Origin of the sequence: Bradyrhizobium sp. MOS002, assembly GCF_003020115.1 — a bacterium.
Classification (GTDB): domain Bacteria; phylum Pseudomonadota; class Alphaproteobacteria; order Rhizobiales; family Xanthobacteraceae; genus Bradyrhizobium.
Genome location: NZ_PYFX01000020.1, coordinates 1 through 94435, shown reverse-complemented (window position 1 = coordinate 94435; position 94435 = coordinate 1). Strand labels below are relative to the sequence as shown.

Sequence of the window (94435 nt, the reverse complement as noted above, 5' to 3'; positions counted from 1 at the left end):
TGATCGACCAGATCGGCGAAGTGCTGCGGCTCGCCGAGGACGGCATGGAAGAAAACCCCGTCAATCTCGACCCCCGCATGGCCAAGCTCGCCGGCGGTGTCCACCGTCTCGACGGCCAGCTCATGGTCGTCCTCGACGTCGATCGCGTCCTCGAGCTCGCGCCCGAGATGATGGCGGCCTGATACGCCGGCACATCCGCCGACGTACCTGCAATTGGAAGTGCCCCCGCAAAAGGGGTGGAAGCAGAGGTTCACATGCGAACTTGTCTCGTCGTTGATGATTCCAGCGTCATCCGCAAGGTTGCGCGCCGGATCCTGGAGGGCCTCGACTTCCAGATCCTCGAAGCCGAGGACGGTGAGAAGGCGCTGGAGGCCTGCAAGCGCGGCTTGCCCGACGCGGTGCTGCTCGACTGGAACATGCCGGTGATGGACGGCTACGAGTTCCTCGGCCATCTCCGGCGCATGCCCGGCGGCGACCAGCCCAAGGTGGTGTTCTGCACCACCGAGAACGACGTCGCGCATATCGCGCGCGCGCTGCACGCCGGCGCCAACGAGTACATCATGAAGCCTTTCGACAAGGACATCGTGACGGCGAAATTCCAGGAAGTCGGCCTTATCTGAGCGACCGCCCCGGAGGCTGAACGGCTCCTTCGGCGTTTGTTTTCAACTGACCGTTTCAGTCTGAGTTGGTGAGTAATGAGTGTTGCGTTCGCAGGTAATTCGACCCCGGGCTCGTCGCGGGAAGCCGGACCGCTGCGGGTGATGATCGTCGATGACTCCGTCGTCATTCGCGGTCTGATCTCGCGCTGGGTCGGTGCAGAACATGACATGGAGGTCGCGGCCTCGCTGCGTACCGGGCTCGAGGCGGTCAACCAGATCGAGCGCATCAACCCCGACGTTGCCGTCCTCGATATCGAAATGCCCGAGCTCGACGGTATCTCGGCGCTGCCGCAACTCCTGGCGAAGAAGCGCGATCTCGTCATCATCATGGCCTCGACGCTGACCCGCCGTAACGCGGAGATCAGCTTCAAGGCGCTGTCGCTCGGCGCGGCCGACTACATTCCGAAGCCGGAATCGACGCGCGAGGCGTCGGCTGCGGACATCTTCCACCACGACCTGATCCAGAAAATCCGCCACCTCGGCGCGCGGGTGCGCCGCAAGCCCGCGGTTGCGAGCCCGCCGCTGGCGCCCGCAAGCCCGGCTACGGCTGTACGTGGACCGCTTGTCGCGCGGCCTGCCGCGGCGACTCCGGCCGTGCCTGCGCCGTCGTCGTCCTCGCCGCTGTCCACGCGTCCGTTCTCGACCCAGGCACCGAAGGTGCTACTGATCGGCTCATCGACCGGCGGTCCTCAGGCGCTGATGGCGCTCGTCGCCGAGCTCGGCCCCGTGATCGACCGCGTCCCGGTGCTGATCACCCAGCACATGCCGCCGACCTTCACCACCATTCTTGCCGAGCATCTGGCACGCACGAGCCGCAAGCCGGCGGCCGAGGCGGTCGACGGCGAGCCGGTGAAGCCGGGCCGCATCTATCTTGCGCCGGGCGGCAAGCACATGCGCGTCGTGCGTAGCGGCGCCGACGTGGCGATCGCGCTCGACGACGGTCCGGCCGTCAATTTCTGCAAGCCCGCGGTCGATCCGCTGTTCACCTCCGCCATCGACATCTGGCATGGCGCCATCCTCTCCGTGATCCTGACGGGCATGGGCTCCGACGGCATGCGCGGCGGCAAGGATATCGTTGCCGCCGGCGGCAGCGTGATCGCGCAGGACGAAGCCTCCAGCGTGGTCTGGGGCATGCCGGGCGCGGCGGCCAATGCCGGCATCTGCGCGGCGATCCTGCCGCTCAACCAGATCGGCGCCCGGGTCAATCGCCTGTTCGCGGGAGACCGCTCGTGACGCCGGTTGACTACGACTATCTGCGCAAATTCCTGAAAGAGCGCTCCGGCCTCGATCTCTCCCCGGACAAGCAGTATCTGGTCGAGAGCCGGCTCTTGCCGCTGGCTCGCAAGGCGAGCCTCGCCGGGATTCCCGATCTCGTGCTGAAGATCAGGAATGGCGACGGGCGGCTTGCAAGCGACGTGGTCGAAGCGATGACCACCAACGAGACCTTCTTCTACCGCGACAAGATCCCGTTCGATCATCTGCGCGAGACGATCCTGCCGGGGCTGCTTCGGGCGCGCGCGGCGCGCAAGTCGCTGCGCATTTGGTCGGCGGCGTCGTCGACCGGACAGGAGCCCTATTCGATCGCCATGTGCGTGAAGGAGATGGGCGCAGCCTTCGCCGGCTGGCGCATCGAGATCGTCGCCACCGATCTGTCGCAGGAGGTGCTGGAGAAATCCAAGGCCGGCGTCTACAGCCAGTTCGAGGTGCAGCGCGGCCTGCCGATCCAGCACCTGATGAAATACTTCACGCAAACGGGCGAGGTCTGGCAGCTCAATGCCGACATTCGCGCGATGGTGCAGTTCCGCCAGCTCAATCTGTTGCAGGACTTCTCCCATCTCGGCACGTTCGACGTAATCTTCTGCCGCAACGTGCTGATCTATTTCGACCAGGACACCAAGGCCGTGATCTTCGAGCGCATGGCGAAGGTTTTGGAAGCCGACGGTACGCTGCTGTTGGGCGCCGCCGAATCCGTCGTCGGCATCACCGACGCGTTCCGCCCGATCGCCGACCGTCGTGGTCTCTATCAGCTCAACCCGACGCGCTCCGGCCGCCCGATGGGCGGCTTGATGCCGCCGTCGTTGAAGGTGGCAGCGGCGCGGTGAGATGCGTGGCCCGCGCCAATCGGCGCCGTGATGTTGCCGCGCGTTCGAAGCTGCTTTGCTTTAGCGGACCGACGTTAGGCCGATAGGCGTCGGCCTAACGTCGGTGCCCGTCGCCGCCCGGTGGACGACGTGACGCCGTCTGCAGTCGGAGCAGGAACGAAAAAGGCCGCCACCGGGACGGCTTTTTGCGTCGTGAGACGGGCCCTTACCGGCCCGCCCCAACGCGATTGACACCGCCGTTTGCATTGCCACCCGCATTATGGCGGACCGCTGCGCGCGCCACCGGACGAGGCCTGAGCACGACGCCCGCCCGGGCAACGCAACCCGCCGGATATTCAACGTACTGGCAGTATATGACCGCGTTGGCTGGAGCTGAATTGAAAGTGAGACCTGCAAGACCTAACAAGGCGCTTGCAGCAATCCCGGCAACAGTCGCTGACTTGATCGAAAGACGCTTGGTCGGATGCATGGCGGACCTCCCTTTTTCGTGCCTGCGGAACAGATGCACGGACGCCGTCTCAGGTGCGGCTGCACGCAGCGTGTGCACTAAAGGATCGCTGACGTTGACATAGATCAATCGAGTGTCTGCCTAGCGGCGAGAAGGCCATGCGACGAGAGTGCGGCGCACGCGTGTCGGTGCAGCTCCACCGGGCTCAGACCGCAGATGTCGGCTTGCGCACTGAGCCGGTGCTGCTTAGTTCGAGGGTCACAAGCCTCGCCAAAAGGGTCGCCGGATAAAGCTGGCCGATCACGCTTTCAATATTGCAGAGACTTCGTGCTAACGGATGCACCGGAACGATGTCGCCGTAGCCGGTCGATGTCAGCGTGACAAAGCTCATGTAAAAGAGCGACGCGGCGACTGATTGATCGTCTTGAAAGGCTATTCCCTTGATCGCGTCTGGGGCCGCCAGCCCTATGAACAGGAACAGCGTGGCAAAGGCCACGGCAATCAACAGGTACAGAAGGATCGCTCCAATAATCCGATGATATGTAATGAGGCCCCGCCTGAACACGGCCTGAAGCACGACAACGCCTAACGTGCAGGCGATGACCAGCCATGCACCGGCCAAAATGTGAAGGTGGTACGGTACAGGATAATAGATGCGAAGGAAGAATACGGCGACGTTCGAAACAAGCGCGAGCGACATCAGAACGAGGGCGGTTGGGCTGTTCGAGATGATCACCATGCTGACGACGATCGTCAGCAATAGACCATCAGCAAATAGATGAAAGGCGGTTATGCCCATTGCCTGTAGTGGCGCGAAGACAAAAATCAATAATGCGAGCACTCCGGTCAGCACCGAGAGCAGCCAGTCAATGCGTTCTCCGCGCAACCGGCGCAGCTCGCTTATGGGCGTCCCCATCGATGTTCCTAACACCGCCGGCCCTGATCGCGCCGATCACATCTTCGCCTTTACAGTTCGAGACGAAAGCTCAGCGTCGTTGATGTAGATCAACGGATCGGCAGGCGCCTGGAACTGGTGGAATTGTCAGACCGTCCCTCCCTTGTCGGATGCGCCGTCCAAGACACCGATCCGCTCGGCAAGAGAGACCAGTTCGGCTAGCGACCGAACCTGCATTTTCTCCATCAAGCCGTGGCGGTGAGCTTTGATCGTGCGCTCTGTCGTTCCGAGCGTGTGGGCGATCTGCTTGTTGATTTTGCCCCGAACGACAAGGTCGAAGACCTGTCGCTCGCGGGGCGTCAATTTAGCGAGACGAGCACGAGCCATGTTCAGTATGTTCTGTAGGTCTCGTGACGATCGATGGTGTGCTAAGGCTCCGGCGATTGCGCGGAGAAGGTCTTCTGAGCTTACAGGCTTGCTCAGAAAATCCTGCGCACCCGCCTTTATGGTCCGCACAGTGATTGGAATGTCGCGATAGCCGGAGAGAAATATGATCGGCAATGTCGAGCCGAGTTCGCCCAATTGTTTTTGGAGGGCAGGGCCGTCCAAGTCGGGGATTTGCACATCGAGAAGGATGCAACTCGGAATGCTGTCGCTCGGCAGTCGGTCCAGCAACGCCTGCGCCGACGCATAGACGGCGACCTCGTAACCGGCGAGCCTTAAATGACGCTCCATGGCCGTCAGGAAAGACGGGTCGTCGTCAACAATATGCACGAGCCCCGGCACCGATCCCCCTCTCCATTGCAGAGAGGCTACCGCGCTATTCGGGGGGCCTATGTGACTTTGTGCGCCCTTTTAAGACATAGCTGATCTGTCGCTGGGAAACTCTCTATGCAGTTTGTGCCACGGCGCCGCCGTGCCCGGCCTTTGTCGATGCGTGAGCCGCGAATCCAACTGTCACTTGAACTCGCGGATAGAACCCCTCATCCGGCGCTCCGCGCCACCTTCTCCCACAAGGGGAGAAGGGAAGAAGAGGCGCCTCACAAGATCGCATGGGGCAGAAACCGCGAGCCGTTGCCGGTGATCGGGCTCTCGTCCTCGCGGATCGACAGGCCGCAGGGTTCGTGATCCACCAGCCAGCTTCCCACCACTGGATAGAAGTCTGAGAAGTTCGGCAGCGGCGCGAGCGCCTGCCGCACGAATCCTTCGGCGCCGTAGGGTCCTGCCTGCTCGTCGAGCGGCATTCCGCCTGCTACCAGCGTGACGTTGGCGCCTTCGCGCGACAGCAGCGGCTTGCGGACATAGGAGCTGCCGAGCTCAGCCGCGCGCGGATCGTCCTCGAAGAAAGCCGGCAGCAGATTGGGATGGTTCGGATACATCTCCCAGAGTAACGGCAGGATGCCCTTGTTGGAGAGCACCGCCTTCCATGGTGGTTCGATCCAGCGTGTCGGTGCGTCCTTGAGCTTTGCGCCGAAGGCGTCGTGGAACATCCATTCCCAGGGATAGAGCTTGAAGGCGAGCGCGATGTCGCGGTCGTCGCGATCGACGAAGCCGCCGGCATCATCGCGCCAGCCGATCGCCTCGATGTCGAGCAGCGTGGTCGCCAGTCCCGCCTGGCGCGCAGTGTCTTCGAGATAAGCGAGCGTGCCGGCGTCCTCCTCGTTGCCTGTGGTGCCGGTGAGATGGACATGGCGGCTAGCTGCAATCTGCTTCCAGGCTTCGATCAGTCGTTCGTGGATGGAGTTGAACTGGTCGGCCCGCGACGGGATGATGCGCCGTTCGATCGCCTGTTCGAGCCAGGTCCATTGAAACACCGCGGCTTCGAAAATCGAGGTCGGCGTATCCGCGTTGTATTCGAGCAGCTTTGCCGGTCCCCTGCCGTCGAATTTCAGATCGAGCCGGCCGTAGAGGCTGCGGTCGTCTCGCGCCCAGCTCTCGGCGATCAAGCTCCAGAACGCGTCCGGTATCTTCAAGCGCTGCAGATGATGCTCGTCGCCGATCACGCGGCCGGCAAGCTCCAGGCACATCGCGTCGATCTCGCCGGTCGGCGTCTCGATGCCGCGCTCGATCTCGTCGAGCGTGAAGGCGTAGTAGGCGCGCTCGTCCCAATAGCGCTCGCCGTCGATGGTGTGGAAGGCGAAGCCGCATTGTTCGGCGGTCTGCCGCCAGTCGTCGCGCTCGGGGCAGACGATGCGTTGCATGGGTCAGCCGCCGCCGGAGAAGCCATGGCCAAACGAGCCGAAGCCCCCGCGGCTCACGCCGCCGGAGCCCGAATCGGACGACGTTCCCGATGAGGAATGGCTCGAGGAGTCGCTGCTGAAGAAGCTCGATCGCGACGACCAGCGCGAGCTGCCCCCGCCGCCCGACGAGCTGCTTCTGCTGCTGCAGGCTGTGCTCGCCTGCACCGGCGCTCCCGCGCCGGGGACCGTCGCCCCCGGGACGATCGCCCCGGCAGGAGAGGGCTCGCAATTCTGCCGCGGCATCAGCGTGTAGGCGGTGGTGCCGACCGCGATCGTGCCCATCAGCAGCAGCGCGACATGGCCGGAGCGCTTCACCGGCTGTTGTGCAGGCGGCGGTCCGGCCGCCGGCCGGCGCTTGCCGAACTCCTTTTTGGAGGGCTTGTCGGCCATGTCAGTAGATCATGCAGGCGGCGTTGAGCAGGCCCGCGGCGAGCGAGGACAGCCCGAGCCAGATCGCGGGCGCAAGCTCGCCGGCCGCGATCCGCGCCGGCAGATTTGGCACGGGCACCCTCACCAGAAAGAGCACGATGATCTGCACGATCAGCGCGATGAGCGCCCAGATCAGGCAGTCCAGCACATTGGCCGAATGCGCGATGGCGCTGACCAGCGGCGCCACGAAGCCCAGCAGGCTGAGGCCGAGTGCGATCGCTGCGGCCGGCTCGTTGTCGCGGATCAGCTGGAATTCGTTGTAGGGCGTGATGCGGGTGTAGACGAACAGGTACGCCACGATCGCGATCAGCCCGGTGCAGAAATAGACCAGGAAGGCGGGCAGGCCGGCGAGTGATTGCAGGATCATCGTTCCCCCATCGTGCAGCGACCATTCGTCGGCGGGGGAAGGATAGCGGTTCAACGGCGGCAGGGCGATGAGGCCGCGTTCGCGTCCCCAAAAAACAAAACCCCGCCATTTGCGGCGGGGTCCAGGCTGGGAGGAGCAAGCCCCGAAGGGCTCGCGGGTAAAACCCAGGATCAGGCGGGGATGCGCTCTTCGACCTCGTGCGGCTCGCGCAGCACGTAGCCGCGGCCCCACACGGTCTCGATGAAGTTGCGGCCTTCCGAGGCATTCGCGAGCTTCTTGCGGAGCTTGCAGATGAAGACGTCGATGATCTTCAGCTCGGGTTCGTCCATGCCGCCATAGAGGTGGTTGAGGAACATTTCCTTGGTGAGGGTCGTGCCCTTGCGGAGCGAGAGCAGCTCCAGCATCTGGTATTCCTTGCCGGTCAGATGCACGCGCTGGCCGCCGACTTCCACCGTCTTGGTGTCGAGGTTGACGACGAGGTCGCCGGTCTGGATGACCGACTGGGCATGGCCCTTGGAGCGGCGCACGATCGCGTGGATGCGGGCAACCAGCTCGTCCTTGTGGAAGGGCTTGGTCATGTAGTCGTCGGCGCCGACGCCGAGACCCTTGACCTTGTCCTCGATGCCGGCGAGGCCGGAGAGGATCAGAATGGGTGTCTTGATCTTGGAGACCCGGAGCTGCTTGAGCACGTCGTAGCCGGACATGTCGGGCAGGTTGAGGTCGAGAAGGATAATGTCGTAATCGTATAATTTACCGAGATCGACGCCTTCTTCCCCCAAATCGGTCGTGTAGACGTTGAAGCTCTCAGACTTCAACATCAGCTCGATCGACTGCGCGACGGCGCTGTCATCTTCAATCAGCAAAACGCGCATGCCAGTTCCCCATAGTCGCCGCTCCTGGGCGTCAGGTCGGCCGCATTCGCGGCACACAACAAAACGCCTTTGAACAACTGATTCGGATCCTGACAACAGATGGTTAACAAATTCTGATTCTGGAACGCAAGCCCTGTAGATGCAATTTTCGTCGAATCGCCCTAAGGTCTTGTGTGCGAAGCAGCTTTCGTTATCCGGTTGCGTTCAAGTTCCACTTTAAGAGACGGGCCTAACCGACTCCCGCGACTCAGCCTTCTTCTGAAGGGGGGCCACGCTCAGTCACAAAGACAGTGACGCAATGATTAACGATGCGGGTAAACACGAGGTTAAGCACCGTTCAGAAATATGGCGAAACTTAAGGTTCTCGCCACGAACCCCTGGATTATGAAGGCGATCACCTCATGAAGGCCCTCTCGTGAAGGCTCTTGCCGAACAGATCGGCGACATCGACGGCATCAATATTTATGGCCGTGTGGTCGGCGTGCGCGGCCTGATGGTCGAGGTGGCCGGCCCGATCCATGCGATGTCGGTCGGCGCGCGGCTCGTGATCGAGACCGGCGGCAACCGTTCCATCCCTTGCGAGGTGATCGGCTTCTCCGGCAACAATGCCGTCGTGATGCCGTTCGCCGGCCTCGACGGCGTGCGGCGCGGCTGCAAGGCCGTCATCGCCAATGCCGCAAATCAGGTGCGGCCTTGCGCGGCCTGGCTCGGCCGCGTCGTCAATGCGCTGGGTGAGCCGATCGACGGCAAGGGGCCGCTGCCGCAGGGCCCGGCGCCGATGCCGTACCGCAATTCGCCGCCGCCGGCGCACTCGCGCAAGCGCGTCGGCGCGCCGCTCGATCTCGGCGTGCGCGCGATGAACACGTTCCTGACCTGCTGCCGCGGCCAGCGCATGGGCATCTTCGCAGGCTCCGGGGTCGGCAAGTCGGTGCTGCTGTCGATGCTTGCGCGCAACGTCGATGCCGCCGTCAGCGTCATCGGGCTGATCGGCGAACGCGGCCGCGAGGTCCAGGAATTCTTGCAGGACGACCTCGGCGAGGAGGGCCTGGCGCGTTCCGTCGTCGTGGTCGCCACCTCCGACGAGCCGGCGCTGATGCGCCGCCAGGCCGCGTATCTGACGCTCGCGGTCGCCGAATATTTTCGCGACGAGGAGCAGGACGTCCTTTGCCTGATGGATTCGGTGACGCGCTTTGCCATGGCCCAGCGCGAGATCGGCCTGTCCGCAGGCGAGCCGCCGACCGCCAAGGGCTACACGCCGACCGTGTTCACCGAGCTGCCGAAGCTTCTGGAGCGCGCCGGTCCGGGCCTGGGCGAGGGCGCCATCACCGCGATCTTCACGGTGCTGGTCGATGGCGACGACCATAACGAGCCGATCGCGGATGCCGTCCGCGGCATCCTCGACGGCCACATCGTGATGCAGCGCTCGATCGCCGAGCGCGGTCGCTACCCCGCCATCAACATCCTCAAATCGGTCTCCCGCACCATGCCGAAATCGGCTGACCCGCAGTTCTGGCCGACCATCCAGAAGGCGCGGGCGGTGATGGCGACCTATGCCGACATGGAGGAATTGATCCGTCTGGGCGCCTATCGCGCCGGCTCCAGCCCCGAGGTCGACGAGGCGATCCGCCTGCACGAGCCGCTGGAAGCCTTCCTGCGCCAGCGCAAGGACGAAAATGCATCGCTGGCGGACGGCTACCGCCAGTTGGCGCAAATCCTTGGTAATTTGGAAACGGAACGCTAACTTTGTCCCGTCATCATCCCAACCCACAGAGTAGCAGAGCCGGTCTTGGCCCCCGTCGGGCCTGTGGGGAGACCGGTGTTGTCCCACGTGCAGCCAAGGGACTTCTGGGGAGTACGAGTCGATGAAGTCACGTGATACCCTCATCCGCCTGAAGAAATTTCAGGTCGACGAGAAGCGCCGCCGGGTCAGCCAGATCGAGACCATGATCGCCGACTTCCAGCGGATGTCGACCGATCTTGAACGCGAGATCTCGACCGAGCAGGAGCGGGCCGGGATCAACGATCCCTCGCACTTTGCCTATCCGACCTATGCCAAGGCTGCCATCCAGCGTCGCGAGAACCTGACCCGCTCGGCCGACGAGTTGAAGGGCCAGCTCGACGAAGCCAAGGCTGCGCTGGCCGAAGCCTTCGAGGAGCTGAAGAAGGTCGAGCTCCTCGACGAGCGCGATCAGGCCCGCGAACGCGCCGAGGAAAACGCCCGCGAGCAGGCCGATCTCGACAGCATCGGCCTGATGCGTGCCCGCATGGGCGCCGTCGCCTGAGACGCTAGCTGCCAGACCTGCGAGAATTTGCAGAACCCGGACCCCAAAGGTCCGGGTTTTCGCTTGTGCTGTCCACAGAGTGGCGCCGCGCCCCCTTGGTGGTCGGCTTTGTCGCGCGCTATGGTGGCGGAGTGCCAGGGCCTGCGCGGAACGCGACGGGCTGCGCATTGGGGGGCTGAATGCTGACGCCAGCAGAGCTGGTCGGGCTGATTGGGGCGGTAGCGCAGGGCGATCAGGCCGCGTTCGAGCGCCTCTACGTCGCCACGCGCGCGAAACTCTATGGCGTCGTGCTCCGTATCTTGCGCCGACAGGATCTCGCAGAGGAGGTCATTCAGGAGACCTACGTCAAGATCTGGAGCAGCGCCGGCCAGTTCAATCCCGCTCTCGCGTCGCCGATCACGTGGATGGCGTCGATCGCGCGCAACCGCGCCATCGACATCGTGCGCAAGAAGACGGAAGTCTCGATCGAGGAAGAGCCGCAGGCGATGGAAGTCGCAAGCGACAGCCCCGATCCGCTGGCGCGGAGGGAGATGACCGAGGAGTTGAGGCGGCTGCTGGAATGTATCGGCCGGCTCGAGCCGGACCGTCAGAGGCTCGTGCTTCTCGCCTATTACAACGGCTGGAGCCGCGAGCAACTGGCGGAGAAATTCGCGGCGCCCGTCAACACGGTGAAGACGTGGCTTCGGCGCAGCATGTTGGATATTCGCGAATGTCTCGGGCTATGAGATTCGGGCCATGAGGGCTCGTACGGTGAGGGTGGGTCTGGACCGCAAGTGATGGCCTATACGGAGGACCATATCGCGCTCGCCGCGGAATATGCGCTCGGCACGCTCGACGCCGGCGAGCGCGCGCAGGTCGAGACCATGATGGCGGTGGACAAGGCGTTCGCCGATGTCGTGCAGGCGTGGGCGTTCCGGCTCGGCGTGCTCAACCAGATGGTCGGCTCGATCGAGCCGCGTCCGATCGTATGGGAGAACATCAGGTCCGAGCTCGCGCGGACTGGCTTTACGCAGGATTCGCCAGCGCTGCCGGACGTCGCGCCGCCACCTGTGCCGGAGTTTTCCTCGCCCGACACCGTGCCTCCGCGGGTGCCATCGGAGGATGCTCCGCAACCGGGGCCGCAGCCTCCCGAAGCGGAGCAGCCCGACCCGGCGCGACTTGAGTCCGATGCCATTCCCGATGTCGTGCCGATATTCATGCCGCAGGTCCACGCGCCGGACCCGGAGGTCGTGCGTGCGCCACCGCCGCCGGTTGCCGACAACACCAACGTCATCCGGCTCGAGGGCCGCGTGAAGCGCTGGCGCACCATCGCATCCGCGGTTGGTGCGCTCGCCGCCGCGCTGCTCGTCACGCTGTCGCTTCAGATCTTCCAGCCCGAGGCGCTGCCGGGCGGCTTGCGACCGGCGCCACGCATCCAGACGGTGGAGGTGAAGACACCGGCGCCGCTGCCGGCGTCGTCGTCGCAATACGTGGCGCTGTTGCAGGGCCAGGGCGGAGGTCCCGCCTTCATCCTCACCATCGACGGTGCGACCAAGAACTTTACCGTGCGCAAGGTCGGCGCGACACCGGAGCCCGGCAAGAGCTTCGAGCTCTGGCTGATCTCCGACAAGCTGCCGCGCCCGCGTTCGCTTGGTGTGATCGGTACAGGCGATTTCACTGCACGACCGGTGCTCGGTTCGTACGATGCCGACGTCGTCAACGGCGCGACCTACGCCGTCACCGTCGAGCAGACGGGCGGCTCGCCCAACGGCCAGCCGACCTCGGCGCCGGTATTTTCCGGCAAGCTGATCGAAACCGTGCCGCCGTCACAGCCGCAGGCGCCCGCGAAGAAGTAGGCTTCTATTGTCGTCCTGGGCGAAAGCCAGGACCCATTACCCCAAGAGCTCGTTGCAGGAGTGAGCTGCGGCCACACGGTGAGCAACCACTCCATCCTGGGGTAATGGGTCCTGGATCGGCGCTCGCTCTGCTCGCTTGTCCAGGACGACACCGGGGAGGCATTGGACGCTTCAATTTCGTCGTGGCAATGCCTGATTGATTCCTGTCGCCACGGTCCGTCCCGCCGTCGTCCTCCGACAAATCCCGCCGAATCCGCTCCCGATTTGAACCTCTCTGCATGTCGCGGCGTCAAATGCCCGGAATTTGCAGTTGGCGCCCCCAATCATGGTGCCGGAGAGGGGCGAGAAATCAGATGGATGCAGCGAAAACGTCGGGCATCTTCATTCACCAATATGCGGGGCTGCCACACGGCCCGGCCTTCGAACATTGGCGCGAGCGTACTTTCGGGGCCTGCGGGCTGGATATCGGGCCGAGCCGGGGCGACAGCATCGATTGCCGGCTCCAGGTCAGCGTGGTCGACAATATCGCGCTCGCCATTCCCGAAGGCGCCTCCGCGCAATATTCACGCACCCAGAGCCACCTTGCCGACGGCAGCGACGATCTCGTCCTGATCGCGGCGCATGCGGGCCTCGTCCGCGTCGGGCAGAACGGCCACGCCGTGGAGCTTGCGCCAGCGCAGATGGTGCTCGTCGACATGGGCATCACCGGCACCGTCGGTCACACCGAGGAGGATCGCTTCACCACCATCCGGATGCCGCGCCGCGCGTTGCTCGACATCAATCCGCGCGCCGAGGACAAGCTGTCGCAAGTGCTCTCGGACGGCGCGCTCGCCGAGACGATCTTGCGCTACCACTCCCTTGCCGCCCATCACGGGCCGCATCTCGACGCGGTCGGCCAGCGCCTCACCGCGCAGCACATGGTCGATCTCGTCGGCCTCCTGCTCGGCACCGACGCCGAACATGCAGGCCTCGCGCGCGGGCGAGGTCATGCGGCGGCCCGTCTCGATCTCATGCGCGCCGACGTGATGGCTGCGCTTGGCCGCAACGATCTCTGCCTGTCCGAGATTGCCACGCGCTCCGGCCTGAGCCCGCGCCAGGCCCAGCGCCTGTTCGAGCAGGCCGGCACGACCTTCACCGAATTCGTGCTGGAGCAGCGGCTGCTGCACGCGCGGAAGCTGCTCAGCGATCCCCGCGCCAGGATCCGCAAGATCAGCGACATCGCGCACTCGTCGGGCTTCTCCGATCTGTCCTATTTCAACCGCGCCTTCCGCAAGCGCTTTGGCGCGACGCCGTCGGAATTGCGCGAGGCTTGAGGCTGCGCCGAGAATTTGTGCGGTGCGCCGGTGCCACCGCAGTTGGTCCGCCCGGCCGGATGAGCTATATCTGTCGGCGCGGTCAAATGGCTTGATCGTTCGTCGCTTCGTCGTCGCTCTCTTGGGAAATGCAGTCAACGGACATGGCGCGTATCGTCGTGCTCGGCGCCGGATTTGCTGGTCTGTGGGCGGCCATCGGTGCCGCACGCAAGCGCAACGAGATCGGTGCGGCCGGCCGTGACATCGAGATTCGTGTCATCGATCGCAATCCCTATCACAATATCCGCGTCCGCAATTACGAGGCCGATCTCAGCGAGGTCGCGCTTCCGCTGCCGCAACTGCTCGATCCGATCGGCGTCAGTCACGGCATCGGCGAGGTCGAAGCCATCGATCCGGCACGGCGCGAGATTTCGCTGGTCAGGGGTGGCGGCGACGAGACGCTGGCTTATGACCGGCTGGTGCTGGCGCTCGGCAGCGAAGTGATGCGTCCGGACATTCCCGGCCTTGCCGAGCATGCTTTCGATGTCGACACGTATGCAGCAGCGCTCCGCCTCGAGGATCATCTCAATTCGCTCGGACGCAGCGCGCCTTCGCCGGGGCGTTCGACGATCGTCGTGGTCGGCGCCGGCTTCACCGGCATCGAGGTCGCGGCCGAGATGCCCGACAGGCTGGCGCGCGCCGGCATCACCGGCAGCCGCCGCATCATCCTGGTCGATCCCAATCCGGCCGTCGGCGCCACCATCGGCGTGCACGCGCGTCCCGTCATCGAGACGGCGCTGGCCGCGCTCGACGTCGAGACACGGCTTGGCGTCCGGGTCGTCTCTGTCGAGGCCGCCGGGCTGCGCCTGAGCTCAGGCGAGTTCATTCCGACGCAGACGGTGATCTGGTGTGCCGGGATGCGCGCGAGCCCCTTGGCCGCGAGCTTCCCGGACGCACGCGATCGCCTTGGGCGGCTTCTGGTCGATCCCATGATGCGGGTTGCGGATGTCGGCGGCGTGTTCGCGGCCGGCGACGTCGCCTCGAGCGTAGTCGACGGCTTGCATCCGACCGTGATGTCCTGCCAGTTCGCGCGTCCCATGGGCCGCTTCGCCGGCCACAATGTGGTCGCTGATCTCGCGGGACTGCCGATGCTGCCGCTACGGATCGACTGGTACGTGACCGTGCTCGATCTCGGCGGCTGGGGCGCGCTCTATACGGAAGGGTGGGACCGCGAGGTCCGCGCCACCGGTGCGGCCGCGAAGGCCACCAAGCAGACCATCAACCGCAAGCGCATCTATCCGCCGCTCAGCGGGCGCAAGGACGAGCTGTTCGCGGCTGCTGCGCCAACCGTGCAGGCGCCGCCGCCGACCTATGGGGTGCGGTAGTATCGATGCCCGTTGGGGATGACGGCGGTACGTTTTGCTCCGTCATTGCGAGCGTAGCGAAGCAATCCAGAATGTCTCTGCGGAGGGATTCTGGGTTCCTTCGTCGCAAGAGCTCCTCGCAATGACGGAGTTGGGACGCGCGTGCGCTCGCATCGCGCGACATACCCCAGACATGAGAAAGCGCCCGTGGGGGGCGGGCGCTTTCTGTAGTCGACTTGGGGTTGGGGTCGTCTACATATCCACGTGGCGACTTTGGGGGGCTGATAAAGAGCCGCGTGAATTCCTGAAACTCAAATCTCCTTAGCGAACGAGGGACACGTTCGAACTGGTGATGGCGATCGGCTTGCCCGCCTTCATGACGCGAGCGGTCTGGGTCAGGCCTTCATCTGAACTCGTGCGCGCGGTGATCCCGAGACCCGCCACCGTGATGCCGGCAACGAGCGCGACAACCACGATCTTGAGGTGGGTCGAGCGATCTGCGCTGTAAATCGAGTGGTTCATGGAAGGCTCCTGCCGCCATCTACCCGAAGTAGTCGCCTGCGTGTTTGGGCAGGTTCATGCTTCCGGTGCCCAACAACCTAGTATTGGGGGGATTCGTTCCCAAGAGGCGATCACAAGAGCGTGACAGGACGTGAGAAGCCGCGATCAAAAAACGGCCCTGGATCGTGCAATTTGGCAATTATTTCAAAGCTGTAATGTGCCTGTCAGGCGCCTTGCCGGCCGTTGATCGGCAAGGCGCCAAAACCTGAAAAACCATTTGCCTGTGGCCAAAAAACACACGGCTTCTTAAGGCAAATCAGATGCTTCCGACCGTTTTCAACCTCGCCCTGGGGTGGATTTCAGCCTGCGACAGCACGGTCGTCTGGGCCCGGAACCGCTCGACCAGGGAACGCACGAAGGGACGAATTGCCGCAGAGGTGACCAGCACCGGGGCCTCGCCTTCGCGGGCGGCGCGCTCGAAAGCCTCGCGCACGCCGGTCATGAATTCCGACAGCTTCGAGGGCTGCATCGCGAGACTACGCTCCTCGCCCTGGCCGATAATGGATTCGGCGAAGGCTTGTTCCCAACGGGCCGACAGCGCGATCAGCGGCAGATACCCGCTGTAGGAGGTGTTCTGCGCACAGATCTGCCGCGCCAGGCGAGCGCGGACGTGCTCGACCATGGTGGCCGGATTGCGCGAGAAGGCGAGCGAGTCGGCGATGCCTTCCAGGATGGTCGAGAGGTCGCGGATCGAGATGCGCTCGGCGAGCAGCAGCTGCAGCACGCGCTGGATGCCGGAGACCGTGACCTGTCCGGGCACGATGTCCTTGACCAGCTCGCCCTGCTCCTTCGGCAGCTCCTTGAGCAGCTTCTGCACCTCGCCATAGGAGAGCAGGTCCGACATGTTGGCCTTGAGCAGCTCGGTGAGGTGGGTCGAGAGCACGGTCGCGGCGTCGACGACGGTGTAGCCCTTGAGCGAGGCCTCCTCCTTGAGGCTGGCATCAACCCAGGTCGCGGGCAGGCCGAAGGTCGGCTCAGTGGTGTGGATGCCGGGCACCTGCACCTGGCTGCCGCCGGGGTCCATGACCATGAACTGGCTCGGCCAGATCTTGCCGGTGCCGGCGTCAACCTCCTTGATCTTGATGATGTAGGTGTTGGCTTCGAGCTGGACGTTGTCGAGGATGCGCACGGCGGGCATCACGAAACCCATCTCGATCGCGAGCGAGCGGCGCAGCGCCTTGATCTGCTCGGTGAGGCGATCGGTGCCGTCGGGGCCGTTGACCAGCGGCAACAGAGCATAGCCGAGCTCGATCTTGAGGTCGTCGATCTTCAACGCCGCGGAGATCGGCTCCTCCGCCGCAGCGGAGCCGGATGCGCCCGGCGTTCCCGGCGCAGGTGCGGTCTTCGCAACTTCCTCGGCCCTGGCAGTTGCCCGGTTGCGGTTGCGGGCGTGCCAGGCGAGCGCGCCGGCGCCGGAGCCGAGCGCCAGGAAGGGGAGGGTCGGGATGCCCGGCAGGGCCGCCAGCACCAGCATGACCGCCGCGGACATCGCGAGCGCCTGCGGATATCCGGAGAACTGCTTCATCAGCGCCTTGTCGGCGGCGCCGGACACGCCGGCCTTGGAGACCAGCAGGCCGGCCGCGGTCGACACGATCAGCGCCGGCACCTGGGTGACGAGGCCGTCACCGACGGTCAGCAGCGTGTAGCTGCGGCCTGCATCGGCAAAGGACAGGCCCTGCTGTGCCACGCCGATGATCATGCCGCCGACGACGTTGATGAAGACGATCAGGAGGCCGGCGATGGCGTCGCCGCGGACGAATTTGGAGGCACCGTCCATGGCGCCGAAGAAGCCGCTCTCGTCCTCCAGATCCTTGCGCCGCTGCTTGGCGACCGTCTCGTCGATCAGGCCGGCGGAAAGGTCGGCGTCGATCGCCATCTGCTTGCCGGGCATGGCGTCAAGGTGGAAGCGCGCCGCGACTTCGGCGATACGGCCCGAACCCTTGGTGATGACGACGAAGTTGACGATGATCAGGATGGCGAAGACGATGATGCCGATGACGAAATTGCCGCCCATCACGAAGCTGCCGAAGGCCTCGATGACGTGACCGGCGGCATCCGTGCCCTCGTGCCCGTGCGACAGGATCAGGCGGGTCGAGGCCATGTTGAGCGACAGCCGCAGCATGGTCGAGATCAGCAGGACGGTCGGGAAAGCGGAGAATTCCAGCGGCGCCTGGATGAACAGCGACGTCATCAGGATCAGGATCGAGAGCGTGATCGAAATCGCCAGGAACAGGTCCAGCACGATCGCGGGCAGGGGAAGGATCAGCACCACCAGGATGGTGAGGACGCCGAGCGCCAGCGCGATGTCGCCGCGCTTGAGGATGTTGCCGACCTCGGCAAGGGTGGGAAAACCGGCGTTCGTGCCGCCTACGCCCTGTCCCGCGGTGACGTCGACCATGGTAGCTGCCCCTCCGCGCGACTGCCGTCCGCGCGCCCCAAATGTCTGCGCGGCGGCCGAAGGGCCGCCGTTCCGAAAGTGAGGCACCGCACTGGCGTCCACGGGAGCTCCCGTTCTACGCGGCTGACGACACTCGACTCCACTGGGCAATTCTTGCCGGGTGTATGGTTAGCAAACGGTTAATAAAGGGTGCGGCATGGGGGCTGACCGGGGTATTTCGGAGCCCGGAATCCATTGTGCGGTGGAGTTGGTGGATGAATGGACTCCGGGCTCGCGCTGCGCGCGCCCGGAATGACCAAGATGACCCTACTTCGCCTTCTCCATCCGGGTCACCGTATAGCCCGAAGCCGCCTCCTCGGCTTCGAAAGTCACCTTGTCGCCGACCTTCACCTGCTTGAGCACGGCCGGATCCTTGACCCGGTAGACCATAGTCATGGGTTCATCCATGCCCAGGTTTTTCGCGGGCCCGTGCTTGAGCGTGATCTTGCCGGCGCCCTCGTCGATCTTCTTGACCTCGCCGCTGATCGCGGCGCCCTGGGCCGCCAGGGCACCTGTGGAAAGGCCAACGGCCAGCGACAGCGCTGCGGCGATGCGGATGATGCGGTTCATGGGGACCTCCCTTGCGTTACTTCACGGTGACGTGGCCGACCATGCCGTAGTCGCGGTGGTCGGGAATCAGGCAGGAAAATTCGAACGTGCCGGCCTTGCTGAACTTCCAGAGGATCTCGGCCGTCTTGCTCGGTGCGAGCCTGACACCGTTGGGATCGTCGTGCTCCATGTGCGGGTGCTTCTTCATCTCCACCGCATGCGCGAGATTCTCCTTAGGTGTGGCGAGCAGGAATTCATGGTCCTCCTTGCCGACGTTGCGCAGCACGAAGCGGATTTGTTCGCCGCGTTTGACCTCGATCCTGGCGGGCGCGTAGTCCATCTCGTTCAGCAGGATCTCGATCGTGCGCGCGGGCTTCTTGGGATCGCCGGGCTCGCCGGCCGAAAAGGTGCCGTGCCCGTGCTGGTCGTGGGCAAAGGCCGGCGCGGTCAAGAGCGCGGCCAGCGCGAGACCGAGCTTGATCGTCGTCTTCATTGGTATCTCCAGTTGGTGGTGGTTCATCGAAACGCTCACATCTTCATCTTCTTCATCGGCGTCCCCTGTTGCCGCGCCGGCTCCGGAGCCGGCGGCGTGACCTCGTAGGCGACGGTGCCTTGCGGGAATTGGTAAGGGCCGGGATCGCGATAATCGTCGCGCGCGAGGCCTTCGCGGATCTTCATCACCGTGAACATGCCGCCCATCTCGATCGGGCCGAACTGGCCGGTGCCGGTCATCATCGGCAGCGTGTTGTCGGGCGCGGGCATCTCCATGTTGCCCATCGCCATGCCGGTCGAGCCCATCGCCATGCCGTCAGGCGCGAGCTTGCCGACGGCTTTGGCGAGATCCTTGCGCGACACCCCGATCATGTTGCGCATGTCGTGTCCCATCGCATTCATGGTGTGATGCGACTTGTGGCAGTGGAACGCCCAGTCGCCTGGGTTGTCGGCGAGCACGTCGAACACCCTGACAGCGCCGGCCGGTACGTCCGTCGTCGTCTCCGGATATTGCGCGCTCTCCGGAATCCAGCCGCCGTCGGTGCAGGTCACCGCAAAGCTGTGGCCGTGCAAATGGATCGGATGGTTGGTCATGCTGAGATTGCCGATGCGCACGCGCACCTTGTCGCCGAGCCCGACCGGCAGCGGATCGATGCCGGGAAACACCCGCGCGTTCCAGGTCCACATGTTGAAGTCGGTCATCTCGTTGACCTTCGGCAGATAGGTGCCGGGATCGACGCGATAGGTGCTCATGACGAAGACGAAGTCGCGGTCGACCGGACGAAAGCTCGGGTCGCGCGGATGCACGACGACCATACCCATCATGCCCATCGCCATCTGCACCATCTCGTCGGAGTGCGGGTGGTACATGAAGGTCCCGCTCTTCCTCATCTCGAACTCGTAGACGAAGGTTTTTCCCGGCTGGATGTGCGGCTGCGTCAATCCGCCGACACCGTCCATGCCGCTGGGAATGATCATGCCGTGCCAGTGCACGGTGGTGTATTCGGGCAGTCTGTTGGTCACGAAGATGCGGACCTTGTCGCCCTCGACGGCCTCGATCGTCGGGCCCGGCGACTGGCCGTTATAGCCCCACAAATTCACCTTCATGCCCTCCGCGAACTCGCGCACCACGGGCTCGGCGACGAGATGGAATTCCTTCCAGTCGCCGTTCATCCGGAACGGCAGCGACCAGCCGTTCAGCGTGACGACGGGGCGATAGTCCGGCCCGCTGACGGGGTGCACCGGCGGCTGCATCACCACCTTGTCCATGTGCGGGGCCTCCGGAATCGCGGCGGCCTGCGCGCGGCCGCTGACGACGGATGCGCCGGCTAGCGCGGCGTTGCCCAAAAATCCTCGGCGGGAAAACATGTTGGCCTCCATGTCAGTGACCGCCATCGGCAGGCGCTGCCGCGGCGAGAGTGGTTGAACTGTCGCCGTCAGCAGGCGCGCCGCCGCCATTGACGGCGGTCTGCAAGTCGGACTGGGCGAGGAAGAATCTTTGCCTGGCGTCGATCGCGCCGCGCAGCGAGGCCAGGCGCTGCCGCGCCTCGGTGAGCAGCGCGAAGATATCGACCTGCATGCTGGAGAAGCGGAGCTGCATCTCCTCGGTGATGATTTTTCGCAAGGGGATGATCTCGCGCTGATAGTGGCTGGCGATGTCGTAGCCGGAGCGATAGACTCGATAAGCATCGCGCGCCTCGGAACGTACATTCACCGCGCGCTCGGTCAGCCGATTGAAGGCGAGGTTGTAGGTTTCCGCCGCCTGCCGCATCCGCACCTCGCCGCCGTCGAAGATCGGGATCTGGAACTGGACGTCGAAGCCGCGCTCGCGGAACGGCGCGCCTTCCGGATCCCGGGTGCGGCGGGAGATGCCGGCGAGATCGAGCAGCGTCACGAAGCGAGTCGCCTCCGTGAGGTTCAGCGACTTCGCCAGCGCGGTCAGCTCGAGCCGCGCGATCTGAAGGTCGATGCGATGGGCGACCGCGTCGGCTTCGATTGACGGCAAGGCCTGCGGGCGGCGCGGCAGCGGCGGCAATTGACTGGGCAGACGGAAGTCGAGGCCGCCGTCCCACAGTCCCATCAGGCGCGCCAGCTTTTCGCGCGCGCTCGTCGCTGTCTGTCGCGCGCTGGCGAGGTCGGCGGTGGTTTCGGCGTAAAATACCTGTTCACGGGCCTGATCGAGCTTGTTGATCGAGCCGGTTTCGCCGAGCTTGACCGCGAGCTGCGCGGTCGATTCCGCAGTTGCCTTCGCATCCGTCAGCAACGCCACCATCTCGTTGCCGGCAACGGCGCGCCAGTACGCGCGGCGGACAGCGGCGGCAAGCCGCAACGTCGCCAGGCTGGCGCGCAATTGCGCCTGGCGAAAACGGTCGCGGGCGATCTCCGAGCGGAACGGCAGGGTGGCGAGCGCGAGGATGTCGCCGACAATCTGACGCTCGATTTCGCTGGCGCCGTTGCCCGAGATCCGCGAGACCGAGAACACGGGATTGGGCGGCAGGCTCTGCTCGACGAGATCGGTCTCGGCCAGCGCCAGCTCGTTATAGGCGGCTTGAAGCCCCTTGTTGTTGAGCAGTGCGATCTGCACGGCGGTCTCGGGGTTGAGTGTTCGCGAGAGCAGTTGGCGAACGCGCGCGTCGACCGCACCGGCTCCCTCGGCCGTTCGCACGAAGGCGACGTCCTTGTTGATGGTCCGGCCCGTCAGCTCCGAGACGGCATTCATGCCGCTGTCGGGCGAGAAGGCGGCGCAGCCCGACAAGCCGAGCGAGGCAAGAACGAGCAGGCTTTGCACGAGACGGTGTGTCATGGCGCGCTCCTACCGGTCTTGCTTGGGCTGCGGCGCCACGTTCTCGTTGCGCTCGCGCCATGGTGCCGGGGTCGCAGGCCGCAGGCTGGTGTAGGGCGCAATTGTCGAACGATAGCCGGCGCGCGCGACCTTGGCCGCGGGATCGGCAGGATCGGCGCCGGCGACTTGTGTCGTTGCCGGCATGCAGCCGGACAACGCCAATGCCATCGCGGCCAGCGGCGGCCAATTGAATCGAAAGTGTCGTCCCCGCGCCGCGGAAGCAGCGGCGGACTTCGCCCCGGAAAGCGTAAGCATGATTCATCCCTGATCTGTCTGGAGACCACAGGCTAGCGCGCGCGGATGCGCGCTCGGCCTGACGTCGTCGCGCGTCAGATCAGACGATGGGAGGGCGGTAGTGCAGGGGCGGCGCCGCGCTGTGCAGGCTGGCCACGATCTCGGGCGAGCAGGCGGAAACCGGCTGAAGCGGCTTTGCGACGCTGGGCAGGTCGGCCGGCAGCGCGCTCACGCACATCATCGCGCAGCACGGCCCCGGCGTACCCTTGCCGCCGTGGTGATGCGGCGCGGGCGCGTCCTGCGCGGCGGTCTGGTGATTCGCATGCACCCCTGCGTGGTGATGCGAGGAGTCCTGTTGATGCGAAGAGTCGCCATGCACATGGCTCGTCTGTATCTCATGGTTCGTCTGCATCTGATGATGCGCCGGCACGATGTTGGCGAGCAGGACGTCGTCGCCAAGACATGATGCCGGATCTTGGCCCCAGGCGAGGCTCGCGGCCGGCGCGAGCACGCAGAACAGATAGGCGAGGGCAACGAAGCGCCCCACCCTGATCCGCATCGATCGTGTCAATCGCAGCAACATTCGCCGATATGCTCTTCGCGCGGCCATGTTGCACGCGCTGATTTGCAAAATAATGGCAAAACGCGCGTTCGCCAAGCTCCATCTTACCGCAGTGCACCGTGCATGCCCAATATCGCGCCACAATGGTTGACCCTGTGGCGATCGGCGGGCCATGGTCCCGCCCGTGCACGCGCCAAATCAATCAGGACAAACACCCGAAGCATTCACCCCTGATTCGCGTCAGGCCTGGATGCGCCTCGCCATTGCGCTTCTGATCGGCTCGATCGGCGGCGTCGGCATGTGGGCAATCGTCGTCATGATTCCCGCGGTGCAGGCCGAATTCTCCGTCACGCGCGGCGCGGTGTCGCTGGCTTTCACCCTGATGATGTTCGGCTTCGGGCTTGGCGGCGTCATCGCCGGCAGGATCACCGACCGGTTCGGCATTGTGGCGGCGATGGCGATCAGCATCGCCTTCCTCGGCGTCGCGAATGTGCTGGCGGGTCTGTCGACCCAACTCTGGCAGTTCGTGGCGGCGTATTTCCTGATCGGGCTCGGCACGTCGGCGACCTTCGCGCCGCTGATGGCGGAGGCCTCGCACTGGTTCGAGCGTTATCGCGGCCTGGCCGTGACCATCGTCGCCAGCGGCAATTATGTCGCCGGCACGATGTGGCCGCCGATTGTGAATTGGGGCATGCAGACGAGCGGCTGGCGTACCACGCATATCGGCATCGGCCTGGCTTGCGTGAGCCTGATGACCATCCTGGTGCTGGTCCTGCGCGGGCAGATGGGCGACGACAAGGTCCGCAACCATGCCAATGCGCCGCCGCCGCGGGTCGATCTCAAGCTCTCGACCAACACGCTGACGGTGCTGCTCTCGATCGCGAGCATCTCCTGCTGCGTCGCCATGGCAATGCCGCAGGTACATATCGTCGCCTATTGCGGCGATCTCGGATATGGCGTGGCGCGCGGCGCCGAGATGCTGTCGCTGATGATGGCCTGCGGCATCGTCAGCCGGATCGGCTCGGGCTATCTCGCCGACAAGATCGGCGGCATCCCGACGCTTCTGATCGGTGCGCTGGCGCAAGGCTTTGCGCTCGTATTCTACCTGTTCTTCGACAGCCTGACGTCGCTCTATCTGATCTCCGCGATGTTCGGCCTGTTCCAGGGCGGCATCGTGCCGAGCTACGCCATCATCGTGCGCGAGGCGATGCCGGCGAGCGAGGCCGCAACTCGCGTCGGCATGGTGATCTTCGCGTCCGTGTTCGGCATGTCGTTCGGCGGCTGGGTCTCGGGCGTGATCTTCGACGCCACCGGCTCCTACGCGGCTGCGTTCACCAACGGCGTGGCGTGGAACGCGCTCAATATCGGCATCGTCGTGACGCTGCTGATCCGCTCGCGGATGAATGCCGTCAGGACCGGTCCGGGTTTTGCGACCTAGACTGCCTGTCCCGCCTTCAGCAGCGAACAACCCGTGATCTTGTAGCTGCCGTCTGCCTGCTGTTCGAGCGTGTAGAGCGCTTCCCACGCCTCGCCATTGGCATCGATGATATGGACGTGCTGGGCAATCCGGCTGCCCTCGCTCTTGCTGTCGCCGAATTCAAAGCTCTTGTGCCGGTACACCGGCGGGTAGCCGTTTTGCACCATGGACATGAAGATGTCGGGCGCGGGGAAGATCTCGCGGATCGCGGGCGCGGCGTAGGAATAGGCCGCGCTGGCGTCGTCGCGGACGAACGCCTGCTCCTGGGCGCGGATAATATCCTGTGCCGTCGCGACATCGTCGGCGCGTGCGGAAGCGCCAGCCAGCAGCGCAAAAATCAGGACAAGGAGCACACGCATGGCAAAACCTCGCTTGGTCATCCCCGCCAGCAAGGATATCGCCACGCGGATGCTCAGGCAAACAGCCTAATGTGACAGCGGGTCGAGGAAGGGCGTGTCGACCGCGCTGACATAGAAGATCACGACCCTGGTCTCGCCGGTTGTCCGATTGTAGCCCGTCATCGCCACGTTCGGCGGTTCCACCATTGCCTCGCCGGCCTTGACCGTGAGCGGCGGCTTGCCCTCGAGTTCGAGTGTGAAGGCGCCTTCCAGCACGTAGACGGTCACCGGGAAGCGGTGGGTATGATGGACCGTCTTGTCCCCCGGCTTGAACGACGCAGTCATCACCCGCACGGACTGCTTCTCGTCCTTCGGCAAGCCATCAACCACTTGTTGAAGCACCAGATTCGGCTTGGCGATACCCTGTGTCCCATGGTCCTGTGCGGTGGCTGCGGCCGACCATCCCAGAACGATTGCGGCGGCGAGAGTGAAATGGGGGCGCATCCAAAGTCTCCATTGAAAAGTCGCTGAAGACATCAGCCTAGGTGCCGCCGTTCGGGCCCGGCAGCCGCAACATTGCGGCCGGCAGCCGCAGAAGTGCATAATCGCTCGATGTTCGACTGGAACGACCTCAAATATTTCCTGGCGGTGGCGCGGCATGGCAGCACCATTGCCGCCGGCAAGGCGCTCGGCCTCAGCCAGTCGACTGTGCACCGGCGGCTCGAGGAACTGGAGCGGCGGCTCGGCCGCGCGCTGGTGACGCGTCAGTCGAGCGGCTACCGCCTCACCGAATTCGGTCAGATTATGCTGCCCTATGCTGAGCGGATCGAAGCCACCGTCGACGACTTTCAGCGTCGGACCGCTGACGCCGAGCAGGACATGAAGGGCGTGATCCGCGTCACCTGTCCCGAGCCGATTGTCGCCCGGCTCATCCAATCCGGCCTCGTCGGCGACTTTCATGCGCTGCATCCCTCGCTGCGGGTCGAATTCGTGATGAGCGACGGCTATCTCGATCTGTCAAAGGGCGAGGTCGATATCGCTTTTCGCTCGGGCGATACCGACGACGAACTGGTCGGGCGCAAGATCGCCGAGTCGATCTGGGCGGTTTACGCCAGCCGCGACTATCTTGGCCGGCATGGCAGCCCGGATCGTGTCGAGGACCTCATGTCTCATTTGCTGGTCGGGCTGGACGAATCCCTTGCCAAGCATCGCGCCGTCATATGGCTGAAGCAGATCGCGCCCAATGCCAAGATGGCTGCGCGCGTCAACAGCGTGCTTGGCCTCGTTTCCGCGATCAAGTCCGGCGTCGGCATCGGTCCGCTTCCCGTCGCGCTCGGCGATGCCGAAGCCGATCTCGTGCGCGTCCTTGGTCCGATTCCGGAATTGACGCGAAGCTGGCGCATCCTGACGCATCCCGATCTCCGGCGTGTGCCGCGGATCGCCGCCTTCTTCGACTTCATCGTGCATCACCGCGAGGCACTGAGGCCGATCCTGACAGGGTGACGCTATCGCTTCCGCTTTGCAGCCGGCTTCGCGGGCTTGGCGGCCGCGCGGACCTTGGCTTTCTTGACAGGCTGAACCCGCAAACCGTCGACGAACACGTCGAGCATCCGCAGCACCGAGGATTGCCAGCCGGGCTGGTCGTGCATGTAGCACATGCCAAAGAACGCGCGCAGCAAGTCCTCGGGACTGACGTCCGCGCGCATCGCGCCGGCCGCGGCTGCGCGATCGAGCAGCGAGCCGATCGCCTTGGTCAGGCGTTCAAAGGAAAAGGCATGCAACTCCGACCCGCTCTGCACCGCGAGTGCCAAGGCTGCCACCATGCCCTTCTTGGTGGCAACGAATTCGACCCCTGAGCGCAGCCAGCGCCTGAGCGCGTCGACCGGGTCCTTTGCGTTCTTCAACTGCTCGGCGAGCTCGCTGAGCTGCTCGACCTCGCGCCGGTACACCGCCTCGAACAAATCCTCGCGGGTCGGGAAATGCCGATAGAGTGTGCCGATGCCGACGCCGGCGCGTTTTGCCACCGCCTCCAGGCTTGCCTCCGGACCGCCCGCGTTGAACACGGCCTTGGCCGCCTCGAGCACGCGCTCGCGATTGCGCACGGCATCGGCGCGGGGCTTCCGGGTCTGGTCGGTGTGGTCGTCCATGCCGGCACTGTAGATCACGAATTGGTTAGATTGAACCCTTGCCGGCTGCATCGCGTTGGTGGCGCGTGGGGTTTCGACGAATTCCAAATATTTCTCGCCGGCCCTTGTTAAGCGGAGGGTGCCTCCGTATCTTCGGTGAGATGTTGGCCGGGTTCCGCCTGGCCAGCACATGTCGATGGCGGCCACGGCGGTGGCGCGCTGACCGATGACTCATGTCCATATCTGATCGGAGCCTTATATGAACCACTCCATCAGCCTCACCGTGAACGGTGCGCGGCGCGAATTCGTCCTCGACGATCCGCGCGTCACGCTGCTCGATCTCCTGCGTGAGCGCCTTCATCTGACCGGAACCAAGAAGGGATGCGACCGCGGCCAGTGCGGCGCCTGCACCATTCTCGTCGACGGCAAGCGCATCAACTCCTGCCTCGCGCTCGCCATCAGTCATGACGGCGCCGACATTCTCACCATCGAGGGCGTGGGGCGCGGCGACCAGCTTCACCCCGTGCAGGCCGCCTTCATCGCCCATGACGGCTTTCAGTGCGGCTTCTGCACGCCCGGCCAGATCATGAGCGCCATCGGCATGATGAGCGAGGCGCAGGCTGGCAACGATCCCGAGCGCATTCGCGAATGCATGAGCGGCAATCTGTGCCGCTGCGGCGCCTATGCCGGCATCGTCGATGCCGTGCTCGACGCGCAGGCCGGTATGGACGAATCCAATCAGAGGCGCTCCGCATGAAGCAATTTGATTACGTCAGGCCGGCCACGGTCGCCGAAGCCGTCGCAGCCGCGGCGCAGCCGGGCGCCGCCTATCTCGCCGCCGGCACCAATCTGCTCGATCTGATGAAGGGCGGCGTCAGCCGTCCGGATCGTCTGGTTGACGTCACGCATCTCGACGGGCTCGATCGGATCGAGCGCCTTGCCGACGGCGGTGTGCGTATCGGCGCACTGGTGAGCAACGCCGATCTCGCGCATGACGCCGACTTTGCCAAATCCTACCCGGCCGTCGCCGAAGCGCTGCTCTCCGGCGCGTCGGCGCAACTGCGCAACGCCGCGACGGTCGGCGGCAATCTGCTGCAACGGACGCGCTGTGCGTACTTCTACGACACGGCCAGCCGCTGCAACAAGCGCGAGGCCGGCAGCGGCTGCGACGCGCGTGACGGCGAGAACCGCACCCACGCCGTGCTCGGCTGGAGCGAGAACTGCATCGCCACGCATCCGTCCGACTTCTGCGTGCCGCTGGTCGCGCTTGACGCCATCGTCGAGATCGAGGGCAGGAACGGGCGGCGCGAGATCGCGCTCGACGAACTGCATCGCCTGCCTGGTGATACGCCCGAGCGTGAATCGGCGCTCGAACCGGGTGATCTCATCGTCGCGGTGCGCCTGCCGCCTGCGGCGCGGGGCTTTGCGGCGCATGCGCGCTATCTCAAGGTCCGCGATAGAACGTCCTACGCGTTTGCCGTTGTCTCGGCTGCGGCTGCGCTGCGGATCGAGAACGGCAAGATCGCGGAGGCGCGGCTTGCGCTCGGCGGTGTCGCCGCAAAGCCCTGGCGCGCCCGCGCTGCCGAGGACGTCCTCAGGAACGTCGCGCCCACGGTGGACGCTTTCCAGGAAGCCGCCTGGCGCGCGCTCACCGACGCAAAGCCGTCCGGCGATAACGCCTTCAAGATCGAGCTCGCGCGCCGCATCGTCGTTCGCGCGCTGACCCTTGCCGCCGCCGGTACGCCCGCGCGCATCCCCGCGCTGCCGGCCTCTCCCTTTGCCTCGACGTCCGGAGCCATTCATGCCTGAGCTCAATCTCACCAGCGCACCCGCCCATCTGCGCCACGGCTCGAACATCGGCCAGCCCCTGACCCGCCGCGACGGGGTCCTCAAGGTCAAAGGGCAGGCGACCTACGCCGCCGACAATCATCCGCCCGGCATGTTGTTTGCGGTGCTGGCCGTCGCCAGCATTTCGCGCGGCCGCGTGACCTCGCTCGATGTTACTGCTGCCAAGCGCCATCCTGGCGTGGTCGACGTCATGACGTCAGGCCACAAGCCTGAGCTCGCCATCGACCCCGAGATCAAGACCAATCCATTCGTGTTCCGGATGGAGGTGTTGCAGAGCAATGAGGTCCGCTACGCCAATCAGCCGATCGCGGTCGTGATCGCGGAGACGCTGGAGGCGGCGACGGAAGGCGCGGCGCTGCTGGCGCCGCGCTACGAGACTCTGCCCGCGCTCATCGGCCTCGACGCTGGCGACAGCTTCGTGCCGCCGGTCGTCGGCGTCGGCAACCCGACGGAAAATCACCGCGGCGATGTCGAGGCGGGCCTTGCCTCGGCCGAGAAGCGGATCGACGCGGTTTACGAAACGCCGCCGCAATATCACAACGCGATGGAGCCGCATGCGATCGTGGCTGCATGGGATGGCGACAATCTGCAGATCGACATGCCGACCCAGGGTCTCATGCTGTCGCTGGCGCGCGTTGCCGAATTGTTCGGCATCGCGCACGACAAGATCCACATCCGCAGCCCGTTTCTCGGCGGCGGGTTCGGCTCGAAGGGGCTCATGGCCGGCCCTCCGGTCCTCGGCATCATGGCGGCAAAGCTCGTCGGCAAACCCGTCAAGCTGGTGTTGCGCCGCGAGCAGATGTACGGCCCGGTCGGTCATCGTGCGCCGACGCGGCAGCGGCTGCGCATCGGCACCGATGGCGAGGGGCGCCTGACCGCGCTCGATCACCACGCGCGCACGGTGTCGAGCACGTTCGACGATTTCTACGAGCCTGCGGCCGATGCCTCGCATACGCTCTATGCGGCACCTGCGATCCGCACCTCGCATGATGCCGTGCGCGTCAATACCGGCACGCCGTTATTCATGCGCGCGCCCGGCGAGGCCACGGGCTCGATCGCGCTGGAGAGTGCGATCGACGAGATGGCCTGGGCCTGCGGCGTCGATCCGCTCGCCTTTCGTCTGAAGAACTATGCCGAGGTCGAGCCGATCACGGGCAAGCCGTTCTCCTCGAAGGCGCTGCGGGCCTGCTACGAGCAGGGCGCTGCGCGCTTCGGCTGGACGAAGCGACCGCTCCAGCCGCGGCAGATGCGTGACGATGCCGGCCTGTTGGTCGGCTGGGGCATGGGCACGGCGACGTTCCCGGCGCTGATGTTCCAGGCTGAAGCGCGTGCGGTGCTTCGCCGCGACGGCTCCGGCGCCATGGAGATCGGCGCGCATGACATGGGGCAGGGTGCCTGGACGGCGCTAGCGCAGATTGCGGCCGACGAACTCGGGCTTGATATCGACCGCGTCGAGTTCAAGGCAGGTTCATCCGACCTGCCCGATGCCGGCATTGCCGGCGGCTCGGCACACACGGCAACCGCGGGTGCTGCGATCCACAGCGCAGGCGCTGCCGTGATTGCAAAACTCGCCGATCTCGCCACCAGCGATGAGCGATCGCCGCTGTTCGGTGCCGGCAATGCCGGCGTGATCGCGCGCGATGGGAGGTTGATCCGGCGCGACGATGAAAGCCGCGGCGAAAGCTACGCCGAGATTCTCGCGCGCGCCGGCGTCGCCGAGGTCGAGGCGCGCGGCACCGGCGCGCCGAATCCGGCAGCGATGGAGGAGTATGCGATGCACGCCCATGGCGCGGTGTTCGCGGAGGTGAAGGTCGATCCCGAGCTCGGCCAGGTCCGCGTCACCCGCATGGTCGGCGCCTTCGCCGCAGGGCGGATCGTCAACCCCCGCATGGTGCAGAGCCAGCTGTTCGGTGGCATGATCTGGGGCCTGTCCTTCGCGTTGCACGAGGAAGCCATCACCGACCGCCGCACCGGCCGGATCATGAACGCCAATCTCGGCGAGTACCATATCCCGGTGAATGCCGACGTGCCGCCGCTCGACGTGATTACGGTCGAGGAGCACGACCCGCACGTCAACGCGCTCGGCATCAAGGGTGTCGGCGAGATCGGCATCACCGGCAGCGCGGGCGCGGTCGCCAACGCGGTGTGGCATGCGACGGGCGTGCGCGTGCGCCGTTTCCCGATCCGGATCGAGGAGTTGCTGACGTAGCGTTGAGGCAGCAGTGGGCGAGGCCGTCTCGCCCCCGCGTGCTAATGCAGCTTCTTACGAAGAGCCTTGAGCGCTTCTCGCTGCGACTCGATGTAGTTCGCGATGGCCTTGCGCAGCTCCTCCGAATGGAGCTTGTCGCTGTCGCGCTGCACTTCATCGAGTGCGGCCTCTGCATTTGCGAGCGTGATCTTCATAGCGAGCCCTGTTACGAAGCGGCTCCGGAAAGCGGAGGCTGCTTGGCTATGGCTCGAAACATATAGAGGATCAGGCTGCGGAAATTGAGATGGCTCAAACTCCGTAAGATACCGGTAGCCCCGTAAGATTGCGGATAACTTCAAAACGTCGGCGGCGTGCAGGCCGAGATCACCTCGCACGGCTTGCCGCCGACGCAGCGGAAGCGATGCGGGCGGCGGCTCTCGAAATAATAGGCATCGCCCGGATTGAGGATGCGGCGCTCGTCCTCGACGGTGACTTCGAGCTTTCCCGAGATCACGATGCCGCCTTCTTCGCCGTCATGGACGAGGTGAACGCGCCCGGTGTCGCTGCCGGGCTCGTAGCGCTCCTTCAGGATCTGCAGGCTGCGACCGAACAGATTGTCGCCGACTTGCCGATAGGAGATCGGCTTCTTGCCGACCTCGGTCAGCTCTTCGCCGCGGTAGAAGATCTTGCGCCGGCTCTCCGGCTCCAGCGCGAAGAACTCGGCGAGCCCCATCGGAATGCCGTCGAGGATGCGCTTGAGCGCCCCCACGGACGGGTTCATCTGGTTGGATTCGATCAGCGAGATCGTCGAATTGGTGACGCCGGCGCGTTTGGCGAGTTCGCGCTGCGACAGCTTCTGGCGCGCCCGGATGAATCGCAGCCGTCCACCGATATCGACGCTCATGTCCCTGTCCCGTGTTGCAGGTGTTGCGGATCGCGCAAATATGGACCGGCAGCCCTAGTCAAATCAATGGCTTGCAGGCCATCAGAAAAGGACTTGTTGCGCTTTTGAAGCCGTGCCTCTGGTATGCGGTCAGCAAAGGAGCATGGCCGTGACCCTTCATCAGATTCCGAACACCATCAAGACCGACTCGTTCTGGATGCCGTTCACGGCCAACCGGCAGTTCAAGAAGGCGCCCCGCCTGTTCTCCTCGGCCGAGGGCATGCACTACACCACCGTCGACGGCCGCAAGGTGATCGACGCCTCCGCCGGCCTCTGGTGCGTCAATGCCGGCCACGGCCGCAAGCAGATCGCCGCCGCCGTCGAGCGCCAGCTGATGACGCTGGACTTCGCACCGTCGTTCCAGATGGGCCATCCGCTGGCATTCGACTTCGCCGAGCGTCTGGCCGAGATCGCGCCGAAGGGCCTCGATCGCATCTTCTTCACCAATTCCGGCTCAGAGTCGGTCGACACCGCGCTGAAGATCGCGCTCGCCTATCACCGCGCCAACGGCCAGGCGAGCCGCACCCGCCTGATCGGCCGCGAGCGCGGCTATCACGGCGTCGGCTTCGGCGGCACCTCGGTCGGCGGCATGGTCGCCAACCGCCGTGCCTTCGCCACCCTGCTGCCGGGCGTCGACCACATCCGCCACACCCACGATCTCACCCGCAACGCCTTCGCCAAGGATCAGCCCGAGCATGGCGCCGAACTCGCCGATGATCTCGAGCGGTTGGTGGCCCTGCACGGCGCCGAGACCATCGCAGCCGTCATCGTCGAGCCGGTGCCGGGCTCGACCGCGGTGTTGCCGCCGCCGAAGGGCTATCTCCAGCGCCTGCGCGAGATCTGCGACAAGCACGGCATCCTCCTGATCTTCGACGAGGTCATCACCGGCTTCGGCCGGCTCGGCACGCCGTTCGCCGCCAACTTCTTCGGCGTCACGCCGGACCTGATGACGACGGCCAAGGGCATCACCAACGGCACCATTCCCTGCGGCGCCGTGTTTGCGAGCCGCAAGGTGCATGACGGCCTGATGGTCGGCCCGGAGAACGCGATGGAGCTGTTCCACGGCTACACTTATTCGGCCCATCCGGTCGCCTGCGCCGCGGGCATCGCCACGCTCGACATCTACAAGGACGAAGGCCTGCTGACGCGCGGTGCGTCGATCGCCGAATATTGGCGCGATGCGCTGCATTCGCTGAAGGGCCTGCCCAACGTCGTCGACATCCGCAATTGCGGCCTGATGGGCGCGGTCGAGCTGTCGCCGCGTGACGGTACGGTCGGCGTGCGTGGCTACGACGTCATGGTCGACTGCTTCAATCGCGGGCTATACTTCCGCATGAGCGGCGACTCCTTTGCGCTGTCGCCGCCGCTCATCGTCGAGAAGAGCCACATCGACGACATCGTGTCGATCCTCGGCGACGCCATCAAGCGGGTGGCCTGATAATTGCTCTCGCCGTTGCGGAGTACCTCTTGCAGCGGCGAGCGTGATGCCGTGGGAGTTTGACCAAGCGTGAAAGTTTTGATCCTCGGCAGCGGTGTCATCGGTGTCACCTCTGCCTACTACCTCGCGCGTGCCGGCCATGAGGTGACGGTTGTCGACCGTCAGCCCGAACCGGCGCTCGAGACCTCCTTTGCCAATGCCGGCGAAGTGTCGCCCGGCTACTCCTCGCCCTGGGCCGGTCCCGGCGTACCGGTGAAGGCGATCAAATGGCTGCTGATGAAGCACGGCCCGCTGGTGATCCGGCCGAAGCTCGATCCCGTGATGTGGGTCTGGCTGCTCAAGATGCTGCGCAATTGCACCAGCGAACGCTACGCCATCAACAAGAGCCGGATGATTCCGATCGCGGAATACAGCCGCGATTGCCTGCGCGACCTGCGCCGCGACATCGGTATCCAGTATGACGAGCGCTCGCAGGGCACGCTGCAGCTGTTCCGCTACCAGGCCCAGCTCGACGGCACCGGTGAGGACATCGCCGTGCTCAAGCAATACGGCGTGCCTTACGAGGTGCTCAGCCGTGAGGGCTGCATCGCAGCCGAGCCGGCTCTGGCGGGCGTGAAGGAGAAGTTCGCGGGCGGGCTGCGCCTGCCGCAGGACGAGACCGGCGATTGCCACATGTTCACGCAGGCGCTGGCCAAGCATGCCGAAGCGCTCGGCGTGCGCTTCATGTTCAACACCGGCATCGACCGCATCGTCACCGACGGCGCGCGCGTCAGCGGCGTCGCGACCAGCGCCGGGATGTTGCAGGCCGATGCTTACGTGCTCGCGCTCGGAAGCTGGTCGTCGCGGCTGGTCGCGCCGCTCGATATTTCGTTGCCGGTCTATCCCGTGAAGGGCTATTCGATCACGGTGCCGATCAAGGACGCTTCCGGCGCGCCGGAATCGACCGTGATGGACGAGAGCTATAAAGTCGCCATCACGCGCCTCGGCAATCGCATCCGCGTCGGCGGCACCGCCGAAATCTCCGGCTTCTCGAGCCAGCTCTATGATGCGCGCCGCGCCACGCTCGATCACTCGCTGACTGATCTGTTCCCGCGCGGCGGCGATCTCTCCAAGGCGACGTTCTGGAGCGGCCTGCGCCCGATGACGCCGGATGGCCCGCCCGTGATCGGCCCGACGCAATACGCCAACCTTCACCTCAACACCGGTCACGGCACGCTCGGCTGGACCATGTCGTGCGGCTCCGGCCGCGTGCTCGCCGACATGCTGTCGGGCAAGAAGCCGGACATTGATGTGAGCGCGCTGACGGTGGACCGGTACAAGTACCGGTTTGGCTAAGACTCTATCCCCTCGTCATTGCGAGGAGCGAAGCGACGAAGCAATCCAGACTGTTCCCGCGGAGAGATTCTGGATTGCTTCGCTTCGCTCGCAATGACGATGTCGAGACGTCGCGGCTCTTCCTACTATCGCGGTGCGCGGAAGATGAGCACGGGGCCTACCCCGTGCCCGTCACGCAATTCACCCACAGCACCACCGCTTTGGCATCCTCGGCCGGATTTGAAAACCGGTGCGGCCTCCGGCTTGCAAAGCGAAAACTGTCGCCCGTCTTCAGCGACCATGTCTCGTTGTCCACCGTCAGCATCATCTCGCCCTCGAGCACGAGGCCGGCTTCCTCGCCGTCATGGGTGTAGAGCTCGTCGCCGGTGGAGCCGCCGGGCTCCAGATGTACCAGGAACAGATTGAGCCGGTTGTCTGCGCTCGCGGGGCTCAGCAATTGCTTCGACACGCCGGTGCGCCAGAGTTTCAGTTCGGGCCGCCGAAGTCCGCGCGTGACGATTTGGTCGGATGCGCCGTCGGCGCTCGGGCTGGCGCCGAATAGCGCGGCGATGCCGACGCCGAGCACGTCGGCGAGCGTCGCCAGTACGCGCAGCGACGGCGACGACAGGCCGCGCTCGATCTGGCTGAGGAAGCCGATCGACAGCTCCGTGCGCGAGGCGACCGTCTCGAGCGAGAATTGCCTGATCCGCCTGAGATCGCGAATGCGGCGGCCGACCGCGACATCCATCGCCGGCTCGGGCGCTTTGGCGATAGCGTTGGCTTTCACCTTCGCCTTCATCTTCGCCGGCTTTGCGGCGGCCGGTCTGTGCATTCTTTTGCCACCGCTCACGTCAAACCGCTTCCTTCATGTGCATGAAAACCGCTTGCATCGGTCGCGAAAGTGTGACCAAATTTTCATATTGGTGAAAATAGGCCGAAACGGCTCGGCCCGCAATGTCTGCGATCACGACATCTGCGAGCGCCGCCATCGGCCGGACCCAAAGGGGAATGCGATGGCGTTGAAGCGTTTTGTCCAGGCCGCAGTCGCGGTGCTCGCGATTGCCGCAGTCGTGCCGGCTTCGGCGCAGCAGGTGCTGAAGGTCGGTTCGACGCCGACCGGCATTCCTTTCACCTTCCTCGATACCAAGACCAACACCATCCAGGGCATCATGGTCGATATCGTCACCGAGATCGGTAAGGATGCCGGCCTCAACGTACAGATCGAGCCGATGGCGTTCTCGGCGCTGATTCCGTCGCTGACCTCGAGCAAGATCGATATCATTGCCGCTGCGATGTTCATCACGGCGCCGCGCAAGGAGGTCGTCGATTTCTCCGACCCGATCTATACCTATGGTGAAGGCCTCGTGGTGCCGAAGAGCGACACCAAGGCCTACGCCACACAGGACGACCTCAAGGGCGAGACCGTCGGCGCCCAGGTCGGCACGGCCTTCGTCGATGCGCTGAAGAAGTCCGGCCTGTTTGCGGACGTCAAGGCCTACGACACCATTCCCGACATCCTGCGCGACGTGAACACCGGCCGCCTCAAGGCCGGCTACGCCGACTACCCGATCCTTGCCTACAATCTGAAGCAGGGCGGCTTCCCCGAGGTGCGGCTCGTCGACAGCTACAAGCCGGCCACGGTCGGCTCGGTCGGCATCGGCGTGCGCAAGGGCGAGACCGCGCTGCTCGGCAAGATCAACGCCTCGCTTGCCAAGCTGAAGGCCAACGGCACCATCGACAAGATCCTCGAAAAATGGGGTTAGAAGGCCCAAGGTTGATAGAGGCTGATTGTTAGAGGCTGATCGAAGGCTGCCCGATGAAAGGCTTCTGGCACGACGCTGCCGAGTTCTTCCCGATTCTGATGAGCGGCGTCGTGCTGACGATCGTCGTCACCATCGGCTCGCTGCTGCTTTCGACGGTGCTTGGCCTCGTCTGGGCGATGATGCGGGTCTCCGGCATCCGCGTCCTCTCACTGCTCAGCGCCAGCCTGATCAATGTAATCCGCGGCATTCCGATCATCGTGCTGTTGTTCTACCTCTACTTCGTGATGCCCGATCTCGGCGTCACGCTCTCCGCGTTGCAGGCGGCGATCCTCGGGCTCGGCATCGCCTATTCGGCCTATCAGGCGGAAAATTTCCGCGCCGGTATCGAGGCCATCGACAAGGGGCAGATCGAGGCGGCGCAATCGATCGGCATGGGCTGGTGGTTGACCATGCGCCGCGTCGTGCTGCCGCAGGCGGTGCGGATCGTGCTGCCGCCCTACGGCAACGTCATGATCATGATGCTGAAAGACTCCTCGCAGGCCTCGACCATCACGGTCGCAGAGCTCGCGCTGCAAGGCAAGCTGATCGCGTCCTCGACCTTCAAGAACACCAACGTGTTTACGATGGTCGCGTTGATGTATCTCACCATGAGCATTCCGCTGATCCTGCTGGTCCGTCACTTCGAGAAGCGGGCCGGCAAGAAATGATCGAGCTGACCGACGTCCACAAGAGCTTTGGCGAGAACGAGGTGCTCAAGGGCATCACGGCGTCCGTCCAGAAGGGCGAGGTGGTCTGCATCGTCGGTCCCTCCGGCTCCGGCAAGTCCACCATTTTGCGCTGTATCAACGGACTCGAAAGCTACGATCGCGGCGAGATCAGCATCGACGGATTGAAGGTTGACCGCGATGCGCCGTCGATCGTGAAGATCCGCACCCAGGTCTCGATGGTGTTCCAGCGCTTCAACCTGTTTCCGCACCGGACGGTGCTGGAGAACGTGGTCGAAGGTCCGCTCTATGTGAAGAAGGAGCCGCGCGCTGACGCGTTCGAGCGCGGCCGCGCGCTGCTCGCCCAAGTGGGCCTTGCCGAGAAAGCCAACGAACATCCGCCGCAGCTCTCCGGCGGCCAGCAGCAGCGCGTCGCGATTGCGCGGGCGCTGGCGATGCAGCCCAAGGCCATCCTGTTCGACGAGCCGACCTCGGCGCTCGATCCCGAACTCGTCGGCGACGTTCTCGGCGTGATGCGCAAGCTCGCCGACGACGGCATGACCATGGTCGTCGTCACCCATGAGATGGGGTTTGCCCGCGACGTCGCAGACCGCGTGCTGTTCATCGACGGCGGCGTCATCGTCGAGCAGGGGCCGGCGAGGGCGCTGCTCAATCAACCCCAGCATCCGCGCACGCAGGATTTTTTGCGCCGCGTGCTGCATCCGCTCTGACCGGTTCTTGCCATGAACGCGCGCCTGCCTCTGCCGCCGTCTCTCTATGCCGACACCGCCGTCGCGCCGGTGGCGACGCCGCCGCTCGACGTCGACAAGACGGTCTCGGTCGCCATCATCGGCGGCGGCTACACCGGCCTGTCCACCGCGTTGCATCTGGCGGAGCAGGGCGTCGAGGCGCTGGTGCTGGAGGCGCAGGAGCCGGGCTGGGGCGCATCCGGCAATAATGGCGGTCACACCAACCCCGGACTGAAGCACGATCCCGATCAGATCGAGGCGGATTTCGGCGCTGAGCTCGGCCGCCGCATGATCGAGTTCTCCTACGGCACGACGAATTTCACCCATGATTTGATCCGCCGCTACCAGATCCCGTGCGAAGCGCGGCAGAACGGTACGCTGCGCGCGGCCTATAACGAGGCCAGCGCCGCCGCGATCGAGACAACCGCACGACAATGCATCGCCCGCGGCATGCCGGTGACGTACCTCAATCGCGAGCAGTTGCGCGAGATGACCGGCACGGATCGCTACATCGGCGCCATGCTGGATACGCGCGGCGGCGATCTGCATCCCCTCAGCTATGCCCGCGGCCTCGCGCGCGCCGCGATTGCCGCGGGCGCAAAGGTGCATGGCGAGACACCGGCGCTGTCGCTGCGTCGCGAGGGCAGTCGCTGGCGCATCGAGACACCGCGCGCGGTGGTGCATGCGGATAAGGTCCTGCTCGCGACCAACGGTTTTACGGACGATCTCTGGCCGGCGCTCCGCCGCACCATCGTGCCGGTGTTTTCCTCGATCGCTGCCACGGCGCCGCTTTCGGACGAGGTCGCGCGTGCGATCATGCCGACGCGGCCAGTGCTCTACGAGAGTGGCCACATCACCGTCTATTACCGCGTCGATCAGCAGAATCGCCTCTTGATGGGCGGCCGCGGTCCGATGCGCTGGATCAAATCGCCCACCGACGTCGCCTATCTCATGCGGTACGCCGAGCGGTTATGGCCGCAGCTCAGGGGCGTTGCCTGGACCCATGGCTGGAACAGCCGGCTCGCCATCACCGGGGATCATTACCCGCATGTGCATGAGCCCGCGGACAACATCCTGATCTCGCTCGGCTGCAACGGCCGCGGCGTCGCGCTCTCGACCGCGATGGGCGCGCAGCTCGCACGACGGTTGATCGGCGGCGCCAAGGCCGAGATCGACATGCCCGTCACCGGCATCAAGCCGATCCCGATGCACGCATTCTGGCCGGTGGGCGTGACGACGGCAGTGATTGCTGGTCGCGTGCGGGACCGGCTGGGGATCTAGCGGCAAGCAGTCCGTCAATCCGGGTCGGGCGAGCGGCGAGCGTTCCGGGACGACGCGGATCGTTGTCGCGGTGTTGGGGCGCGGCTCAAGCGATTCCCGTTGTCTTGCACCCGCAAATTCGCTATGGTTGTTTCGTATTCATTGCACAACTTTATTGCCAAGTTTTCATCGAGACGCATTGGCTGCATCGCAGCAATTTCAATTTCGGAGGGGCCATGTCCGATTTTGCGCCAGCGCCGGCCGTAACCGCGCCGCCGACCGCCCTCACATCGACAGATGTTCTGCTGAAGAATTTCGGCGATCGCATCGGCGAGCTCGAGAAGAACTCGCACAAGACGATGTTCAAGAAGCTAACCGAGAGTGCCAGCGCGAGCGCTCTGTTTCTCGGCCTGGTTCTGACTTTCGCCTCGCTTCACAGCACGTTCATTGCCAAGCCGGAAGCGGATCGCATTGCCCGCCTGAGCCAGTTCAATCAGGCCGTCAACTCCGCCGCAAAGCTGCGACAGGAGCTGATCAGATTTTCGCTGGACTCCTCGACGCCGCAGCTGCAGCTGGCGATGGCCAGTGTCATCACGCCACAGATCCTGAACGACATCGCCACCGCTCGTGCAATGCTCAAGGACATGAGGGATGAGGACATCGGCATTCCGCAGTTGCTGATCTTGATCAACGAGGCCTATACCGTCGGCGACTTCCAGATTGCCAAGTCCTTCGTCGGCAGGGCCGTCGCAAAAACCGATGTCACGCCGAATCTGCGGTCGGAGGCCCTCCGTTACCAAGGCAAGCTGCTTTACGCGTCGGCAGATCCGAGCAAGGGGCGCGCTGCGTTTATCGAGGCAATCAATGTACTAGGCGACACTGCCCAGAGCCTGGCTTCGCGCGCTTATGTCCTCGCCGATCTAGTCGTCGCAGAGTACATGACACGTGATTGCGACAACGGGGCCCAGGACTTCCAGCGCTTCGTGGATATGAGCAAGGGCCTCTACGATCAGCAGCGGCTTCAGCTCACCATGACGGTGAAGGACGCGCTTACACAGCTCCAGGGCCGCGATTGTCCGGTCCCGGCCAATTTTTCCAGTCTCTGATTGCCTGTTTTGGACTGACGATACAGCGGGGGATTCCGTGAAGAAATTTGTATTGAAGGCTTTGATGCTCACGTTCTTCGCGCTCGGCGGACTCTCCGAACGCGCCGCTGCGACCGTGCTGCCGATCTCTCCGGTCGCACAACAGACGCCGGAATGGTGTTTTGCTGCTTCAGCAGCAATGATTTTCGAGTACCTCGGCTATCCCAACCTCAACCAGTTTGGAAACTACCAGTGTGCCGTTGTTGCGGCCCAGGGTGGGCCATGCATGGCGAATTGCGGAATGTGCCTGAATGCCGGCGGAACCATGCAGAGAGTGGCGCTCATCATGCAGTCCTATGCCATGATGGCCCAGCAGTTTGCGGGTTACCAGAATGCGAGCGTCTTTCTCCAGTTCCGCGGAATTTTGTCGCCTACGGAGATTAAGCACCAGATCGACAATGATGGCCCGATCCTTGCCGGAATCAGCCCCGGCCAGATTCCATATCCGCCCGGCCTCGGCGTCAGCCAGCATGCGATCGTCGTGGTCGGCTATGAGAGCAGCCCGGCTGGTTTCGATGTGGTGTTGAACGACCCGTTCCCTTATCCCGGCGTGACCAATCCATATTTGACCGCCGGCGGCATCATGCTGCAACCGGGGCAATACCGTGTCGCGTTCCAGACATTCGTGGGGGCTTTCCACTACGGCAACTCGTTGACGTTTCGATAGCGTGTTGGGCAGGGCCAGAGACCCAAGTTTGATCAGCCTCGCTGGCCGCTACGCATTCATCAGCGGGCGCTCAGCCTTCCGCCACCGCGTCGGCCCAGGGCTGAAAGATCTCGACCGCGCCGGAATTGGTGTCGCCGGCGCGCATCACGACGCTCGGGCAGGCGAATTTCTGCGGCAAGGATTGCACCCGCGCTTCCTCATAGTCGAATCGCGCCGCGAGCGTCTCGCGTGTGTCGGCCGGCAACCTGGTATCGCCGATCACGATCGCGCCTTCGCTGGCATCGATGCGCGGCTGATGGATCGCGGCATCGAGATCCATGCCGAAATCCATCGCAAAGGACACGATCTGCATCACCGACGGCAGGATGCGGCGACCGCCGGAGGCGCCGACCGCGAGCCGTTTGCCGTCCTTGGCCTCGGCGATAACAGGCGTGTAATTGGTGAGACAGCGCTTGCCAGGGGCGAGCGAGTTGGTGGTGCCCGGCGTCGGGTCGAACCACATGATGCCATTGTTCATGCCGATGCCGGTGTGCGGCGTGACGTATTTCGAGCCGAAGGATGAGAGCAGCGTCTGCGTCACGGCCGCGATGTTGCCGTGGCGGTCGACCACGGAGAAATGCGTGGTGCAGGCGGGCGCCAGATATTCCGCGCCGAGCGAGCGCTTGCCGTCGGCATCGCCCATATCCTTGAGCCGTTCGCGATAGGCCGATTGCAGCGCGGCGGCATATTCGACATAGGTGGCCGCGTCGGGCTCGCGTCCCGGCATCAGATTCTGCTGCAACAGGCGCAGCGCATGCGCCATTGTCGGTCCGGCCGTGAGCTCCGGCGTCGCAAACACCTTGCCGCCGCGATAGGGGATCGCCAGCGGCTCGCGCAGATGGGCCCGGAACGCGGCGAGGTCTTCCACTGACAGCGCGCCGCCGTCGGCCTTGATGTCGGACGCGATGCTCCTGGCGAGATCACCTTGGTAGAAATCGCGCGGACCGGCGTCGGCGAGGTGCGCCAGTGTCGCCTTCAACGTGCCCAGCGGCAGTCGTGTCTCGGACTTGATGCCCCACGGCGCGCTCGGCGGCAGGCCGTCCTTCAGGAACGTTGCTGCGCTCGCGGGATAGCGCCGAAGATCGGCCGCCGATGCCGCGATCGTCAGCGTGGTCCACCAATCGACCAGCAGGCCTTCGCCGGCGAGGGCGACGGCCGGCGCGACCAGATCTTTCCACGGCAGCCTGGCGTGGCGGCGATGCGCCTCCTCCATGCCGGCGACGACGCCGGGCACGGCGATCGAGCCGGGGCCGTGGATGTTGCGGTCGTCCTTCACCCGCTGCCAGGGAAACAGATCGGACGCCGCGCCTTCTCCGCTGAGCGGATAGTCGGCGGTGCGCAGGCTTTGCGGCGCGCACATGCCGTAGTCGATCACCTCGTAGCGATTTTCCGCGGCACGGTAGAGCACCATCGCGCCGCCGCCGCCCATGCCGCTGTTCCAGGGCTCCAGCACGTTGAGCGCGAAGGTGGTGGCGACGATCGCGTCCACGCAGTCGCCGCCTGCCGCCAGCACTTGCGCTCCCACTTCGGCCGCCCGCCGCGATTGGGCGGCGACGATGCCGCCTTTGGATGTGACGGCGGGCTTGCGGACGGTTTGGGCGTGGCTGAACTGGTGCGGCATGATGGTGTCTGTGTGCTATCTTTGGTTGTATGGCTTCGTTGCGCTGAGCTCCGCAATTGGCGGAAGCCCGCGAAGAATGGCACATCGTCCCCACCGAGAACATCGAAAGGGCGACGCGACATGGCTGGTGTGAAACAGGCGGGGGAGGGCGCAGTCGCCAAGACGTAGATGCCAAGACGTAAATGCCAAGACATTGATGCCCGGGGCAGGCCCGGGCATGACGAATTGAGAGACCGATCAGTGGGAAGCAGGAGCCACAGGGCTCAGCGCGCGCGATCCAGCCGGCTGGCCTGATACTTGGCGTGCCATTTCGGGCCAGGCCCGCGCATGTAGTGGAGTTCGGGCCGGTAGGGATTGCCCGCGATCCGCATCAGTGTCTGCCATTTGCTGGCGACGAAGTTCAGGGGCTGGCGGAGCAGGGTCAGTGACGCGAGCAACATGGCATCACCTCAGTGCGGCTTGCCGAGCATGGCAGCAAAGGGGAGGTCGAAGATCTCCTCGCCGTCGTCGCTGCTGATATGAATCACCCAGTCGCGCCAGTCCTCAGTGCCGGGCGTCAGGATCATCGAGCGCATGATCTGGGCGGCACGGTCGCGCGCCTCGTTCAGATTGGCGACGGCGGTGCCGTACCGATCGATCAGCGTGCCTTCGGCATTGGAACAATGGAAATACATCTGGACCATACACGCCTCCTTTAGAAAGCGACTGGGGACGGCAAACCAATACCACCCGAAGCATTCGCGAAACATTCGGGCCGAGCCCGGTAAGGGAATCTACGGAGATTGGTCGGCGCCAAGCCCCCTGCTGGTTTCATCACAAGGGGGTGTTGATCAACTGGACGGCATCCCCACGGCATGGAACAACCTTGGACGGAAAGTCCGGGAGGCGCCGTGAACCACCTCACATTCTGGCGTGAGAGCCGAAGCCTGCGCGCATGCGCGGGCGCCTTGGTGGTCCTCCTGACCCTCACCTCGGTAGGCTCATCAGAACCGCTCCGCAAGAGCGGCTATGCCATCGGCATGGAGACCTGCGGCAATGCCGATCTGGCTTTTCCAAAAATCCAGATCGACATGAAGGCGGGATTTTGCGCCGGCCTCGTCGCCAGCGAGGAGGATCGGCTGAAATTCCCGCGGTCGATCATCCAGGTGCCCGGTCGTGACCTGTTTGTGGTCGCCGACATGGCGGGCTGGGGCCATACCGATGGCCGGCTGCTGTTGCTCGACCCGCGCGCACCTCAAGGACAGCGGTTCAAGGAGCTGCTGACTGCAATCGAATATCCGTTCGGCCTGTTGATCGGCCCGGACAAGAAGCTCTATGCCTCGAGCGCGGAGACGATCTTCCGGTTCGATCCGCTCGCCGACAATCCGCGCGACACCGTCGAGACCATCGTCCGTCACATGCCCGGCCGCCGGATCACGTTGCCCGACGGGACCAGGCTCGAGGAGAGCGCGCACCCGCTCAAGCAGTTTGTGTTCGACAGGAACGGCCGGCTGTTCGTCAATGTCGGCTCGCACAGCGACGACTGCATCACGCCGGCGCCGATCACGAAACCTTGCGCGACGGCCGAGGGCGCTTCCGCGATGGCATCGATCTGGCTGTTCACGCCGCCCCCAGGCGGCATCTTCCCGGCGTTGAAGTCTGGCGATGCCGACCCGCCGCACAGCGTCTACGCGCGCGGCCTGCGCAACTCGATGGCGCTGGTGCTGCATCCGAGCTTTCCCGATGCGGGCTATGCGTTCCTGCAAGGCGAGAACGGCCGCGACCTGCCTGACATTTTCAAGCCAAACGAGGAGATCAACGCGATCGAGCAGGGCAGGCATTACGGCTGGCCTTATTGCTACGATTTGTCGACGCCGAGTCCCGAATTCAGGATCGTCTTGCAGTCGGGGGTCTACAAATCGCTGTGCACCGCCAACGCGCTCTACAAGGCACCGTTCTCGCTGCTGCCGCCGCACGGCGCGCCGCTCGCGATGCTCTATTATCACGGAGCGAAATTTCCGGAGCTCGAGGGCAAGCTGCTGGTTGGCCTGCACGGCTATCGCCCGACCGGCAGCCGCGTCATCGTCTATGACGTCGACGACCACGGCTTCCCGAAGCCCGCCCCGGCGCCAGTGCGCTATCATGTCAGCTGCGCGGCCGATCCGACCCACAGCTTTCAGACCGAGGGCGGCGACGTCGCCGCCGCGCCGTTCGAGGAGCTGATCGCAGGCTGGCACCGCGTCAACGGCGCGCGGCCGCAGGGCGCTCCTGTCGGCATGACGGTCGCGGAGGACGGCGCCATCTGGCTGGTCGAGGACAAGAACCAGACCGTGATCCGGATCGATCGGACCGCGGGCGATGCGCCGCCGCCTTTGCCCTGCGACATGCGTAGCCAGGCCCTGATCGATCAACTGGCGGTCTTCGTCGCCAGGGACGCGCAGAACGGCGTCCGGCTCACCACCTTGCGCAAGGGCCTCGTCGAAAAGCATTGCGTCGGCTGTCACTCGGATTTCGGCTTGAAGCCGGGCCAATCGGACGCACAGAAGGACGCGACGGTGCTTCGCTTCATGCTGTCGCAGGATGGCTGGATCTATCCTGGTGATCCCGACTCCGGCAAGTTGCGCACGCGGCTTCGCGGGTTAGGCGCGGAGAAGCTGATGCCGCCGGGTGGCGAAGGCCTGCCCAAGGCCGAACCTGGTTACACGCGCCTGCTCGACACGGCGGATCTGCTGGTGTCAAAAATGGTTCCAGGCATCCGGATGCGGATCAAGCCCGGCCCGCCGCAGCGCAAGTTCTTTGGGAAAACCAACAAGGAATGCGGCGAAATACCGGCTGCCAAGGTCGTCGTCGTGACACAAAGGAACGCTGTAGACAAACCCGGCTTCAGCCGCTTCTTCCGGCCGGCCGATCCCTATCTGAATGGCGAGTGCAGCGACGGCGATGGCTATTACATCCGGCAGGAATTTCTGGTGCCTGTGCAGTAGCGTTGTTCTCGTACTTGCGACGGCACCGGCCCGAGCGGAAACGAAACTGTTCGAAAGCGTGCAGGTGACGCCATCGGGCGAATACACCTTTGGCATCGAAGGCCCGGCCGCCGATCTCGACGGCAATCTCTTCGTCGTCAATTTCGGCAAGCCCGGCACCATCGGCAAGCTGCCTGTCGGCGGCGCGGCGTCCGAGCCGTTCACGGCGCTGCCCGAGGGCAGCGTCGGCAACGCCATTCGCTTCGCACGTGACGGCACCATGTTCATCGCCGACTACAAGAAGCACAACATCTTCGCGATCCCGCAGGGATCGACCGAGCCCGCCATCTGGTTTCACTCCGACGAGATGAACCAGCCCAACGACATCACCATCGCCCGCGACGGCACGATCTACGCGAGTGATCCGAACTGGAAGGGCAGGGAAGGCCACATCTGGCGCATCGCCAAGGCAGCCGACGGAACGGTGCAGGGACAGCTCATGTCGGCGCCGCGCGCGATGGGCACCACCAACGGCATCGATCTCAGCCCTGATGACAAGACGCTCTATGTCGGGGAATCCAGCAGCGGCCAGATCTGGTCCTACACCGTCGGCGGCAACGAGCTCACCAGTCCAAAACTCGTCAAGGCGTTTCAGCCCGACACCGTTGACGGCCTGCGCACCGACATGGCTGGCCGCCTCTATGTCGCGCGCATCCTCAAGGGCACGATCACGTTGATGAAGGCCAATGGCGCGGTCGAGCGGGAGATCGCGCTGAGGGCGAAGGAGCCGACCAACCTTGCCTTCGGCGGCAGCGACGGCAAGACGATCTTCGTCACCCAGCGTCAGGGCGGCTTCGTCGAGGCCTTCCGCACCGACCAGCAGGGCCGCGAGCACTGCCTTCAGCGTGGGCGCTGCTGAGCTTCACGAGCGATCTGCTTCCGGCGCAGGGCGGTGCGACAGGGGCGGCATTCTTCTTGCTTGCATCTCGCCGCCGCAGGGATTTAGACATCTGTGGCACCAGAGCGTTTTCGAGCGAAGTGGATACCGGTTCGCGTCAAGAAAACGCGTCAAAATAAGAACCCCGAGCGACCACGGAGTGTTTGAGTGAAAGCCGTCCATACCGAGTTGCATCGCAGCCACGATCCGCAATTCTTCCTGGTTCGCGGTGTGGTCAAGCGCACCACCGAGCAGCCCGAGCGCGCCGACCGCCTGCTCAAAGGACTCAAGGACGGCAAGCACCAATTGGTCGAGCCGACGACATTCGGGCAAGGGCCCCGCGCGCGCGTCCACAGTCCGGAATATCTGTCGTTCCTGAGCGAGGCCTGGGACGCCTGGACCGCACTCGGCGATTCCGGTCCGGAGATGATCGGCAACATCCATCCGGTGCGCCATGCCGGGACTTATCCCACCCATATCGTCGGCAAGCTCGGCTGGCACACCGCCGACACCGCCGCGCCAATCGGCGCGGGTACATGGGCCGCGGCCTGTGCGGCGACCGACGTTGCGGTCACGGCGGCACAGATGGTGATGGACGGCGAGGATGCAACCTACGCGCTCTGCCGGCCGCCCGGCCATCACGCCTATCGCGACATGGCCGGCGGCTTCTGCTTCCTCAACAACAGCGCGATCGCGGCGGCGCATCTGCGGCAGATGCACGAGCGTGTCGTGATCCTCGACGTCGACGTCCATCACGGCAACGGCACGCAAGGCATCTTCTACGCGCGGCCCGACGTCTACACGGTCTCGATCCATGCCGATCCCGTCGCGTACTATCCTTACGTGTGGGGCTACGCGCATGAGCGCGGCGAAGGTCCAGGCCTCGGCACCAACCTCAACATCCCTCTGGCGATCGGTACGGCGGATGACGGCTACATCCAGGCGATGGACGTCGCACGCAAGGCGATCGAATCCTTTGCGCCCGGAGCCCTCGTCATCGCGCTCGGCCTCGACGCCTCCGAGCACGATCCGCTGAAGGGCCTCGCCGTCACCACGCCCGGCTTCCGCCGCATCGGCCAGGCCATCGCGAAGATGGGCCTGCCGACCGTGTTCGTGCAGGAGGGCGGTTATCTCTCGGATATCCTCGGCGCGAACCTGACCTCAGTGCTGGCGGGATTCGAAGAGGCGCGGTGATTCTCTCCGTCATTGCGAGCGCAGCGAAGCAATCCAGAGTCCCTCCCCGGAACGATTCAGGATTGCTTCGCTGCGCTCGCAATGACGATGTGGAAGGTGAGGCGACTTCATCGACATCTAAAACATCCCGCTTGCCGCGAGCGCCTTGCGGACGTGCTGCATCTCGGTCTCGTCCGCAACCATGTCGAGCATGATCGTGGTCAGTCCCTTGGCGGCAAATTCCTTCAGCTTCGCGCCGATCTCGGCGTAGCTGCCGACGAGGTAGGGGCAGTCGGCCTGGAAGGTCAGGAACGGCAGCAGCCAATAGCCATTGTCGGCGAGCTCGCCGCTCTGGCCCTCGTAGAGGCGCCGCTTCCACACCGAGTCGCTGTTTTCCATGGTGAGCGCGAGCAGCTCGCGATCGTCGGCATTATCGCGAAAACGCGCCTTTGCCGCTTGCCGTGCCTCGTCGCGTCCCTCGCGGGCGAAGATGCCAAAATTCATGCCGGGCGCATCGAGACCGCGGTCGAGATCGGGCGGCAGCATCTGCATCTTGATGCAGCCGGTCTCCTTTGCGACGCGCTGTGCCGGCTCGGACTGGCCTGCGACCAGAAATTCCGGCATCAGCTCCGGCGGCAGGCGCGGCCGCAGTTGCAGGTTGCTGGCGCGGTAGAACCGGCCCTCGAAAGTCGCCGGCCGCGGGCTTGCCAGCAGCTGGCGCATCAGCGCGACGAATTCGCCGAGCCGGACATAGCGGTCGGCATGCGACTGCTCGTCGCCGAGCCCCTGCAGATCGCTGACCGCCGTCCCCGTGATCATGTTGAGATAGACCTTGCGGCCGTGGAGCTGCGCAAAGGACGAGACGAATTTTGCCGCCGTGAACGGGTGCATGTAGACCGGATTGACCGCGATCAGCGGCGAGGATCGGGTCGTCTCGCCGATGATGTGCTGAGCCATCGCCCAGGGCTCGACGAACACGTCGTTGCCTTCGAACAGCAGGATGCCCTCGAAGCCGTTGCCGTCGGCGAACTGCGCCACCCGCATCAGCTCGCCGACATATTTCCTGGGGTCGCGGTTGCGCGAAATCGCGGGAAAGACGCGCAGCCGCCGCGGCGTCATTCAGCCGCCTCCTGCAGCGGCCACGCATTGCGGGTGATGGGAAGGCCGCCGGTGGCGCGGGAGCCGTCGGCGATCGCGAGACGATGCGAGGGCGACGGCGAGCACAGCGAGAAGCGCCAGTCTTCCGGATCGTCGGCGATATCGGGCTTGAAGCTGATCTCGATGGCTTCGCGCGAGACCTGCATCGCGAAGGCGTCGAGCGGCAGATTGAGGCCGAAACCCCTGGCCTTCAGATAGGCTTCCTTCAGCGTCCAGTAGTCGAAAAAGCGCTCGGTCGCGGCGGGCTCCGGCAGCCCGCGAAGCGTTTCGACCTCTTCCGGCGCGAAGAAGCGAAGCGCAGTCGACAGCGGCGCCACTCGACGGGACACGGTCTCGACGTCGACGCCGACGGTCTCATGCCCTGACACGACGCAGGCGACGCAGCCGTCGGCGTGCGACAGGCTGAAATGCAGCGTGCTCGAGGTCTTGGGCGATGCGATAAACGGCCGCCCGTAGCGCCCCGCCGCAAACGACCAATCGGTGGGTGCGACATCGGGTGCGACGTGCGAGAGCGCGAGCCGCAACATCGCGTGCGCGAAAATATACTGCCGCTGGTGCCGCTCGAACATGAAGCGGTCGGCTCGTCCCCGTTCGTCGACCGAGAGCAGGCGCCGGCACGCATCAACCGTGTCCGGCGCGTCAAAAGTCTCGATCAGTCCGACAAACAGTTCAATTCTGTCGTCTGCCATCAATTGGGCCCATGGCGTCAGGCCGGGGCCAAATCCCCTGCCGTGACGGAAGAATCAACTGAGCAAGAATCAACTGAGCGGACCGCTTCTAGCGGTCCACTCGGGCGAATCCTTGTCGATTGCTGGCCGGTTTACGGGCGCAAGCTTGTGCGAGACCCCAACTCGACACGCGAGCGGCCAAAATCTGAAACTGAAGCCCGAAAACTGAAGCCTGAAGATTCGTGCGGCGTCCCGGCCGACGAGTCTTACGTCTTCTTCTTCTTGGACTTCTTGGACCCGCCCAGCATCGAAATGCTGGCGTCGACGTCCTTCAGCGCGGACTGCAGCTTCTTCTTCTCGGCGCCGAGCAGTTTCTGCAGGGCCTTGCGGTCCTTGTCGCTCAACGAGGTGCCCTTGGTAAATTTGATGAAACCCATAACGAACTCCCCGGTTGAAAATAATCGTCCAAATCAAAACGCGAGAATAATCTTGCGCGATGGCGCCAAATAATCAAGATGCAACTTGGTCATTCACAGCTTTGACGAGTGAACCCGTATTCGCCCGTGCTTTACGTCATGCCGCCCTGCGATTGAGCAATCGGCCGAGCGGTGCATTGGGTTGGGCGAGGGCCGCCCCGAGCAGCGCGACGAGATCCTCCATCCACTGGCCAACCGTGGCGCCGTCGAGCAGCTCGCTCTTGTAATTGCACGAACCGGTGATTCCCGTCGGCCGCTCCTTGAGCATCAGCGACAGCCAGGTCTGGTCGATCGGCAGCACCGGCTGGCCCTCGCGCGCGATGTTGCCGATCGACCCTGTCGTGAGATCGGGCAGATCGAGCGGCTGGCGCAGCGGATTTTGCAGGGTGAAATAGACCTGGAGCAGCGAGGCTGGATCGACCCCCTCCTGCTCCAGATGGTCGGCCAGGATGTTGAACGGCAGCTCCTGGCGCGCATGCGCGTCAAGCACGCTCTGGCGGACCCGGGCCACGGCCTGCGCGAACGACAGCTCCGGCGTGATTTTGGTGCGAACGATCACCGTGTTCTCGAAAGGGCCGACGATCCGGTCGGTGTCCGGCTGGGCGCGATTGGCCATGGCGGTGGCGATTGAGATGTCGTCGCGGCCGGTCCGCGCCAGCAGCACGGCTTTCAAGCCGGTCAGCAGGCACATGAACAGCGTGCAATTGTGCTGGCCGGCGAAGGCCGTGAGCCGGCCGATCAGCTCACGCTCGAGGCTGACCGGATGGTGCCCCGTGGACGCGCCCGGGCTTGATTCGCCCTCGAAGAGAGGGGCCGCCCCGCGCAAATTCTCCGTCCAGTCAGCCGCCTGACGACGGGCGGCATCGGTGCCGCACCACCAGCGCTGCCAGCGCGCCACGTCCGAAAAGGCCGGCGGCCGTTTCGGCAGCGGCACCGACGGATAGCCGGCCAGTGCCGCATAGCGATTGGACAATTCCTCGAACAGCACGCCGATCGACCAGCCGTCGACGACGGCGTGGTGCAAAGTCAGCAGCAAGACGTGATCGCCATCGTGGAGCCGCAACAGGCGGGCGCGCAGCAGCGGTGCGCGCGTGGTGTCGATCGGGGCATAGGCCTCCTGTTCGATCAGGAGATCGATCTTGCGGAGTTCCAGGGCCTTGCGCCGCTTGTTGTCGTGGGGCTGACCGTCGCCGATCGTCTCGACAGTCAGGACACGGCCGAGGGCGCCGGGCGCAGCGATACGGCTGACTGGCTCCCCGCCGCTCCAGCCGAAACCGGTCCGCAGCGATTCGTGCCGGCGCACGACATCGTCGATCGCCTGCGCAAGCGCGGCCGGATTCAGCGGCCCCTGGAGACGGAACGCGAAAGGCAGGTTGAACAGCGGCAGATCCGGAAGATTCTGCTCGATCCGCAGCATCTGGTCCTGCACGATCGAGAGCGTGGGAGGGCTGCCTTCGGCCAGGCTCGCTCCAGCCAGTCTTGCCAAACTTGCGGCCGGCTTGCGCGGCTTTGCCGCCACGGCCTCGTCGACGCGCCGGGCAAGCTCGTCGATCGTCGGTGCCTCGAAGATGGTCTTGATCGGCAGCGACACGCCGAGCGCCCGGGCGATGCGCGCCATGACTTGGCCCGCCAACAGCGAATGGCCGCCGAGGTCGAAGAAATTGTCGGTGACGCCGATGCTCCCGACCTTCAAGAGGTCGATCCAGATGTCGGACAGCACCTTTTCGGTGAAGCGCCGCGCCGGCACGGTCGCATCCGGTCCGGGCGTTTCCTGCTGCGTCGGCGCCAGCAGCGCGGTCCGGTCGATTTTGCCATGGGCATTGAGCGGCACCTCATCCAGGAACAGGAACGCGGACGGGATGGCATGGCCCGGCAGCCGGCTCTTCAGGAAGTCGCGCAGCTCGCTGGCGCTGCTCCGGCTGCCGGATCTTGCGACGATATGGGCAATCAGTCTGACATCGCCGCTCGCTTCCCGACGCGCCTCGACGATGCCGGCGCGCACATCCGGATGGTCGGCAAGCGCGTTCTCGATCTCCTTGAGCTCGATGCGGTAGCCGCGGACCTTGACCTGATGGTCGGCGCGACCAAGGCATTCGATCGTGCCGTCGGCGCGGCGGCGGGCGAGGTCGCCGGTCCGGTACAGCCGGCGGCCTGCCTGGCGCGAGAACTGATCGGGCAGGAAGCACCGCCGGTTCTGCGCGGGATCGTTGACATAGCCGCGGCCTACACCGGCGCCGCCGATGCAAAGCTCGCCGGTCACGCCGACCGGCTGCGGCTGCAGGTTTGCGTCGAGCACGTAGAGCTGCGTGTTCGGCAGCGGTGCGCCGACGGGGACATGGCCCGTGTCGGTCGCCGGCGCCTTGGTCAGGCGATGCAGCGAGACGTCGTCGGAACATTCCGACGCACCATAGGCATTGATCAGCGGTACTCTCGGACAACGGGCGAACCAGGCCTTGCAGAGATCGACGGGCAGCGGCTCGCCCGTCGAGATCAGAAGGCGCAGCCTCGCAAAGGCGTGTCGGATCTGTGTCTCGTCCATGCGATCGAGGATCACACGCAGCAGCGAGGGAACGATTTCAAGCACCGTGATGCCCTCGCGCTCGATCTCGCACGCGAGCAAGATCGGGTCTTGCACGATCGCGGTACCGCAGACATGGACGCGCGCGCCGACCATGGGCCCCGCGAGGAATTGCCACACCGAGATGACAAAACTCTGCGGCGCGGTCTGCGCGATCACGTCCCGGGACGAAAGGTTCAGCTCGGAGATGAGCGAGGCCAGATGGTTCGAAAGCCCGCGCTGCTCGATCATGACGCCCTTGGGCGCGCCGGAGGATCCGGAGGTGTAGATGAGATAGGCAAGGCTCGACGCCGCGCGCCGCGCCGCGCGGGCCGGCTTGGTCGACGCTGGCGCGATCGCGTCCTCGAGCTCGGCCACCTGAATGCGCTCGACCAGCGGTTCGAGCAGCGCCTCCGCCATGGACGACTGCGCCCGTCCGATCAGCAACATGCGGGCGCCGCTCGATCCGAGGATGGTTGCGTGCCGTGCCGGCGGCTGGTCGGGATCGAGATTGAGGAAGGCGGCACCCACGCGTTGCACGGCGATCATCGCGGCGAGCAGGTCGGGCCCGCGATCCGCAAGCAAGGCGACCACGGCCTCGGCGCCGACGCCTTCGAGGGCCAGCCAGCGCGCTGCCGCCTGGCTGCGGCGCGCCAACTCACGATAGCTCAGGGATGTGCGGCCGTCCGAGACCGCGATCGCGTTCGGCGTCTTCTTGACCTGGCAGTCGAAACGTTCGCTCAGATTGTCGCGCGTGGTGAAATTGGCCGGCATGCCCCGGCCCTGCGCCAGCAGCTGCCTGTGTTCGGCCTCGGTCAGAAGCGGCAGGTGCGAGATGCGCTGCTCCGGATCGGCGATGACGGATTTGAGCAGGGTTTTGAACTGAGCTGCCATGCCCTCGATCGTCGCCGCGTCGAACAGATCGGTGGCGTATTCGAAGAAGCCGGTGAAACGGCCGTCGGCCTCGACCAGTTCGAGCGTGATGTCGAATCGCGCCACCTTTGGATCGATCTCAATCCGCCGCGTCGACAGACCGGAGAAAGATGCCGCCTCGATCGAGGCGTTCTGCAGGATGAACATGATCCGGAACAGCGGATTGCCGTCGCTCCTTCGCGCGATCTGAAGCGCGCGCAGGACCTCTTCGATCGGGAGGTCCTGATTGCGATAGGCATCGAGCGTGACCTGCCGCACCCGGCGCAACATGTCGCCGAAGCTTGGATCGCCGCCAAAATCATTGCGCAGGATCAGGGTGTTGGCGAACAGTCCGATCAGGCGCTCGCTCTCGATCTGGTTGCGGTTGGCGATCAGCGAGCCGGTCGCGACGTCTTCGTGTCCAGTGTGACGGAACAGCAGGCACTGGAACACTGCGAGCAGGGTCATGAACGGCGTGACGCCCTGGTTCTGGCTCAGCGCGCGCAGGTCGGCCGACAGGGTCCTGGAGAATTCGAGATAGTGACGGGCACCGTGGCCGCTCCAGACCTCCGGCCTTGGCCGGTCGGTTCGCAGCGGCAGCGTGGTGACGCCGTCGAGCTGTGTCCGCCAGTAATCGAGCTGCTCCTTTGCGGCCGGCGTCTTGGCCCAGCTCTGCTGCCAGAGCGCGAAGTCGCGGTACTGGAAGGCGGGCGAAGGCAGTGCCGCCACGTCGTTCTTGCGCGCTGCCGAATAATGGGCGGCGAGTTCTTCCCAGAACAGCCGCTGCGACCATCCGTCGGTGACGAGGTGATGGACGTTGACCACGAGCGCGTGGCTGCTCTTGTCGAACGAGAGCAGCGTGACCTTCAGCGGCGCCTCGTGCGCAAGGTCGAACGGATGCTGCGCGAGCCGGAGCGCTTCACGCCTGACAACAGCGGCTCGCTTGTCCGCGGGGCAGGGCTTGAGCTTGATCCGCTCGAACCGCGGCGGCGATTGCAGCACAAGCTGCACCGGTTCGCCCTCGCGTTCGATGATGACCGACCGCAACGCCTCATGGCGCGCCGACACCGCGGTGAGGCTCGCGGAAAGTGCGGCGACGTCGAGCCCACCCTTGAGGAGCGCGACTTCGACCACGTTATAATTGTAGCGCGTTGGATCGAGCCGCGAGAGCACGTACATCCGCTGCTGCTGGAACGACAGCGGCGCGTCTGCTTCCGTGGCCTGGCGCCAGGCCGGGAGCATCGTCTCGCGATGGGTGGCGGCCGTCTCGATCCGGGCCGCAAGCGCGGCGGCGGTGGCGCAATCGAAGACGTCCTCGAAAGAGAAGTCGACATTGAAGCGTTCGCGCAGGCGCGAGCGCATCTGCGTCACGGCGAGCGAATCCGCGCCGAGCGCGAAGACGTCCTGTTCGCTCCCGACCTGCGGCAGCTCCAGCAAATCGGCCCAGATCCCGGCGAGCTCGGTCTCCAGCGCGTTGCGCGGCAGACGGGCCTCCTCCTCCTCGCCGCCGCCCATTGTTGCAATCAGCTCGGCGAGCGCATTGCGCTTGACCTTGCCGCTGGCGCCTTTCGGCAGCGCCGCCACGCTGCGGATCAGGCTCGGCACCTTGTAGGCCGCGAGCCTTTTCCGGGCGAACTGGCGCAACTGGTCGGAGGTCGCCTCGGAATTCGGCCGCAGCACCACGATGGCGGCGACGTTCTCGCCGAGCTTCGGGTGCGGGACGGCAAACACGCCGGCCTCCAGCACCGCCGGATGGCTGAGCAGAACCTCTTCCACCTCCAGGGGCGAGATCTTCTGTCCGCCGCGGTTGATGACGTCCTTGATACGGCCGACGATGAAGAGATAGCCGTCGGCGTCGAGATAGCCGAGATCGCCGGTCCGGAACCAGCCGTTGCGGAAGGCGGCTTGCGTCGCCGCGTCGTCATTATAGTAGCCGCGGCTCATATTGGGTCCGCGCAGCATGATCTCGCCGTGCTCGCCGCTGGCGAGCGCGCGGCCCGTCTCGTCCATGATTGCGATCTCGGGGCCCGCGGCGCAGCCGACCGATCCGATCTTGCGCAGCTCGAACGGGTTGGCCGCGATCTGCGAGGCCGCCTCCGTCATGCCGTAGGTTTCGAGCACGGGAACGCCGAACGTCGCCTCCAGCCCGTCGAGGATCGCAGGCGCGAGCGAGGCCGAGGCGGAGCGGATCACGCGCAGCGACGACGATCGGGCAAGATCCGGGTTCGCTTCCGCCGCCGTCAGCAGCGCGCGATGGATGGTCGGCACGGCCGTGTACCAGGTCGGTTGCAGCTGCCGCATCCAGCCAAAGAAGGAGGATGCGTCGAAACTCTCGGTACAGATCACGCTGGAGCCCGCGGCCAGCGCCGTCAGCAGGCCGGAGATCAAACCATGGGCGTGAAACAGCGGCAGGACGTTGAGCAGACGATCGTGGGACGCGAGCGACAGCACGCGGCCGGCATTGTAGGCGGAGAGGCATACATTGCGATGCGTCAGCGGCACCATCTTCGGCCGCGCCGCCGTGCCCGAGGTCAGCAGGATGAACGCGTCGTCGTCGCCGCGCGAGACGCCGCTGCTGCTCGCCGGTCTAATGGCCGGCCCGACGAACGTGCCGCCGCCGAGATCGTCTTGCGACCCCGGCACGAAATCGATCACGGCAATATCGAGCGCCTTGGCGACATCGCGGCCCGCCGAGTTCGTGTCGGCCCGGGTGACGAGCGCCGTCAGCTTCAATTCGCTGAAATAACGTTGCAGCTCGTCCGCCGTCAGATCGGGATTGACGGGGACGCAAGCGCAGCTCGAGGCGACCGCGATCAGCGCCAGTGCGCTGCGCGGCAGCGCAACCGCAATGCGGTCGGCAGGGGCGATGCCAAGCCCGCGCAGCGTGCGGACGAGATCCTGCGTCCGCGCGCCAATCCCGCCGTAGTTGAGGACCGGCCGGCCAGGGGCGAGGAGGGCGGGGGCCGTCGGCGTCGTGCGGGCATGAAAATCGAGAAGACCGCCGATATGTGTGAATATCTTCGTTTCGGCCGTCGTGCTGGCTGATCCCTGCGGCGCTGGGCGTATGACGTCCGACAATTCCGTTCCCTTTTGATCCGATTGGGCTATTCTTCCAAGAAGTTAGGGAACGCGTCCAGTCTGAGGTGAAGTTTTGGCCCCAAAATCTGTGGTTGCGGGGCCCTAAGCCCTTCGACGGAGTGATGGGTCGGGCAGAATCACCATGCTGGAGAATGAGCCGGTCACGGGAACGGAAGGCGGGCTGAAGCGCTGGCTCGAGGGTATCGGTCTTAGCCACTATACCGATCTCTTCGCGCAGCACCGTCTCGATCTCGACGTCATGGGGGACCTGACCGAATCCGATCTGGTCGAGCTCGGCTTGCCGCTTGGCGATCGGAAGCGGCTCCAGCGGGCGATGTCCGCGTTGTTCCGGGCCGAAACCGCGGAGAAGGTCGACGCGACGGCGCGCCCGCAAGTCCGGACGGAGGTCGGCGCCGAGCGGCGTCAGCTCACCACCATGTTCTGCGACATGGTGGATTCCACCTCGCTCTCGGTGCAGTTCGATCCGGAAGACGTGCGCGACATGATCGCGAGCTTCCGCGAAACCTGTGTCCGCGTGGTGAAGCATTACGAAGGTTTTGCCGCCCGCTTCGTCGGGGACGGCATTCTGGTCTATTTCGGCTATCCGACCGCACATGAGGACGACGCCGAGCGCGCCGTGCGCGCGGGGCTGGAAATCGTCCGGGTGCTGTCGACCGCCCGCGAGATCGAGCCGCGTGGTGCGCTCAGCCACTCACCCGCCGTCCGCATCGGCATTGCGACCGGCATCGTCGTGGTTGGCGACCTGGTCGGACAGGGCACCGAAGAGCGCGACTCCGCGGTCGGAGAAACCGTCAATCTCGCCGCGCGCCTGCAAGGCCTGGCGCCGCCCAACGGTGTGGTGATTTCCACGTCGACCCAGTCGCTGCTGAAGGGGAAATTCGACTACCGCGATCTCGGCGTCCACGCGCTCAAGGGCATCTCGGAGAAAGCCCAGGCCTGGCACGTGATGCGCGCCTCGCGGGTGGAGACCCGCTTCGCCGCCGCGATGGGCACGCGGCTGACCCCGCTCGTCAACCGCGAGGAGGAGATTGCGCTGCTGATGGGACGCTGGCAGCAGGCCAAGGAGGGCGAGGGCCAGGTCGTGGTCAAGTTCGGCGAGCCCGGCATCGGCAAGTCGCGCATCATCCAGGAAATCTTCGAGCGCATCGCGGGCGATCGCCATGGACAGGTCTCGTTCCAGTGCTCGCCCTATTACACCTCCACGGCGTTCTATCCGTTCGCAGAGCAGCTCAAATTCTCTCTCGGTCTCGATCGCGAGGATGCGTCCGCGCAGTCGTTGGCGAGCCTCGAGACCGCGATCGCCGCCGCTCATGGCGACATCGAGCAGGTTGCGCCGCTGTTTGCCGCGCTGTTGTCCATTCCGACCGGTGACCGCTATCCGCCGCTCGAGCTGTCGCCGCAGCAGCAAAAGGATGCGACCGTCGCGGCGCTGGTCAATCATTTCCTCGGCCTGGCGCGCGAGCAGCCGCTGGTGATCGCATTCGAGGATCTGCACTGGATCGACCCGACGTCCCGTGAGGTGATCGATCTCCTGGTCGACCGGGCGCAGAACCGGGCAATCCTGGTCATCATCACCGCGCGCACCGAATTCCAGCCGAGCTGGAACGCCCATTCGCATATCACGACCCTGGTGCTGAGCCGGTTGAGCCGGCAGTTGCGCGCGACGCTGGTCGAGCGTGTGGCGGGACGCGAGCTTCCCAAGGAAGTCATCGAGGAAATCATCGTCAAGACCGACGGCGTGCCGCTGTTCCTGGAGGAGCTGACCAAGACGGTTCTCGAATCCAACCTCCTGACCGAACGGCACGGGCGCTACGTGCTGTCGGGCCCGTGGCGGCAGCTCGCGATCCCGGCGACGCTGACGGACTCGCTGATGGCGCGGCTGGACCGGATGGGACCGTTCAAGCGGATCGCGCAGATCGGCGCCACCATCGGCCGCGAATTCTCCTACGAGACTCTGCACGCGGTCGCCAACACGCCCGCCGAACAGATCGAGGCCGCGCTCAATCATTTGGAGGAGGCCGGGCTGATCATGCGCCGCGGCCATCCGCCCGACGCGCTCTACTCCTTCAAGCACGTGATGATCCAGAACGCCGCGCATGCGAGCTTGCTGCACAGCGAGCGGCGCAAGCTGCATTCCCGGATCGCCCAGGTGCTCGCCGAGATGTATCCCGAGAAGACCGAGCGCGAACCGGAACTGCTTGCCCATCATTTGACCGAATCCGGCCAGAGCGAGGGCGCCGCCAGCTTCTGGCTCAAGGCCGGCAAGCAGGCGGCCAAGAGCGGCGCCAATCTGGAGGCGATCGGCCATCTGCGCCGCGGCCTCAGCGTCGTGCAAGCCAATGCGCGCATGCAGGGCGCCGACGAGATGGAGCTCGAGCTGCGCATCGCGCTCGGCAACGCGCTGATCGCCGCCAAGGGCTATGCCGTGCAGGAGGTCGAGGAGAACTACGTCCGCGCCCTCGAACTCGGCCAGCAGCTCGACGACGACGAAAAGGCCTTCGCCGCCACGCGCGGGCTCTGGGTCTGTCATTTTATCCGCGCCGATCTGACCCGCGCGCACGATCTCAGCGTCGAGCTGTTGAAGTTCGCCAAGCGCGAGCGGCTGAACGAGGGGACGCAGCCGGCGCAGCAGACCGGCTATCTGATCGAGGCGCATCGCTCGATCGCGATGACCATGCTCTATCGCGGGCGCTTTGCCGTGTCCCAGCACCATCTGCATCGCTGCATCAACCTCTACAGCCCCGACCTGCACTCCGATCTGATGGAGCGGCACGGCACCGATCCCGGCGTCGTCTCGCTGTCCTATCTCGGCTACCTGCTGTGGTTCCTCGGCCGGCCCGACGCGGCGCGCCAGCACAGCGAGCAGGCGATCGCGAACGCCGAGAAGATCCGCCACCCCTTCACGCTCGCCTTCGCGCTCGTGTTCGGCGCCTATCTCTGCCAGCATTTGCGCGATGTCGAAGGCACGCGCGACCACGCCAACCGCGCCATGATCATCGCCACCGAGCACAATTTCCTGCACTGGAAGCAGCAGGCGGCGATCCTGCGCGGCTGGGCGCTGGCGCAGCTCGGCGAGGCCGACGAAGGCCTCAGCCAGATGCGGTTCGGCCTCGACGAATACGAAGCGATGGATTCCTGGCTCGCCGGCTGCTGGTTCCGCTGCCTGCTCGCGGAGGCCTACGCCAAGGTCGGGATGCGCGAGGCCGCCTTGCGCGCGCTGGACGGTGCGCTCGCGACCGCAAGACGGACCGGCGACCACTCCTACCTCGCCGAAGTCTACCGCCTGCAAGGCGAGATCACCCTGTCGGACGGCGATCCGGCCTCGGTGCCGGAGGCCGAGGACCTGTTCAACCTGTCGCTGGAGATCGCGCGCAAGCAGGGCGCGCTGTCGTGGGAGCTTCGCACCGCCGTCAGCCTCGCGCGCCTGTCGCACGAAGCCGGCAAGCGCGAGCACGCCAGGCTCCTGCTCGTACCGATCGTCGGCAGGTTCAGCGAGGGCTTTTCCACGCCGGACCTGAAACAGGCGATGCAACTGATCGACGAGCTCGGCGCGGACGTGCCTGTTCGCGAACAGGCCGCCCCCGTGAGATGAGCGATCTTGCCGCCGCGCGTGCGCGTTACGTGGAGCTGATCGCAAAGCGCGAGCGGATCTCTTCAACGCGCCTGCTCGAAGCCCTCGCCACTGTTCCGCGCGAAAACTTTCTGGCGAAGGGGCCCTGGCGCATCAAGAGCGAGGCGGCGCGCAATTATCGGCTGACGCCGGATGCCGATCCCGTTCATCTCCAGGACAATGTGCTGGTCGCGATCGATGCGCGCCGCAAGCTCGACACCGGACTGCCGAGCCTGTGGGCGCACTTCATCGATTTGCTCGACGTCGGGGAAAAAGACCGTGTGGTCCAGATCGGCTGCGGGCTCGGCTATTTCTCGGCCGTGCTGTCGAAGATCGTGGGGCCGAAGGGCAGGGTGCGGGCGATCGAATGCGACGAGCGGCTTGCGGCGCGCGCCGCGACCTATCTTGGCGCCTATCGCAACGTCGCGGTCGTCCATGGCGACGGATGCGAGGACATCGGCGAACCCGCCGACGTGATCATCGTTCATGCCGGCTTCTCGCAGCCGCATTCGCTCTGGCTTCGGTCGCTTCGTCCGCGCGGCCGGCTTCTGGTGCCGCTGACCCAGCGGGACCGCGAAGGCGCCGCCCTCAAGATCACCCGCAAGGGCAAGGGGTTCGAAGCCGAGGCGGTGCAGCAGATCCGGATCTTCCCCGGCCAAGGCCGGGGTGTGACCGCGCTCGACGACCGCGTCGCGGACTGGTGGCAGCGCGCTTCCGCGCTGGCGCCGCTGCGCTTTCGCGGCATCGCGCAGGGGCTGCCGTCGGATGGCTAATGCTTCGTTTCATTTTACCTTGATTGCGAATGTAAGTTTCCAACCCGTCTCGGCCCCGCTATGACTACGGCCTGATCGCCATACGAGCGCGCCATGCATTCCGTTGCCCTGCTGACCGCCAGCTACGCCAAGGATATCGAGCGCTTTTCGCTGCTCAGCGAGAGCATCGACACCTGGTTGACGGGCTACACGCGGCATTATGTTCTCGTTAACGATGAGGATCTGCCGCTGTTCGCGCGGTTCGCTTCCGACAAGCGTGTCATCGTTCCCGCCTCGCGCTATTTGCCGAAATGGCTGTGGGCGCTGCCGCCAGCTCTTCAGTTCATCAGCAAACGGCGCGTCTGGCTGTCGCTGCTGTCGTCACCTGTTCATGGCTGGCACATCCAGCAGATCCTCAAGATCGCCGGCGTCCTCAACGCGCCCGAGCAGCGCGTCTGCATCCTGGATTCGGACAATCTCTTCTTTCGCGAATTCGACGTCGGCCAATACGCCGGCACCGAGAAGACGCCGTTGTTCGTCACGCGCAACGGGATCGACGCCGCCCACCCCTTGCATGTCCTGTGGCTCCGCACCGTCGATCAGCTCCTTGGCATCAAGGACCGGTCCTTCCCCGCGGACGACTATGTCGGCAACGCACTGGTGTGGGACAAGGACACCGCGCGCGCGATGACAGACGCGATCAAGTCGGCAACGGGATTGAACTGGGTTCTGGCACTGTGCCGGAAGAAGAAGTTCTCGGAATACCTCATGTACGGCCATTTCGTCGCGAACTCGCCCGCGCATCTGGCCGCCCATCGCGTCACCGAAGACAGCATCGCGGTCTCGCATTGGGACGATACCCGCCTCGACCGTCCCGCCATCGAAGCGATGATGCGCGCCGCTTCGCCCGACCAGGTGGCGCTGTGCATCCAGTCCTATTCGTCGACCTCGATCGACGACATCCGCGACGTGTTCCGCCTCAGTTCGCGCGACCGTCGCGGTCCGAGCCTGTCGCCGGATCACATGGGCGACGAGGCCGAATTCGAGACGCCGAAGACGCGCTAGAGCATCATCCGGAAAAGCGTGCAGCGGTTTTCCGGAAAGATCATGCTCAAAATAAAGCCGCTCAAACGTCTCTCGTGAACTTTCCGATCACGTTCATGAACGGCTTCGGCTTGAACTCGCCGTCGAGCGGCAGAGGACGGTTCGGCTGCTTGTCGGCGCGGGCAAAGGTGCCGTTGATCCAGCTGTAGCGGTCCGAGAGGCCCCAGGTCAGGATCGAGCGCACCGGTCCGCTGGTCGAGATCGCGGTCAGGAGATCATCGACGCGCTTGGCGACGATGGCATCGCGCTCCGCCGGCGTCCCGGTCAGCTTCTGGTCGTCGACATCGAGCTCGGTGACGTACACCTCGAGGCCCCAGGCGCGCAGCTCGGTGACGAATTCGGCGAGCCCATGGGTGTCGATTTCGAGCTCGGCATGCAGATGCGATTGCAGTCCCACGGCGTGCAGCGGCACGCCCTGGTCGAGCAGCTCCATGATGAGATTGCGGTAGGCCGCGCGCTTCGCAATGAACGTGTCCTTTGCCGACTCGATGTCGTATTCGTTGATCGCGAGCTTGACGAATGGGTCGGCCGCGGCCGCCGTGCGAAACGCCAGCGGAATCCAGCGATTGCCCAGATGCTGCGTCCAGAACGAGTCGCGCCGGTCTTTTGGACTGCGCGGATTGTCCGGGATCGGCTCGTTGACCACGTCCCACGACGTCAGCTTGTCCTTGTAATAGGAGACGACGGTGCCGATGTGGTCGACATAGGCGCGTTCGACGCCTTTGGCATCCTTGATCTGCTTGGTCCAGTCCGGAATGTCGTGATACCAGGCGAGCGCGTGGCCGCGCATCGTCAGGTCGTTCTGCCGGGCGAAATCCAGGATCGCGTCGGCACGTTCGAAGGCAAAGGTGTGCGCGTCGGGACGCAGCATCGGCCATTTCAGCTCGAGCACCGGAACCACCTGCGTGCAATAGGTGCTGATGGCTTCGCCGAGCCTGGGATCGGCTTGCAGATCCCAAAGCGTGGCCGCGGCACCAAACCCCTGATAGCGCTGGGCGAGTTTCGACGCCGGCGCCGCGGACGCAGATGCGCCCGCCGCGAGTGCTGCGGCGCTGCCGAGGAGAAATTCGCGTCTGTCGAGCCTGGTCACGGCATTCCTTATCGAGCCAATGCGCCACCGTACCAAGCGACGCCCTGCAACGCCGGGGTTTCCCCTCGTTGGGTTAACTTTGCCATCCGCGAATCTCGGTTCCTTTTCGTCGCCGCGCCGCCGTCAGGGAAGGGCAAATTTAACGCTAACCCGCGAAAGCGGCTTCAAAGCCGCATTCGCCGCCCGATCTCCAGACTTATGTGACACTCTTGAGGGATGCTGCGGCGCAATTCGTTCGCCCCGCCATGGTCCAATTGATGAACGGCCGTCACACTCGCAACAACGTTGCCGGTCCCGTGCTCGCATGCTGAATCGCCATTTCTCGATTTATCTCGTTGCCTACATCCTGCCTGCGGCGGTGGGCTTCTTCGCCGTCACGGCCTACACGCGGCTGCTGACGCCGGCGGAGTACGGCGTCTATGTCGTCGGCATCAGCCTGGCCGGCATTCTGGGCGCGATCTTCTTTGCCTGGATCAAGCTCTCGGTGTCGCGCTATCAGGCGATGTCGGCCGAGGTGGATTTTCGCGGCACGGCAATGGTCGCCTTCGCGCTCACCGTTGCCGTCCTCTGCGCCACCACGCCGCTGGTCTTCCTGTTCCGCAGCGATCTCAGCGTCGGGCTGCTGCTGGCCAGCATGTTCGTCGCGATCATGGCGAATGCCGTCGATGTCGGCCAGGAGTTCGAGCGCGCAAAACTGCGCCCTTACAGGTTCGCGGCGATCTCGATCGTGCGCAGCGTGTCGAGCGTCGGTTTCGGCCTGCTCGGCATCTGGCTCGGCTGGGGTGGACTGGGACTGCTCGCCGCATTCGGCCTGGGTTCGCTCGCGGGGATCATCCTGAACCTCGTCGGTGACCGCACCAGGATCGCGCGCTTTCAGCGCAGCCAGTTCGTGCAGCTCGCGCGCTACGGCCTGCCGCTGACGCTGGCCGGATTGTCCGTTGCGGTCTACTCGGCCTGCGACCGCCTCATCGTGGCTTATTTGCTCGGCAAGGACGCCGCCGGCATCTTTGGCGTCGCCGCCGATCTGCCGCGACAGTTCATGGTCATGATCGCCTCCAGTGTCGCCGCTGCGACCGTGCCGCTGGTGTTCCGGTCATTGTCGGACAAGAACACCGAGACGACGCGGGAGCGGCTGACCGAGAGCCTCGAACTTCTGCTCGTCGTGGTCGCGCCCGTCGCCGTCTGGCTTGCGCTTGCGGCCGACCAGGTCGCCGGCACGCTGGTCGGCGTCGACTTCCGCGCCGGCGTATCGGTATTGCTGCCGACATTGGTGCTCGCGCGCTTGTTCGGCATCGCCAATCAATTCTACGTGCAGATCAGCTTCCAGCTTGCCGAGCGACCGTTCATGCTGGCGGCGCAGTCGTTCCTGACGCTGGTTATCAGCGTGGCGTTGATGTTCGTGCTGGTGGCCGGCCATGGCCTCTACGGCGCGGCGCTGGCGACCCTTGCAACCGAAGCGATCGGCTTCCTCGTTGCCGTCGTCCTGATGCATCGCGCCCATCCCGTCCCGTTCGACCTCCACCGCCTCGCCGGCGTTGCCGTCTCCGCCGCGGCAATGGCAGCTGCGATCCTCGTGGCCCGATCCCAGGTCAATGGCATCGGCCTCGTCCCGCTCATCGTCGTAAGCCTCGCCGGCGGGCTCGCTTATGCCGCCGCAGCGTGGTTGCTGAACGTCGCAAATGTCCGGACGCTGTCGCTGCGTTTCCTGCGAACCTTCAACCGCAAGGCGCTGGGCGTTTAAGCCGCGATGTCTGACGAGGCCCGGCCTCGCCGTCTGAAGCCCTGAAAGCGCCGCTCGGCTTGGCGATGGCTCAGTTCCGACTGGAAGCGGTCCAGGCGGAGGGCGATTTTGTTGCGTCCGTGGCCATAACCGTGCTTCTTGGGCGGCATGTCGGGAGCGGAGCAGATATGACCCAAGGAACGCCGGAAATCCGCGCATCGGCGCAGTTGCTTGCCCGCTATCGCGAGCCCGACAATGCGCGGGGTGTCCTCGAACTGGCGATCACGGCGATCCCGTTTGTCGTCATCTGGGCTCTAATCTGGGCCGCTCTTGACCAGGGCTACTGGTTTGCCCTCCTGCTGGAGGTGCCCGCGGCGGGTTTGCTGGTCCGCCTCTTCATGATCCAACATGATTGCGGACACGGCTCGTTCTTCCGCGGCCGCGTTGCCAACGATTGGGTCGGCCGAGCCATCGGTGTGATGACACTGACGCCATACGGCTACTGGCGGCACAACCATGCAGGCCATCATGCGAACTCCGGCAATCTCGACCGCAGGGGCCTGGGCGACATCGATACGTTGACCACGCGCGAATTTCTCGGGCGGTCGCGATGGCGTCGGACGCTATATCGTTTGTATCGGCATCCCCTCGTGATGTTTGGCGCCGGTCCCTCGTATTTGTTCATCTTGAAGCACCGATTGCCGGTCGGGATGATGCGTCGCGGCTGGAAACCCTGGCTGAGCACGATGGGCACGAACATCGCCCTCGCGGTTCTCGTCGTCACGATGATCCAGCTGGTCGGCTATGGGCCGTTCCTGCTTGTGCATTTGCCGATCATTGTTCTGGCGGCGTCGATTGGTGTCTGGCTGTTCTACGTCCAGCACCAGTTCGAGCACACGCACTGGGCCCACGACGAGACCTGGAATTTTCACGACGCTGCGCTGCACGGCAGCTCTCACTATCAACTGCCGGGTGTCCTGCGATGGTTCACGGCAAATATCGGCGTCCACCACATCCATCATTTGTCCAGTCGAATTCCCTGCTATCGCTTGCAGGACGTATTGCGCGACCATCCGCAGTTCGCTGGTGTCGGGCGGATTACGCTGCTCCAGAGTTTGCGGACCGTGCGGCTGACCTTGTGGGACGAGGAGCGGCAGCGGCTCGTCTCCTTTGGAGAGGCACGGGCTAGCCAACGTTCAGCCGGCATCGCCGCGCTATGACCCTGCGCTCCGGCTGAAGTTCTATTTCCCAGCGCGGAATTCTGGGCGCAAAATGGACGGTCGGCCTTTGCATTTTGCGGTCTTGTGGAGCTTGTCAATCAAAGCTTGTTCTGGTCAGTATGGGTTTGAAATTGCGCAGCAATAAGCGCATTCATTCGTCAACTAAAGTCGAAATTCAGCGAGGAAACGTCATAATGCGCAAGCTAGCTTTGGCTATTGCCGTGATCGCCCCCATGCTCGGTCATGCCGCGTGGGCCGAGGACACGATCAAGATCGGCTACATCGATCCGCTCTCCGGAGGCGGAGCCAGCGTCGGCGAGGGCGGTCTAAAGACATTCCAATATCTGGCCGACGAACTCAATGCCAAGGGCGGCATTCTCGGCCATAAGGTCGAGATCGTGCCGCTCGACAACAAGACCAATCCGCAGGAGAGCCTGGTACAGGCCCAGAAGGCGATCGACGCCGGGGTCCGCTACATCACCCAAGGTAACGGCTCGTCGGTCGCTGCGGCCCTCTCGGACTTCATCACCAAGAACAACACCCGCAATCCCGGCAAGGAAGTCCTGTATTTCAACTACGCCGCCGTCGATCCGAGCCTGACCAACGAGAAGTGCAGCTATTGGCATTTCCGCTGGGATGCGAGCTCCGACATCAAGATGGAGGCGCTCACCAACTACATGAAGGACACCGCCTCGATCAAAAAGGTGTACCTGATCAACCAGGACTATTCGTTCGGCCAGTCGGTGCGCACCGACGCGCGCAAGATGCTCGGAGCCAAGCGGCCCGACATCCAGATCGTCGGCGACGAGCTGCATCCGCTGCTCAAGGTTACGGACTTCTCGCCGTATATTGCCAAGATCAAGGCGTCCGGCGCCGACAGCGTCGTCACCGGCAACTGGGGCCAGGACTTCGCGCTGCTGCTCAAGGCCGCGGCCGATGCCGGTCTGAAGGTGAACTGGTACACTTATTATGCCGGCGGCGCCGGTGGCCCGACCGCGATCAAGCAGACCGGTCTCGATCACCAGGTCTTCCAGATCACCGAGGGCTTTGCCAATTCCGGCAACCAGACGGCAATGGATTACGAAAAGGCCTTCCGTGCCAAGGTCAACCTCTCGCTCTGGTATCCGCGGGCCGTCAACGAGATGCGCATGTTCAAGGCCGCGGCCGAAAAGGCCAACTCGATCGACCCGGTGAAGGTGGCGGCAGCGCTCGAGGACCTGAAGTTCGAGGTTCTCGACGGTGGCACCGGCTTCATGCGCAAGGATGACCACCAGTTCTTCCAGCCGATCTATATTTCCTCTTTCGGTAAGCTTGCTGCGAACGATCCTTTCGACGAGGAAAACACCGGCTGGGGCTGGCATGGGGTCTCCAAGGTCGATACCGCGCAGGCCATGGTCTCCACGAGCTGCAAGATGACGCGGCCGTAAACCACGCACGCCGCCTTGCCGCAGCCGTTACGGGCTGCGGGGAGGCGGTGGCCAGAATATCTGATCCGTTGGACAATGTTCGCCGGGCCATAGGGGCCAGGATATTCAAGAGTGCGCTGTGCTTGAACTTGTTGTCATTTCGACCCTGAACGGTGTGCTGTTCGGCATGCTGCTGTTCCTGCTGTCGAGCGGGTTGACCGTCATCTTCAGCATGATGGGCGTGCTCAACTTCGCCCATGCCAGCTTTTACATGCTCGGCGCCTTTTTCGGCTTCCAGCTCACGAAGTGGATTGGCTTCTGGCCTGCACTCGTGCTCGCACCGCTGTTGGTGGGCGCCATCGGCATGGCGGTGGAGCGCTATGGCCTGCGCAACACCCACAAGCACGGCCATGTCGCCGAACTGCTGCTGACCTTTGGTCTTGCCTTCGCGATCGAAGAGATCGTGTCGATGATCTGGGGCAAGAGCCCGCTCGACTATCGCGTGCCGGCGCTGCTCGACTTTCCGGCCTTCACGATCTTCTCGACCAATTATCCTGCCTACAAGATATTCATGCTGGCGGTGTCGATCGTAATCTTCGTGGCGCTGCTGGTGGTGCTCAAGCGCACCCGCGTCGGCCTCATCGTCCAGGCGGCGCTGACCCATCCCCACATGGTCGGGCATCTCGGTCACAACGTCGGGCGCGTGTTCATGGCGGTGTTCGGTGTCGGCAGCGCGCTGGCCGGGCTTGCCGGCGTCATTGCCGGACCGGCTTTGGTGACGCAGTCCGACATGGCCGCTTCGCTCGGGCCCATCCTGTTTGTGGTCATCGTATTTGGCGGCCTCGGCTCCTTGCCGGGCGCCTTCGTCGCATCGCTCGTCATCGGACTGGTCCAGACGTTCGCAGTGGCGCTCGATGGCTCGCTGGCCAGCGCGTTCGGGCCGCTCGATCCGTCGGCGGGACCGTCCGTCCTTGCCGATATCTGGAACGTCACGATCGCCCAGGTCGCACCGATCGTTCCTTATATGCTGCTGGTGCTCATTCTGATCGTTCGTCCCATGGGCCTGATGGGGACGCGCGAGTCATGACGACTGCAACGACTTCGACGCCGAACGTTACAGGCAAGCCCGCCGGCGGAAATTTGCGCTTCTACGGCGTCTGGCTGATCGGCGTGATCGCGTTGATCGTCCTGCCGATGATCTTCTCCTCCGGCGGCTCGCTGACGTCCTTCAGCCTGATCGGCATCGCGATCGTCTTCGCGCTCTCCTACAACATCCTGCTCGGCCAGACCGGGCTGCTGTCGTTCGGGCACGCCGTTCACTATGGCCTTGGCGGCTTTGCTGCCTGCCACATGATGAATGCGGTGACGTCGCATGGCTGGCCGGTTCCACTCCCGTTCATTCCGCTGTTCGGCGGGATCGGTGGTCTTGTTTTCGCGATGATCATCGGCTGGGTCATGACCAAGCGCGCCGGCACCGTGTTCGCGATGATCTCGCTCGGTATCGGCGAACTGGTGGCGTCCTCCTCGCTGATCCTGCGCTCGGTGTTCGGTGGAGAATCCGGCGTCACCACGGACCGCACCGCGCTGCCGAAGATGTTCGGTTGGACCTTCGGCCCGCAGCTTCAGGTCTATTACCTGATCGCGTTCTGGTTGGTGTTGTCGGCCGTGGCGATGTACGCGCTGACCCGGACGCCGCTCGGGCGGATCAGCAATGCGGTCCGCGACAATCCTGAACGTGTCCAGTTCATCGGCTACGATCCCCATGTCGTCCGCTATCTCGCCTTCTGCTTTGCAGGGTTCTTCGCCGGCATCGCCGGCGGCCTTGCCGCGATCAATTTCGAGATCGCGAACTCCGCCTATCTCGGCGCGATCCAGTCCGGCCTCGTGCTGTTCTCCACCTTCATCGGCGGCACAGCCTACTTCTTCGGCCCGATCCTCGGCGCGATCCTGGTGACCTATCTCCAGCTCGGGCTGACCAGCGTCACCAGTGTCTGGCAGCTCTATTTCGGCATCATCTTCATCGGGATCGTGATGTTCTCGCCCGGCGGTATTGCCGGCTTGGTGATGATGCATCGGCCACTGGTTCGCGCCGGGACGCTGTGGACTGTGATCCCGTCCTATCTCGTCGCGATCGTGCCCACCGCGGCGCTCGCCTTCGGCGTGATCCTGACGATCGAGACGATCGCGCGCTATTCAGGCGGGGACGCCATCAACCTGTTCGGCATTGGGTTCAAGCCGACATCGCCGGTGACATGGATCAGTGCTGCGGTTCTCGTTGTCGGCGGCGCGTTCGTCGCGCGGGTGACCTGGCGGCGGATTGCGGATGCGTGGGACAGGGCCGCCACGGTCGCCCGTGACCGGGGGTATCTGGCATGACGGCAGCCATCGAAGTCCGCGCCGTCGAAAAGCGCTTCGGCAATGTCGGCATCATCCGCGACCTCAACCTCTGCGTCGTACCAGGTGAGCGGCACGCCATCATTGGTCCGAACGGCGCCGGCAAGTCCACGACGTTCAATCTGATCAGCGGCCATATCAAGCCGACCTCGGGCGAGGTTCGGCTGAACGGCGACTTGATCTCCGGCCTGCGGCCGTTCGAGATCAACCGGCGCGGCCTGTCGCGCTCGTTCCAGGTCACCAACGTGTTCGCCCGGATGACGGTCTGGGAGAATGTCCGCTGCGCCGTGCTGTGGGCCACAGGGCATCGCTACGCGTTCTGGAAGAACGTCGATAGTCTGCCCGAGGTTCGCGAGCGCACGGCCCGGATCCTGGACGATATTCATCTGACGCACCGACGCGACGTGCCGGCGGGCCTTTTGACCTATGCCGAGCAGCGCGAGCTCGAAATCGGCATCACCATCGCGAGCGGTGCCACCGTCGTCATGCTCGACGAGCCGACCGCCGGCATGAGCCACGCCGAGACGGAACGCGCGGTGTCGCTGATCCGGCGGCTGACCGAGGGCAAGACCCTTGTCATCGTGGAGCACGACATGAGCGTCGTGTTCGGCCTGGCCGACCGCATCTCGGTGCTGGTCTACGGGCACATCATCGCGTCGGGCACGCCGGAAGAAATCCGGCGCGATCCGAAGGTCAAGGAAGCCTATCTCGGCGAGGAAGCCCACTGATGCTCGAGGTCAGGAATCTCCACGCCTATTACGGCAAGAGCCACATTCTCCAGGGCGTCGACCTCGACGTCGCCGCAGGCGAGGTCGTGAGCCTGCTCGGCCGCAACGGCGTCGGCCGCTCCACCACGATCAAGGCGATCATGGGCGAAGTGGCGCCGCAAGGCACGATCCGCTTCAAGGGCAGGGATATCGCCGGTCTGCCCAGCTACAAGATCGCACGCCTCGGCCTCGGCTACGTGCCCGAACATCGTGACATCTTCCCGAGCCTGACGGTTCGTCAAAATCTCGTGCTCGGCATCAAGGACACGCGCCGTCCCGGAAAATGGCGGCTTCAGGACATGCTCGACATGTTCCCCAATCTTGCCGCGCGCGCCGATACGGACGCGGGCGTGCTGTCGGGTGGCGAGAAACAGATGCTCACCACTTGCCGGACACTGATGGGCGACCCGGATCTGATCATGATCGACGAGCCGACCGAAGGCCTGGCGCCCCTGATCGTGCAACAGGTTGGTGATCTCATTGCCCGCATCGCCGCGGCAGGTGTCGCAATTCTTCTCGTCGAGCAGAAGCTGTCGATCGCGATGCGCATCTCGAAACGTGTCTACATCATGGGCCACGGCCGCGTCGTCTTCGAAGGGACGCCGGATGAGCTCAAGGCCAACGCCGCAGTGCGCCAGGAGTGGCTCGAGGTCTGACGCCGGGTCCACGTTGATCCGGAACGCCTGCCGGACCTGATCTGATCCCCGGACGCAACTTGCCAAGCTTGGCCCCATAGCGGACATTCTGCCGCAGCGGCGCCCGCCAGGGCCAGCTTCGGCCGCACGCCGCCCTTCCGCCTGCGTTAACCGTCGTATATGAGAGATTTATCGCCGGAACGTGCCGAATATCGCCACAGACGGAACGTAAGGCGGCTGCGATTTATTAATTCAAAGATCGCAATCTGATCAATGACCGGCGGCCTGGCATTTCGACCGAGGATGGCATGAGAAACCTGATGACAACGGCGCAATCTACCGTGGCGATGCGGCGTTGGGGGCCTCCCGGAATTGTGACCCTGGCGGCAATGCTCGCCTTTACGGTCGTGGGCCCGGCGACCGCGGCCAAGCAGGCGCGCCAGCCGGCCGAGGCGGTGGCACCACGTGAGGCCGGCGAACCGATCATGGCGATCGTCTCGATCAAGAGCCAGCAGGTCACTTTCTACGACGCCGAGGGCTGGATTTTTCGCGCGCCGGTGTCCACCGGCACGACGGGACGCGAGACGCCGGCCGGAGTCTTCGCCATCGTCGAGAAGGACAAGGATCACCGCTCGACCATGTATGACGACGCCTGGATGCCGAACATGCAGCGCATCACCTGGAACGGGATCGCGCTGCATGGCGGGCCGCTGCCCGGCTATGCCGCTTCGCATGGTTGCGTGCGGATGCCGTTCGGCTTCGCGGAGGGGCTGTTCGACAAGACCAATATCGGGATGCGGGTGATCATCTCGCCGAACGACGCGGCTCCGATCGACATCGTTCATCCCGCATTGTTCATGCCGAAGCGGGACGCCATTGCGGCGGCACCGGGCCAAATCGGCAGGCTCTCCGGCGAGGCCGAGGAGGCCACAAGGGCGGCCGACGAGGCCAAGAAGGCCGCGACGGCGGCGGCGAAAGAGGCGGCCTCGCTGCCGGTCTCGCTGCGCAAGCTGGAACAGCAGAAGACCCGCGCTGACGCCGAGCTCGCCTTCGCCGACAAGCAGTTCGCGGCCGCCAAGTCCGATCAGGCCCGCGCGAAGGCCGAGGAGCTGAAGCAGAAGGCCGCCACCAGGGCCGCCGACGCGGCGACGCAGCTCGATGCCGCCAAGGCCGCCGCACAGCCGAAGCGCGATGCGGTCGCGGCCACGAAAGAGGCGGCCAAGGCGGCAGCGGCCAGGAAGGCCGACGCCGTGAAGGCTGCGACCGACGCAAAGCTCGCGCTCGAGCCGGTCTCGGTCTACATCAGCCGCGCGACGCAGAAGCTCTATGTGCGGCGGAACACGCACAAGCCGGCGCCGGACGGCGGCGGCGAGGTGTTCGACACCAGCATCGAGGTTCCGATCACGATCCGCAATCCGGACCAGCCGCTCGGCACGCACATCTTCACGGCGATGGCGAAGAACGACGCCGGCTTGCGCTGGAGCGTGGTCACGATCGAAGACGGCGACAACGCCAAGAACGCGCTCGACCGCATCACCATCCCGCAGGAGGTGCTCGATCGCATCGCGCCGACCGCGTTGCCGCGGTCCTCGATCGTCATCTCGGACGAGCCGCTGAGTGCGGAAACCAACTACCGCACCGAGTTCGTCGCGGTGCTGAGCAACCAGCCCCAGGGTGGTTTCATCACGCGCAAGCCAACCGCACCTCCGATGGCCATGGCGAGCGACGACGGCTGGGACAATGGCGGCAACGGTTTCGGCTTCTTCTTCCAGCGCGATCCGAACCCGCAGCCCGTCAATCCGCGCCGGCGCGGCCAGTATCAATATTATCAGCCGGCGCAGCCGATGCAGCGGGGCTTCTGGTAGGCGGCGGGCGGATCGAAGCCCGCTATTATCGACGTGCCTCGATCACGATCGCCTGAATCTTACCCTCGATCGCTCCGGCTCCGTGGCGCGTTCGGATCGCCTCGGCGACGATGTCGGTCGCAGCCTGAAGCTTGCTGGCATCGCGTGCCTCGATCTCGCTGCGCAGCGGCGTGCCCTGGCAGAGCGCGATGGCGACGTGGTCGTGCGACGGCGCGCGGCTTATTTCAGCTCGCGTTTCGATCGATATGTCACGAAAGCCTGCGCGTTCGAGGTCCGTTCTGATGACGGCCTTGTCGTGATAGCCGTGCGGCGTCCGGGCCATGAAACGGGGCGGGTCGTCGGGGAACAGTTTTTCGAGCGCGATCGTCGCTTCATGCGTCAGCACATTGTCCTCGATGCGGTCCCAGACGTTGAACACGAACGTGCCGTCGTCTTTCAGGACGCGCTTCACTTCCCCGTAAGCCTTGACGCGGTCCGGAAAGAACATGGCGCCGAACTGGCAGCAGGCCACGTCGAATTGGCCATCGTCGAAGGGCAGGGCCGATCCGTCGGCCTGGCGCCACGAGATACGATCGTCGTCTGCCTGACGCTGCGCAGCGACGGCGAGCATCGGCTCGTTGAGGTCGGTCGCGACATAACGGACGCCGGGCGGCAGCGCCGCCGCCACCGCGCGCGTCACCGCGCCGGTGCCTGCCGCGATCTCGAGCAGCACGGAGGGAGACAGGGCCGCGACACGTCTTGCGATGTCGTCGGCGTAGACGGCGAAGATCATCGGGACCAGATATTCGTCGTAGAGCTTTGGGATCGAGCCGGCGAAAACCTTGTCAGTGTTGGACATGCTTGCCTCGCTGAAGGTTCGGACACGAAGCTCATATTACCATGGATTGCCGTCTACCGCGCCAGCAGCGCGGTGAACCCGGCCGGTTCCTGCATCGCCTTGCGGGCCTCCAGCGTCATCGGCTCGTAGCGGCTGCCGTTGAAGATGCTGAGCCGGCTTTCGACACCGCTTGAACCGGCATAGCAGCCTTCGGGCGTGTAGCTGACATAGCCCTCGTCGCCGAAGCCGATCGCGGTGAGGAGCACGCGCCGCTCCGCGATGTCCCAGACCTTGATGGTCTTGTCCTCGCTCGCGGAGATCAGCCGCGTGCCGCCCGGAAAGAACGCGACCGCCTCGATATCCTCCTGATGGCCCGCGAAGCTTGCAAGCAGCCGGCCGCTGTCGGCATCCCACAAATTCACCGATTTGTCGCGTCCGCCGCCGCCGGTCACGATGCGCTTGCTGTCCGCGGACCAGCTCGCCGACACGACATAATCGCGATGCCCGGTGAGAAGGCGCGACGTCCCGTTCTTGACGTCCCACACTTTTGCCGCGCCGAGCTCCGCATCCGAGCCGGCGGTGACCACGCGCGTGCCGTCAGGCGAATAGGCCACACGTAACGCCTTGCGGCCGTAGGCGTCCCTGATGTCGATGGTGCCGCTGGTGCGATAGAACCTGATCTTGCCGTCGAAGCCTGCCGAGACGAACTCGCCGGAACCTGAGGGCGCGTAGCTCAGCGAGCGCACCGGCGCGCGCGCGGGATCGGGGCTCTGGTGATCGAGCCTGCTCTTGGCGAGCTCGCGGGTTCCGAGATTCCAGATGCGCACGACGCCGTCCTCGCCGGCCGCGGCCAGATATTTGGGCGTGGGCTCCGGCGCGAAGGCGACCGCGAATTGTTTTGCGCCGGCATCGAACGTCAGGCTCCGGTCGTCGCCTTTGAGATCCCAGACCTTGACCTTGCCGTCCCATCCGGCGGAAGCGAGCAGCGTGCTGTCGGTCCAATAGTCCAGCGCGTAGATCGCGCCGGCATGTCCCCGCAGCACGCGCGTCAGCCGGAACGAGGATGCATCCCAGAGCCGGATCACGCCGTCGTCGCCGGCGGTGGCGATCTCCCGGCCGTTGGGGGAAACGGCGATGGTGCGCACGCTCGCACCCTCGACATTCGGCTTGATGGAGACCGGGACGAAGGGCCCTCCGACGGCGTCGTTGCCGCGCCGCGCGAGACGCGTGGTGCAGCTCGAGGAGGGGACGGCAGCGACACTCTTCGTCTCGTTTGCCGGCGGGGCGGCGAGCGCAAGCGGCGCAACGGTCGCCGGAGCCGCCGCCACCTTCGGCGCGACGAAGGGCTTCGTTGCTTGCGGCTGCGACGGCAGGACAGGTGAGGTCTGCACCTTCTTCGCTTCAATCGCGACGGGGACCGGTGCCGGCGCAGGCCGTGTGGCGGCTGCGGCGAGCTTGTTGCGCTGGACCTTCGCGAGATCGGTGTAGAACCCGCTCGGATGCGTCGCGATGTAGAGGTCCCAGGCTTCGACCGTGCCGACGCGCTCGGAGAATTCGTAGTCGCGCGATGCGCTCGTGTCGGTGGATGCGAGGGGGGCTGGCGGTGGAGCAGTCGGCGCAGCCGCCGGCGCCAGCACGACGTCGTCGCCGCCGAGCGAGCCGTAGATGAAAGGCTCCTGCCTGTTGGTCGTGGCCTGGAGCACCTCGTCGCGGACATAGCCGAACGCCTTGCGCAGATCGAGGCCGGGGGTCGCGAGGTGATGTGCCAGCGCGGTCGCGAACGGGCTGTTCTTGCCGTCGCCGTCGAGCGCGGTCAGGCCCGCCTTGGCGGCGAAGGCCACCAGCGTGTTCGGGCTCGACGGCTCGACCTTGGCGAGGCCGCGCGCGACCGCCCGCGACGCCATCGTGCGCTTCATGTTCTTCGAGAACGGATTGTCGCGGCAGGCGTCGAGAATGACGAGACGCAGCCGTTTCGCAGGCTCGATGGCGACCAGGACACGGTCGAGCCCGATGGTCTCGTCATAGACATCGGTGTCGTTCTCGAGCTGGGCATCGACGGGAACGAGATAGTTGTTGCCGTCGATCTCGATGCCGTGGCCGGCATAGTAGATCACGGCGATATCGGCGCTGCGCGCTTTGGCGCCGAAGTCGCGCAAGGTCCGCCGCATGTCCTGGGCCGAGAGGTCGTTGCGCGCATCGACGACGGTGAAGCCGGCCTTCTTGAAGGTCTCGGCCATGAGGTTGGCGTCGTTGGCGGAATTGGCGAGCTTGGGCGCGCGCTGATACGCCGAATTGCCCATCACCAGCGCCATGCGCTGGTCGGCAAATGCGTCGACCGGCGCGAAGACTGGAGCCAATGCGCCAAGAAGAAAGAGATAAAAAAAACTTCATCACGGCCCCCAAGCCGGGACATCTGCAATGCCGGCGAGAATATCCGACCGGGGCCGCAATACAATTTCTATTTGGTGCCGGCCGCGCTTCTCCTCCTTGCAGCCGGCCGGCATTCAGCCCTCCGATTTCCCCCCACCGACCTCGCGGATCGGCCGCGTGCCGTCCCAGCTCAAAGCGGCCTGCCGGACCTTCTCGAAGAACGGCCCCTTGGTGCCGCTGATGTCGGAGATCTCGATCACGGTGCCGGGATGGGCCTGGGTGTCGAAATAGGCAAAGCGCCCTCTGTCGCCGCCGATCTGGCCCTCGTGGCCGATCCTGTAGCCGAGCCCGAGCGCCCTGTCGTAGAGCGCCTGGTAGTCGTGGCTCCAGTAGGACATGTGCTGGAGGCCCTCGTGGCCGGAATCGAGGAATTCCCTGTACAGCGAGGGCGCGTCGTTGCGCTGCTGGATCAACTCGATCTGGAGATCGCCGGAATTCGCCAGCGCGATGCTCATCTCGACGGCTGAGTTTTCGCCGCGATGGCGGAACCAGTCGGTCTTGACGCGGTCCATATAGTACCACGGACCGACGCCCATCACTTCGATCCAGTGCTTCATGGCGGCGTGGATGTCCCGCACCACATATCCGTTCTGGCGCACCGCGCCGAAGATGCGGCTCATGCCGGCGCTCCCCTTGTCATCTCGATCACTCGATTCATTTGACCTCGATGCCCGCGTCCTTGGCGACCTGCTTCCAGGCCGCGATGTCGCGGGCGTTGATGTCACGCTGCTCGTCGCCCGGCACGAATTGCGGCGTGATGCCGAGCCCCAGCAGCTTCTCCTTCACCTCGGCATCGGCGAGCGCGTCCTTCAGTGCCGCCGACAGCTTTTTTGCGATCGGCTCGGCAAGACCCGCAGGCGCATACATCGCCCAGGACAGGCTGCGATCGAACGGCACGCCCTGTTCCTTGTAGCTTGCGACATCCGGCAGGCTCGGTGAACGCTCGCCGCAGGCGGCCAGCGCCTTGATCGAGCCGTCCTTCACCAGCGGCGTCGCGGTCGCCATGTCGAGCGTCGCCAGCGAGATGTGGCCGCCGAGCAAATCGCCGGCCAATTTGGCGATGCCGTTGAACGGCACGTGGTCCATCTTGATTCCGGTCTGCTGCATCAGGATTTCCGCGCAGAATTGTCCGGTCGAGCCCACGCCCCAGCTTCCGTACTGGATCGGCTCGCCCTTCTTGGCCAGCGCGATCAGGCCCTTGATGTCGTTGGCCGCAAAATCCCTGGTCGCCACCAGCATGATCGAGGACGTGCCGATGCGCCCGATCGTGGTGAAATCCTTGATTGAATCGTAGGGCAGTTTCGGATAGATCGCCGGAGCCAGCACATGGGTGGTCATGCCGCCGACGGTGATGGTGTAGCCGTCATTCGCCGACGCCGCGACCATCTGGGTGCCGAGCGTGCCGGCAGCCCCGGTGTGGTTCTCGATATAGACGCTCTGTCCGAGCGTCTTGCCCATCCTGTCGCCGAGCAGCCGCCCGATCACGTCGCCGCCGCCACCGGCCGCATAAGGCAGCAGCATCCTGATCTTGTGGGTGGGATAGGCGGCCGGGTCCTCCGCGCGCGCGGGCAGCGCCGCTGAGAGCAATGCGAGCAACGACAGTGTGATAATGCGCAGCTTCATGGTGTCTTTCCCCCTCAATCTTCGAACCGAAACCGGAATGCCTCGCCGTGCCGGAGCACGCGCCCCGCGGTCGGCGCCGGAAAATGGCCGGTGAGCAGATAGCTTGGCGTGTCCGCGAGCTCTTCGAGCAGCGCGACCCGCGTCGCGATCGCAGCAGCCGGATCGACATCGGCCGCATTCGACAGCCAGGGCGCGGCACACTGGATCGGATGATGGATGACGTCGCCCGACATCACCGCGTGATCGTGGCCGCCATTGAGATGGATCTGCATGTTGCCGGCGGTGTGGCCCGGCGCCGGCGCGAAGTGCAAGGCGGCATCGCGATCGTCAAACAGGCGATGATCGGTCTCGACGAATTCGGCCAGGCCCACCGCGACCACCGGCAGCACCGAATCCTCGAACGAGCCGTGGTTCACCGGGCTCTTTGGCGCGGCATTGTGCGCGGCCTCGAAGTGGCGATATTCGGCGCGCCCCATCAGATAGCGCGCCTTGGGGAACGTCGGCACCCAGCGGCCGTCGATCAGCCGCGTATTCCAGCCGACGTGATCGACATGCAGATGCGTGCACATCACGAAGTCGACCTGTTCGGGCCTGACGCCGAGCGCCTGCATGTTTTCGAGATAAGGCTGGTCGAGGTTATTCCACGCGGGGACGCGCGGCCGCTGCTTGTGATTGCCGCAGCAGGTGTCGACGATGGCGGTCCAGCGCGGCGTTCGCACGAGATAGGAGTGGTGGCTGAGGATGAAGCGGCCGGTCTGCGGCTCGATATAGCGATGATCGAGCCAACTTCGGTTCGCCGCGATCACCTCGTCGGTGATGTTGGCGAACAGCCAGGCCTTGTCGAACGCGAGTGCTGCGATCTCGCTGACGAGATCGATCCGCATGCTGCCAACCTGGACCGGCCGCATCGCTCAGTTCTTCAGGAGTTCGCCGAACGGCATCCAGCGCGTGCCGTCAAACCGGATGAGCTGGAGGCTGGTCATTGGCGTGAAGCGTTCGGGCGAATTGTTCACCGCGGTGCCGTTGATCAGCATCGGCAGGCGCACGTCCTTCATGGTCGTTGCCTGCTTCATAACATTGGCGCGGGTGAGGTCGTTGCCGGCGGCCTTGAGCACGGTCACCAGCGTCTGCGCGATGGTGTAGCCATAGACGTTGAGCCAGTCGCTCTTGTTGGCGTCCGGCAGATACTTGTCCATGAAGGCTAGCCATTCCTTGTAACCAGCATCATCCTTGGAAGCCGGATCGGTCGCGTCCTTCAGATACTGGCTGGAGATGACGCCGGTGGAATTATCCTTGCCCGCCGGCTCGAGCACGCCGCTGATCGAGGCTGAGACGTTGGAGATGATGGTCACGGGCTTCCAGCCGATCTCGCCGATCTTGCGGATTGCCTGCGCCGCAAACTTCGGCGTTGCCGCCACCAGCACCACGTCCGCGCCTGCGGTCTTCAGTTGCAGGATCTGGGTGTCCACCGTCGGCGCCGAGGTTTCATAAGCCGCGCGCGCGACGATCGCCTCCCCGCTGCCGAGCCCTTCCTCCAGCGCCTTCAGATAGTCCTTGCCGAGGTCGTCGTTCTGGTAGAGCACGCCGATCTTCGCGCTGGCGTGGCTCGCCTTGATATATCTGGCGTAGGCGATCGCCTCGTCGCGATAGGTCGGCTGCCAGCCGACGGTCCACGGGAAGTTCTTCGGATCGTCCCACTTCGCCGCACCCGAGCCCAGGAACAGCTGCGGCACCTTGCGGTCGTTGAGGTATTTGTGGACGGCGTTGTTGGTCGGCGTGCCGACGCCGCCGAAGATCAGCAACACTTCCTCGCTCTCGACCAGCCGCCGCGTCTGCTCCACCGTCTTCGGCGGGCTGTAGGCATCGTCCGCGATGATCATCTGGATCCGGCGTCCGTTGACGCCGCCGTCGTCGTTCACCTTGCGGAAATAGGCCTCCGCGGATTTCGCGATCTGCGCGAAGGCCGACACCGGACCGCTCAACGGCGCCGTGGTACCGATCTTGATGGTCTTGTCGTCGACGCCGGGATCGTATTTGCTTTGGGCCTGAGCGGTGCTTGCTGCGAGCATCGGTAACAGGATGCAGGCAGCGCGAAGGCGGGCGAAGCGCGCCATGACCTAGTCTCCCCAAAGTTTGCTCTCCGCTTCTCTGAGGCGCGGAGTTGAAACGAACGATCGTTCGTACGGTTGACTAGCGAACGATCGTTCGTTAGTCAAGCGCATGGCTGTCCACACCACCAGCGCGGCGGAAGCGGCTGCGCCCACGACCCGCGACCGCATCCTGACCGAGGCACTCGATCTGTTCGCGCAGAGCGGCTATGGCGGGGCCTCGATGCGCGAGCTCGCGCGTCGCGTCGGCATTCGCGAGAGCAGCCTCTACAATCACTTCGCCGGCAAGGCCGCGATCCTCGAGGCGATCGTCAGCGAGCACGGTCCGGCCAGTTCGGCGAGCAGGCTGGAAGAGCCGCGCTACAAGCAGCTCGCGCGCCAGCCCGCCGCGTTCTGCCGGCAGTTTGCATTGGACCTCGTCGAGCAATGGTCCGATCCGCGCGAGCACCAGTTCCAGAAAGTCATCACCGCCGAGCGCAACCGCGTGCCCGGCATCCGCGCCAAATTCGCCGATCATTTCTACGCGCGCGAGCAGAGCATGATGACGGATTATTTCCGCGGTTTTGCGCTCGCCGGCCTGGTCTCGACGCCGGACCCGCGCGAGACCGCGCGGCTGTTCGCGGCCGGCCTCATCTATATCCGTCTCGAGCATTACGTGATGGGCGCGGCACCGTCGCCGCGGCCGAAGGTGATCGAGGCGATCGACCGCTATCTGGCCTTCTTCCTGTCGCTGATCGCGGCGGATGGCGGGACGCGGGACAACAAGAAACGAAAAGCCAAGGGAGAGAATCGTGGCAAGGCTGCCCCTGATTGATCCGGAGACGACCAGCGGCGACATCCGCGCCTCGTTCGACCGCATGCCGGTCAAGCTCAATATCTTTCGCATGATGGCCCATGCCGAGGCCAACATGATCCCGGCGATGCGGCTCGGCAATTCGATCCTGCACAAGCAGAAGCTCAGTGCGGTCAACCGCGAGCTCCTGATCCTTCAGGCCGCCCAGCTCGAAGGCGGCGCCTATGAATGGCGCCAGCATGTGCCGATCGCGCTCGGAGTCGGCTGCACGCAAGCCCAGGTCGATGCGGTCGAGCGCGCCGACTATGATGCCGCCGGCTTGAGCGAGGCCGAGCGCGCGCTGCTGAAATTCGGCCGCGAAGTGGTCGAGAACGTTCGCGTTCCCGAGGCGACCTTCGCCGCCATGCGCGAGCATTTCAGCGACCAGGAGATCGTCGAATCCATCGTCGCGCTCGGCTTCTACATGATGATGGCGCGTGTCACCGAGGCGACCGAGACCGATCTCGATCCGGCCGCCGGCATGAAGGTCTATGACGGCGGCAAGAAATAGGCGGCGCGCATGTCTGAAAATTCCGAGACAAGGCCGGACCGCTATGTCCGCCCGCCAAGCGCCGAGTCACTGGGCGAAGCGCCGGGCAGGGGACGTCTCGAGGGCCGCCGCATCCTGATCGTCGGCGGTGGCCAGCGCGTGTTCGACGCCGCCACCGATCCGATCGGCAACGGCCGCGCCATGAGCATTCTTTGCGCCCGCGAAGGCGCGAAGGTCGCGGTTGCCGATCTCAACCGAACCTCGGCCGAGCATACCGTGAAGCGCATCACCGACGAGGTCGGCGAAGCCTTTGCAATTGCCGCCGACGTCACCTCGGAGACCGACGTCGTGCGCATGGTCGACGAGGCGCATCGCGCCATGGGCGGCCTCGACGGCATGGTCCTCAACATCGGCACCTTCGGCAAGGTCGGGCTCGATGCCGTCAGCCCCGAGGAGTGGAATGGGATCTACGACGTCAACGTCCGCGGCCCGATGCTATGCTGCCGCGCAGGCCTGCCGAAATTCGACAATGGCGGCGCCATCGTCTTCATCTCCTCCATCGCCGCGCTGAAAGCGGGCTCGCAGATGGCGGTGTATGATTCCTCCAAGGCCGCGCTCGGCGGCCTCATGCGCAACATCGCCCATCTCGGATCGCGCCGCGGCATCCGCGCCAACCTCGTCTATCCCGGCCTCGTCGACACGCCGAATGGCCGAGAGGCCGGCGCCGGCCGCGCCTCGCGCGGCAAGGGCCACGTCCCGTTCGGCCGCCAGGCCACCGCCTGGGAAATCGCCTATGCCGTGCTGTTCTTCCTCTCGGACGAGAGCGTCTACGTCACCGCGCAGACGCTTGCGGTCGATAGCGGATTGAGCGGGATGTGAGGCGGCTCGCGCCTATGGCTCGGTCGCACGCGCTCGGCAGATCAGGTGGTCGAGCGAGACGCGTCCCGGCCCGTAGGCCATGATGCCGAGCGCCATCGCCGCCCAGGTGATGTGGATCGGCCATCCGTCAGGCACGGTCAGCTCGACGATGACGGTCATGAACAGCAGTCCGAGCGCCGCAAAACGAGTGCCGAAGCCGAGCAGGAGGAGGATCGGGAACATGATTTCTCCGCATCCCGAGAGGAAGGCCATCACGGTCGGCACCGGATAATGATAAGGCCCGCCCGGCAGATGCAGCATGAACTCGTCGCTGAACAACGTCACCGCCGTATCGTTGAGCCTGAGGAAGCCTGCCCATTTGAGCATGCCGGAACGCCAGAACGGCACCGCCAGCGCGACGCGGAGCACGAGCTGAACGACCGACGGCGAGGCAATGGTCTGCACGAGATGATTGGCCTTGTCGACGAGGAGCCCGAGCGAGGGGAGGCCGCCACCCGCCTGCATGCGTTGGTCCGTGATCATCAGACGTCTCCGAAAGCGATTGAGGTGAAGGCGCCCGCCTCGATCAGGCCGGTGATGTTCGAAGCGATGTCGAAGTCGGTCGCTGCGTCCAGCGCGCGTGCAGCGGCCTCGCCGAGCGGCCGACCCGACATCAGGCTGCTCGCGAATGCCGCTCCGCCGGGCGGCAGGTGCCGGACCACGACATCGAATTCGACGCGAGTGACCAACGCGTCTTCCGGTGTCGCAGCGTCGATGCGCCCGACCGGCGACGTGTCGCGATTGGCGGCGAATATCGTCACCGCCGCGAATTGCGACCGCACGATTCCCGCCGCCGGGTGCGGTATGAGAACGAGACCGTCCAGCCGCTCCGGCGCAACTGCGGCAAGCTGCGCCGGCGACAGCGGTGCCGCGTCGGCGGCGTGATAGGCATCGAGCCATGCCCGCTCGATGCGGGCGACATCTGCGAGCCAGGGCATCATCTGCGCATGTTCATATTGCGCGATGAAGGCCGGGAAATCGCGGCCATAGTCGGACAGCAGCGGCGAGATCGGCGGTGTGCCGCGAACATGGAAGCGCGCCATGGCGCGGAAGAAGTCGGTGCCGGTGATGCGCTGCACCGCTGGATAAATCGCGGCGAGCGCGTCGATCAGGCTGACCGTGACGTTGTTGCGGTAGACGTCGTAGCGCTTGCCGGCGGCCTTGCCGTTCGGGCCGGTCACGATCTCAGGGGCAGGGCGCACCGGGTCCAGCAGCGCCGGTGCAAAGGCTGCGGCAAAGCAAAGGTCAGGCTCAGGCGGCATGACGATCTCCCGTCAACCCGGTCGGGCGGCAACGATCGAGGATCGCCTGCGCCGCGGCGGCTTCCGCCCGCAGGACCGGCCAATCCGGGATCTTGCTGTCCCACTCGATCAGCGTCGGCACCGGACCACGGCGCTGGACGACGATCTCGTAGAGTTTCCACACAGCGTCCGCGACGGGGCCGTCATGGCTGTCGATCAGCAGCAGATCACCTTCGTCGTCGGCCTGCTCGGCATGACCGGCGAGATGGATCTCCCCGACGCGCGCCAGCGGAAAGTCCGCGAGGTAGTCGAGTGCCGAGTATCCGTGATTGGTCGCGGATACGAATACATTGTTGATATCGAGCAGCAGCCCGCAACCGGTCCGTTCGGCAACGGCGCGGATGAATTCCGTCTCGCTCATCGACGATTCGCGGAAGGCGACATAGGTCGACGGGTTTTCCAGCAGCAGCGGGCGGCGGATCGCGTCCTGCACCTGATCGATGTGATCGCAGACGTTTCGGAGCGTGGCTGCGGTGTAGGGCAGCGGCAACAGATCGTTGAAAAAGCTGGTCTCATGCGTCGACCAGGCGAGATGCTCGGATACCAGCGCGGGCTGGTAACGCGCCACCAGTTCGCGAAAGCGGGCCAGATGCGCCTTGTCGAGTGGCTGTGGTCCGCCGATCGACATGCACACGCCATGCAGCGACAGCGGATGGTCGCGGCGGATCGCTTCCAGCGCTCGATGCGGCGGCCCGCCTGCGCCCATGTAGTTCTCGGCATGGACCTCGAAGAAGCCGCGTTGCTGTTTCGCGCCCAGGATGGCCTGAAGATGTTCGGGCTTGAAGCTCGTCCCGGCGACGCCGCCGATGGGCGCGGAATAGCGGAGGGGCACCGCAGACATGTCAGGCGCGATTGCCGTCGTCATGGTTTCTCTCCGCTCTTCCCTGTTGTCGTGGTCGCGACGCAGAGCGTCAGACCGGCTTGAGCGAGCCCTTCTTGCCGCCCGGCAGCTCAATGCTGGCGCAGGTGCCGCCCTGAACGAATTTCCAGGCATCGCCCTGGAAGTCAGCGGTCGAGGTGCCTTGGCAGGTCGTGCCCGGTCCGGCCGCGCAATCGTTCTGGCCCTTCAGGGCGACGCCGAAGCATTTTTCCTTTTTGGCCGCGACGGCCGCGTCGCCCTCGGCCTTGGTCAGCGGAGCAGCAGTGGCCAGGGTCGCGAGTGCGGTCGACATGGCGCCGGCGAGAACGAGCGTGGTCACGGCAAGTTTGGCAGACATTGGAGTTCTCCTGTTCGAGATGGCATCGCCTGGCAGGCGAAGGCGCATGGTTCCTTTCGCTCCGCGCGCAGCCCGCGTTACCGCGAAGCTGTCACGAAGCCGTGATACCGCCTGGATCGGCGCACCACATGTGCGCTTGGGTCGGGATTTGCGGGCAAGCGGCCGTTCATATCCAATGCCGTGGCGCTATCGAGTCGTTAGCGGGAGAGCATTGGTCGCAGTCGGTCGCGCCTGCCAGAGGTAACGAACGGCGGAAGCCTGCGTAAAGCGATGACAGGAGCCGTGCCCGGCCGAAAGCGGAACAATCATGAACGTCGATCCCGGACGTCAGCTTCGCGCGATCGCCAGGTTGACGGTCAGCATCCGCCTCGCGGTCTCGGCGCTGGTGCTGACCGCGATCCTGCTGACGGCGGCGCTTTCGAGCCTGTTGTGGTGGCGCACGGCCGAAGCGGCCAGCCGGCAGCTCGCATCGACCATCAACGAACAGATCGTGGCCGCTGTCCGCAAGGAGGTCGCCGCGATCGTGGACGAGGCGCGTGCCGCCCACACCGCGATCCGCACCCTGTTCCTGCAGAACGTGCTCGACACCCGCGAGGCCGACAAGCGCGAATTCGTGTTCCTGTCGCAATTGCAGTCGCAGGCGACGATCTCCTGGGTCGCCTTCGGCTGGCCCGACGGCTCCTTCTTCGCCGCGCACAAGCTCGGCGACCGCCGCCTCGAAATGATGGAGATCTCGCTGACCGATCATGCCGGCGAGCGCCGCATCGACGAATACGAGGTGGTGCCCGGCGACATCGAATTCGCCAATCGCCGTTTCGAGCCGACCGATTTTCGTGTCGCCGATCGCGCCTGGTTCAAGACCGGGCTGGCGGCCGGGGAGCCGGAGTGGTTCAAGGTGATAGACCATCCGACCGGCGAGCGGCCGTCGATTGCCTTTGCCGGTCCGATCGACGTCTACCAGGAGCGGCAGGGCGTCCTCGCCATCGTCATCGAGTACACCAGGCTCGCGCGCTTCCTGTCGCAGCTCGAGGTCGGACGCACCGGAACGGCTTTCATCATCGATGGCAGCGGCGAACTGGTCGCCGCTCCGGACAGGGAGGCCGACGAGCTGCACGTCGCGAAGGGCGATACGACACTGCTACCGCTGGCGCGGATGGCACTCGTAAAGGCGGGCGAGGATGGCCGCAAGGAAGCTTGGCGAAGCCGGCTGACATCGGCTGGCGCCGCTTACGAGGTCGCCCTCACGCCGCTGCCGTTTCCCGGCTGGTCGCTGGCGACCGTGATCCCCGAGGCCGAGTTCCTCGGTCCGGTCGAGACGACATTGCACCGCCTGCTCCTCGGCCTCGCCATCGGCGTCGTGCTCGCAGCATTGGCCTCGGCGGCGCTGGCACGTTCCATCATCGCGGCACCGCTGTCGCGCGTCGTCGGCGAGCTGCGTCATGTTGAAGCTTTCGCACTGGAGCAGGTCCGCCGCCATCCGTCGCGGCTCAAGGAGATCGCAAGCCTGTCCGGCGCGATCGCCGAAATGGCGGCCGGCCTTTCCGCGTTTCGCAAGTTCATTCCGGCCGATCTGGTCCGTTCGCTGTTGCAGCAGGGCGTCGAGGCAAAGCCCGGTGGCAGCATCCAGGAGCTCAGCGTGATGTTCGTCGACATCGCCGGCTTCACCGGGCTGTCCGAGCGGCTCGGCGATCGCGTGGTGCCGTTGTTGTCGCGCTATCTCGACCTCGCCTCCGAGGCCGTCGTCGCCAATGGCGGGACCATCGACAAGTTCATCGGCGACGCCGTGATGGCGTTCTGGGGCGCCCCGCAGCCGCAGGCCGACCATGCCCTGCGCTGCCGCCGCGCGGCGCTCGGCTGCCGCAGCGCAATCGCGGCGTGGGGCCTTGCCGACGATCTCGGCCAGCCGCTCCAGATCCGGATCGGCATCAATTCCGGCCGCATGCTGGTCGGCAACATCGGCTCGGAGCTGCGCCTGAACTATACCGTGATCGGCGATGCCGTGAACGTCGCGAGTCGCCTTGAGGGCGCCAACAAATCCTACGGTACGCAAATCCTCATTGGCGAAGCGACCGAACGTCTCGCACGCGGCGCGATCATCACGCGCGAGATCGACAGCATCGCCGTGTATGGACGCGAGGAGGGCTTTGCGGTCTACGAATTGGTCGGACTCCTCGGAGAGGACGGCGGCGAGACGCTCGATTGGATCGTCCGTTACGGACAGGGCCTCGCCAACTATCGCGCGCGCCGGTTTGCCGCTGCGGTCGCTGATTTCGAAGCCGTGCTGAATATGCGTGGTCCGGATCGCCCGGCTGAACTGATGCGCGACCGCTGCCGGCAGTTGGTTGAGAGCGCTCCTGATGTTGCGTGGCGCCCGGTCGCGGCGCTGACGACGAAGTAGTCGCGAAAGATTGGCGGGCTGAAGGAAGCGAGCTGGCGACGATCCTGTCTGCATGATACGCAACTGACACCCGCCCTCTTGCGCTCCCGGACCACCTCGAGACATGAAAACCACACTGCTGAAATCCGAAGACTACACCCGCTCGCCCTGGAAGAACGGCGGCGGCATCTTCACCGATATCGCGGACGCTCATCGCGCTGATGCCCCAGTGAAGGATTGGGACAGCCTGCTGTGGCGCTTCGCGGCCACCCCGATCGTGGCGCCGGGGCCATTCTCCCACATGCCCGGCATCGACCGCTTGCAGATGGTGGTCGGCGGGCGCGGGCTGGTGCTGAAGTCGCCGACGCAGGAGTTCGACGAGCGGGAGCCGTTCACGACGGTGCGCTTCACCGGCGAGCTCGAGATCGTGACCCGGCTCGAGGAAGGGCCAGTCGAGGTTGTGAATTTGATGGGCCGGCGCGGTGCGGTCGCGCTTGAGCTCGAAGCGCTCAGGGAGCCCGGTGAGCGGCGATTGTCCGCCGGCACGCATCTCATCTATGCGGCGCGCGGCGACTGCAGCATCCGTCTCGAAGGCACGGATTTTGCGATTTCGCACGACAACACATTGAAGGTCGAACTGACCGGGCGTCGACGCTTGCGCTCGTCTCGGGGCTGGCCGTGCTGGGCTCTATCCGGATTGTCGGCTGAACGGCGTTCCCGCCCACCGGAGCGCTGCGCACAATCCGTGCAACTGGCTAGGTTGACGCCGTCGCGCCGGAGCACGATATCTGCCCTGATGCAGCCGCCGCCCGAAGCACGGGCGGCCACGATATGAACGGGCAGATATGATCGCAGAGAAGAAACCCGCCACGCTGTCCGACGGCGTCGTCGACTGGCTGATCAACGGCACGCGCGACGAGCGCTTCATCGACAAGATCTTTGCCGACATGTGCGTCCGGCTTCAGCAGGCCGGCATTCCGCTGGCGCGGTCGACGCTTCACGTGCTGATCCAGCATCCGCAATGGCTGGGCGCCCGCTTCATGTGGTCCGACGGCATGAGCGAGGCGGAGATTGCACGGGTCGACTATGACGTCCGCGAGCGGTCCGAGTTCATCGGCAGTCCGGCAAGCGAAATGTTCGACGGCGCGACCGAAGTGCGCGAGAATCTCGAACGCGACCCCGCGCTCGGCCGCAAGCACGCGCTCTACGACGAGATGCGCGCAAAGGGCCTGACCGATTATGTGGGTTGGCCGCTCTATCATACGCTCGGCAAGCGGCATCTCGTCACCTTCGCGACCGACCGGCCCGGCGGTTTCGACGAGAGCCATGTCGCCGCCCTCAAGAACCTATTGCCGGTGCTGGCGCTGGTCAGCGAGATCCGCATCAAGAACCGGCTGGCGCGGACGCTGCTCGAGACCTATGTCGGCTCCCATGCCGGCGAGCTCATCCTGGCCGGCGCCACGCGGCGCGGCACCGGCACGACGGTGCGCGCCGCGATCATGATCTGCGATCTGCGCGAGTTCACCAAGATTTCCGACAATTGGCCGCGCGACGACGTCATCGACCTGCTCAACGACTATTTCGACGCGATGTCGGAGCCGATCGCGCGGCATGGCGGCGAGATCCTGAAATTCATCGGTGACGGCCTGCTCGCCATCTTCCCGCTGAGCGAGCCCAATGCCGGCGCAAACCTGCTGCATGCCGTGACCGAAGCCCGGCAGGCCATGATCGCGTTGAACGCGCGCAACGACGGCACCGGCCGCGCGCCGCTGAACTACGGCATCGGCGTCCATGTCGGCGACGTCATGTACGGCAATATCGGATCGTCCACCCGGCTCGATTTCACCGTGATCGGCCCCGCCGTCAACATGGCCTCGCGCCTCGAAGCTCTGACCAAGCAATTGGGAAGGACGGTGCTGCTGTCACGCGACTTCGCCGATCTCGTCGGCGGCCAGTTCGAGCTTGAGCGCGTCGGCAAGCACGACGTGCGCGGCTTCAGCGAGCCGATCGAGCTGTTTGCCTATCGCGGCTGAGGCAAAGCCGATATGCGACGATCATTGTTTCGATCCGGTCCAGCTTCCGACGCATCCATCGGATCGCCGGAACGACCCGGAGCCGCTGCGGCCTGAGATCCGCCCGGACATGGTCCAGGTCAGGCTTCCGGCGGCACCGACCCCGGAGGTGGAGCCGTTCGGACTGACTTGAGCGGTGCCGTACTGTCCGACCAACTTGCCGCCGGTGATGACCACCGTGTCGGAGGAGGTGCCGCAGGGCGTGCCGACACTGGTCAGAACCCATGCTCCGTCGAGATTGCCGCCTCCGCCGCTCTTTTGCAGCGCGCGGCGCGGCTCGTCGTCCGCGGGCTTGCTGCGCCGAGCCGGCTTCGAAGGCTCGGCCGCCCGCGGCGTCTCGCGCGAACCGGACAGCGATTTTTCGTCATTGCCGATGCTGCCGCCGGCGCTTCCCGACTGCGCACGCGCCATGTCGGGCAAGGCGACGATTGCGAGCGCGGCCGACAACAGGGCGGCTTCACAAGAAGCGCGGAAATAGTTTTGCATATTGCACTGGTTTGAAATGAACACGTCTTGACGGCGGATCGTATTGCCAATGCCGGAGTGTGTCACTACGCTTGACCCTGGGTCGCCCAAACGTTGCTTCGATCGGCCGCACGTTCATGCCAAAATTCCTCCGCATCGGAATCCATCAGTCGAACGTATCGGGTTACACGTCGAAGGCGTGGTGTGTCCGGCGCGTCGGCACGGCGATCCTCCTGAAATGGGGCGCCGTGGAGGTTCAGGGCGCTGGCGACGGACGCAAGGTCTATTGGACGCGTCTGCCGCAGGAGAAGACGATTCGCTGCGGCAGCGCGGAGCGTGCCCAGGATTACGCCAAGGCGGCGATCGCGCGGCGCCGCAACCATCGCTATGAACCTCTCGCCGGCGCGATCGTGCTCCGTCGCCGGCCCGCCGCAGGCAACACCGAGATCAAGCGGGCGCTCGCCACGATCCTGATCGTCGATATCGTCGGCTCCACCGCGAAGGCTGCAAAGCTCGGCGATGTCCGCTGGACCAAGATCATGGGCCATTATTACGCGGCGGTCCGCAAGGAGCTGAAGAGTTCGCGCGGCAAGGAAGTCACGACCACGGGCGACGGCGTGCTGGCGACGTTCAAGACGCCGGCTGCCGGCATCGGTTGCGCGGCCGCGATCCAGAAGGCGGTGCGTACGCTCGGCCTTGAGATCAGGGTCGGCCTGCATGCCGGAGAATACACCGTGAGCGGCACCGAGGCGGTCGGCCTCGCCTTTCACATCGGCACCCGCGTCGCCGCAAAGGCACGCGCCGGCGAGGTGCTGGTGTCGAGCGCGGTCAAGGAGCTGCTGGCGCCGAAGTCCGATATCCGCTTCGCCGATCACGGCGTGCACCAGCTCAAGGGCGTGCCGGAGCGCTGGCGGCTGTGGCGGGTGGAGGGCTGAGGCGCCGTCAGAAAGCCCGCGCCGTGCGGGCGGGCTGCGCTCGCCGGCTCTCAGGCCGAGGGATGAGTATGCGGCAGCATTTCGGCGCCGATGGAGATGCAGCCGAGCTTTATCCTGAGGAGGCCGCGAAGCGGCCGTCTCGAGGGACGAGGCGCTCGCTCAGGCGTCGCTGAGACGTCATAGGCGATAGCCCTCCGCTTTGCCTAGGGGACGTACACCGCGTACGGAAAATCAACCCATGATACAACCATTGCTTGCGTGATGGCCGGAAAACCAGCAGTATGCATGCTGGCTTATGGTCGATCTCAAGTTGAACGATGCCGTCGCGTCACGGCGTCATCGTCCCGGGATTGCCCGACGCATCCGCGCTTCACCTGGAAACCTCATGACCCGCATCGCCGCAGTCGACTGCAACGCGACCATTGCCGTCATCGGCGCGGGCCCGGCGGGCCTGTCGACCGCATGGTTCCTGTCGAAGAACGGGTTTCACAACGTCACGGTGCTGGAGAAGCTCGGCCAGATCGGCGGGCTCTGCAAGAGGTTCACCGTCGACGGCATGAGCTATGACCTCGGTGCCAATTACGTCACCTGGGCCTACCAGGAGACGCTGGAGATCGCGCAGGAGGTCGGCGCGACCACCTATGCCGAGGAGCCCTATACCTCGATCGACATCGCACCGGACGGCAACAGCTTCAAATACCGATCGCTCATGGAGGCCGTGCTCTACGACCCCTACACCAAGGCCACGATCTCGTTGTGGACCTTCCTCTGGGCGGCGGTTCGATACCTTTATATTCGCTGGCAGCTCAGCGGCGTCATCGACGCGCCGGACTATCTCGACAAGATCCACGAGCGCCCCGAGCTCTGCGTCGACTTCAAGTCCTGGCTCGCAAAACAGGATCTGATGCCGCTGGCCACCCTGTTCCAGTTTCCGATCACGATCATGGGCTACGGCCAGCTCGACGACATCGCGACGCCCTACGCGCTGCGCTACATGTCGGTTCGGACGTTCTTTCCGATGGTGTTCGGGCTCGGCCCGGTCAACTGGATCATCGGGAGCTGGCCGCGGCGCTTCACCGACGGGTTTCAGCGGCTGTGGGAGCGGGTGTCCTGGCGCCTCAACGTCCGGCTCAACGTCAACATCACCAAGATCGAGCGCTCCGCGGCCGGTGTCCGGATCGACATGGAATATCCCGAGCAGGATCTGAACGACCTCAAGATCGTCAAGGACAGCAAGCTCTATGACTATCTGGTGCTCGCCTGCCCGTTGACGACGGATGTGTTCACGCGGCTCGGCCTTGCTCCCAACGCCGCGGAGCAGAATGTGAATCGCGAGATCAAGTTCAATCCGTACTGCATGACGACGTTCTGGATCGACATGACGATGAAGGCGCCGGTCGCGCCGGTGCTGCCGCTCACCGAACAGGGCACGCCGTGGGCGGTCGCGCGGCAGTTCCAGGACAGCGGCAACATGTTCACGCAGTTCTACACGCGCCCCAGGGACAAGCAGACCGGCGAAGAGGTCATCGGGGAGGTCAAGCGCCTGACCAAACTGCTCGGCGGCACGATCGACACCAGCCAGCCGCGCTGGCACACGTTCGACGAGTTCACCTACTTCCAGCACTTCACGCCGGATCAGATCAAGACCGGCATCTATGCGGACCTCGCCCGCATGCAGGGCGAAGACCGCACGTTCTACGTCGGCGGCGCCACCGACTTCGAGCTGGTCGAGCCGATCGTCGTCCATTCGAAACATATCGTCGAGAAGTATTTTGCCGGCGGGGTCCGCGCGACATAGCGGAACGGAGAAGTCATCACCCCACCGTCAGCGCACGCCCGTGCCTTTGCAGCGCTGGCACTTCACCACCTTGTCGCCCTTCTTGAGCAGGCCTTTGCCTTCGCAGTTCTTGCATTTCTGCTTCTTCTTGATGTTCGGGCCTTTTTCACTGGTCATGCATGGCTCCTGGCGCGAGAGGCGGGACGGCGCCTTGTATAGGCTGACCTCGGCGAGGGGGGTAGTCGATAGTCCAAATGGATGCCGACAACCCTGCCATTTTTCGTCAATGCCATCTTCTCAGATGCTCGCCTTCAGGCCTCCAACCCCTATTTTGCGCCCGAGAAAGCATCCGCTGCATAGACGACCTTGCCGCCCACCACCGTCAGCAGAGACGCCGTGGCACCGATCTGCTCGACGGGGACGGACAGGAAATCCCGGTCGAGAATCGCGAAGTCGGCGAGCTTGCCGGTCTCCAGCGTGCCGCGCCGGGTCTCGTCGAAGCAGAACCACGCGCTTCCCACGGTGTAGAGGCGCAAGGCATCTTCGCGGCTCGGCGTTTCGTCCGGGCCACGCGTCGAGAGACCGCCGACGGTCTTGCCGTCGAGCATCCATTGCAGCGCCACGAACGGATTGTAGGATGCGACCCGATGCGCATCCGTGCCGGCCCCGACATGGACCCCCATGCGCAACGCCGTGGCGATGGGTGGCATGCTGCGCGCGGCTTCGCCGGCCTGCGCCACGATACGGTCGCCTCCGAGATACATCGCGTCCTGCATGGTCCAGCCGACACCAAGGGCCTTCATGCGCGCCAGCGTCTGGGGCGAGGTGTTGTCGAGATGGGCGATGGACCAGCGCAGCGGCGCGAGCGGCGTCTCCTTGTTGACCTCGTCATAGAGGTCCAGCAGGTGATGGACGGATTTGTCTTCCTGCCAGTGGATCGTGACCGTCAGCCCTTGCTTGGCCGCCCAGCGAATGATCTCGCGGAACTTGTCCTTGGCGGCCGCGTCGGGCGCATTGTTGTTGTACATGGCGCCGGTGATCCGCTCGCCGATGCCGTTGAACCGCAGCATGTCGTCGCCGAATCCCATCGGAAGGAACGGCGTGAGAGTCTTGTACTCCTCGAATTCCGCGCCGACATTCTGGGCGAACAGGCTGAAGGCAACCCGAACCGACAATGATTTGTCACGCCAGAGCTTTTGCAAGGCGGCGTAATGGCTGGGATAGATGCTGAAGCCGCCCGGATCCACGATCCCGGTCACGCCAAGACGATTGAGCTCCGTGAAGAACTGCCGGGTCCCGGCGACATTCTCATCGAAATTCGGCCGAGGCAGCCGATCGAACAGCGCGGAGATGCTGACGATGGAGCCGTTGAGCCAGCCCGTGGTGTCGCCCGATGCGGCGCGCTCGGTCGTGATGCCGGCCGGCAACTGATCCGCGGACATCCCGAGCGCTTGCTGCGCTTTTGGCGTCATCAGCACCACCGAATAGAACAGCTGGATGTAAGCCGGATTGTCGGGAACGGCCGACATCACCTCGGCGAGCGTCGGCCGCCGCTTCTCCGCAAATTGCAATTCGCTCCAGCCGCCGGCCACGATGATCCAGGACGCCGGGCGCGCTTTTGCCGCCTGGGCCAAGCGTTCCATGGCCTCAGGGATAGTCTTTGCGCCGATCCAGTTGACCTCGGTTGCGTAGGTGAGGCCGGCGCGCACCGCGTGAATATGGGAATCGATCAATCCCGGAATGATCGTGCGTCCACCTGCGTCGACACGGCGCGTCGCGGGCCCGGCCAGGCCTTCCACGGCATCGTTGCCGCCAATCGCGACGATCTTGCCGTCGCGGACTGCGAGCGCCTGCGCGATCGTCGATGCAGGATCCAGCGTCACGAGCTTTGCGTTCGTGACAATGAGGTCGGCCTTTTGTGCGTGAGCCAAACTGGACCAGCAAGAGATCACCAAGATCGCCAGAAGCTTTCGCATCATCAGTCCCGAAATGAGAGAGGCCGAAGCGGCGCCAAACATCCGCCGCTGGATGCGCCCGCGGACATCGCGCGTCGCAACGAGGAGTGTCGCGATCCTGACCAGGTCTGGCACCAACAAAATCAGCCGGTCCACCGGAAAATTTGGTGAAGGCCCAGATATTTGATTTTACGGATCGCCTTCGTCCGTTGGGCTTCGGTGCGGCAGCCTTCGCCCGCTTCGCTTGTCACTTAAGGCTTCGGCTTGCCGAGCCGAAGCTCGCGAAGCGAGCCAAGGCTGGTGGGCCCGGCAGGACTCGAGCCTGGAATTACGGTGCAGTGCTGTCACCGCAACCCGGTTGCAGTGGCAATCTGCGCCTTCGCTATAATGAGGGCGCCCTGGTGCGATGCACCAGGAGCATAGATCGGCGACGGATCGTGCGGTGACAGATCGCGCAGCCTGTGTTTCGGCATGGAATAAGGACCCCGTTTTCGGGGTGATCGGCATTAAATCGGGACCCCGGGATAAGGGTCCACAGTGGCTTCCATCGA

The 94435-nt window shown here is 64.7% G+C and carries 86 protein-coding genes and 1 pseudogene; 45 read left to right on the top strand and 42 right to left on the bottom strand.

What is annotated here, in order from left to right; translation table 11 throughout:
• The 4 genes from C7G41_RS32200 to C7G41_RS32185 all read left to right on the top strand — a co-directional run.
• Positions 1-182, top strand: a 182-nt coding sequence (locus C7G41_RS32200) for a chemotaxis protein CheW (RefSeq protein ID WP_373681177.1), incomplete at its 5' end; no start/stop codon positions are given.
• Between the two features lie 72 nt (positions 183-254).
• Positions 255-620 (top strand): PleD family two-component system response regulator, encoded by a 366-nt coding sequence (locus C7G41_RS32195; protein ID WP_007600538.1) that lies wholly within the window; start codon positions 255-257, stop codon positions 618-620.
• A gap of 75 nt (positions 621-695) precedes the next feature.
• A complete protein-coding gene (locus C7G41_RS32190; protein ID WP_106946301.1) occupies positions 696-1892 on the top strand; it encodes a chemotaxis response regulator protein-glutamate methylesterase in 1197 nt (398 codons plus the stop codon).
• Positions 1889-2761 (top strand): protein-glutamate O-methyltransferase CheR, encoded by an 873-nt coding sequence (locus C7G41_RS32185; RefSeq protein ID WP_106946300.1) that lies wholly within the window; start codon positions 1889-1891, stop codon positions 2759-2761. The genes C7G41_RS32190 and C7G41_RS32185 overlap by 4 nt, the downstream gene beginning before the upstream one ends.
• 205 nt (positions 2762-2966) lie before the next feature.
• Here the strand turns inward: C7G41_RS32185 and C7G41_RS38465 are convergent, their stop codons facing one another.
• The 7 genes from C7G41_RS38465 to ctrA all read right to left on the bottom strand — a co-directional run bounded on the left by C7G41_RS38465 (position 2967) and on the right by ctrA (position 8012).
• Entirely contained in the window at positions 2967-3230 is a 264-nt protein-coding gene (locus C7G41_RS38465; protein WP_106946299.1) for a hypothetical protein, read from the bottom strand.
• A 184-nt stretch (positions 3231-3414) separates the two neighbouring features.
• Positions 3415-4125 (bottom strand): potassium channel family protein, encoded by a 711-nt coding sequence (locus tag C7G41_RS32175; RefSeq protein WP_106946298.1) that lies wholly within the window; start codon positions 4123-4125, stop codon positions 3415-3417.
• Between the two features lie 126 nt (positions 4126-4251).
• Positions 4252-4890, bottom strand: a complete 639-nt coding sequence (locus C7G41_RS32170; RefSeq protein WP_106946297.1) for a response regulator transcription factor — start codon at positions 4888-4890, stop codon at positions 4252-4254.
• Positions 4891-5144: 254 nt separating this feature from the next.
• Positions 5145-6305, bottom strand: a complete 1161-nt coding sequence (locus tag C7G41_RS32165) for a glutathionylspermidine synthase family protein (protein ID WP_106946296.1) — start codon at positions 6303-6305, stop codon at positions 5145-5147.
• A gap of 3 nt (positions 6306-6308) precedes the next feature.
• Positions 6309-6734 (bottom strand): hypothetical protein, encoded by a 426-nt coding sequence (locus C7G41_RS32160; protein ID WP_106946295.1) that lies wholly within the window; start codon positions 6732-6734, stop codon positions 6309-6311.
• A gap of 1 nt (position 6735) precedes the next feature.
• Positions 6736-7140 (bottom strand): DUF350 domain-containing protein, encoded by a 405-nt coding sequence (locus C7G41_RS32155; RefSeq protein WP_106946308.1) that lies wholly within the window; start codon positions 7138-7140, stop codon positions 6736-6738.
• Between the two features lie 170 nt (positions 7141-7310).
• Positions 7311-8012, bottom strand: coding sequence for a response regulator transcription factor CtrA (gene ctrA / locus C7G41_RS32150; RefSeq protein ID WP_007600544.1), 702 nt, complete (start codon positions 8010-8012; stop codon positions 7311-7313).
• A 415-nt stretch (positions 8013-8427) separates the two neighbouring features.
• Between ctrA and fliI the strand changes: the two genes are divergently transcribed.
• The 6 genes from fliI to C7G41_RS32120 all read left to right on the top strand — a co-directional run bounded on the left by fliI (position 8428) and on the right by C7G41_RS32120 (position 14806).
• Positions 8428-9753, top strand: coding sequence for a flagellar protein export ATPase FliI (fliI, locus tag C7G41_RS32145; protein ID WP_106946294.1), 1326 nt, complete (start codon positions 8428-8430; stop codon positions 9751-9753).
• 121 nt (positions 9754-9874) lie between these two features.
• On the top strand, positions 9875-10294 hold the full coding sequence (gene fliJ, locus C7G41_RS32140; protein WP_007600546.1) for a flagellar export protein FliJ: 420 nt from the start codon (positions 9875-9877) through the stop codon (positions 10292-10294).
• A gap of 179 nt (positions 10295-10473) precedes the next feature.
• Entirely contained in the window at positions 10474-11019 is a 546-nt protein-coding gene (locus C7G41_RS32135) for a sigma-70 family RNA polymerase sigma factor (RefSeq protein WP_106946293.1), read from the top strand.
• A gap of 51 nt (positions 11020-11070) precedes the next feature.
• Positions 11071-12129 (top strand): anti-sigma factor domain-containing protein, encoded by a 1059-nt coding sequence (locus C7G41_RS32130; RefSeq protein ID WP_106946292.1) that lies wholly within the window; start codon positions 11071-11073, stop codon positions 12127-12129.
• A 353-nt stretch (positions 12130-12482) separates the two neighbouring features.
• Entirely contained in the window at positions 12483-13442 is a 960-nt protein-coding gene (locus C7G41_RS32125; protein ID WP_106946291.1) for an AraC family transcriptional regulator, read from the top strand.
• A gap of 143 nt (positions 13443-13585) precedes the next feature.
• Positions 13586-14806 carry an NAD(P)/FAD-dependent oxidoreductase gene (locus C7G41_RS32120; RefSeq protein ID WP_106946290.1) on the top strand — a complete coding sequence of 407 codons (1221 nt, stop codon included), beginning with the start codon at positions 13586-13588 and terminating at the stop codon, positions 14804-14806.
• A 300-nt stretch (positions 14807-15106) separates the two neighbouring features.
• Here C7G41_RS32120 and C7G41_RS32115 read toward each other — a convergent pair whose 3' ends face one another.
• The 8 genes from C7G41_RS32115 to C7G41_RS32080 all read right to left on the bottom strand — a co-directional run bounded on the left by C7G41_RS32115 (position 15107) and on the right by C7G41_RS32080 (position 22558).
• Complete coding sequence (locus C7G41_RS32115; RefSeq protein ID WP_018455714.1) at positions 15107-15307, bottom strand: hypothetical protein; 201 nt, start codon at positions 15305-15307, stop codon at positions 15107-15109.
• A 295-nt stretch (positions 15308-15602) separates the two neighbouring features.
• Positions 15603-17744, bottom strand: coding sequence for a flagellar biosynthesis protein FlhA (flhA, locus tag C7G41_RS32110; protein ID WP_199198723.1), 2142 nt, complete (start codon positions 17742-17744; stop codon positions 15603-15605).
• A 306-nt stretch (positions 17745-18050) separates the two neighbouring features.
• Positions 18051-18353, bottom strand: a complete 303-nt coding sequence (locus tag C7G41_RS32105; protein WP_106946288.1) for a copper-binding protein — start codon at positions 18351-18353, stop codon at positions 18051-18053.
• A gap of 16 nt (positions 18354-18369) precedes the next feature.
• Positions 18370-18825 (bottom strand): cupredoxin domain-containing protein, encoded by a 456-nt coding sequence (locus C7G41_RS32100; protein WP_199198722.1) that lies wholly within the window; start codon positions 18823-18825, stop codon positions 18370-18372.
• Positions 18826-18860: 35 nt separating this feature from the next.
• Complete coding sequence (locus tag C7G41_RS32095; RefSeq protein ID WP_106946307.1) at positions 18861-20192, bottom strand: copper oxidase; 1332 nt, start codon at positions 20190-20192, stop codon at positions 18861-18863.
• 13 nt (positions 20193-20205) lie between these two features.
• A complete protein-coding gene (locus C7G41_RS32090) occupies positions 20206-21627 on the bottom strand; it encodes a TolC family protein (RefSeq protein ID WP_106946286.1) in 1422 nt (473 codons plus the stop codon).
• A gap of 9 nt (positions 21628-21636) precedes the next feature.
• Entirely contained in the window at positions 21637-21921 is a 285-nt protein-coding gene (locus C7G41_RS32085) for a hypothetical protein (RefSeq protein ID WP_106946285.1), read from the bottom strand.
• A gap of 79 nt (positions 21922-22000) precedes the next feature.
• Complete coding sequence (locus C7G41_RS32080; protein ID WP_245446823.1) at positions 22001-22558, bottom strand: hypothetical protein; 558 nt, start codon at positions 22556-22558, stop codon at positions 22001-22003.
• A 76-nt stretch (positions 22559-22634) separates the two neighbouring features.
• Here C7G41_RS32080 and C7G41_RS32075 point away from each other — a divergent pair, with 76 nt between their 5' ends.
• The gene (locus tag C7G41_RS32075; protein WP_106946283.1) at positions 22635-23900 is read left to right on the top strand and encodes an MFS transporter; all 1266 of its coding nucleotides are present in this window, start codon (positions 22635-22637) and stop codon (positions 23898-23900) included.
• Here the strand turns inward: C7G41_RS32075 and C7G41_RS32070 are convergent.
• Entirely contained in the window at positions 23897-24298 is a 402-nt protein-coding gene (locus C7G41_RS32070; RefSeq protein WP_106946306.1) for a DUF4864 domain-containing protein, read from the bottom strand. The two genes, C7G41_RS32075 and C7G41_RS32070, sit on opposite strands and share 4 nt — an antisense overlap.
• A gap of 66 nt (positions 24299-24364) precedes the next feature.
• A complete protein-coding gene (locus C7G41_RS32065; RefSeq protein WP_158268061.1) occupies positions 24365-24781 on the bottom strand; it encodes a cupin domain-containing protein in 417 nt (138 codons plus the stop codon).
• 93 nt (positions 24782-24874) lie between these two features.
• Between C7G41_RS32065 and C7G41_RS32060 the strand changes: the two genes are divergently transcribed.
• On the top strand, positions 24875-25780 hold the full coding sequence (locus tag C7G41_RS32060) for a LysR family transcriptional regulator (RefSeq protein WP_158268060.1): 906 nt from the start codon (positions 24875-24877) through the stop codon (positions 25778-25780).
• A 2-nt stretch (positions 25781-25782) separates the two neighbouring features.
• Here C7G41_RS32060 and C7G41_RS32055 read toward each other — a convergent pair whose 3' ends face one another.
• A complete protein-coding gene (locus C7G41_RS32055) occupies positions 25783-26424 on the bottom strand; it encodes a TetR/AcrR family transcriptional regulator (protein WP_199198724.1) in 642 nt (213 codons plus the stop codon).
• Between the two features lie 238 nt (positions 26425-26662).
• Between C7G41_RS32055 and C7G41_RS32050 the strand changes: the two genes are divergently transcribed.
• Genes C7G41_RS32050 through C7G41_RS32040 form a run of 3 tightly spaced genes read left to right on the top strand, consistent with a single transcriptional unit; the run spans position 26663 to position 30460 of the window.
• Positions 26663-27160, top strand: coding sequence for a (2Fe-2S)-binding protein (locus C7G41_RS32050; protein WP_106946280.1), 498 nt, complete (start codon positions 26663-26665; stop codon positions 27158-27160).
• On the top strand, positions 27157-28212 hold the full coding sequence (locus C7G41_RS32045) for a xanthine dehydrogenase family protein subunit M (RefSeq protein ID WP_106946279.1): 1056 nt from the start codon (positions 27157-27159) through the stop codon (positions 28210-28212). Before C7G41_RS32050 ends, C7G41_RS32045 begins: the two co-directional genes overlap by 4 nt.
• Complete coding sequence (locus C7G41_RS32040) at positions 28205-30460, top strand: xanthine dehydrogenase family protein molybdopterin-binding subunit (protein WP_106946278.1); 2256 nt, start codon at positions 28205-28207, stop codon at positions 30458-30460. The genes C7G41_RS32045 and C7G41_RS32040 overlap by 8 nt, the downstream gene beginning before the upstream one ends.
• A gap of 41 nt (positions 30461-30501) precedes the next feature.
• On the opposite strand, the gene C7G41_RS38000 is transcribed toward C7G41_RS32040, so the two are convergent.
• Together C7G41_RS38000 and C7G41_RS32035 are read right to left on the bottom strand one after the other, a co-directional pair.
• Positions 30502-30654 carry a hypothetical protein gene (locus tag C7G41_RS38000; RefSeq protein WP_167552259.1) on the bottom strand — a complete coding sequence of 51 codons (153 nt, stop codon included), beginning with the start codon at positions 30652-30654 and terminating at the stop codon, positions 30502-30504.
• Between the two features lie 140 nt (positions 30655-30794).
• Positions 30795-31343: a cupin domain-containing protein gene (locus C7G41_RS32035; protein ID WP_007606338.1), complete on the bottom strand. Its 549-nt coding sequence runs from the start codon at positions 31341-31343 to the stop codon at positions 30795-30797.
• Between the two features lie 142 nt (positions 31344-31485).
• On the opposite strand from C7G41_RS32035, the gene C7G41_RS32030 reads away from it, so the two are divergent.
• Positions 31486-32820: an aspartate aminotransferase family protein gene (locus C7G41_RS32030; protein ID WP_199198721.1), complete on the top strand. Its 1335-nt coding sequence runs from the start codon at positions 31486-31488 to the stop codon at positions 32818-32820.
• A gap of 69 nt (positions 32821-32889) precedes the next feature.
• The gene (locus C7G41_RS32025; protein WP_106946276.1) at positions 32890-34155 is read left to right on the top strand and encodes a D-amino acid dehydrogenase; all 1266 of its coding nucleotides are present in this window, start codon (positions 32890-32892) and stop codon (positions 34153-34155) included.
• Between the two features lie 157 nt (positions 34156-34312).
• Here the strand turns inward: C7G41_RS32025 and C7G41_RS32020 are convergent, their stop codons facing one another.
• Complete coding sequence (locus tag C7G41_RS32020; protein ID WP_199198720.1) at positions 34313-34966, bottom strand: helix-turn-helix domain-containing protein; 654 nt, start codon at positions 34964-34966, stop codon at positions 34313-34315.
• A gap of 181 nt (positions 34967-35147) precedes the next feature.
• On the opposite strand from C7G41_RS32020, the gene C7G41_RS32015 reads away from it, so the two are divergent.
• The 6 genes from C7G41_RS32015 (at position 35148) to C7G41_RS31990 (ending at position 40422) form a co-directional block, all read left to right on the top strand.
• Positions 35148-35897: an ABC transporter substrate-binding protein gene (locus C7G41_RS32015; protein ID WP_106946274.1), complete on the top strand. Its 750-nt coding sequence runs from the start codon at positions 35148-35150 to the stop codon at positions 35895-35897.
• A gap of 53 nt (positions 35898-35950) precedes the next feature.
• Complete coding sequence (locus C7G41_RS32010) at positions 35951-36604, top strand: amino acid ABC transporter permease (protein WP_007600584.1); 654 nt, start codon at positions 35951-35953, stop codon at positions 36602-36604.
• Positions 36601-37332 (top strand): amino acid ABC transporter ATP-binding protein, encoded by a 732-nt coding sequence (locus C7G41_RS32005; RefSeq protein ID WP_106946273.1) that lies wholly within the window; start codon positions 36601-36603, stop codon positions 37330-37332. The genes C7G41_RS32010 and C7G41_RS32005 overlap by 4 nt, the downstream gene beginning before the upstream one ends.
• A 12-nt stretch (positions 37333-37344) precedes the next feature.
• Positions 37345-38631 (top strand): FAD-binding oxidoreductase, encoded by a 1287-nt coding sequence (locus C7G41_RS32000; RefSeq protein WP_106946272.1) that lies wholly within the window; start codon positions 37345-37347, stop codon positions 38629-38631.
• A gap of 104 nt (positions 38632-38735) precedes the next feature.
• Entirely contained in the window at positions 38736-39716 is a 981-nt protein-coding gene (locus C7G41_RS31995) for a hypothetical protein (protein WP_146159839.1), read from the top strand.
• A gap of 37 nt (positions 39717-39753) precedes the next feature.
• A complete protein-coding gene (locus tag C7G41_RS31990; RefSeq protein WP_146159838.1) occupies positions 39754-40422 on the top strand; it encodes a C39 family peptidase in 669 nt (222 codons plus the stop codon).
• Positions 40423-40492: 70 nt separating this feature from the next.
• Here C7G41_RS31990 and C7G41_RS31985 read toward each other — a convergent pair whose 3' ends face one another.
• From C7G41_RS31985 to C7G41_RS31980, 3 genes are all read right to left on the bottom strand, one after another.
• Complete coding sequence (locus C7G41_RS31985; protein WP_106946269.1) at positions 40493-42082, bottom strand: gamma-glutamyltransferase family protein; 1590 nt, start codon at positions 42080-42082, stop codon at positions 40493-40495.
• Between the two features lie 263 nt (positions 42083-42345).
• Complete coding sequence (locus C7G41_RS37995; protein WP_199198719.1) at positions 42346-42522, bottom strand: hypothetical protein; 177 nt, start codon at positions 42520-42522, stop codon at positions 42346-42348.
• Between the two features lie 9 nt (positions 42523-42531).
• Entirely contained in the window at positions 42532-42765 is a 234-nt protein-coding gene (locus tag C7G41_RS31980) for a hypothetical protein (protein WP_106946268.1), read from the bottom strand.
• A gap of 207 nt (positions 42766-42972) precedes the next feature.
• Here C7G41_RS31980 and C7G41_RS31975 point away from each other — a divergent pair, with 207 nt between their 5' ends.
• The 3 genes from C7G41_RS31975 (at position 42973) to C7G41_RS31965 (ending at position 47155) form a co-directional block, all read left to right on the top strand.
• Positions 42973-45045, top strand: coding sequence for a sorbosone dehydrogenase family protein (locus tag C7G41_RS31975; RefSeq protein WP_106946267.1), 2073 nt, complete (start codon positions 42973-42975; stop codon positions 45043-45045).
• Positions 45002-45943 carry an SMP-30/gluconolactonase/LRE family protein gene (locus tag C7G41_RS31970; protein ID WP_199198718.1) on the top strand — a complete coding sequence of 314 codons (942 nt, stop codon included), beginning with the start codon at positions 45002-45004 and terminating at the stop codon, positions 45941-45943. Before C7G41_RS31975 ends, C7G41_RS31970 begins: the two co-directional genes overlap by 44 nt.
• A 186-nt stretch (positions 45944-46129) precedes the next feature.
• Positions 46130-47155, top strand: coding sequence for a histone deacetylase family protein (locus tag C7G41_RS31965; protein ID WP_106946265.1), 1026 nt, complete (start codon positions 46130-46132; stop codon positions 47153-47155).
• A gap of 117 nt (positions 47156-47272) precedes the next feature.
• On the opposite strand, the gene C7G41_RS31960 is transcribed toward C7G41_RS31965, so the two are convergent.
• From C7G41_RS31960 to C7G41_RS31950, 4 genes are all read right to left on the bottom strand, one after another.
• A complete protein-coding gene (locus tag C7G41_RS31960) occupies positions 47273-48253 on the bottom strand; it encodes an LLM class flavin-dependent oxidoreductase (protein ID WP_106946264.1) in 981 nt (326 codons plus the stop codon).
• Entirely contained in the window at positions 48250-48981 is a 732-nt protein-coding gene (locus C7G41_RS31955; protein ID WP_106946263.1) for a 4'-phosphopantetheinyl transferase superfamily protein, read from the bottom strand. Before C7G41_RS31955 ends, C7G41_RS31960 begins: the two co-directional genes overlap by 4 nt.
• A gap of 245 nt (positions 48982-49226) precedes the next feature.
• The gene (locus tag C7G41_RS37990) at positions 49227-49397 is read right to left on the bottom strand and encodes a hypothetical protein (RefSeq protein WP_162847227.1); all 171 of its coding nucleotides are present in this window, start codon (positions 49395-49397) and stop codon (positions 49227-49229) included.
• Between the two features lie 136 nt (positions 49398-49533).
• On the bottom strand, positions 49534-55983 hold the full coding sequence (locus C7G41_RS31950) for a non-ribosomal peptide synthetase (RefSeq protein ID WP_106946262.1): 6450 nt from the start codon (positions 55981-55983) through the stop codon (positions 49534-49536).
• A gap of 142 nt (positions 55984-56125) precedes the next feature.
• Here C7G41_RS31950 and C7G41_RS31945 point away from each other — a divergent pair, with 142 nt between their 5' ends.
• From C7G41_RS31945 to C7G41_RS31935, 3 genes are all read left to right on the top strand, one after another.
• The gene (locus tag C7G41_RS31945) at positions 56126-59596 is read left to right on the top strand and encodes an AAA family ATPase (protein WP_106946261.1); all 3471 of its coding nucleotides are present in this window, start codon (positions 56126-56128) and stop codon (positions 59594-59596) included.
• The gene (locus tag C7G41_RS31940) at positions 59593-60387 is read left to right on the top strand and encodes a protein-L-isoaspartate O-methyltransferase (RefSeq protein ID WP_106946260.1); all 795 of its coding nucleotides are present in this window, start codon (positions 59593-59595) and stop codon (positions 60385-60387) included. The genes C7G41_RS31945 and C7G41_RS31940 overlap by 4 nt, the downstream gene beginning before the upstream one ends.
• Before the next feature lie 93 nt (positions 60388-60480).
• Positions 60481-61431, top strand: coding sequence for a DUF6492 family protein (locus C7G41_RS31935; protein ID WP_106946259.1), 951 nt, complete (start codon positions 60481-60483; stop codon positions 61429-61431).
• A gap of 61 nt (positions 61432-61492) precedes the next feature.
• Here C7G41_RS31935 and C7G41_RS31930 read toward each other — a convergent pair whose 3' ends face one another.
• Positions 61493-62560 (bottom strand): endo-1,4-beta-xylanase, encoded by a 1068-nt coding sequence (locus tag C7G41_RS31930; protein ID WP_106946258.1) that lies wholly within the window; start codon positions 62558-62560, stop codon positions 61493-61495.
• Between the two features lie 304 nt (positions 62561-62864).
• On the opposite strand from C7G41_RS31930, the gene C7G41_RS31925 reads away from it, so the two are divergent.
• The 8 genes from C7G41_RS31925 to C7G41_RS31890 all read left to right on the top strand — a co-directional run bounded on the left by C7G41_RS31925 (position 62865) and on the right by C7G41_RS31890 (position 72567).
• Entirely contained in the window at positions 62865-64301 is a 1437-nt protein-coding gene (locus C7G41_RS31925) for a lipopolysaccharide biosynthesis protein (protein WP_106946257.1), read from the top strand.
• A 167-nt stretch (positions 64302-64468) separates the two neighbouring features.
• Positions 64469-65500 carry a fatty acid desaturase gene (locus C7G41_RS31920; RefSeq protein ID WP_106946256.1) on the top strand — a complete coding sequence of 344 codons (1032 nt, stop codon included), beginning with the start codon at positions 64469-64471 and terminating at the stop codon, positions 65498-65500.
• Positions 65501-65694: 194 nt separating this feature from the next.
• On the top strand, positions 65695-66927 hold the full coding sequence (locus C7G41_RS31915) for a branched-chain amino acid ABC transporter substrate-binding protein (protein ID WP_106946255.1): 1233 nt from the start codon (positions 65695-65697) through the stop codon (positions 66925-66927).
• 118 nt (positions 66928-67045) lie between these two features.
• Positions 67046-67993 (top strand): branched-chain amino acid ABC transporter permease, encoded by a 948-nt coding sequence (locus C7G41_RS31910; protein ID WP_106946254.1) that lies wholly within the window; start codon positions 67046-67048, stop codon positions 67991-67993.
• A complete protein-coding gene (locus C7G41_RS31905; protein ID WP_106946253.1) occupies positions 67990-69282 on the top strand; it encodes a branched-chain amino acid ABC transporter permease in 1293 nt (430 codons plus the stop codon). Before C7G41_RS31910 ends, C7G41_RS31905 begins: the two co-directional genes overlap by 4 nt.
• Positions 69279-70028, top strand: a complete 750-nt coding sequence (locus C7G41_RS31900) for an ABC transporter ATP-binding protein (protein WP_106946252.1) — start codon at positions 69279-69281, stop codon at positions 70026-70028. Before C7G41_RS31905 ends, C7G41_RS31900 begins: the two co-directional genes overlap by 4 nt.
• The gene (locus tag C7G41_RS31895) at positions 70028-70723 is read left to right on the top strand and encodes an ABC transporter ATP-binding protein (RefSeq protein ID WP_106946251.1); all 696 of its coding nucleotides are present in this window, start codon (positions 70028-70030) and stop codon (positions 70721-70723) included. Before C7G41_RS31900 ends, C7G41_RS31895 begins: the two co-directional genes overlap by 1 nt.
• A gap of 287 nt (positions 70724-71010) precedes the next feature.
• Entirely contained in the window at positions 71011-72567 is a 1557-nt protein-coding gene (locus tag C7G41_RS31890; protein WP_106946250.1) for a L,D-transpeptidase, read from the top strand.
• 25 nt (positions 72568-72592) lie between these two features.
• On the opposite strand, the gene C7G41_RS31885 is transcribed toward C7G41_RS31890, so the two are convergent.
• From C7G41_RS31885 to C7G41_RS31860, 6 genes are all read right to left on the bottom strand, one after another.
• Positions 72593-73405 carry a class I SAM-dependent methyltransferase gene (locus tag C7G41_RS31885; RefSeq protein ID WP_106946249.1) on the bottom strand — a complete coding sequence of 271 codons (813 nt, stop codon included), beginning with the start codon at positions 73403-73405 and terminating at the stop codon, positions 72593-72595.
• A 53-nt stretch (positions 73406-73458) separates the two neighbouring features.
• Positions 73459-75741, bottom strand: a complete 2283-nt coding sequence (locus tag C7G41_RS31880) for a caspase family protein (RefSeq protein WP_106946248.1) — start codon at positions 75739-75741, stop codon at positions 73459-73461.
• Positions 75742-75888: 147 nt separating this feature from the next.
• Positions 75889-76434, bottom strand: coding sequence for a VOC family protein (locus C7G41_RS31875; protein ID WP_106946247.1), 546 nt, complete (start codon positions 76432-76434; stop codon positions 75889-75891).
• Between the two features lie 34 nt (positions 76435-76468).
• Positions 76469-77437 (bottom strand): tripartite tricarboxylate transporter substrate binding protein, encoded by a 969-nt coding sequence (locus C7G41_RS31870; protein ID WP_106946246.1) that lies wholly within the window; start codon positions 77435-77437, stop codon positions 76469-76471.
• A gap of 14 nt (positions 77438-77451) precedes the next feature.
• Positions 77452-78321 carry an MBL fold metallo-hydrolase gene (locus C7G41_RS31865; RefSeq protein ID WP_245446821.1) on the bottom strand — a complete coding sequence of 290 codons (870 nt, stop codon included), beginning with the start codon at positions 78319-78321 and terminating at the stop codon, positions 77452-77454.
• A gap of 27 nt (positions 78322-78348) precedes the next feature.
• Positions 78349-79551, bottom strand: a complete 1203-nt coding sequence (locus C7G41_RS31860; protein WP_106946244.1) for an ABC transporter substrate-binding protein — start codon at positions 79549-79551, stop codon at positions 78349-78351.
• A gap of 106 nt (positions 79552-79657) precedes the next feature.
• Here C7G41_RS31860 and C7G41_RS31855 point away from each other — a divergent pair, with 106 nt between their 5' ends.
• The 3 genes from C7G41_RS31855 to C7G41_RS31845 are packed head-to-tail and all read left to right on the top strand — an operon-like array spanning position 79658 to position 81746.
• Positions 79658-80359 (top strand): TetR/AcrR family transcriptional regulator, encoded by a 702-nt coding sequence (locus C7G41_RS31855; RefSeq protein WP_106946243.1) that lies wholly within the window; start codon positions 79658-79660, stop codon positions 80357-80359.
• On the top strand, positions 80337-80888 hold the full coding sequence (locus tag C7G41_RS31850) for a carboxymuconolactone decarboxylase family protein (RefSeq protein WP_199198717.1): 552 nt from the start codon (positions 80337-80339) through the stop codon (positions 80886-80888). Before C7G41_RS31855 ends, C7G41_RS31850 begins: the two co-directional genes overlap by 23 nt.
• 9 nt (positions 80889-80897) lie before the next feature.
• Positions 80898-81746 carry an SDR family NAD(P)-dependent oxidoreductase gene (locus C7G41_RS31845; RefSeq protein WP_106946241.1) on the top strand — a complete coding sequence of 283 codons (849 nt, stop codon included), beginning with the start codon at positions 80898-80900 and terminating at the stop codon, positions 81744-81746.
• Positions 81747-81758: 12 nt separating this feature from the next.
• On the opposite strand, the gene C7G41_RS31840 is transcribed toward C7G41_RS31845, so the two are convergent.
• The 4 genes from C7G41_RS31840 to C7G41_RS31825 are packed head-to-tail and all read right to left on the bottom strand — an operon-like array spanning position 81759 to position 84303.
• Positions 81759-82268 (bottom strand): DoxX family protein, encoded by a 510-nt coding sequence (locus tag C7G41_RS31840; RefSeq protein ID WP_106946240.1) that lies wholly within the window; start codon positions 82266-82268, stop codon positions 81759-81761.
• Positions 82268-83047, bottom strand: a complete 780-nt coding sequence (locus tag C7G41_RS31835; RefSeq protein ID WP_106946239.1) for a DNA-binding domain-containing protein — start codon at positions 83045-83047, stop codon at positions 82268-82270. Before C7G41_RS31835 ends, C7G41_RS31840 begins: the two co-directional genes overlap by 1 nt.
• Entirely contained in the window at positions 83037-83951 is a 915-nt protein-coding gene (locus C7G41_RS31830) for a DUF692 domain-containing protein (protein ID WP_106946238.1), read from the bottom strand. The genes C7G41_RS31835 and C7G41_RS31830 overlap by 11 nt, the downstream gene beginning before the upstream one ends.
• 46 nt (positions 83952-83997) lie before the next feature.
• Positions 83998-84303, bottom strand: a complete 306-nt coding sequence (locus tag C7G41_RS31825; RefSeq protein ID WP_106946237.1) for a DUF2282 domain-containing protein — start codon at positions 84301-84303, stop codon at positions 83998-84000.
• Between the two features lie 307 nt (positions 84304-84610).
• Between C7G41_RS31825 and C7G41_RS31820 the strand changes: the two genes are divergently transcribed.
• The 3 genes and pseudogenes from C7G41_RS31820 (at position 84611) to C7G41_RS31810 (ending at position 88713) form a co-directional block, all read left to right on the top strand.
• Positions 84611-86701: an adenylate/guanylate cyclase domain-containing protein gene (locus tag C7G41_RS31820; RefSeq protein ID WP_106946236.1), complete on the top strand. Its 2091-nt coding sequence runs from the start codon at positions 84611-84613 to the stop codon at positions 86699-86701.
• 103 nt (positions 86702-86804) lie between these two features.
• A pseudogene (locus C7G41_RS31815) lies at positions 86805-87388 on the top strand (HutD family protein).
• Between the two features lie 137 nt (positions 87389-87525).
• Positions 87526-88713 (top strand): adenylate/guanylate cyclase domain-containing protein, encoded by a 1188-nt coding sequence (locus C7G41_RS31810; protein ID WP_106946235.1) that lies wholly within the window; start codon positions 87526-87528, stop codon positions 88711-88713.
• Between the two features lie 21 nt (positions 88714-88734).
• Here the strand turns inward: C7G41_RS31810 and C7G41_RS31805 are convergent, their stop codons facing one another.
• A complete protein-coding gene (locus C7G41_RS31805) occupies positions 88735-89238 on the bottom strand; it encodes a hypothetical protein (RefSeq protein ID WP_106946304.1) in 504 nt (167 codons plus the stop codon).
• Positions 89239-89354: 116 nt separating this feature from the next.
• Here C7G41_RS31805 and C7G41_RS31800 point away from each other — a divergent pair, with 116 nt between their 5' ends.
• Positions 89355-90152, top strand: coding sequence for an adenylate/guanylate cyclase domain-containing protein (locus C7G41_RS31800; protein ID WP_106946303.1), 798 nt, complete (start codon positions 89355-89357; stop codon positions 90150-90152).
• A 385-nt stretch (positions 90153-90537) separates the two neighbouring features.
• A complete protein-coding gene (locus C7G41_RS31795) occupies positions 90538-91950 on the top strand; it encodes an NAD(P)/FAD-dependent oxidoreductase (protein WP_158268059.1) in 1413 nt (470 codons plus the stop codon).
• A 27-nt stretch (positions 91951-91977) separates the two neighbouring features.
• On the opposite strand, the gene C7G41_RS38880 is transcribed toward C7G41_RS31795, so the two are convergent.
• Entirely contained in the window at positions 91978-92106 is a 129-nt protein-coding gene (locus C7G41_RS38880) for a hypothetical protein (protein ID WP_007600646.1), read from the bottom strand.
• A 149-nt stretch (positions 92107-92255) separates the two neighbouring features.
• Positions 92256-93812, bottom strand: coding sequence for an amidohydrolase (locus tag C7G41_RS31790; protein WP_245446819.1), 1557 nt, complete (start codon positions 93810-93812; stop codon positions 92256-92258).
• Positions 93813-94435 lie beyond the last annotated feature (623 nt).

Excerpts from the sequence above, each read along its gene's own strand:
- C7G41_RS32195 (WP_007600538.1), top strand. The coding sequence starts at position 255 with ATGCGAACTTGTCTCGTCGTTGATGATTCCAGCGTCATCCGCAAGGTT.
- C7G41_RS32190 (WP_106946301.1), top strand. The coding sequence starts at position 696 with ATGAGTGTTGCGTTCGCAGGTAATTCGACCCCGGGCTCGTCGCGGGAA.
- C7G41_RS38465 (WP_106946299.1), bottom strand. The coding sequence starts at position 3,230 with ATGCATCCGACCAAGCGTCTTTCGATCAAGTCAGCGACTGTTGCCGGG.
- C7G41_RS32175 (WP_106946298.1), bottom strand. The coding sequence starts at position 4,125 with ATGGGGACGCCCATAAGCGAGCTGCGCCGGTTGCGCGGAGAACGCATT.
- C7G41_RS32165 (WP_106946296.1), bottom strand. The coding sequence starts at position 6,305 with ATGCAACGCATCGTCTGCCCCGAGCGCGACGACTGGCGGCAGACCGCC.
- C7G41_RS32160 (WP_106946295.1), bottom strand. The coding sequence starts at position 6,734 with ATGGCCGACAAGCCCTCCAAAAAGGAGTTCGGCAAGCGCCGGCCGGCG.
- C7G41_RS32155 (WP_106946308.1), bottom strand. The coding sequence starts at position 7,140 with ATGATCCTGCAATCACTCGCCGGCCTGCCCGCCTTCCTGGTCTATTTC.
- ctrA (WP_007600544.1), bottom strand. The coding sequence starts at position 8,012 with ATGCGCGTTTTGCTGATTGAAGATGACAGCGCCGTCGCGCAGTCGATC.
- fliJ (WP_007600546.1), top strand. The coding sequence starts at position 9,875 with ATGAAGTCACGTGATACCCTCATCCGCCTGAAGAAATTTCAGGTCGAC.
- C7G41_RS32135 (WP_106946293.1), top strand. The coding sequence starts at position 10,474 with ATGCTGACGCCAGCAGAGCTGGTCGGGCTGATTGGGGCGGTAGCGCAG.
- C7G41_RS32130 (WP_106946292.1), top strand. The coding sequence starts at position 11,071 with ATGGCCTATACGGAGGACCATATCGCGCTCGCCGCGGAATATGCGCTC.
- C7G41_RS32125 (WP_106946291.1), top strand. The coding sequence starts at position 12,483 with ATGGATGCAGCGAAAACGTCGGGCATCTTCATTCACCAATATGCGGGG.
- C7G41_RS32120 (WP_106946290.1), top strand. The coding sequence starts at position 13,586 with ATGGCGCGTATCGTCGTGCTCGGCGCCGGATTTGCTGGTCTGTGGGCG.
- C7G41_RS32115 (WP_018455714.1), bottom strand. The coding sequence starts at position 15,307 with ATGAACCACTCGATTTACAGCGCAGATCGCTCGACCCACCTCAAGATC.
- flhA (WP_199198723.1), bottom strand. The coding sequence starts at position 17,744 with ATGGTCGACGTCACCGCGGGACAGGGCGTAGGCGGCACGAACGCCGGT.
- C7G41_RS32105 (WP_106946288.1), bottom strand. The coding sequence starts at position 18,353 with ATGAACCGCATCATCCGCATCGCCGCAGCGCTGTCGCTGGCCGTTGGC.
- C7G41_RS32100 (WP_199198722.1), bottom strand. The coding sequence starts at position 18,825 with ATGAAGACGACGATCAAGCTCGGTCTCGCGCTGGCCGCGCTCTTGACC.
- C7G41_RS32095 (WP_106946307.1), bottom strand. The coding sequence starts at position 20,192 with ATGTTTTCCCGCCGAGGATTTTTGGGCAACGCCGCGCTAGCCGGCGCA.
- C7G41_RS32090 (WP_106946286.1), bottom strand. The coding sequence starts at position 21,627 with ATGACACACCGTCTCGTGCAAAGCCTGCTCGTTCTTGCCTCGCTCGGC.
- C7G41_RS32085 (WP_106946285.1), bottom strand. The coding sequence starts at position 21,921 with ATGCTTACGCTTTCCGGGGCGAAGTCCGCCGCTGCTTCCGCGGCGCGG.
- C7G41_RS32075 (WP_106946283.1), top strand. The coding sequence starts at position 22,635 with ATGGTCCCGCCCGTGCACGCGCCAAATCAATCAGGACAAACACCCGAA.
- C7G41_RS32070 (WP_106946306.1), bottom strand. The coding sequence starts at position 24,298 with ATGCGTGTGCTCCTTGTCCTGATTTTTGCGCTGCTGGCTGGCGCTTCC.
- C7G41_RS32065 (WP_158268061.1), bottom strand. The coding sequence starts at position 24,781 with ATGCGCCCCCATTTCACTCTCGCCGCCGCAATCGTTCTGGGATGGTCG.
- C7G41_RS32055 (WP_199198724.1), bottom strand. The coding sequence starts at position 26,424 with ATGGACGACCACACCGACCAGACCCGGAAGCCCCGCGCCGATGCCGTG.
- C7G41_RS32050 (WP_106946280.1), top strand. The coding sequence starts at position 26,663 with ATGAACCACTCCATCAGCCTCACCGTGAACGGTGCGCGGCGCGAATTC.
- C7G41_RS32045 (WP_106946279.1), top strand. The coding sequence starts at position 27,157 with ATGAAGCAATTTGATTACGTCAGGCCGGCCACGGTCGCCGAAGCCGTC.
- C7G41_RS32040 (WP_106946278.1), top strand. The coding sequence starts at position 28,205 with ATGCCTGAGCTCAATCTCACCAGCGCACCCGCCCATCTGCGCCACGGC.
- C7G41_RS38000 (WP_167552259.1), bottom strand. The coding sequence starts at position 30,654 with ATGAAGATCACGCTCGCAAATGCAGAGGCCGCACTCGATGAAGTGCAG.
- C7G41_RS32035 (WP_007606338.1), bottom strand. The coding sequence starts at position 31,343 with ATGAGCGTCGATATCGGTGGACGGCTGCGATTCATCCGGGCGCGCCAG.
- C7G41_RS32030 (WP_199198721.1), top strand. The coding sequence starts at position 31,486 with ATGGCCGTGACCCTTCATCAGATTCCGAACACCATCAAGACCGACTCG.
- C7G41_RS32020 (WP_199198720.1), bottom strand. The coding sequence starts at position 34,966 with ATGCACAGACCGGCCGCCGCAAAGCCGGCGAAGATGAAGGCGAAGGTG.
- C7G41_RS32015 (WP_106946274.1), top strand. The coding sequence starts at position 35,148 with ATGGCGTTGAAGCGTTTTGTCCAGGCCGCAGTCGCGGTGCTCGCGATT.
- C7G41_RS32010 (WP_007600584.1), top strand. The coding sequence starts at position 35,951 with ATGAAAGGCTTCTGGCACGACGCTGCCGAGTTCTTCCCGATTCTGATG.
- C7G41_RS32005 (WP_106946273.1), top strand. The coding sequence starts at position 36,601 with ATGATCGAGCTGACCGACGTCCACAAGAGCTTTGGCGAGAACGAGGTG.
- C7G41_RS32000 (WP_106946272.1), top strand. The coding sequence starts at position 37,345 with ATGAACGCGCGCCTGCCTCTGCCGCCGTCTCTCTATGCCGACACCGCC.
- C7G41_RS31985 (WP_106946269.1), bottom strand. The coding sequence starts at position 42,082 with ATGCCGCACCAGTTCAGCCACGCCCAAACCGTCCGCAAGCCCGCCGTC.
- C7G41_RS37995 (WP_199198719.1), bottom strand. The coding sequence starts at position 42,522 with ATGTTGCTCGCGTCACTGACCCTGCTCCGCCAGCCCCTGAACTTCGTC.
- C7G41_RS31980 (WP_106946268.1), bottom strand. The coding sequence starts at position 42,765 with ATGGTCCAGATGTATTTCCATTGTTCCAATGCCGAAGGCACGCTGATC.
- C7G41_RS31970 (WP_199198718.1), top strand. The coding sequence starts at position 45,002 with ATGGCTATTACATCCGGCAGGAATTTCTGGTGCCTGTGCAGTAGCGTT.
- C7G41_RS31960 (WP_106946264.1), bottom strand. The coding sequence starts at position 48,253 with ATGACGCCGCGGCGGCTGCGCGTCTTTCCCGCGATTTCGCGCAACCGC.
- C7G41_RS31955 (WP_106946263.1), bottom strand. The coding sequence starts at position 48,981 with ATGGCAGACGACAGAATTGAACTGTTTGTCGGACTGATCGAGACTTTT.
- C7G41_RS37990 (WP_162847227.1), bottom strand. The coding sequence starts at position 49,397 with ATGGGTTTCATCAAATTTACCAAGGGCACCTCGTTGAGCGACAAGGAC.
- C7G41_RS31945 (WP_106946261.1), top strand. The coding sequence starts at position 56,126 with ATGCTGGAGAATGAGCCGGTCACGGGAACGGAAGGCGGGCTGAAGCGC.
- C7G41_RS31940 (WP_106946260.1), top strand. The coding sequence starts at position 59,593 with ATGAGCGATCTTGCCGCCGCGCGTGCGCGTTACGTGGAGCTGATCGCA.
- C7G41_RS31935 (WP_106946259.1), top strand. The coding sequence starts at position 60,481 with ATGCATTCCGTTGCCCTGCTGACCGCCAGCTACGCCAAGGATATCGAG.
- C7G41_RS31925 (WP_106946257.1), top strand. The coding sequence starts at position 62,865 with ATGCTGAATCGCCATTTCTCGATTTATCTCGTTGCCTACATCCTGCCT.
- C7G41_RS31920 (WP_106946256.1), top strand. The coding sequence starts at position 64,469 with ATGACCCAAGGAACGCCGGAAATCCGCGCATCGGCGCAGTTGCTTGCC.
- C7G41_RS31915 (WP_106946255.1), top strand. The coding sequence starts at position 65,695 with ATGCGCAAGCTAGCTTTGGCTATTGCCGTGATCGCCCCCATGCTCGGT.
- C7G41_RS31905 (WP_106946253.1), top strand. The coding sequence starts at position 67,990 with ATGACGACTGCAACGACTTCGACGCCGAACGTTACAGGCAAGCCCGCC.
- C7G41_RS31900 (WP_106946252.1), top strand. The coding sequence starts at position 69,279 with ATGACGGCAGCCATCGAAGTCCGCGCCGTCGAAAAGCGCTTCGGCAAT.
- C7G41_RS31895 (WP_106946251.1), top strand. The coding sequence starts at position 70,028 with ATGCTCGAGGTCAGGAATCTCCACGCCTATTACGGCAAGAGCCACATT.
- C7G41_RS31890 (WP_106946250.1), top strand. The coding sequence starts at position 71,011 with ATGAGAAACCTGATGACAACGGCGCAATCTACCGTGGCGATGCGGCGT.
- C7G41_RS31885 (WP_106946249.1), bottom strand. The coding sequence starts at position 73,405 with ATGTCCAACACTGACAAGGTTTTCGCCGGCTCGATCCCAAAGCTCTAC.
- C7G41_RS31875 (WP_106946247.1), bottom strand. The coding sequence starts at position 76,434 with ATGAGCCGCATCTTCGGCGCGGTGCGCCAGAACGGATATGTGGTGCGG.
- C7G41_RS31870 (WP_106946246.1), bottom strand. The coding sequence starts at position 77,437 with ATGAAGCTGCGCATTATCACACTGTCGTTGCTCGCATTGCTCTCAGCG.
- C7G41_RS31865 (WP_245446821.1), bottom strand. The coding sequence starts at position 78,321 with ATGCGGATCGATCTCGTCAGCGAGATCGCAGCACTCGCGTTCGACAAG.
- C7G41_RS31860 (WP_106946244.1), bottom strand. The coding sequence starts at position 79,551 with ATGGCGCGCTTCGCCCGCCTTCGCGCTGCCTGCATCCTGTTACCGATG.
- C7G41_RS31855 (WP_106946243.1), top strand. The coding sequence starts at position 79,658 with ATGGCTGTCCACACCACCAGCGCGGCGGAAGCGGCTGCGCCCACGACC.
- C7G41_RS31845 (WP_106946241.1), top strand. The coding sequence starts at position 80,898 with ATGTCTGAAAATTCCGAGACAAGGCCGGACCGCTATGTCCGCCCGCCA.
- C7G41_RS31840 (WP_106946240.1), bottom strand. The coding sequence starts at position 82,268 with ATGATCACGGACCAACGCATGCAGGCGGGTGGCGGCCTCCCCTCGCTC.
- C7G41_RS31835 (WP_106946239.1), bottom strand. The coding sequence starts at position 83,047 with ATGCCGCCTGAGCCTGACCTTTGCTTTGCCGCAGCCTTTGCACCGGCG.
- C7G41_RS31830 (WP_106946238.1), bottom strand. The coding sequence starts at position 83,951 with ATGACGACGGCAATCGCGCCTGACATGTCTGCGGTGCCCCTCCGCTAT.
- C7G41_RS31825 (WP_106946237.1), bottom strand. The coding sequence starts at position 84,303 with ATGTCTGCCAAACTTGCCGTGACCACGCTCGTTCTCGCCGGCGCCATG.
- C7G41_RS31820 (WP_106946236.1), top strand. The coding sequence starts at position 84,611 with ATGAACGTCGATCCCGGACGTCAGCTTCGCGCGATCGCCAGGTTGACG.
- C7G41_RS31810 (WP_106946235.1), top strand. The coding sequence starts at position 87,526 with ATGATCGCAGAGAAGAAACCCGCCACGCTGTCCGACGGCGTCGTCGAC.
- C7G41_RS31805 (WP_106946304.1), bottom strand. The coding sequence starts at position 89,238 with ATGCAAAACTATTTCCGCGCTTCTTGTGAAGCCGCCCTGTTGTCGGCC.
- C7G41_RS31800 (WP_106946303.1), top strand. The coding sequence starts at position 89,355 with ATGCCAAAATTCCTCCGCATCGGAATCCATCAGTCGAACGTATCGGGT.
- C7G41_RS31795 (WP_158268059.1), top strand. The coding sequence starts at position 90,538 with ATGACCCGCATCGCCGCAGTCGACTGCAACGCGACCATTGCCGTCATC.
- C7G41_RS38880 (WP_007600646.1), bottom strand. The coding sequence starts at position 92,106 with ATGACCAGTGAAAAAGGCCCGAACATCAAGAAGAAGCAGAAATGCAAG.